This window comes from Ruegeria sp. CI8, assembly GCF_056536865.1.
Window position 1 is genome coordinate 336,132 of the sequence record NZ_JBQFQL010000001.1, and the last position, 111,064, is coordinate 447,195.

109 protein-coding genes, 1 tRNA gene and 1 other RNA gene (2 of these 111 only partly in view) are annotated in these 111,064 nt (G+C 62.3%); 57 read left to right on the forward strand and 54 right to left on the reverse strand.

All coding sequences use genetic code 11. From position 1 onward, the window contains the following. Positions 1–530: the start of an L-aspartate--glyoxylate aminotransferase BhcA gene (gene bhcA / locus ACR0DA_RS01645; protein ID WP_480752736.1), read on the reverse strand. Its footprint begins 661 nt before the window's first position; only the first 530 of its 1,191 coding nucleotides appear in the window; it begins with the start codon at positions 528–530; the stop codon falls past the left edge of the window. Between the two features lie 196 nt (positions 531–726). Between bhcA and ACR0DA_RS01650 the strand changes: the two genes are divergently transcribed. Beyond that, complete coding sequence (locus tag ACR0DA_RS01650; protein ID WP_170598683.1) at positions 727–1,566, forward strand: IclR family transcriptional regulator; 840 nt, start codon at positions 727–729, stop codon at positions 1,564–1,566. Here ACR0DA_RS01650 and ACR0DA_RS01655 read toward each other — a convergent pair. The 3 genes from ACR0DA_RS01655 to putA are packed head-to-tail and all read right to left on the reverse strand — an operon-like array spanning position 1,542 to position 6,093. Then, positions 1,542–1,913, reverse strand: a complete 372-nt coding sequence (locus ACR0DA_RS01655; protein ID WP_170598680.1) for a GFA family protein — start codon at positions 1,911–1,913, stop codon at positions 1,542–1,544. The two genes, ACR0DA_RS01650 and ACR0DA_RS01655, sit on opposite strands and share 25 nt — an antisense overlap. Continuing rightward, on the reverse strand, positions 1,910–2,653 hold the full coding sequence (locus ACR0DA_RS01660; RefSeq protein WP_480752737.1) for a rhomboid family intramembrane serine protease: 744 nt from the start codon (positions 2,651–2,653) through the stop codon (positions 1,910–1,912). The genes ACR0DA_RS01655 and ACR0DA_RS01660 overlap by 4 nt, the downstream gene beginning before the upstream one ends. Positions 2,654–2,694: 41 nt before the next feature. Further along, a complete protein-coding gene (gene putA, locus ACR0DA_RS01665; RefSeq protein ID WP_480752739.1) occupies positions 2,695–6,093 on the reverse strand; it encodes a bifunctional proline dehydrogenase/L-glutamate gamma-semialdehyde dehydrogenase PutA in 3,399 nt (1,132 codons plus the stop codon). A 102-nt stretch (positions 6,094–6,195) separates the two neighbouring features. Here putA and ACR0DA_RS01670 point away from each other — a divergent pair, with 102 nt between their 5' ends. After that, positions 6,196–6,684, forward strand: coding sequence for an Lrp/AsnC family transcriptional regulator (locus ACR0DA_RS01670; protein ID WP_170369568.1), 489 nt, complete (start codon positions 6,196–6,198; stop codon positions 6,682–6,684). Between the two features lie 30 nt (positions 6,685–6,714). Further along, complete coding sequence (locus tag ACR0DA_RS01675) at positions 6,715–7,281, forward strand: tetratricopeptide repeat protein (RefSeq protein WP_480752741.1); 567 nt, start codon at positions 6,715–6,717, stop codon at positions 7,279–7,281. A 54-nt stretch (positions 7,282–7,335) separates the two neighbouring features. Here the strand turns inward: ACR0DA_RS01675 and ACR0DA_RS01680 are convergent, their stop codons facing one another. Further along, positions 7,336–9,225, reverse strand: a complete 1,890-nt coding sequence (locus tag ACR0DA_RS01680; protein WP_480752742.1) for a PhoX family protein — start codon at positions 9,223–9,225, stop codon at positions 7,336–7,338. Between the two features lie 306 nt (positions 9,226–9,531). On the opposite strand from ACR0DA_RS01680, the gene ACR0DA_RS01685 reads away from it, so the two are divergent. The 4 genes from ACR0DA_RS01685 to ACR0DA_RS01700 all read left to right on the forward strand — a co-directional run bounded on the left by ACR0DA_RS01685 (position 9,532) and on the right by ACR0DA_RS01700 (position 14,534). Further along, positions 9,532–9,605: transfer RNA gene (locus ACR0DA_RS01685), tRNA-Gly, on the forward strand. A 128-nt stretch (positions 9,606–9,733) separates the two neighbouring features. Further along, a complete protein-coding gene (locus ACR0DA_RS01690) occupies positions 9,734–11,554 on the forward strand; it encodes an ABC transporter transmembrane domain-containing protein (RefSeq protein ID WP_480752744.1) in 1,821 nt (606 codons plus the stop codon). 154 nt (positions 11,555–11,708) lie between these two features. Further along, positions 11,709–13,598, forward strand: coding sequence for an acyl-CoA synthetase (locus ACR0DA_RS01695; protein WP_260065087.1), 1,890 nt, complete (start codon positions 11,709–11,711; stop codon positions 13,596–13,598). A gap of 12 nt (positions 13,599–13,610) precedes the next feature. Beyond that, entirely contained in the window at positions 13,611–14,534 is a 924-nt protein-coding gene (locus ACR0DA_RS01700; RefSeq protein ID WP_480752746.1) for an alpha/beta hydrolase, read from the forward strand. A gap of 6 nt (positions 14,535–14,540) precedes the next feature. On the opposite strand, the gene ACR0DA_RS01705 is transcribed toward ACR0DA_RS01700, so the two are convergent. The 16 genes from ACR0DA_RS01705 to ACR0DA_RS01780 all read right to left on the reverse strand — a co-directional run bounded on the left by ACR0DA_RS01705 (position 14,541) and on the right by ACR0DA_RS01780 (position 31,833). Then, the gene (locus tag ACR0DA_RS01705) at positions 14,541–15,377 is read right to left on the reverse strand and encodes an alkaline phosphatase family protein (protein WP_480752747.1); all 837 of its coding nucleotides are present in this window, start codon (positions 15,375–15,377) and stop codon (positions 14,541–14,543) included. Positions 15,378–15,535: 158 nt separating this feature from the next. Next, entirely contained in the window at positions 15,536–17,173 is a 1,638-nt protein-coding gene (locus ACR0DA_RS01710) for an ABC transporter ATP-binding protein (RefSeq protein ID WP_170444737.1), read from the reverse strand. Beyond that, positions 17,170–17,985, reverse strand: a complete 816-nt coding sequence (locus ACR0DA_RS01715) for an ABC transporter permease (RefSeq protein WP_170340106.1) — start codon at positions 17,983–17,985, stop codon at positions 17,170–17,172. The genes ACR0DA_RS01710 and ACR0DA_RS01715 overlap by 4 nt, the downstream gene beginning before the upstream one ends. Beyond that, complete coding sequence (locus tag ACR0DA_RS01720; protein WP_170340107.1) at positions 17,982–18,938, reverse strand: ABC transporter permease; 957 nt, start codon at positions 18,936–18,938, stop codon at positions 17,982–17,984. The genes ACR0DA_RS01715 and ACR0DA_RS01720 overlap by 4 nt, the downstream gene beginning before the upstream one ends. Before the next feature lie 15 nt (positions 18,939–18,953). Then, complete coding sequence (locus tag ACR0DA_RS01725; RefSeq protein ID WP_170340108.1) at positions 18,954–20,540, reverse strand: ABC transporter substrate-binding protein; 1,587 nt, start codon at positions 20,538–20,540, stop codon at positions 18,954–18,956. A gap of 127 nt (positions 20,541–20,667) precedes the next feature. Continuing rightward, on the reverse strand, positions 20,668–22,662 hold the full coding sequence (locus ACR0DA_RS01730) for a CocE/NonD family hydrolase (protein WP_480752748.1): 1,995 nt from the start codon (positions 22,660–22,662) through the stop codon (positions 20,668–20,670). 51 nt (positions 22,663–22,713) lie between these two features. After that, complete coding sequence (locus ACR0DA_RS01735) at positions 22,714–23,817, reverse strand: DUF4147 domain-containing protein (protein ID WP_480752750.1); 1,104 nt, start codon at positions 23,815–23,817, stop codon at positions 22,714–22,716. Beyond that, a complete protein-coding gene (gene dtd / locus ACR0DA_RS01740; protein WP_170598659.1) occupies positions 23,817–24,254 on the reverse strand; it encodes a D-aminoacyl-tRNA deacylase in 438 nt (145 codons plus the stop codon). Before dtd ends, ACR0DA_RS01735 begins: the two co-directional genes overlap by 1 nt. Positions 24,255–24,278: 24 nt before the next feature. Then, positions 24,279–24,959, reverse strand: a complete 681-nt coding sequence (locus ACR0DA_RS01745) for a nitroreductase (RefSeq protein WP_170598657.1) — start codon at positions 24,957–24,959, stop codon at positions 24,279–24,281. 99 nt (positions 24,960–25,058) lie between these two features. Continuing rightward, positions 25,059–26,174 (reverse strand): TFIIB-type zinc ribbon-containing protein, encoded by a 1,116-nt coding sequence (locus ACR0DA_RS01750; RefSeq protein ID WP_170598655.1) that lies wholly within the window; start codon positions 26,172–26,174, stop codon positions 25,059–25,061. Positions 26,175–26,180: 6 nt separating this feature from the next. Continuing rightward, a complete protein-coding gene (locus ACR0DA_RS01755; RefSeq protein ID WP_480752752.1) occupies positions 26,181–26,498 on the reverse strand; it encodes a CPCC family cysteine-rich protein in 318 nt (105 codons plus the stop codon). 9 nt (positions 26,499–26,507) lie between these two features. After that, a complete protein-coding gene (locus ACR0DA_RS01760; protein WP_170357198.1) occupies positions 26,508–27,656 on the reverse strand; it encodes an SPFH domain-containing protein in 1,149 nt (382 codons plus the stop codon). Positions 27,657–27,678: 22 nt separating this feature from the next. Continuing rightward, positions 27,679–28,632 carry a DUF2927 domain-containing protein gene (locus ACR0DA_RS01765; protein WP_480752753.1) on the reverse strand — a complete coding sequence of 318 codons (954 nt, stop codon included), beginning with the start codon at positions 28,630–28,632 and terminating at the stop codon, positions 27,679–27,681. Between the two features lie 13 nt (positions 28,633–28,645). Then, a complete protein-coding gene (locus ACR0DA_RS01770; RefSeq protein ID WP_480752754.1) occupies positions 28,646–29,836 on the reverse strand; it encodes a toxic anion resistance protein in 1,191 nt (396 codons plus the stop codon). Between the two features lie 30 nt (positions 29,837–29,866). After that, positions 29,867–30,781 carry a 5-bromo-4-chloroindolyl phosphate hydrolysis family protein gene (locus tag ACR0DA_RS01775; RefSeq protein ID WP_480752756.1) on the reverse strand — a complete coding sequence of 305 codons (915 nt, stop codon included), beginning with the start codon at positions 30,779–30,781 and terminating at the stop codon, positions 29,867–29,869. A 176-nt stretch (positions 30,782–30,957) separates the two neighbouring features. Next, positions 30,958–31,833, reverse strand: coding sequence for a pseudouridine synthase (locus ACR0DA_RS01780; protein ID WP_480752757.1), 876 nt, complete (start codon positions 31,831–31,833; stop codon positions 30,958–30,960). Here ACR0DA_RS01780 and ACR0DA_RS01785 point away from each other — a divergent pair. After that, on the forward strand, positions 31,832–32,302 hold the full coding sequence (locus tag ACR0DA_RS01785; RefSeq protein ID WP_480752758.1) for a nucleoside deaminase: 471 nt from the start codon (positions 31,832–31,834) through the stop codon (positions 32,300–32,302). The two genes, ACR0DA_RS01780 and ACR0DA_RS01785, sit on opposite strands and share 2 nt — an antisense overlap. Before the next feature lie 7 nt (positions 32,303–32,309). On the opposite strand, the gene ACR0DA_RS01790 is transcribed toward ACR0DA_RS01785, so the two are convergent. Both ACR0DA_RS01790 and ACR0DA_RS01795 read right to left on the reverse strand, forming a co-directional pair. Further along, positions 32,310–33,488, reverse strand: coding sequence for a M24 family metallopeptidase (locus tag ACR0DA_RS01790; RefSeq protein WP_480752760.1), 1,179 nt, complete (start codon positions 33,486–33,488; stop codon positions 32,310–32,312). Then, positions 33,485–34,177: a metal-dependent hydrolase gene (locus ACR0DA_RS01795; RefSeq protein WP_170436600.1), complete on the reverse strand. Its 693-nt coding sequence runs from the start codon at positions 34,175–34,177 to the stop codon at positions 33,485–33,487. Before ACR0DA_RS01795 ends, ACR0DA_RS01790 begins: the two co-directional genes overlap by 4 nt. A 57-nt stretch (positions 34,178–34,234) precedes the next feature. On the opposite strand from ACR0DA_RS01795, the gene ACR0DA_RS01800 reads away from it, so the two are divergent. Further along, positions 34,235–34,921, forward strand: a complete 687-nt coding sequence (locus ACR0DA_RS01800; protein ID WP_480752761.1) for a ceramidase domain-containing protein — start codon at positions 34,235–34,237, stop codon at positions 34,919–34,921. On the opposite strand, the gene ACR0DA_RS01805 is transcribed toward ACR0DA_RS01800, so the two are convergent. From ACR0DA_RS01805 to ACR0DA_RS01815, 3 genes are all read right to left on the reverse strand, one after another. Then, positions 34,881–35,639: a class I SAM-dependent methyltransferase gene (locus ACR0DA_RS01805; protein WP_480752763.1), complete on the reverse strand. Its 759-nt coding sequence runs from the start codon at positions 35,637–35,639 to the stop codon at positions 34,881–34,883. The genes ACR0DA_RS01800 and ACR0DA_RS01805 overlap by 41 nt on opposite strands. A gap of 6 nt (positions 35,640–35,645) precedes the next feature. After that, positions 35,646–36,209, reverse strand: coding sequence for a DUF4202 domain-containing protein (locus ACR0DA_RS01810; RefSeq protein WP_170508891.1), 564 nt, complete (start codon positions 36,207–36,209; stop codon positions 35,646–35,648). Between the two features lie 201 nt (positions 36,210–36,410). Continuing rightward, entirely contained in the window at positions 36,411–36,572 is a 162-nt protein-coding gene (locus tag ACR0DA_RS01815; protein WP_170508889.1) for a hypothetical protein, read from the reverse strand. Between the two features lie 227 nt (positions 36,573–36,799). Between ACR0DA_RS01815 and gatC the strand changes: the two genes are divergently transcribed. From gatC to rnpB, 5 genes are all read left to right on the forward strand, one after another. Continuing rightward, complete coding sequence (gatC, locus tag ACR0DA_RS01820; protein ID WP_005981734.1) at positions 36,800–37,087, forward strand: Asp-tRNA(Asn)/Glu-tRNA(Gln) amidotransferase subunit GatC; 288 nt, start codon at positions 36,800–36,802, stop codon at positions 37,085–37,087. Between the two features lie 3 nt (positions 37,088–37,090). Further along, positions 37,091–38,578: an Asp-tRNA(Asn)/Glu-tRNA(Gln) amidotransferase subunit GatA gene (gene gatA, locus ACR0DA_RS01825; RefSeq protein ID WP_480752765.1), complete on the forward strand. Its 1,488-nt coding sequence runs from the start codon at positions 37,091–37,093 to the stop codon at positions 38,576–38,578. 40 nt (positions 38,579–38,618) lie between these two features. After that, positions 38,619–39,317: a hypothetical protein gene (locus ACR0DA_RS01830; RefSeq protein ID WP_093964748.1), complete on the forward strand. Its 699-nt coding sequence runs from the start codon at positions 38,619–38,621 to the stop codon at positions 39,315–39,317. Further along, entirely contained in the window at positions 39,256–40,023 is a 768-nt protein-coding gene (locus tag ACR0DA_RS01835) for an N-acetylmuramoyl-L-alanine amidase (RefSeq protein WP_480752766.1), read from the forward strand. The genes ACR0DA_RS01830 and ACR0DA_RS01835 overlap by 62 nt, the downstream gene beginning before the upstream one ends. Positions 40,024–40,035: 12 nt before the next feature. After that, positions 40,036–40,451, forward strand: an RNA gene (rnpB, locus tag ACR0DA_RS01840) — RNase P RNA component class A. Between the two features lie 7 nt (positions 40,452–40,458). Here the strand turns inward: rnpB and ACR0DA_RS01845 are convergent. The 3 genes from ACR0DA_RS01845 to ACR0DA_RS01855 form a co-directional block, all read right to left on the reverse strand. Further along, complete coding sequence (locus ACR0DA_RS01845) at positions 40,459–40,791, reverse strand: GYD domain-containing protein (RefSeq protein WP_170340147.1); 333 nt, start codon at positions 40,789–40,791, stop codon at positions 40,459–40,461. Between the two features lie 77 nt (positions 40,792–40,868). Further along, positions 40,869–41,723 (reverse strand): DUF2182 domain-containing protein, encoded by an 855-nt coding sequence (locus ACR0DA_RS01850; protein WP_480752767.1) that lies wholly within the window; start codon positions 41,721–41,723, stop codon positions 40,869–40,871. Beyond that, positions 41,710–42,345 (reverse strand): DUF1326 domain-containing protein, encoded by a 636-nt coding sequence (locus ACR0DA_RS01855; RefSeq protein ID WP_480752768.1) that lies wholly within the window; start codon positions 42,343–42,345, stop codon positions 41,710–41,712. The genes ACR0DA_RS01850 and ACR0DA_RS01855 overlap by 14 nt, the downstream gene beginning before the upstream one ends. 292 nt (positions 42,346–42,637) lie before the next feature. On the opposite strand from ACR0DA_RS01855, the gene rpmG reads away from it, so the two are divergent. Beyond that, positions 42,638–42,805, forward strand: coding sequence for a 50S ribosomal protein L33 (rpmG, locus tag ACR0DA_RS01860; protein ID WP_007799108.1), 168 nt, complete (start codon positions 42,638–42,640; stop codon positions 42,803–42,805). Positions 42,806–43,024: 219 nt separating this feature from the next. Further along, positions 43,025–43,531 (forward strand): lipoprotein, encoded by a 507-nt coding sequence (locus ACR0DA_RS01865; protein WP_170340151.1) that lies wholly within the window; start codon positions 43,025–43,027, stop codon positions 43,529–43,531. 139 nt (positions 43,532–43,670) lie between these two features. Here ACR0DA_RS01865 and ACR0DA_RS01870 read toward each other — a convergent pair whose 3' ends face one another. Both ACR0DA_RS01870 and ACR0DA_RS01875 read right to left on the reverse strand, forming a co-directional pair. Next, complete coding sequence (locus ACR0DA_RS01870) at positions 43,671–44,408, reverse strand: Bax inhibitor-1/YccA family protein (RefSeq protein ID WP_170340154.1); 738 nt, start codon at positions 44,406–44,408, stop codon at positions 43,671–43,673. 173 nt (positions 44,409–44,581) lie between these two features. After that, positions 44,582–44,797 (reverse strand): DUF1127 domain-containing protein, encoded by a 216-nt coding sequence (locus ACR0DA_RS01875; protein ID WP_170340757.1) that lies wholly within the window; start codon positions 44,795–44,797, stop codon positions 44,582–44,584. Between the two features lie 127 nt (positions 44,798–44,924). Between ACR0DA_RS01875 and ACR0DA_RS01880 the strand changes: the two genes are divergently transcribed. Beyond that, positions 44,925–45,806, forward strand: a complete 882-nt coding sequence (locus ACR0DA_RS01880) for a LysR family transcriptional regulator (protein WP_093965049.1) — start codon at positions 44,925–44,927, stop codon at positions 45,804–45,806. Between the two features lie 5 nt (positions 45,807–45,811). On the opposite strand, the gene ACR0DA_RS01885 is transcribed toward ACR0DA_RS01880, so the two are convergent. After that, positions 45,812–46,768, reverse strand: coding sequence for an NADPH:quinone oxidoreductase family protein (locus tag ACR0DA_RS01885; RefSeq protein ID WP_170357214.1), 957 nt, complete (start codon positions 46,766–46,768; stop codon positions 45,812–45,814). 301 nt (positions 46,769–47,069) lie between these two features. Between ACR0DA_RS01885 and ACR0DA_RS01890 the strand changes: the two genes are divergently transcribed. The 3 genes from ACR0DA_RS01890 to ACR0DA_RS01900 all read left to right on the forward strand — a co-directional run bounded on the left by ACR0DA_RS01890 (position 47,070) and on the right by ACR0DA_RS01900 (position 49,725). After that, positions 47,070–47,441: a helix-turn-helix domain-containing protein gene (locus ACR0DA_RS01890; protein ID WP_093964756.1), complete on the forward strand. Its 372-nt coding sequence runs from the start codon at positions 47,070–47,072 to the stop codon at positions 47,439–47,441. Between the two features lie 44 nt (positions 47,442–47,485). Continuing rightward, positions 47,486–48,277: a histidinol-phosphatase gene (gene hisN, locus ACR0DA_RS01895; RefSeq protein WP_170434559.1), complete on the forward strand. Its 792-nt coding sequence runs from the start codon at positions 47,486–47,488 to the stop codon at positions 48,275–48,277. Positions 48,278–48,390: 113 nt separating this feature from the next. After that, positions 48,391–49,725: an 8-oxoguanine deaminase gene (locus tag ACR0DA_RS01900; protein WP_170369506.1), complete on the forward strand. Its 1,335-nt coding sequence runs from the start codon at positions 48,391–48,393 to the stop codon at positions 49,723–49,725. A 7-nt stretch (positions 49,726–49,732) separates the two neighbouring features. On the opposite strand, the gene guaD is transcribed toward ACR0DA_RS01900, so the two are convergent. Then, positions 49,733–51,022 (reverse strand): guanine deaminase, encoded by a 1,290-nt coding sequence (gene guaD, locus ACR0DA_RS01905; RefSeq protein WP_170357217.1) that lies wholly within the window; start codon positions 51,020–51,022, stop codon positions 49,733–49,735. A 138-nt stretch (positions 51,023–51,160) separates the two neighbouring features. Here guaD and mgtE point away from each other — a divergent pair, with 138 nt between their 5' ends. Both mgtE and ACR0DA_RS01915 read left to right on the forward strand, forming a co-directional pair. Then, positions 51,161–52,555 (forward strand): magnesium transporter, encoded by a 1,395-nt coding sequence (gene mgtE / locus ACR0DA_RS01910; protein ID WP_475143142.1) that lies wholly within the window; start codon positions 51,161–51,163, stop codon positions 52,553–52,555. After that, positions 52,552–53,109 (forward strand): 5-formyltetrahydrofolate cyclo-ligase, encoded by a 558-nt coding sequence (locus ACR0DA_RS01915; RefSeq protein WP_480642348.1) that lies wholly within the window; start codon positions 52,552–52,554, stop codon positions 53,107–53,109. Before mgtE ends, ACR0DA_RS01915 begins: the two co-directional genes overlap by 4 nt. Before the next feature lie 3 nt (positions 53,110–53,112). Here the strand turns inward: ACR0DA_RS01915 and ACR0DA_RS01920 are convergent, their stop codons facing one another. After that, positions 53,113–53,343: a putative hemolysin gene (locus ACR0DA_RS01920; RefSeq protein ID WP_480752770.1), complete on the reverse strand. Its 231-nt coding sequence runs from the start codon at positions 53,341–53,343 to the stop codon at positions 53,113–53,115. 129 nt (positions 53,344–53,472) lie between these two features. Between ACR0DA_RS01920 and ACR0DA_RS01925 the strand changes: the two genes are divergently transcribed. From ACR0DA_RS01925 to ACR0DA_RS01935, 3 genes are all read left to right on the forward strand, one after another. Continuing rightward, entirely contained in the window at positions 53,473–54,285 is an 813-nt protein-coding gene (locus tag ACR0DA_RS01925; RefSeq protein ID WP_170357221.1) for a TIGR00282 family metallophosphoesterase, read from the forward strand. 90 nt (positions 54,286–54,375) lie between these two features. Further along, positions 54,376–56,154, forward strand: coding sequence for an SLC13 family permease (locus ACR0DA_RS01930; RefSeq protein ID WP_170365626.1), 1,779 nt, complete (start codon positions 54,376–54,378; stop codon positions 56,152–56,154). Positions 56,155–56,253: 99 nt separating this feature from the next. Continuing rightward, positions 56,254–56,991, forward strand: a complete 738-nt coding sequence (locus ACR0DA_RS01935; protein WP_170441810.1) for a YbaY family lipoprotein — start codon at positions 56,254–56,256, stop codon at positions 56,989–56,991. Positions 56,992–57,004: 13 nt separating this feature from the next. Here the strand turns inward: ACR0DA_RS01935 and ACR0DA_RS01940 are convergent, their stop codons facing one another. From ACR0DA_RS01940 to ACR0DA_RS01955, 4 genes are all read right to left on the reverse strand, one after another. Next, positions 57,005–58,666 (reverse strand): FAD-binding dehydrogenase, encoded by a 1,662-nt coding sequence (locus ACR0DA_RS01940; protein ID WP_480752772.1) that lies wholly within the window; start codon positions 58,664–58,666, stop codon positions 57,005–57,007. Positions 58,667–58,677: 11 nt separating this feature from the next. After that, positions 58,678–59,535: a bile acid:sodium symporter family protein gene (locus ACR0DA_RS01945; RefSeq protein ID WP_480752773.1), complete on the reverse strand. Its 858-nt coding sequence runs from the start codon at positions 59,533–59,535 to the stop codon at positions 58,678–58,680. 72 nt (positions 59,536–59,607) lie between these two features. Beyond that, on the reverse strand, positions 59,608–60,342 hold the full coding sequence (locus ACR0DA_RS01950; protein WP_480752775.1) for a glutamine amidotransferase: 735 nt from the start codon (positions 60,340–60,342) through the stop codon (positions 59,608–59,610). 40 nt (positions 60,343–60,382) lie between these two features. Then, a complete protein-coding gene (locus tag ACR0DA_RS01955; protein WP_170365637.1) occupies positions 60,383–62,155 on the reverse strand; it encodes an SLC13 family permease in 1,773 nt (590 codons plus the stop codon). A gap of 110 nt (positions 62,156–62,265) precedes the next feature. Here ACR0DA_RS01955 and ACR0DA_RS01960 point away from each other — a divergent pair, with 110 nt between their 5' ends. Together ACR0DA_RS01960 and ACR0DA_RS01965 are read left to right on the forward strand one after the other, a co-directional pair. Beyond that, entirely contained in the window at positions 62,266–63,006 is a 741-nt protein-coding gene (locus ACR0DA_RS01960; protein ID WP_170369493.1) for a YebC/PmpR family DNA-binding transcriptional regulator, read from the forward strand. Positions 63,007–63,183: 177 nt separating this feature from the next. Continuing rightward, a complete protein-coding gene (locus ACR0DA_RS01965) occupies positions 63,184–64,449 on the forward strand; it encodes a permease (protein ID WP_170369491.1) in 1,266 nt (421 codons plus the stop codon). Positions 64,450–64,470: 21 nt separating this feature from the next. Here ACR0DA_RS01965 and ACR0DA_RS01970 read toward each other — a convergent pair whose 3' ends face one another. Then, positions 64,471–65,355, reverse strand: coding sequence for a LysR family transcriptional regulator ArgP (locus ACR0DA_RS01970; protein ID WP_480752777.1), 885 nt, complete (start codon positions 65,353–65,355; stop codon positions 64,471–64,473). 84 nt (positions 65,356–65,439) lie between these two features. Here ACR0DA_RS01970 and ACR0DA_RS01975 point away from each other — a divergent pair, with 84 nt between their 5' ends. The 6 genes from ACR0DA_RS01975 (at position 65,440) to ACR0DA_RS02000 (ending at position 71,271) form a co-directional block, all read left to right on the forward strand. Next, positions 65,440–66,039 (forward strand): LysE/ArgO family amino acid transporter, encoded by a 600-nt coding sequence (locus ACR0DA_RS01975; RefSeq protein ID WP_093964771.1) that lies wholly within the window; start codon positions 65,440–65,442, stop codon positions 66,037–66,039. 40 nt (positions 66,040–66,079) lie between these two features. After that, positions 66,080–66,988 (forward strand): DMT family transporter, encoded by a 909-nt coding sequence (locus ACR0DA_RS01980; protein WP_170357230.1) that lies wholly within the window; start codon positions 66,080–66,082, stop codon positions 66,986–66,988. 93 nt (positions 66,989–67,081) lie between these two features. Then, a complete protein-coding gene (gene betI / locus ACR0DA_RS01985) occupies positions 67,082–67,654 on the forward strand; it encodes a choline-binding transcriptional repressor BetI (protein WP_170420352.1) in 573 nt (190 codons plus the stop codon). After that, positions 67,651–69,159: a choline-sulfatase gene (gene betC / locus ACR0DA_RS01990; protein WP_170436657.1), complete on the forward strand. Its 1,509-nt coding sequence runs from the start codon at positions 67,651–67,653 to the stop codon at positions 69,157–69,159. The genes betI and betC overlap by 4 nt, the downstream gene beginning before the upstream one ends. An 86-nt stretch (positions 69,160–69,245) precedes the next feature. Further along, entirely contained in the window at positions 69,246–70,904 is a 1,659-nt protein-coding gene (gene betA, locus ACR0DA_RS01995; protein ID WP_480752778.1) for a choline dehydrogenase, read from the forward strand. Between the two features lie 127 nt (positions 70,905–71,031). Next, positions 71,032–71,271, forward strand: coding sequence for an HP1242/YdcH family protein (locus ACR0DA_RS02000; RefSeq protein WP_093964776.1), 240 nt, complete (start codon positions 71,032–71,034; stop codon positions 71,269–71,271). A 46-nt stretch (positions 71,272–71,317) separates the two neighbouring features. On the opposite strand, the gene ACR0DA_RS02005 is transcribed toward ACR0DA_RS02000, so the two are convergent. Together ACR0DA_RS02005 and ACR0DA_RS02010 are read right to left on the reverse strand one after the other, a co-directional pair. Continuing rightward, entirely contained in the window at positions 71,318–72,718 is a 1,401-nt protein-coding gene (locus tag ACR0DA_RS02005; protein WP_170598580.1) for a helix-turn-helix domain-containing protein, read from the reverse strand. A gap of 65 nt (positions 72,719–72,783) precedes the next feature. After that, positions 72,784–73,989 carry a multidrug effflux MFS transporter gene (locus ACR0DA_RS02010; protein ID WP_170369477.1) on the reverse strand — a complete coding sequence of 402 codons (1,206 nt, stop codon included), beginning with the start codon at positions 73,987–73,989 and terminating at the stop codon, positions 72,784–72,786. A gap of 172 nt (positions 73,990–74,161) precedes the next feature. On the opposite strand from ACR0DA_RS02010, the gene ACR0DA_RS02015 reads away from it, so the two are divergent. From ACR0DA_RS02015 to ACR0DA_RS02035, 5 genes are all read left to right on the forward strand, one after another. Then, positions 74,162–75,694, forward strand: coding sequence for an acyl-CoA carboxylase subunit beta (locus tag ACR0DA_RS02015; RefSeq protein ID WP_170340194.1), 1,533 nt, complete (start codon positions 74,162–74,164; stop codon positions 75,692–75,694). A gap of 70 nt (positions 75,695–75,764) precedes the next feature. Continuing rightward, positions 75,765–76,250, forward strand: a complete 486-nt coding sequence (locus ACR0DA_RS02020) for a DUF6497 family protein (RefSeq protein ID WP_170527868.1) — start codon at positions 75,765–75,767, stop codon at positions 76,248–76,250. A gap of 127 nt (positions 76,251–76,377) precedes the next feature. Continuing rightward, entirely contained in the window at positions 76,378–76,731 is a 354-nt protein-coding gene (locus ACR0DA_RS02025; RefSeq protein ID WP_170340793.1) for a hypothetical protein, read from the forward strand. 485 nt (positions 76,732–77,216) lie between these two features. Next, positions 77,217–77,420: a hypothetical protein gene (locus tag ACR0DA_RS02030; RefSeq protein WP_093964781.1), complete on the forward strand. Its 204-nt coding sequence runs from the start codon at positions 77,217–77,219 to the stop codon at positions 77,418–77,420. A gap of 117 nt (positions 77,421–77,537) precedes the next feature. After that, positions 77,538–79,583, forward strand: coding sequence for an acetyl-CoA carboxylase biotin carboxylase subunit (locus tag ACR0DA_RS02035; protein WP_170340795.1), 2,046 nt, complete (start codon positions 77,538–77,540; stop codon positions 79,581–79,583). 115 nt (positions 79,584–79,698) lie between these two features. On the opposite strand, the gene ACR0DA_RS02040 is transcribed toward ACR0DA_RS02035, so the two are convergent. Further along, complete coding sequence (locus ACR0DA_RS02040) at positions 79,699–80,145, reverse strand: DUF4174 domain-containing protein (protein ID WP_170340796.1); 447 nt, start codon at positions 80,143–80,145, stop codon at positions 79,699–79,701. 144 nt (positions 80,146–80,289) lie between these two features. Between ACR0DA_RS02040 and scpA the strand changes: the two genes are divergently transcribed. From scpA to ACR0DA_RS02070, 6 genes are all read left to right on the forward strand, one after another. Beyond that, positions 80,290–82,455 (forward strand): methylmalonyl-CoA mutase, encoded by a 2,166-nt coding sequence (gene scpA, locus ACR0DA_RS02045; protein ID WP_480753896.1) that lies wholly within the window; start codon positions 80,290–80,292, stop codon positions 82,453–82,455. A 155-nt stretch (positions 82,456–82,610) separates the two neighbouring features. Next, complete coding sequence (locus tag ACR0DA_RS02050; RefSeq protein WP_480752780.1) at positions 82,611–83,213, forward strand: VOC family protein; 603 nt, start codon at positions 82,611–82,613, stop codon at positions 83,211–83,213. Further along, positions 83,210–83,698, forward strand: coding sequence for a GNAT family N-acetyltransferase (locus tag ACR0DA_RS02055; protein WP_170340801.1), 489 nt, complete (start codon positions 83,210–83,212; stop codon positions 83,696–83,698). Before ACR0DA_RS02050 ends, ACR0DA_RS02055 begins: the two co-directional genes overlap by 4 nt. A 45-nt stretch (positions 83,699–83,743) precedes the next feature. Next, positions 83,744–84,424 (forward strand): molecular chaperone DjiA, encoded by a 681-nt coding sequence (locus ACR0DA_RS02060; protein ID WP_170340209.1) that lies wholly within the window; start codon positions 83,744–83,746, stop codon positions 84,422–84,424. Between the two features lie 4 nt (positions 84,425–84,428). Next, on the forward strand, positions 84,429–85,442 hold the full coding sequence (locus ACR0DA_RS02065) for an endonuclease/exonuclease/phosphatase family protein (protein ID WP_170364626.1): 1,014 nt from the start codon (positions 84,429–84,431) through the stop codon (positions 85,440–85,442). Positions 85,443–85,493: 51 nt separating this feature from the next. Further along, positions 85,494–85,853, forward strand: coding sequence for a hypothetical protein (locus tag ACR0DA_RS02070; protein WP_377181938.1), 360 nt, complete (start codon positions 85,494–85,496; stop codon positions 85,851–85,853). A 9-nt stretch (positions 85,854–85,862) separates the two neighbouring features. On the opposite strand, the gene ACR0DA_RS02075 is transcribed toward ACR0DA_RS02070, so the two are convergent. From ACR0DA_RS02075 to ACR0DA_RS02095, 5 genes are all read right to left on the reverse strand, one after another. Next, positions 85,863–87,404 (reverse strand): Ppx/GppA family phosphatase, encoded by a 1,542-nt coding sequence (locus tag ACR0DA_RS02075; protein WP_170364623.1) that lies wholly within the window; start codon positions 87,402–87,404, stop codon positions 85,863–85,865. 49 nt (positions 87,405–87,453) lie between these two features. Continuing rightward, complete coding sequence (locus ACR0DA_RS02080; RefSeq protein ID WP_170365667.1) at positions 87,454–88,143, reverse strand: HdaA/DnaA family protein; 690 nt, start codon at positions 88,141–88,143, stop codon at positions 87,454–87,456. Next, positions 88,144–89,217, reverse strand: coding sequence for an AI-2E family transporter (locus ACR0DA_RS02085; RefSeq protein WP_480752782.1), 1,074 nt, complete (start codon positions 89,215–89,217; stop codon positions 88,144–88,146). 87 nt (positions 89,218–89,304) lie between these two features. After that, the gene (locus ACR0DA_RS02090) at positions 89,305–90,279 is read right to left on the reverse strand and encodes an isopenicillin N synthase family dioxygenase (protein WP_170454535.1); all 975 of its coding nucleotides are present in this window, start codon (positions 90,277–90,279) and stop codon (positions 89,305–89,307) included. Continuing rightward, complete coding sequence (locus ACR0DA_RS02095) at positions 90,279–91,643, reverse strand: FAD-dependent oxidoreductase (protein ID WP_480752784.1); 1,365 nt, start codon at positions 91,641–91,643, stop codon at positions 90,279–90,281. Before ACR0DA_RS02095 ends, ACR0DA_RS02090 begins: the two co-directional genes overlap by 1 nt. A 165-nt stretch (positions 91,644–91,808) precedes the next feature. Between ACR0DA_RS02095 and proS the strand changes: the two genes are divergently transcribed. Together proS and ACR0DA_RS02105 are read left to right on the forward strand one after the other, a co-directional pair. Further along, positions 91,809–93,149, forward strand: coding sequence for a proline--tRNA ligase (gene proS, locus ACR0DA_RS02100; protein ID WP_480752786.1), 1,341 nt, complete (start codon positions 91,809–91,811; stop codon positions 93,147–93,149). After that, entirely contained in the window at positions 93,133–94,026 is an 894-nt protein-coding gene (locus ACR0DA_RS02105; protein WP_480752788.1) for a glycosyltransferase family 2 protein, read from the forward strand. Before proS ends, ACR0DA_RS02105 begins: the two co-directional genes overlap by 17 nt. Here ACR0DA_RS02105 and ACR0DA_RS02110 read toward each other — a convergent pair. After that, complete coding sequence (locus tag ACR0DA_RS02110; protein ID WP_170340824.1) at positions 94,023–94,382, reverse strand: hypothetical protein; 360 nt, start codon at positions 94,380–94,382, stop codon at positions 94,023–94,025. The two genes, ACR0DA_RS02105 and ACR0DA_RS02110, sit on opposite strands and share 4 nt — an antisense overlap. A gap of 312 nt (positions 94,383–94,694) precedes the next feature. Between ACR0DA_RS02110 and ACR0DA_RS02115 the strand changes: the two genes are divergently transcribed. From ACR0DA_RS02115 to ACR0DA_RS02125, 3 genes are all read left to right on the forward strand, one after another. Further along, positions 94,695–95,699, forward strand: coding sequence for a DUF6492 family protein (locus tag ACR0DA_RS02115; RefSeq protein WP_480752790.1), 1,005 nt, complete (start codon positions 94,695–94,697; stop codon positions 95,697–95,699). A gap of 81 nt (positions 95,700–95,780) precedes the next feature. Then, positions 95,781–97,067 (forward strand): lipoprotein-releasing ABC transporter permease subunit, encoded by a 1,287-nt coding sequence (locus ACR0DA_RS02120; RefSeq protein WP_480752791.1) that lies wholly within the window; start codon positions 95,781–95,783, stop codon positions 97,065–97,067. Further along, positions 97,060–97,746, forward strand: coding sequence for an ABC transporter ATP-binding protein (locus ACR0DA_RS02125; RefSeq protein WP_480636457.1), 687 nt, complete (start codon positions 97,060–97,062; stop codon positions 97,744–97,746). The genes ACR0DA_RS02120 and ACR0DA_RS02125 overlap by 8 nt, the downstream gene beginning before the upstream one ends. On the opposite strand, the gene ACR0DA_RS02130 is transcribed toward ACR0DA_RS02125, so the two are convergent. Next, positions 97,730–98,167, reverse strand: coding sequence for a DMT family transporter (locus ACR0DA_RS02130; RefSeq protein ID WP_480752792.1), 438 nt, complete (start codon positions 98,165–98,167; stop codon positions 97,730–97,732). The two genes, ACR0DA_RS02125 and ACR0DA_RS02130, sit on opposite strands and share 17 nt — an antisense overlap. Before the next feature lie 95 nt (positions 98,168–98,262). Here ACR0DA_RS02130 and ACR0DA_RS02135 point away from each other — a divergent pair, with 95 nt between their 5' ends. Next, positions 98,263–98,667 (forward strand): c-type cytochrome, encoded by a 405-nt coding sequence (locus ACR0DA_RS02135; protein ID WP_480752794.1) that lies wholly within the window; start codon positions 98,263–98,265, stop codon positions 98,665–98,667. Positions 98,668–98,670: 3 nt separating this feature from the next. Here ACR0DA_RS02135 and ACR0DA_RS02140 read toward each other — a convergent pair whose 3' ends face one another. Then, positions 98,671–99,357, reverse strand: coding sequence for a hypothetical protein (locus ACR0DA_RS02140; RefSeq protein WP_480752795.1), 687 nt, complete (start codon positions 99,355–99,357; stop codon positions 98,671–98,673). A gap of 40 nt (positions 99,358–99,397) precedes the next feature. Then, positions 99,398–100,060, reverse strand: a complete 663-nt coding sequence (locus ACR0DA_RS02145) for a DNA-3-methyladenine glycosylase I (protein ID WP_480752796.1) — start codon at positions 100,058–100,060, stop codon at positions 99,398–99,400. Positions 100,061–100,457: 397 nt separating this feature from the next. Between ACR0DA_RS02145 and ACR0DA_RS02150 the strand changes: the two genes are divergently transcribed. The 7 genes from ACR0DA_RS02150 to ACR0DA_RS02180 all read left to right on the forward strand — a co-directional run bounded on the left by ACR0DA_RS02150 (position 100,458) and on the right by ACR0DA_RS02180 (position 108,353). Continuing rightward, positions 100,458–101,408, forward strand: coding sequence for an ABC transporter substrate-binding protein (locus tag ACR0DA_RS02150; protein WP_170369440.1), 951 nt, complete (start codon positions 100,458–100,460; stop codon positions 101,406–101,408). 9 nt (positions 101,409–101,417) lie between these two features. Further along, on the forward strand, positions 101,418–102,470 hold the full coding sequence (locus ACR0DA_RS02155; RefSeq protein WP_093964806.1) for a quaternary amine ABC transporter ATP-binding protein: 1,053 nt from the start codon (positions 101,418–101,420) through the stop codon (positions 102,468–102,470). Next, positions 102,467–104,533, forward strand: a complete 2,067-nt coding sequence (locus ACR0DA_RS02160) for an ABC transporter permease (RefSeq protein WP_480752798.1) — start codon at positions 102,467–102,469, stop codon at positions 104,531–104,533. The genes ACR0DA_RS02155 and ACR0DA_RS02160 overlap by 4 nt, the downstream gene beginning before the upstream one ends. Positions 104,534–104,638: 105 nt before the next feature. Then, positions 104,639–105,304, forward strand: coding sequence for an NnrU family protein (locus ACR0DA_RS02165; RefSeq protein ID WP_480752800.1), 666 nt, complete (start codon positions 104,639–104,641; stop codon positions 105,302–105,304). A gap of 71 nt (positions 105,305–105,375) precedes the next feature. Then, positions 105,376–105,897 (forward strand): DUF2478 domain-containing protein, encoded by a 522-nt coding sequence (locus ACR0DA_RS02170; RefSeq protein WP_480753898.1) that lies wholly within the window; start codon positions 105,376–105,378, stop codon positions 105,895–105,897. 90 nt (positions 105,898–105,987) lie between these two features. Then, on the forward strand, positions 105,988–107,235 hold the full coding sequence (locus ACR0DA_RS02175) for a D-arabinono-1,4-lactone oxidase (protein ID WP_480752802.1): 1,248 nt from the start codon (positions 105,988–105,990) through the stop codon (positions 107,233–107,235). Beyond that, positions 107,232–108,353 (forward strand): alanine racemase, encoded by a 1,122-nt coding sequence (locus tag ACR0DA_RS02180; RefSeq protein ID WP_480752803.1) that lies wholly within the window; start codon positions 107,232–107,234, stop codon positions 108,351–108,353. The genes ACR0DA_RS02175 and ACR0DA_RS02180 overlap by 4 nt, the downstream gene beginning before the upstream one ends. A gap of 6 nt (positions 108,354–108,359) precedes the next feature. On the opposite strand, the gene ACR0DA_RS02185 is transcribed toward ACR0DA_RS02180, so the two are convergent. The 3 genes in view from ACR0DA_RS02185 to ACR0DA_RS02195 are tightly spaced (at most 12 nt apart) and all read right to left on the reverse strand, a layout consistent with a single transcriptional unit that may run on beyond the window. Next, positions 108,360–109,115, reverse strand: coding sequence for an ABC transporter ATP-binding protein (locus tag ACR0DA_RS02185; protein WP_093964811.1), 756 nt, complete (start codon positions 109,113–109,115; stop codon positions 108,360–108,362). A gap of 9 nt (positions 109,116–109,124) precedes the next feature. Then, on the reverse strand, positions 109,125–109,880 hold the full coding sequence (locus ACR0DA_RS02190) for an ABC transporter ATP-binding protein (protein ID WP_093964812.1): 756 nt from the start codon (positions 109,878–109,880) through the stop codon (positions 109,125–109,127). Between the two features lie 12 nt (positions 109,881–109,892). Continuing rightward, on the reverse strand, positions 109,893–111,064 hold the 3' portion of the coding sequence (locus tag ACR0DA_RS02195; RefSeq protein WP_093964813.1) for a branched-chain amino acid ABC transporter permease. 34 nt of this gene lie beyond the right edge of the window; 1,172 of the gene's 1,206 nt are visible here — the last part of the coding sequence; its start codon lies beyond the right edge, outside the window — the gene reads right to left on this strand; the stop codon is at positions 109,893–109,895.

The window sequence follows — 111,064 nt, forward strand, 5'->3', positions numbered from 1 at the left end:
GAGGCCAGCGAACTGACGCAATCGACCATCAGCAGGGCAGGGTGCGCCGAGGCATCCATCGCCGATCGGACCGACAGGATATCCGAGCGCACGCCGGTGGCCGTTTCATTATGCGTCACCAGAACCGCCCGGATGTCGTGGTTCCGGTCGTCGGCGAGGATCGACTGAAACCGATCGGCAGGTGCCCCGCTGCCCCATGGGCAATCGATGACTTGCACGTCCAGCCCATGCCGTTGGCAAAGGTCGATCCAGCGATGGCTGAATACGCCATGGCGGGCCACAAGAACCTTGTCGCCCGGGCTAAGTGTGTTGCTGATCGCAGCTTCCCACCCACCTGTGCCGCTGGATGGAAAGGTCACAATCTGACCCGTGGTCGACCGGATTACCTGCTTGAGGCCCTCGAGTACCGGCGCAAAGGCCTGAACGAAATCCGGCGCGCGGTGGTCAATGGTCTGGACCTGCATCGCGCGCAGGAGGCGATCCGGGATATTCGTCGGGCCGGGAATGAAGACCGGGTTTTGGTTTGACATCATCATGTCCTCCGCTTTGCCCCAAGTCTGTCTCCGCGTCGGCGGTGATGCAATTTTCTTGAAAAATATTTTCATTATTTCTATAAAATTCGTAACATACTATAAACGCAGGATATTCACTTTCTCATTTCGCTGAGTCTTTGTGATCAGCTGAGAAAGACAGACGGCCTTTCGGCCAAAGTGAGGGAGAATCGCCATGTCAGCCCAGAAGCGCCCGCGCGGCCGGCCCAAGTCGTTGTTCAAAGAAAGCTCGGCCGGAACCATGCAGGCGTTGGACCGTGCGCTGGGGGTTCTGACCACGGTCGCACGGCTTGAACGCACCGCGCTCAGCGACCTCGCGCGTGAGATCGACGTGCCTACTGCAACCACGCATCGCATCCTGACGACCTTGCAAAAGCATGGGTTCGTCAGCTTCAGCGAAGAACATCAGGAATGGATGATCGGAGTCGAAGCCTATCGCACAGGTGCTTCGTTTCTGCGGCACAACAGCGTTCTCGAGATCGGCCGGTCAGTTCTTAGACGCCTGATGCAGGACAGCGGAGAAACGGCGAACCTTGCAGTTCCCGACGGATCGGAAGTGGTGTTTGTCGGTCAAGTCGAGACATCGAACCCGATCCGGGCGTTCTTTCCGCCGGGCGCTCGTACGCCGATGTATGCCTCGGGAACAGGCAAAGCGATCCTGGCGGCCATGACCGAGGCATCCCGGGCCAAGGTGTTGGCGGACACCCAGCTTGTGCCTTATACGCCCAACACGTGCGCCACATTGGATACCTTGCGCGAGGATCTGACAGAAACGCGGCTGCGTGGATGGTCTTATGATCGAGAGGAGCGCCACTCGGGCATGAGCTGCATCGGAGCCGCGATCTTCAACGACAAGCAGGAGCCTTGTGCCGGAATCTCTGTCTCTGGGCCGACCGCGCGATTCAATCCGGACCGGGCACCCGAGCTTGCCGCCCACGTCGTTCAGGCTGCGCAAGAGATCACGCGGTTGAGCGGTGGTCAAAGTCCGGATCAGTCAGGCCGATCAGAGGGGTGATTGACCCCGTCGTTCCAGGGAATCGACCCGTGGGTTCTGGGGTTTGCGCCCTCGATGCAGCCAAGGTTGACGCCGCACTCCCCCGGATCCGAGCGTCTCTGGTGATAAACGTAAATCCCGCAAGTCTTGCAGAAATAGTGTTTCGCCGTGTGCGTGCCCCACGTGTAGAGGCTTAGGTTTTCGGCGCCTTCAAGAATGCGCAGGCTTTCGGTGACGGCGGTCACGGCGGCGGCCCCACGGCGGATGCAGAAGGAACAATCGCATCGGGCAGCCGTGGACAGGCCACCGGGGAGCTCGGCCTCGATCTTCACGGCGCCGCAATGGCAGGTGGCGGTCATTTGGCTCATCGGCGTGGCACTCTTGGTATACGGGACTGGCTGAACTTGTAGCGGTGTTCGGGATGTGGCGGATGCCCATGCGTACGGTTCCAATAGGCCGGCCCGCCGCGTTTCAGCCACAGCGGGATGCACAAAATCAAACCGATCACGAAGCCGCCCGTATGCGCCCAATAGGCCACACCGCCGGCGTCAGGGTTGCTGGACACGCTGCCAAGGAACTGCATGCCCAGCCAGACGCCCAGCATCACGAAGGCCGGGATGGTGAAGACCCGGAAGTAGATGATCAGAATCAGCAGGATATCGACGCGCGCCTTTGGGAACATCAGCAGGTACCCACCCATCACTGCGGCAATTGCGCCGGACGCGCCGATGGTGGGTACCAGCGACCCGGGAGCCGTAACGATATGGACCAGCCCGGCGCCGATACCCGCGACCATGTAGAACAGCAGGAAGGGCAGGTGGCCCATCTCGTCTTCCATGTTGTCGCCGAAGATCCACAGGAACAGCATGTTGCCGATCAGATGCATCCAGCCGCCATGCAGGAACATCGACGTCACCAACGTCTCGAGCGCCACGCCGTCGCTGATGCGGGCGGGGATGATCGCATAGTCGAAATAGAACCGGTTGATCAGCCGGGCATCGTCTATGATTCCGACATAGCTGAGGAAAACCAGGACATTCGCCGCGATCAGCGCATAGACGACATAGGGTGTGCGGCCCGAGGGGTTGTGGTCTCGAATTGGAAACATGGGGGGACGCTGGGCTTTTCACGGCCCAGCGTCAAGTCAGCTTATGCCGAACCGCCCAGAAGTGCGGCGTTTCCTCCGGCGGCCGTGGTGTCGACGCAGACATGGCGCTCGGCCATCACCCGCGACCGGTCGGGCAAGCCGGGGATCAGCGGCAGGATGGGGCCGCCTCGCCGAGCCAGATGACGCTCGATCTGACGCGCGGTGTCCGCATCGCCCCACCACAGAACCCCCGATATTCCCGGCAGGTTCTCAAGCCGGTGCAGGTCAAGCGCGCCCTCGGTCTGAATCGCGGTGCCGCCAAGCGCGAGAATGGCGTCTGCCTGTGCCTTGGACGCCTCGGGGCCGGGGCCCAGGCACAGGAACGGCGCGCGGGGAAACTCGGTCAGCCGGTTCGATTCGCCGGTCGGTCCGGGCATCGAACGGGTCGTCGGCGCGGCAGGCTGCTCGATCGGCGCCGGCAGGTCGGCTGGGGCGGACCATTCCGCGGCCACGACCTGTCGGTCCGGGGCGCAAAAACGAGCCAGATAGTTCGGGCCACCCGCCTTGGGGCCGGTGCCGGACAGGCCTTCGCCGCCGAAAGGCTGCGAGCCGACGATCGCGCCGATCTGGTTACGGTTCACGTAAATATTACCAGCGTGGATCGCCTCGGTCACGTGCTGCACCCGGTCGTCGATGCGGGTGTGCAGGCCGAAGGTCAGGCCGTAGCCGGTAGCGTTGATGTCGGCAATCACCTGGTCGATCTCGTGTGACTTGAACCGGGCGACGTGCAGGACGGGGCCGAAGATCTCGCGTTCCAGCGCATTGATGCCTGGGACCTCGATCAGCGTGGGCGCCACGAAGATCCCCTCGGGCGGCAGCGCCAGTTCCTTCAACACACGACCCTCGGTGCGGGCCTTGGCGAGGTGGTCGGCGATGCCCTGTCGGGCCTGTTCGTCGATCACCGGGCCGCAATCGGTCGAGAGCAGCCACGGGTCGCCCACCGACAGGGCGTCCATCGCGCCCTTGAGCATGGTCAGCACGTCGTCGGCGATGTCGTCCTGCAGATACAGACAACGCAGGGCCGAGCACCGCTGCCCCGCCGATTGGAAGGCGCTTTCGATGATCGATTGCACGGCTTGTTCGGGCAGGGCGGTGCTGTCCACGATCATCGCGTTCAGCCCGCCGGTTTCGGCGATCAGCGGCGTTCCAGGCCGCATGTGCTCGGCCATTGCAGCGCGGATTTTCAACGCCGTCGCGGTCGAGCCGGTGAAGGCCACGCCCGAGACGCGCGCATCCGACGTCAGCGCGGCCCCGACCGCTGGCCCGCCCGGCAGTAATTGCAGCGCGTCGCGCGGTACTCCGGCCTGGTGCAGCAGCTGCACGGCGCGGTGGGCGATCAGCGGAGTCTGCGGTGCGGGTTTGGCCAGAACCGCATTGCCCACGGCAAGCGCTGCCGAGATTTGCCCCGTGAAGATCGCCAGAGGGAAGTTCCACGGGCTGATGCAGGTGAAGGTGCCCACAGGCTCGCCCTCGGGGATGTTGGCGGCGTAGTAGCGCAGGAAGTCCACCGCCTCGCGCAGTTCGGCTACCGCATCGGGCAGCGATTTGCCGGCCTCACGCGCCAGAAGGGCGAAGAGCTCGCCATAATGCTCCTCGTAGAGGTCGGCGGCGGCATTCAGGACGCGGCTGCGCTCGGCAGCTGGGGCCTGCCACGAAGCAGCTGCGGCCAGCGCCAGCTCCACATCCGCGGCGCTGGCCGGGGCGACCGCGCCGGGCCGGTCCTCGGGCAGGGCGGGGTTGATGACAGGTTTCTCGGCCTCGGGCGCTGCGTCACCGGCCAGCAGGGGCTGCGCGAACCAGTGATGTGCGCGAAAGGCGTCGCGGCCGGCATCAATCCGGTCCAAAGTCAGCGTGTGATGCAGGTCGAAACCCTGCGAGTTTGGTCTTTCAGGTTGAAACAGTTCGGGGCCGGTTGGGATGTGGCGTGCAGGTTTCCGCACGACCTCGAACGGATCGGCTGCCACCACTTCGGGGGCCACGTTTTCGTCCACGATCTGGTTGACGAACGAACTGTTGGCGCCGTTTTCCAGCAGCCGCCGCACCAGATAGGCCAGCAGGTCGCGATGCGCGCCAACTGGCGCGTAGATGCGGCAGCGGGTATCGCGTTGGTCCTTGACGATCTGGTGCAGGGTCTCGCCCATGCCGTGCAGGCGCTGGAACTCGAAGGGTTGACCCTCGGCCATGTGCAGGATCGCACTGACCGTGTGGGCGTTGTGGGTCGCGAACTGAGGATAGATCCGGTCGGTCATGCCCAAGAGCTTGCGGGCATTGGCGATGTAAGAGATGTCGGTTGCCGCCTTGTTGGTGAAGACCGGGAAGCCGTCGACGCCCTCGACCTGCGCGCGCTTGATCTCGGTGTCCCAGTAGGCGCCTTTGACCAGACGCACCATCAGCTTGCGGTCATACCGCTCGGCCATCTCATAAAGCGTGTCGAGCACCAGCCCGGCACGCGGTCCATAGGCCTGTACCACCACGCCGAACCCATCCCATCCGGCCAGCGCTGGCTCGGACAGAACCGCCTCGATCACCTGCAGCGACAGCGACAGGCGGTCAGCCTCTTCGGCGTCGACGTTCAGGCCCATTCCGGCGGCCTTGGCCAGCAGCGCCAGCGCCCGCAGGCGCGGCACCAGTTCGTGCATCACGCGCTGTTCCTGGGCTACTTCGTAGCGCGGATGCAGCGCCGAAAGTTTAACTGAGATGCCGGGGTTGGCGCGGATGTCGTCCTGCGTGCAGGCTTCGGCAATCGCCGCGATGGCACGGGAATATGAAAGGTGATAGCGCGCGGCGTCTGCCTCGGTGCGCGCGGCCTCGCCCAGCATGTCGTAGGAATAGGTGTAGCCCTTGGCCTCCATCCCGGCGGCGCGTTTCATGGCGGACTGGATCGTTTCACCCAGAACGAACTGACGGCCCATTTCCTTCATCGCGCGCCCGACGGCGGTGCGGATGACCGGCTCGCCCAGCCGCTTGATGGCGCCGCGCAGGGCACTGACCGGCGAGGCCTTGCCCTCGTCCAGCACCTTGCCCGTCAGCATCAGCGCCCAGGTCGAGGCGTTGACCAGCGACGACGACGAGTGGCCGAGGTGCTTGCCCCAGTCCGAGGGCGCGATCTTGTCTTCGATCAGCGCGTCGATCGTGTCGGCGTCGGGCACGCGCAACAGCGCCTCGGCCAGACACATAAGCGCGATGCCCTCGTCGGTGGACAAGCCGTACTCCGCCAGAAACACCTCCATCAGCCCCGGCGCGGTGCTGGAGCGGATGTCGCGCACCAGTTGCGCGGCCGCCTCGCAGATGGCGGTGCGGTCCGCTTGGGTCAGGGCGGCCTGATCGGTCAGGGAGTTCAGCAACGCGGTCTGGTCCGCGTAGGTCATGGAGTCGATGGTGTGGCGCAGGCTATGAGTCATGTGTCCTCCGGTCTTTCGATTAGTATATCGGTGATTTGGCGGGACAACGGACCGAAACTGTTCTATCAGGCATATATCGTCCTGAATTTTGGATCAAATGCCATGCGAAAAGACTTTCCGGGGTTGGACCGGTTCGACCGCGCGATTCTGTCCATCGTGGCCGAGGACGGGCGGATCTCGGTCGCTGATCTGGCTCGGCGGATCGGGCTGTCGAAATCGCCGACTCAGGCGCGGCTGAAACGGCTCGAGTCCGAGGGGGTCATCACCGGTTATCGCGCCATGCTGGATCCGATCCGCCTGGGCCTGGACCATGTGGCCTTTGTCGAGGTGCGCTTGACCGACACGCGGGAAAAGGCGCTGGCTGAGTTCAACGCGGCTGTCCGCAAAGTGCCCGAGATCGAACAAGCGCATATGATCGCGTCGAATTTCGACTATCTGCTGAAGGTACGGACCGGGTCGATGACGGAATATCGCGCGGTTCTGGCCGAAAAGATCTCGTCGCTGCCGCATGTGGCCAGCACCTCGACCTTCGTGGCGATGGAGGCGGTGAAAGAGACCGGGCTGGCCGATGCCATCGATGGCGCGGGTTGACGAAAGGGCGATCCGCGTCACCATAGAAGCATGAGACACCTACTTCTTTCCGCAGTTCTGAGCGCGGGCGTTGCGATCCCGGCAATTGCTGAGACCTGCCCGCCTGCGCCCGATCACGCCGCCCGGCTGGGTGAACTAATCGGTCAGATCCAGCAGGCCGAGACCGAGATGGCCGCGCGCGAGATCTCGAACCAGATGTGGGAGCTGTGGGCCGACGCACCTGACGAGGCCGCGCAGACCGTATTGGATCAGGGCATGTCCAGACGTAATGCCTGGGATCTGTTGGGGGCGCTGCAGGATTTCGACCGTTTGATTGCGTATTGCCCCGAGTATGCCGAGGGCTACAACCAGCGCGCATTCGTGAATTTCCTGCGTCAGGATTTTGAATCGGCCCTGACCGATCTGGACCGCGCACTGGAACTGTCGCCGAACCATATCGCGGCGATGAGCGGTCGTGCGCTGACCCTCATGGGTCTGCAGAGAATGGAAGAAGCCCGCGTTGCTCTGGCAGAGGCGCTGGAACTGAACCCGTGGCTGCCCGAGCGTCACCTTGCAGCAGATGGTGGGCCTTTGGCGATGCCGGGCCAAGATCTCTGAACAGCGCTGTCACCCCCGACGCTTCGCCGGGGGTGATCGCTGAGGTAAGACGGTTCAGCCGACCAGTCCGTTGTCCTTGCGTTTGATCGCGATGATCGAGGAACGCGGCGTACCCCCATCTGGCCAGGATCCACCGGGGTGCTGGATGCCTACAAACATGGTCCGGCGGTCGGCCGACCATGTCAGACCGGTCACCTCGCAGCCGTTCGGGCCGGTCATGAAGCGCACGATTTCACCCGTGATCGGGTCGCCGGCCAGCATCTGGTTGTTGCCGTGGCCTGCAAAATCGCCTTCGTTGTCGTCGTTCCCGTCGGTCTGGATCCAGACCACACCGGTGCTGTCGATCATCATCCCGTCGGGCGAGTTGAACAGGTTGCCTTCGTTTACGTTCTCGGACCCGGCATATGCATCGGAATGCACTGTCGGGTTGCCGGCCATGACGTACAGATCCCACTGAAACGCGGTTTCTGCATGATCCTGGTTGGCTGGCCGCCAGCGAACAATCTGCCCGTATTTGTTGGCTTCCCGAGGGTTGGGGCCGTTGACCGAAGTATCATCGCCACCCGCGTTGGGTTTGACGCCACGGTTCTTGTTGTTGGTCAGGCAGCAATAGGCCTCGGCAAGAACCGGGCTGGTTGCAACCCATTCCGGTCGGTCCATCGTGGTTCCACCGGCCTCAGACGCAGCGATGCGGGCAAAGATCAAAATCTCGGCCTCGTCCATGCCGGTGGTTTCCGGTGTCAGCGGCACCCATTCACCGGACATGTCGTCGTTGAATCTGGCAACATACAGCGTGCCGTCATCCAGCAGACCTTCGGTATCCCCGCCGGGGGTGTAGACGCCGTTCGAGACGAATTTGTACAGGTATTCGCCCCGCTCATCATCGCCCATATAGACGACAATGCGACCATCCTTGGCCAGTTCGACCGCGGCGTTTTCATGTTTGAACCGCCCAAGTCCGGTATGCTTTACCGGGGTGCTGTTGGGATCGGTCGGGTCGATTTCGACCACCCAGCCGACGCGATGTGGTTCGTTGGGGTTCTTCGAGGTGTCAAACCGTGGGTCGAACAACTCGTACCCGTTCCAGCTTTCGGCCTTGATGCCGTATCGCTTGAAGCCATCCGCGACCTTTGGAGTATATGTCGCGCTTTCGTTGCTGGAGCCGAAGTAGCCGTTGAAGTTCTCTTCGCAGGTCAGGTAGGTGCCCCAAGGTGTCTTGCCCGACCCGCAATTGTTCATGGTGCCCAGCGACGTCGTGCCGGTCGGATCGGCCTCGGTCTTTAGCAGGTCGTGGCCAGCTGCTGGCCCCACGATCTTCATGGGGGTGTTGTGGTGAATGCGGCGATTGAAAAGGCTGTCTTTGACCACGGTCCAGCCATCCGGGGTTTCGGCAATTTCCATCACCGTCACACCCTGCAGGTTCTGCAACTTTCGAACGTCATCCGCGTTTGCGGGCACACCTTCCTGCGCTGCGGGCAGGTTGATTTTGCGATTGGGATACTCGTGATTGATGGCGATCAACTGGTGTCCTTGGAACGAGAAGGTTTCCATACCATCAGTGTTTTCGCCAAAAACCTTGTCCGAGTTTTCGACCGGTCCACCATCGGTGATGTCATACCCATCAGCCTCGGAGAACAGCGGATCGCCCCAGCGCATGAGGACTTTCCATTCATACCCCTCGGGGACATGCACGGTGCCATCGGTCTGGGCCGCAATCGGAGTGAAGGCAAAACGAGAAGCGGTCTGTGCGTGGGCTGAGGTCGACCCCAGCAGACCGCTGCCCATGGCCGCAGCGCCCGACCCAAAGGCCAACACTCCACCCAGAAAGCCGCGTCGCGATAGGGCGCTTTCGACGACACGGTCAAAGTCGTTTTCGTCGGGGCGCGGGAAATGCAGTTCGTCCCAGTCGTCGGCGGAAAGGGTGGCTGGATCAACGTCTTTCATTGGATGATTCCTCGCTGTCGGAATGAATTTGTGAAACGGATTTAGGAACTGATTGTTACAGGTACTTAACAACCCCATTAACCGTTTGGGGCGGTACACACGCTAGGCAGGTTTTCGCGAACGGCGAGCACTGCAATCGTATGCTGCGCCAGTGCGCGACCCCAAAACAAGTGCAATTCAGAGCGATGGCCGTTGGCCGCGCAGCCCGTTTTGTGTGATCCTACGCTGGCAGTCGCAAAAGCGATGCGTAGGTTGATTTCGGTTCTTGACGACGGCCCGGGCATGGACTACTCAGCCCTTCACCAAGCGGGTATAGCTTAATGGTAAAGCCCCTGCCTTCCAAGCAGGCTATGTCGGTTCGATTCCGTCTACCCGCTCCAGACTCTCCGAAATAAGTTGCGTCAAAAAGCCCTTGTCGGGGTGCTATTGCGCGCAGTCTCCTTGACCCGGCGCGCCTGCGCCGCCAAGAAGCCATATCGCGAGTCCCAGAAGGTAAAAAGGGTCAGGCATGGCAAGAACACGCTCCGCCAACCAAGCAAACGTGCAGGCGCCCGGTGCTCATGAAGATCGACCCGGATCCCGGAAGCTGGGCGTGCTGGCCTCTTTGTGGCCGTTCATGAAACCTTATCGGCTGCTGATGCTTGGGGCGACGCTGGCGCTGGTTCTGACGGCCAGCATGACCCTAACCTTGCCTTTGGCCGTGCGGCGCGTGGTCGACAACTTCCGCATCGAAGACGGTGAACTGCTCGATTGGTATTTCTTGGCGGCGCTGGGCATCGCAGCGGTTCTGGCGGTGGGAACGGGTATCCGGTACATGCTGGTGACCCGGTTGGGCGAGCGGGTCGTGGCTGACATCCGCAAGGCAGTCTTTGACCGCGTCATCGGCATGAGCCCCGCCTTCTACGAACGCATCATGACCGGTGAGGTCCTGAGCCGTATCACCACCGACACCACGCTGATCCAATCCGTTCTGGGCTCGTCAGTGTCGATCGCATTGCGGAATTTCCTGATGTTCATCGGCGGGCTTGTGCTGATGTTGCTGACCTCGGCCAAGCTGACCGGGCTGGTTTTGCTGCTGATCCCGATGGTGGTGGTGCCGATCCTGGTTCTCGGGCGTCGGCTGAGGGTCATAAGCCGCGAAAACCAGGATTGGATCGCCGCCTCGTCGGGCAATGCAGGCGAGGCGCTGGGCGCCGTTCAGACCGTACAGGCGTTCACCCATGAGGACGCCAGCCGCCGCCAGTTCGGCGACATGACCGAGACCTCGTACCATGTTTCCCTGCGCCGTATCCAGACGCGGGCGGTTCTGACGGTGATCGTGATCTTTCTGGTTTTCTCGGGGATCGTCGGAGTTTTGTGGATGGGGGCGAACGATGTGCGCAACGGCGTGATGACCGAAGGCGTGCTGATCCAGTTCGTGATCTATTCGATCATCATGGCCGGGTCCGTAGCCGCCCTTTCCGAAATCTGGAGCGAGCTGCAGCGTGCCGCAGGCGCCACCGAGCGGCTGGTCGAGTTGCTGAACGCCGAAGATACGGTCAACGACCCGACACAACCCAAGGCGCTGCCGCAGCCGGTCAAGGGACAGATCACCTTTGACAACGTCACCTTCCGCTACCCGGCCCGGCCCGACGTTCTGGCACTGGACGACCTGTCGCTGACAGTGAACCCGGGCGAGACCGTGGCCTTCGTCGGACCCTCGGGCGCGGGCAAGACGACCGTGATCCAGTTGATCCAGCGGTTCTACGACCCCGAGGCCGGTCAGGTCAGCCTAGACGGGATCGATCTGGGCGACATGCGCCGCTCGGATTTCCGGCAGCACATGGCGCTGGTTCCGCAGGATCCGGTGATCTTTGCGGCCTCGGCGCGCGAAAACATCCGGTTCGGACGGCTGGACGCCTCGGATGCCGAGGTCGAGGCCGCGGCCCGTGCCGCCGCGGCGCATGACTTCATCTCGGCCCTGCCCGAAGGCTATGACAGTTTCGTCGGCGAACGCGGCGTGATGCTGTCGGGCGGTCAGAAACAGCGCATCGCCATCGCGCGGGCGATTTTGCGCGACGCTCCGGTTCTGCTGCTGGACGAGGCGACCTCGGCGCTGGACGCCGAGAGCGAGCGCGCCGTACAGGCCGCTGTCGACCAGATGCGCGCCGGGCGCACCACCCTGATCGTGGCGCACCGTCTGGCCACCGTGAAAAAGGCCGATCGCATCGTGGTGATGGAGAACGGCCGGATCGTGGCGCAGGGCACCCATGACGATCTGGTGGCGCAAGATGGGCTTTATGCGCGTCTGGCGCGTCTCCAGTTCACCGATGGTGTGGCCGCCGAGTGAAGTGACGCGCGGGCATTTCGCGAACCGCCGTAGCGTCATTCTACTTTTTCCCCTTGCCCGAGGGTAAGCCCTCGCTTGCGCAGGGCTGCATTTGCTTACATCTTGGACGCAAGACAGCCTGCAAAAATGCAGGGTAAAAAAGGGGAGGAACCACATGGCCTTTGTGGGCAAGGAAGACAAACTGAGAATGGAGCAGGAAATGCCGTGGGAGGACCGCGATGTCCCCGTCACGTTCCATCAACTGCTCTCGCGGACGGCCACCAAGTTCCCGGATCGCAACGCGATCAGTTTCCAGATCCTGTCCGGCCCCAAGGACAAGGCCGAAACCCTGACATGGTCGCAACTGCTGGCCATGACGAACCAGGCGGCCAACCTGTTCCGCTCTTTGGGGGTCAAGGAAAACGACGTGGTGGCCTATGTGCTGCCCAACTGCAACGAGACGCTGGTCACTATGATGGGCGGCGCGGTGGCCGGGATCGTGAACCCGATCAACCCGCTGCTTGAACCAGAGCAGATCGCGTCGATCCTGCGTGAGACCAAGGCCAAGGTCGTGGTCACGCTGAAGCCATTCCCGAAAACGGACGTCGCGCAGAAGGTCGCCGAGGCCGTGCGCCACGCGCCGGGTGTCAACACCGTGTTGGAGATTGACCTGAACCGGTACCTGACGCCGCCGAAATCGTGGATCGTGCCTTTGGTCCGGCCCAAGATGGCCGACAAAGAGCATCTGGCCCACGCCGATTATCTGGATTTCAACAAGGAACTGGCGAAGCAACCCACCACGCTGACCTTCGAGGACAGCAAAGAGGACCGGGTTGCCTGCTATTTCCATACCGGCGGCACCACAGGTATGCCGAAGGTCGCGCAGCACAAATATTCCGGCATGATCTACAATGGGTGGCTGGGCCACACGCTGCTGTTCTCGGAAGAGGACGTGATCATGTGCCCGCTGCCGATGTTCCACGTCTTTGCCTGCCATGTGATCGTGATGGCGGCGGTGTCGTCGGGCGCCCATGTGGTGTTCCCGACCCCCGCCGGGTATCGCGGCGACGGCGTGTTCGACAACTTCTGGAAGCTGATCGAACGTTGGAAGGTGTCGTTCATCATCACCGTGCCCACGGCGATCTCGGCCAAGATGCAGCGCCCGGTGGACGCCGACATCTCGACCGTCAAGACGGCCTTCTCGGGTTCGGCTCCGCTGCCGGTCGAACTGTTCCGCCGGTTCGAGAAAGCGACCGGTGTGACCATCGTCGAAGGTTATGGCCTGACCGAGGCCACCTGCCTGGTGTCCTGCAACCCGGTGGATGGCGAGAAGAAGATCGGCTCGATCGGGATTCCGTTCCCGTACACCGACGTCAAGATCCTGCGCGACAGCCCCGACGGGCCCAAGGAATGCGCGGTGGACGAAGTGGGCGAAATCTGCGTGTCGAACCCGGGTGTCTATGCCGGGAACACCTATACCGAGGAGGACAAAAACGTCGATCTCTACTATTTCGACAAGTACCTGCGCACCGGCGACCTGGGACGGTTCGATGCGGACGGGTATCTGTGGATCACGGGCCGGGCCAAGGATCTGATCATTCGCGGCGGCCACAATATCGACCCGGCCGAGATCGAAGAGGCCTTGCTGGGCCATGACGCGGTGGCCTTTGCCGGCGCCATCGGCCAGCCCGACGCCCATGCGGGCGAGGTTCCCTGTGCCTTTGTCGAACTGGTCGAAGGCGCCAGCGTGACCGAGGAAGAACTGCTGGAATACTGCAAGGTGCACGTGCACGAACGCGCGGCGCATCCCAAGCACATGACCATCCTGCCCGAGCTGCCGAAGACGGCGGTGGGCAAGGTCTTCAAGCCGGAACTGCGAAAACAGGCGATCACGCGGGTCTACAACCAGGCGTTGGAAACCGCCGGCGTTGCGGCGCGGGTCGTGTCGGTCATAGACGACAAAAAGCGCGGCCTTGTCGCGCAGCTTGACGCGAACGGCGCATCCGAGGACGATGTGAACCAAGTGCTGGGCAACTTCACCCGGCCGTGGGAGTGGGCCGACTGATCCGGAGGGGCAATGGACTATGAACGTCTGATCGACGAGGAGACCTGGGCGTTCATCCGGCGCACCGCCGAAAGCTATCCCGAAGACGCGGTGGATCGGTCCATCGAGGACCAGCGCCGCGTCTATGACGACATGTGCCGCGCGTTTCGGCAGCCGCGTCCACAGGGCGTCGAAACGCGGGACACCTCGGCCGATGGGGTTGGGGTGCGCATCTATTCCTGCGGAGATCCCACCCGAACCGTCGTCTACATGCATGGCGGCGGGTTCGTCGTGGGCGGGCTGGACAGCCACGATGACGTCTGCGCCGAACTGTGCGCCCAAACTGGCTATCGGGTGGTGGCGGTCGACTACCGCCTGTGTCCTGAACATGTTCATCCGGCGCAGATCCAGGATTGCTGGACCGCGGTGAACTGGGTGGAATCCGAATTCGGCGATCCGCTGGTTCTGGCCGGGGACAGCGCGGGCGGAAACCTGGCCGCAGCCGTCGCCCATCACGCGCGCGGGCGCATCGGGAGCATCCTGGGGCAGGTTCTGATCTATCCCGGTTTGGGCGGCGACCCGAACCAGGGATCGTACATCGAACACGCCCACGCCCCGATGCTGACGCGCGACGAGGTCCTGTTCTATGAAAAGGTCCGCTGCGGCGGCGCCGTCCCGGAACATGACCCAACATTTGCACCCCTGCACGATACCGACTTTTCCGGGCTGCCGCCGACGGTAGTCGTGACCGCCGACTGCGATCCCCTGCGTGATGACGGAGCCGCGTACTGCGCCAAAATCACCGCCGCCGGCGGGCAGGCGCATTGGATCAACGAGGCCGGACTCGTGCATGGCTACCTGCGCGCCCGCCATTCGGTGACCCGCGCCGCCGACAGCTTCGAACGGATCTCGATCGCGGTCGAGGCGCTGGGGCAGGGGTTGTGGAACTACGACTGACCGCGCTCAGCGCAGGAACGGCCTGGCCTTCATCGTCTCGGCCACCGGTGCGCCCATGCGGGTCAGGATCGTGGGCGCCAACTGTAATTGGTCAATGACCGTTTCCGCATCGGGACCCTCGGCATCGCCGAAGTAGTACAGCGCCGTTTCCTGCTGCAGCGCGCTGCGCCCGCCGTGGTGGCCGCGCTCGTCCTGGCCGTGATCGGCGGTCACGATCACCTCGTATTCCAACTGCCGCCAGCGGGGGATGAAAGGGGCCAGCATCTCGTCCATGACGAAGCAGGCGTGATCCATCTCTTCACAGTCGTGGTAGAAGCGGTGGCCCATGCTGTCGAGCGTACAGGTATGGAGAATGCCGTAATCCAGCCCGAACCGCAGGCACAGGTTGGTCAGGGTCGCGAACAGGTCGACATCGGACGGCGTCATCTGGTTGGCCTTGCCATAGCCCGTCATCGAGTGGAAGCGGCCGTGGTTGATGGTGGCGCTGTCCGGCTCGTCATATTCGATGTCGCGCACATAGTCGAAAGGGTGGCGGTTGAAGAACTGCGACCAGAAGCTGTGGGTCACCGCCCCGGTCACGCCGCCGGCCTCGCGCACCTGACTGAAGATGTCCTTGTGATCCAACCGGAACACGTTGCCGTTTCCGGTGCAGCCATGCTCCTGTGGTGTCACGCCCGTGTGGATCGAGGCATAACAGCTGGCCGAGATCGACGGCAACACCGAACGCAGCTTCCAAACCCGCGCCTCGCTGCTGTCGACCCAGCCCTCGAGGTTGCCGAATAGCCGGCGGAAATTGCGCCAGGGAACCCCATCGAGAATGATGAGCAGAAGCTTGCGGTCCATCGCATGGCCCTCGTGTTGGATCACTTGTTTGGCCCACCCTAGGAGATTCGGTCAGCCAAGGCTGCCTGTTCCCGCCCGGAATGAGAAAATCCCGACACTTCGATAGAAACAAAGTGTCGGGATTTCAGAGTGTTTTGTCGGCGTGCACAGCCAGCGGCTCAGTTGCCGGCGCTCTCCATCTTGCGGTGGGCCACGACCTCTTCCAGCCAGCCCAGATGCATTTCCGGCACCGAGCTGAGCAGCAGATCGGTATAGTCGTCGAACGGTGGGCTCAGTACCTGCGATTTGGGCCCATAGCGAACCACGCGTCCCTGATACATCACGGCGATGCTGTCGCTGATCGCGCGCACCGTCGCTAGGTCATGGGTGATGAACAGATAGGCCACGTCCTCGATCTTCTGCAGGTCCAGCAACAGCTTGAGGATGCCGTCCGCCACCAGAGGATCCAGCGCCGAGGTGACCTCGTCACAGATGATCATCTTGGGCTTGGCCGCAAGAGCGCGGGCAATGCACACACGCTGCTTCTGACCGCCGGACAGCTCGGCAGGATACCGGTCGATGAACCCTTCGCCCAGTTCGATCTCGTCCAACAGTTCGATGATGCGCTTGCGCTTCTCGGCGCCGCGCATGTTGAAGTAGAACTCGAGCGGGCGGCCGATGATCGTGCCCACCGTCTGGCGTGGGTTCATCGCAACATCGGCCATCTGGTAGATCATCTGCAACTCCCGCAGGTCCTCGCGCGAGCGTCCGGCCAGATCGGGGCTGAGCTTGCGCCCGGCAAAGGTGATCTCGCCGTCGCGCGGGGGCAGCAGGCCGGTGATCACCCGGGCCAGTGTGGACTTGCCCGACCCCGATTCCCCCACGACCGCCAGCGTCTGGCCCGGATGTACCTCGACATTGACGTTGTGCAGCACGTCGAAATTCAGCCCCTTGTAACGGGCCGTGATGCCATCGACCTGCAGCACGGGTTCGGGCGTGGGCTGTTTTTCCTCGTGTTCGATCGAACGGACCGAGACCAGCGCCTGCGTGTACTCTTCTTGTGGGTTGTTGATGATCTGGTCGGTGGTGCCGTATTCGACCGTGTCGCCCATGCGCAGCACCATGATGTCATCGCTGACCTGCGCCACGACCGCCAGATCGTGGGTGATGTACAGCGCGGCCACGCCGGTGTCGCGGATTGCTTCCTTGATCGCCATCAGGACGTCGATCTGGGTGGTCACGTCGAGCGCGGTCGTGGGTTCGTCGAACACCACCAGATCCGGCTCGGGACACAACGCCAGCGCCGTCATGCAACGCTGCAACTGCCCGCCCGAGACCTGGTGCGGATAGCGGTTGCCGATGTTGTCCGGGTCGGGAAGGCCCAGCTTGGCGAACAGCTCACGCGCACGCGCCTCGGCCTCTTTGCGGCTGAACTTCTTCTGCTCGACCGCGGCTTCGACCACCTGGTCCATGATCTTCTTGGCGGGATTGAAGGATGCCGCCGCCGATTGCGACACATAGGTTACCTCGCCGCCACGCAGTTTGCGGATATCCGACAGCGACGTCTTGAGGATGTCGCGTCCGTTCACCCAGACCTCTCCACCGGTGATCTTCACGCCGCCCCGGCCATAGGCCATCGAGGCCAGCCCGATGGTGGACTTCCCCGCACCGGATTCCCCGATCAGCCCCAGCACCTTGCCGCGCTCGAGGTCAAAGCTGACCCCGTGCACGATTTCGATGTCGCGGGGTTTTTCGCCCGGCGGGTAGACGGTTGCGCCGATCTTGAGGTCGCGGACCTTGAGAAGGGTATCGCTCATCCCCGGCCTCCTTTCAGCGATGTGGTGCGGTTCAGGATCCAGTCGGCCACCAGGTTGACCGAGATGGCCAGCGTGGCGATGGCCACCGCCGGGTACAGCGCCGCGCCGATGCCATAGACGATGCCGTCTTTGTTTTCCTTCACGATGCCGCCCCAATCGGCCAGCGGAGGTTGAACGCCCAGGCCCAGAAACGACAGGGTCGAGACGAACAGCACCATGAAGATGAAGCGCAAGCCCAGTTCGGCCACCAGCGGTGACAGCGCGTTGGGCAGGATCTCGCGGAAGATGATCCAGCCGCGACCCTCGCCGCGCAGCTTGGCAGCCTCGACATAGTCCATGACCTCGATGTCAACAGCCACGGCTCGGGCCAGGCGATAGACGCGGGTGGCGTCCAACAGGCCCATGACCACGATCAGAACCGGGATGGTGACCGGCACCATCGCCAGAACCACCAGCGCGGTGATTAGCGACGGGATCGACATGATCAGGTCCACGGTCCGTGACATCACCTGATCAGCCCAGCCCCCCAGTACGGCGGCCAGAAAGCCCAGGATCGAACCGGTGACGAAGCTGAGGATGGTGGCGGCGGTGGCGATGAAGATCGTGGTTCGCCCGCCATAAATCATGCGGCTGAGAAGATCGCGGCCGATATTGTCGGTGCCCAGCCAGAATTGCGAGCTCGATGGCTCCCACACGTCGCCTACCACCTCGGCCATGCCGTAGGGCGCCAGGAAGGGCGCAAAGACGGCGATGATGAAATACAGGGCGGTGAAGGCCAGCCCGATCATTGCAGAGATTGGGATGTTCTTCATTTCGGGTGCCTCAGCCTTGGGTTGGCCAGGATTGCGACGATGTCGGCCACCATGTTCAGCCCGATGTAGATTGCGGCAAAGATGACCCCGCAGGCCAGAACCACCGGCACGTCGCGTTTGGTCACGTGATCCACAAGGTACTGTCCCATGCCGGGATAGACGAACACCACCTCGACCACGACGACGCCCACGACCAGATAGGCCAGGTTCAGCATCACCACGTTCACGATGGGGGCGATGGCGTTCGGGAAGGCATGGCGCCAGATGACCTTGAAGTTGCTCAGGCCCTTCAGTTCGGCCGTTTCGACATAGGCCGACTGCATCACGTTCAAAATCGCGGCGCGGGTCATGCGCATCATATGCGCCAGAACCACCATGGTCAGCACGATCACGGGCAGCGCGATCGAGTTCAGCTTTTGCCAAAAGGACATGCTGTCATTGATCATCGCCAGCGGCGAGAACATGCCCAGCTTGACCGCGATGAAATAGACAAGGACATAGCCGATCAGGAATTCCGGGATCGAGATTGTCGTCAGGGTGACGGCCGAGATCAGCTTGTCGGGCCAGCGGTTGCGGTAGCGTACCGCGACGAGGCCAAGAAAAATTGCAAGGGGCACCGAGACGATGGCTGCCCAAAAGGCAAGAAACAACGTATTGCCCAATCGGTTGCTGACCGACTCGGCGATGTCCAGCTTGTTGGTCAGGGACGTGCCCATGTCACCTTGGACAATTCCGCCAAGCCATTCGAAATACCGGGTCAAGGCGGGACGGTTCAGCCCCATCTCCTCACGGAGGTTGGCAAGGGATTCAGGGGTGGCGGACTGCCCCAGGACGGCTTGCGCGGCGTCTCCGGGTAGGGCCTCGGTCAACCCGAAAATCAGGGCCGAAGCGCCAAACAGCAAGAGGAATCCCAGCGCCAGGCGCTGGGAAACCAGTTTGATGATAGGATGCATACCTGTCGATCCGAGTTAGACGAACCACATCTTGCGGGACATGTTGCCGTTCATCATCTCTTGGGTCGGATCAGTCTCCCAGCCATCCAGCTGGTTGCTGATGCCTTCGACAAAGTCGTTGAACATCGGGCAGATCAGGCCGCCCTGGTCACGGACCATCATGCCCATCTGGCTGTAGATTGCCTTGCGCTTTGCCGGATCCAGCTCGGCACGCGCGGCAAACAGCAGGTCGTCGAACTCTTTGACCTTGAACCGGGTGTCGTTCCAGTCGGCGGTGGACAGGTAGGCCGTTGCGTACATCTGGTCCTGCACCGGACGGCCACCCCAGTAGGACGCGCAGAACGGCTGTACGTTCCAGACTTCGGACCAGTAGCCATCATTCGGCTCGCGCTTGATCTCAAGCGGGATGCCGGCCTGCTGGGCGGTCTGCTGGAACAGGGCTGCGGCATCCACGGCGCCAGGGAAGGCTCCGTCGGCCACACGCAGAATGATGGGCGATCCGTCATGACCGGACTTCTTGTAATGTTCGGCGGCTTTTTCGACGCTGAACTCACGCTGCGGGATCGTTTCATCGAACAGCGGGTATGCTGCGTTGATCGGCATGTCATTCCCGACCGAGCCATAGCCGCGCAGTACCTTCTCGACCAGCTCTTCGCGGTTGATCGCGTATTTCAGAGCGGTCCGCAGCTCGTTGCTGTCAAACGGCGCCGTGTCACAATGCATGATGAACACGTAGTGGCCGCGTCCTGCCGTGGAATGTACGGTCAGGTTGGGCGCACGACCCAAGAGGTCGGCAACCTTGGGCTCAACCCGGTTGATCGCGTGGACCTGACCCGACTGCAGCGCAGCCGTCCGGGCCGTGGCATCGTTGATGACCACCACTTCGACGCTGTCAAAGTTGCCGAAATCCGGGTTCCAGTGGTTCTCGAATTTGGAGAACAGGTGGCGCACACCGGGTTCGTCCGCTTCCAGCTTGTACGGACCGGTGCCGATACCGGCGCCCGGGTTATCCATTCCGCCGTCCGGCTGGATGATCAGGTGGTAGTCGGCCATCAGGTAAGGCAGATCGGCGTTCGGCTCGTTCAGGGTGACCTGAAAATACTCGCCATCGGCCTTCATCGACTCGATGCCCTTCATGATCCCCAGCGCGCCCGACTTCGAATCTTCGTTCGAGTGGCGCTGCATCGTTTTCAGCACGTCTTCGCTGGTCATGGTCTTGCCGTTGTGGAACTCGACCCCTTGACGCAGTTTGAACGTCCAAACCTTGGCATCGGCGCTGCCTTCAACGCTTTCGGCAAGGCGCGGCTCGATCGTGCCGTCGGGGGCGACTTCGACCAGTTGGTCACCGAACTGCTTGCCGTTCTGGAATGGAACCGAGCTGGCATAGGTGGCCGGGTCCAGCGAGTTTGTGGATTCACCGCCCTGCAGGCCCAGTTTCAGATCGCCACCTTTCTTGGCGCCGGCTGCGCGGGCCGCGTCGGCGAAGACGGTGCTGGCCATGGCAGCCGATACACCCAGTGCGGCTGCCTTCCCCATGAATTCACGTCGGGTCAGCTTCCCGGCGGTCACCTGGCTGGCCATGTGAGTGAGTTGTTCGTTCATTCGGATATCTCCCAGTTGAGTGTTTTGTGTGCCCGTTTTACGGGCTTTTTATTGACGCATGAGTCAACGTTGGCGCATTTCGTCGCGGCGGGCAAGGTCAAATCTCGGGGACTTGCCACCAGCAAAATCACATCTGATCACGAGGTATGGTGTCCTCCACGGTTTTGGAAAAAATCTTCACATCGTTTTCAAAGGCATCAAGCGTCGCGCGCAGATGAAAGTTGGATCGGTCCGACCACATCTCGCAATTGGCCTCGGTTCGCAGTTGGATGCCGTCGCGCCGGGTCTCTTGCACCCATTCGCAGAGGCCGCGCGCACTCAGCGGATCGTCCGGATGGATCGACCACCGTTCAAAAGCGGTTCCGCCGCTGACCAGACCATGATCCGCGTCCTCGACCAGGCCGAAGTCATCTTCGATGACCAGATCGATGACGCCGGTCGTCATGTCTGTTTCAACGCGCCGCGCATGGGTCGCCTCTCGCAATTGGGTCACATGCCAAGGAGAGTCCGCATCGGGCGGGGCAAATTGCCATTCATCCCGATCCGACCTGTCGCGCTGGGGGATCGTGATCGTGCCGCCTGTCAGGTGGAGCTCCGCTGTTTCCGGCGAAGGCCAGATCAGCGGCCAATAGGCGCTTGAGACGGCAACGCGCAGGCGGTCGCCCTTTGGAACCCGGTAGGCGATGTGGTCCAGCACAACCTCGATGTCGTAAACCTGTCCGGGTACCAACGTTTTGGGGGACGAATGTCCCTCCCTATGGGTCAGGTTCAATACACCATAGGTAATCCGAGTCGCAGCTCCGTCGGGGTGAATATGGTTCAGCCGAACGGCAATCTGGGCTTGTGGTTTGTCGACACTCACCTTCAAGCGCAGGCGCGGGGCACCGACAATGTCCAGATCTGCGGTCAGAGGGGTCGTGTCAAAACAGGCGGACAGTGCGTCATCGGCCCGCTGGTCGCCAGGCATGTCCGGACCCAGCCAGATGGCGCAATACTCGCCGCCATCCATGCCGCAGTGATGGGGTGAGCGCACCCGGGCATCCAGCGGCCCGTCCACACCCAGCCCAGTGTCGGAAAGGGGAAGCGAGACGGTCGGCAAGTGGGACGTCGCGCGAGTATCCTCGGTGATCCAATGGCCGGGGCGCTCGGCATACCAGCGCGCCGGGCGCACGCCATCCATCAGATAGGCGCGATAGGCCGGGTCCTGTTCGACGCCGGTCTCCACGCCCTTCAGCCACCGGTCCCACCAGCTCAACGCCTCTTGCAGGAAGCCGATGCGTGGTTCGGGGACGGCAAAATGCGGATATTTGTGCACCCATGGGCCGACGATGCCCTTGACGGGCGCAGTCAGGTTCTCGACCAGCCAAGGCACCGTGTTCTTGTAGGCATCGCCCCAGCCGCCCACCGCCAGCGTCGCGGCCCGGATCGCGCCGGGCTCTTCGCAAACAGACCCATGCCGCCAATAGGCATCGCGGGTCTGGTGCCGCAGCCAGACCGAGGGCAGGAACGGTTCGGCCTGCAACCGCTGCAGCCACATCTCGCGCCAGTCGTCACGCAGCGCCGGGTCGGGCGGGCGGGACGAGTAGGACCACATGGTCGCTCCCCAGCCCAGATTCTCGTTCAGCAGGCAGCCGCCCTTGTAGTGGATGTCATCGGCATAACGGTCGGCGGTCGAACACAGGGTGATAATGGCCTTCAACGGCGCGGGTTGCAGCGCCGCCACCTGCAGCGCGTTGAAGCCGCCCCAGCTGATCCCCATCATCCCGACCGCGCCGCAGCACCAGGGCTGTCGGGCCAGCCATTCGATCACCTCGACGGCGTCATCCAGTTCCCGCTGGGTGTATTCATCCTCCATCAGTCCCTGGCTGTCACCATTGCCACGCATGTCGACGCGGATGCAGGCGTAACCCCGTTTGGCAAACCAGGGATGGGTCAGGGCATCGCGCGCCGTCGTGCCGTCGCGCTTGCGATAAGGCAGGTATTCCAGAATGGCGGGCACCGGGTGCTGCGCTGCATCGACAGGTCGCCAGATCCGCGCCGACAGGCGGCAGCCATCCGACAGAATGATGCCCTGATCCGGAACCTCTTCGATCTCGGCCAGTGAGTTCTTCGCCTGAGTCATGTGCCTAGTCTCAGGCGCATCGGCGGATGGTGTGCGAGGAAAAGCGTCAATTCATTCCTTCGTTGCGACAAGCAGATCCATGACATTGGTTCCCGTGGGGCCGGTCACCAGCAGGGCACCAGACCGCTCAAGGAACGACCCCGCATCGGCCTCGCGCAAGGCTTGGTCCGCCCTATCGGCCCATGTCGCGCCGGTCACGACTCCGCCGGCCGCATTGGTCGGCCCGTCGGTGCCGTCGGTTCCGCCGACCACGACGCACAGCCCCTCGCATCCCTGAATCTCGCGCGCCAGCGCCAGCGCCAGCGCCTGGTTGCGTCCGCCTCGGCCCGGGTTTTCGGGCAGGACAACGGTCGGCTCTCCGCCAAAGATCATCGCGCCCGGCGGCATCTGACGCAGCCGCGCGCCGATATCTGCGGCGACGGACAGATAGTCGTCGTGCAGGGCCTCTTTCTCGGCCAAAACGTTCAGACCGGCGGCACGTGCCGCGTCGGCTGCGGCGCGGCGCGCATGGGCGTTCGAGGCAATGATCTGGACATTCGCTTCGAATTGCGGGGCTTCGGGCAAGGCGCCGATGCCCGATCCGATGACGCCGATGTCGTCCCCCGGCACGTCCGAGATGGCCAGGACCGTCGCGCGTGCTCCGCCGAAACCGGCCAGCAGACCGCCGCCCTTGATCCGCGACATCTCGCGCCGGCGGGCATTCATGGCGGTGATGTCCAGCCCTTCGGACAGCAACTGCGCGTTCAGCCGCGCCAGATCTTCGAGGGTGGCCCCCGGCACAAGATCCTCGGCCAGCGAAGACGCACCGCCCGAGACCAGCAGCAACAGATGCGTGCCAGGCTCCATGGCCTGAACAGCCGCGCGCAGGGCCTGGCCGCCCTTCAGGCTGCGGGCATCGGGCACGGGGTGAGAGGCTTCGATGTCCTGCAGATGTGACGGCAGCCCTTCGGCATGGCCGTCTTTCGTGACCACAAGGCCCGGTGTTCTGCCGAAATGATCCTGCGCCGCATTCATCATCGCCGCCGCGGCCTTGCCCACCGCCAGAATCTGATCGGGGCGGGGAACATCGGGCAGTGCCGCCTTGACCGCACCATAGCCGTCAACGGCGGCAACGCCCGCCTTCCAGATCGCGACCGCCTGATCCTGCATCGTCATCACATGTCCATCCAGATCGTAACCGGGCCGTCATTGACCAGGGACACCGCCATATCCGCACCGAAAGACCCGGTTTCGGTCGGAACGCCAAGCGCGGCCAGCGCGCGGGCAAAGTGTTCGTACAGGCGTTCGCCGGTTGCGGGATCGGCCGCCGCCGCAAATCCCGGCCGGTTGCCGCGCGACGTGTCGGCGGCCAAGGTGAACTGGCTGACCACAAGGGCCGAGCCGCCGATATCCAGCACCGACCGGTTCATCTTGCCCGCGTCATCCTTGAAGATCCGCAGCTTGGCAACCTTGGCCGCCAGTTGCTCGGCCCGGGTCTCGTCGTCGTCCTGCATGGCGCAGACCAGAATCAACAGCCCCGGCCCGCACTGGCCGATAACTTCCCCCTCGACCGAGACCGATGCCTCGGACACCCTTTGTATCAATGCGCGCATGTCGATGTTTTTCTCAAAGTTCGCTTACTCGGCCGAAGCCCCGCGCCAGGTGACGAATTCGTCCAGCGTGGCGCGCTCGGTCCGGAATTGGTTGGCCGAATGATCGGTGTCCGGATAGCCGAAGGAAATCGCGCACAGGATCAGCCGGTCATCGGGGATGTTGAAATAGCGGTGCAGGAACGGCCCATAGGCGGCCACCGCCGCCTGCGGGATCGTGGCGATGCCCAAGGCCTGTGCCGCCAAGGTGAAAGCCGTGACAAACCCGCCGCAATCCATCGCGCCATAGGGACCGAGTTCCGCCGGGCTGGACAGGATGGCGCAATGCGGGGCACCGAACAGGTTGAAGTTTTCCATCATCTGCCGGGCCGATCCGGCGCGGTCACCTTTCTCAACGCCGACTGCCTCGTACAGGGCCCATCCGCACGCGCGGCGCCGATCCTGATAGACGCCGGAATAGCCGGTCGGAAAGGGCAGGTCGGGCTGCGCCTGGCCGGTCTCGGCTTCGGCCCGCAAAGCGCTGCGGAACGCATCCGTTTCCGCTCCGCTGGTCACGACCACCTGCCAGGGCTGCGCGTTGCACCAGCTGGGCACCCGGGCGGCGCTGGTCAGAATCTGTTCGATGTCACCCCGCGGCACTGGATCGGGCCGGAAGGCGCGGCAGGAATGGCGCGCGGTCAGAAGCGTGTTCAGATCGGCCAGGGTCACGTCGTCCTCTCCTCCGGGGCAGCCGGCGGCAGGATGGGTGAGAAGCCGGGGATGTTCAAGGGGTTCCGCGGCAGAGTTTTCGGCGACGGAACCCAGCGGTCATTGCTGTCCGGTCGCCACCAGATACCCGATGCCGGCTGCCGCCAGCAGGCCCAGGACCACCGCAATCGTGATCTTGATCGCCGACCAGGGCCGTTCGCCCTGCACCTGACCGGTGCGACCGTTGACGACAAAGCGATAGGTCTGGCCGCGATACTTGTACGCGGCCATCCAGACCGGTAGCAGGATGTGCTTGAAGGTCACGTCGCGGATGTCGGTTTCGATCGTATGAATGCGCTGCCGATCACCGCCGATGTCAAAGCGGACGTCGCGCTCGATCACGCGGGCCATGTGGCCGCGGGCTTCCTGATAACCTTGCTGCAGATCGACCGTATAGGCCTCGGCCCGGAATCCGGCCAGATACTCGGGCTGATAGGGCTCGAGCGCGGGCAGGTCCCAGGGTTGCAGCGCGTCGGTGTATGACTTGGGTAGCGATTGCGAGGCCAGCACCAGCACGTCGTCGAAGAACCGGGCCACCCGGCCGGATTTCGGTGTCCAGCGCACCTTGGGCACCTGCTGCTGAACCCGCTTGCCGTCACGCATCACCGTCCGGGTTTCGTAATAGACCACGCCCCGTTCGCCGCGATAGGCCGATTTCGTGTCGGCGTCGAACGTCCAGTAGGGCACATAGATGCCCTGCATCCTGCGGCCTTTGCGGGCATAGTCCTTGAGTCCGTTCGGCGCGAACCACAGCCGCCCCAGCCAGTCGCTCATGGCCTTGTGCGCGGCGCGTTCGTCCAGCGCAAAGGGCAGAACGCCGCGCGGCTTGATGTGCCGGTTCACGCCGGTATCGGTCACGACCGGGGTGGCGCAGAACGGGCATTCCGCGGCGTGGGTGTTGGGGTCGAACTCGACCTGGGCCGCGCAGTTGGGGCAGGTCAGAACCCGCGTCTCTTCGATCTCGCTGTCGGGCAGGCGGTCGGCGATGGCGGTGTCAAAGTCCAGTTCGCGCAGGCTGGCACCGCCCCAAGGGCCAGCCCCTATCGGTTCGGAATGGCCGCAATGGTCACAGGTCAGCGTGCCGGATTGCGGGTCGAACCGATAGTCCGCGCCGCAATTGTCACATGGAAAACGATGTTCCGCAGAACCGGGTGGTGGGGCAGGAGGCTGTGTCATGGGTGGTCAGTTGTCGAGGGGAAAGTGAAGATAGGCTGCGCGCTGCTCCTCGGGCAGGACATGCGGCAGCATCGCCGCCTCGCAGGCCCCGATCACCCTGAAATTCTCGCGCGCCTCGGCCAGTGTCAGGCCGTGGTTGGCGGCAGAGGGCTCGCGGGGGTTCTTTTCGTACAGAATGTCCTCGTCCTCCCAAAAGCAGATCGCGCAGATCAGGTAGGCCCCGCGCTCGGCCAGGGTGACACATCCGCAGCACGGGCAGATGAATTGTGGCGGCTGCGGCGCTTTGCGCCCGCCTGTCTTCGAGCGTTTCCGCGATGCGGGCATGCCGATGCCTCACGCCCCGGGCGGCGGAGGCGGCAGGATCGTGAACAGCTGCGCGAGTTCCTGCACCTCGCCCGCTTTCTTCCAGCCGTCCTGACCGGGCGTCCACACGAAAGTGTCCCGCGTAATTTCTCCCTCGCTGGCCATGCGGCCCATCTTGGCCTTCGAGAACGGACCGCTCGTCTGGCCATCCACCGCGATATGCCAGACATGCTCGACTGGCGGCGGGGGCGGCGGGGCCGCATGCGCTGATGGTTGCGGGGCAGCGGGCGCGGGCGCGCCCCACGGGCCAGACGGCTGACCCGCTGCCATGTTCGACATCTGGTTCGCCATCGCCATGCCCATTCCCATACCAAGGCCAGCACCCATGCCACCGCCTCCGTTCGGGTTGCTGGCGGCCGCCGTCATCGCCTCGGCCGCGGAATACTGGGTGAATTTGCCCAGATCCCCCGCCAGCCCCATCGAAGTACGCTTGTCCAGCGCCGCCTCGACCGCCGGTGGCAGCGAAATGTTCTCGATGTAGAATTCCGGCATTTCCAGCCCGTAGCCATCCAGCACAGGCGAGACCTCCGCCGCGATCAGCTTGCCCAGATCGGCGGTGTTGGCGGCCATGTCCAGAACCGGAATGCCCGAGCCTGCGATGACCCGGCTGAATTCCTGCACGATGATGTTGCGGATCTGAAAGCTGATCTCGTCCATGGTGAACTCGCCATCGGTGCCGACGATCTCGACCAGGAAACGGGCCGGGTCCTTGACACGAATCGTGTAGGTGCCATAGGCGCGGATCCGGGTCGGGCCGAATTCCGGGTCGCGCAGCATGATCGGGTTCTTGGTGCCCCATTTCAGGTCGTTGAACCGGGTCGTGTTGACGAAGTAGATCTCGGACTTGAACGGCGACTGGAACCCGTGATCCCAGTGCTGCAGCGTCGTCATGATCGGCATGTTGTTGGTCTCAAGCATGTAGAGGCCGGGCGTGAACACGTCGGCCAGCTGGCCTTCGTGCACGAATACGGCCGCCTGGCCCTCGCGCACGGTCAGCTTGGCGCCATACTTGATCTCGTGGCCTTCGCGCTCGAACCGCCAGACCATCGTGTCGCGGGTGTCGTCCACCCAATGAATGACATCAATGAATTCTCCGGTCAGAAAATCGAAAATTCCCATCTGGGTTCTCCTGTCATCGGGGTCAGAGCGACTGCCCCATCAATTCACGGGCGATGATCCGCACCACCGGCGCGGCCTCTTGCGCGGTCATGCCGGGTTTCAGGCGCGGATCATACAACATCGTCAGCAGCTTTTCGTCATGGCTGGTCAGCAGGGCGAATTCGTCGTCATCATTGAAGATCGACGGCCGCGCCCGTGGGCTGTCATTGGGCAGGCCCAGCCCCTGGGCGATTTCCTCATGGATGCAGCTCAGCCGCATCAAGTCAGGGTGCTCGGCCCGCACCAACGCAACCGCACCAGTGTAGGTGTTCGGTGCCCCGTTGGACGCCGAGGCAAAGACGAAGCAATAGAACGAGCGCGGTAAATCTTGAAACAGGTTCAACTGAGCCTGTCCGATATTGGGAAACAACTGGCGCAGTCGCGTTTGCACGAATTCCGTATCGTCATCGCCGGAGACGAACACATGGAAGTTCGCGTTTCTGGTTACGGTCGAGATCGGGTGGCCAGTCAAGGACGACATGCGTTCGGAATAGGCCCGGATCTGTTCCTTGTCGGCCGCACGTTGGTCTGGCGATACAGATGGCCCGAACTCTGCCTGTATCCGGACCGGGCCAGACCAGCGGCTTAGCCTTCCGATGGTACGTTGGCTGCTGCCGGATACGGCGGCGCCGGGATACTCGCTGTAGAACGCGATGGCTTCGAAATTCCGCGCCAAATCATCCGCATCAAACGGGGTGTCCGGCCCGCCACCGTCTGTACGCATCAGACCACGGGTCAACAGGTCGCGCTCGACGCGCTGATAATATCGCGCCAGATCCCGGCTTGCGGCCGAAGGTTCGACATAAGCATTGGCCAACTGCGGCTGGGACGGGCGCGCCTGCGGGGCAATCGAGGACTCGAGCGCGTCATCGCAATTGGCCAAGATCAGCAATGCAGCTGCCCCCAACCCGCGCCCTAGAAATCTCCGAAGCCGCACCTGCGATCTCTCCTCAGCCCGGAACGGCGGTTCCGGCCGTGTCGCCCAGCCCGTCTTTACGGGCCTTGGCCGAAGCCAAGGTGTCCCGCAGCTCGGCTTCCATCTTCTTCAGCTCTTCTTCCGCGGCGGCCCGTTTCGCCTTGCCTTCGTCAGCGATGGCGAGGCTTTCATTGATCGTGCCGATCAGATCCTCGTTGGCCTTCTTGACGGCTTCGATGTCGAATACGCCGCGCTCCATTTCCTCGCGGATCATCTTGTTCGACTGGCGCAGATTCGCGGCGTTCGAGGTCAGCAACTCGTTCGTCAGATCATTGGCATCGCGCACGGCGGCTGCGGCCTCGGCGCTGCGCTGGATGGTGACCGCCTGTGCCAGCTGGGTTTCCCAAAGCGGCACGGTGTTCACCAGCGTCGAGTTGATCTTGGTCACCAGCGACTTGTCGTTTTCCTGAACCAGCCGGATCGAGGGCAGCGATTGCATCGTCACCTGCCGCGTCAGCTTCAGGTCATGCACACGCCGTTCCAGATCGTCGCGGGCGGCCCGCAGGTCGCGCAGTTCCTGCGCCTTCATCACCTGCTGATCTTCCGGGGCCGCCTTCACCTCGGCCTCTTTCTCGGGGATGTCATGGCTGTCAAGTTCGGTCAGCTTCTCTTCACCAGCGGCGATGTACAACGCCAGTTCATCATAGAAATCCAGCGTCTTTTCATACAGCAGGTCCAGCGACTTGATGTCCTTCAGCAGCGTGTGCTCGTGCGACAGAAGGTTGTCGGTGATCCGGTCGATCTGATCCTGAACCTCTTCGTAGCGCGCAGTGAACTTGGCGAAAGGCGCGGCGCGGCCCAGCAGTTTCTCCCACCAGCTGCGCTCGCGGCGCACGTCCAGTTCAGACACCGAAAAGCCGCGGATCGTGGTGACGATGTCGCGAAGGCTGTCGCCGGCGGGGCCGACATCCTTGTTGCGCACGTCGGCCAGCATGGCCTGGCTGATTTCCTGCAGCTCGGCTTGCGCCGCCGAGCCAAAAGCAACGATCGAGTTGGTGTCGCCCATGTCGATTTCAGACATGCGCTTGCGGATTTCGGCACCCACCGGTTCGTCCGCTTCTTCCAATGGCACGATCTCGGAACTCGGCTCGGGCAATGAGACGGCTGCAACTTCCTGAACCAGCATTTCGGCCTCGGCCGCCTTTTTCTTGATTTCGTCAGACATGAGAAGCTTCCCTGTTCTTGGTTTGGCCGGTCAGTCGAGCCGGACGCCTTCGCGCTGCAGCCTTTCGCGCAGCACGTCGATTTCGACCGTCAGATCACTGCGGTCATCCAATAGCATCTTTCGGGTGCGGGCCGAAAAATTCTGCTCGAGGTCGTCCAGCAGCGCCGAGTAATCGGACAGAGCCTGAGGGTCGCGGGTGCGCGCATAGACATCGGCAAACTTGATCGTCGCATCGCGGGCGCCCTGCAGATAGACGGTCAGGTATTTGCGGGCACCGGCCAGATCGCGCGGGTCCTCCTCGACCGTGCGGAACAGATCGCGAGCGGTGGTCTGAAACCGCTCGACCCGGGCTTCGATCCTGCGGTCGCCGGCCCGCTTGATGGCATCCGTCATTTGGTTCAGATGCGCCTCGGCATCTTCGACGACGCGGGCGACCCGGTCCTGTTGATAGGTGTCCACACCTTCCATGCCTTTGTTTTTCATCGGGTCGAGCCCGAAGGCGACGGAATGCAGGGCCGTGGCCACGCCGCCGAACAAGACCGGCGCCAGCAGGCTGACCTGGCTGGCGGCCTCGGCATCCAGATAGTCGTTGCGATAAGCGGCCAGACCCACCCCCAGCCCGGTCAGCACCGACGAAAAGATCTTGCGGGGAAAGGCTGGGCGGCGCGCGGTGCGGCGTGCGTTGTAGGCATCCTCGGCTTTCAGCCCTTCCCGCAGCAGAAAGGCCGCGGCGGTCAGAAGGCCGGCGGCGACCAATCCAAGTGTCATCCCGATCGCGCCGTCGTTGAGCGACAAAAAGACCAGCGGGATCGCCGGAACGAACATCACATTGGCGCGGGCGCCGACCGGGTTCACTCGGGCACCATCGTATTGCCCGCGCGGGGCGGGCGCGTCGGTGTCGGACTGGCCGTCGGGGCTGAACTTTCCGCCGTATCGCTGGGCCATGGCGTCAGAGCCCCCCAAGCCAACCGGTGCAGACGCCGAACAACAGCACCAGCAGGGCCGCGTAGGCCATTTTTTGCACTCCGGTCCCGGACATGGTGTCCTCCATCTGCGGCGGTCCCTTGAAAATCTAGTGGATCAAGGGGCTTGGCGCTAGGGGGAAGGTTCGCTTGCCGGCGTCAATTGCGTGATTTCTTGCCGCCCGGCCTGCGGGATCTTTGAGGGCGGCTTGGGCGTTTCGCAGCAGCCGGTGGGGTTTCGGGTTCCAGACCCAGTTGATCGCGCAGAACGCGGCGGCGGATTTCCTCGACCTCGCCGGGTTTGAGATTGCCCAGCTGGAACGGCCCGTAGGACACGCGCAACAGCCGGTTCACGGTAAAGCCGATGTCTTCGATCGCGCGGCGGATTTCCCGGTTCTTGCCCTCACGCAGTCCGATCGTCAGCCATGCATTCGCGCCTTGCTGGCGGTCCAGCGTCACGGTCATGGGCTGGAACTTTTCGCCTTCGATCACAAGACCTTGGCGCAGGGGGGCGAAATCCTCGTCCTTGGGGCGGCCGTTGATCCGCACCCGGTATTTGCGCAGCCAGCCGGTCGAGGGCAATTCAAGCTTGCGCTTGATGCCCCCGTCATTGGTCAGCAGCAGCAGGCCCTCGGAATTCAGGTCCAGTCGGCCGACGCTCATGACGCGGGGCATGTCCTCGGGCAGGTTGTCGAAGATCGTGGGGCGGCCCTTTTCGTCGCGGTTCGTGGTCACAAGGCCGGTTGGCTTGTGATACAGCCAAAGACGCGCGGGTTCGGGCTCGGCCACGGGCTTGCCGTCGACGGTGATCATGTCGCTGGGCGTGACGTTCAGCGCCGGGCTGTCGATGGTCTTGCCGTTCACGGTCACGCGGCCCGCTTCGATCATGCGTTCGGCCTCGCGGCGCGAGGCGATGCCGGCGCGGGCCAGCACTTTGGCGATCCGGTCGCCGGGAGGAGGGGTGTTGCTCATGCTCTGCGCATAGCGCATCGGCGCGGCTTGCGAAAGGTGGGTTTCTGGGGCAGTCAGGGGCATGGTCTTCAGAACGCATATGGACAAGGCGCTGGAACAGGCGCGCGCGGCGGGTGATCGGGGCGAGGTTCCGGTGGGCGCGGTGATCGTGGCGCCCGATGGGCGGATCATCGCGGCAGACGGCAACCGTACGCGCGAGCTGCACGACCCGACCGCACATGCCGAGATCATGGCCCTGCGCGCCGCCTGCCGGGCCGTCGGGTCCGAACGGCTGACGGGGCATGACCTGTATGTCACGCTGGAGCCCTGCGCCATGTGCGCCGCGGCGCTGGCGGCGGCGCGGATCCGGCGGATCTACTATGGGGCCGCCGATCCGAAATCGGGCGGCGTGGCGCATGGGGCGCGGGTGTTCTCGCACCCTCAGGCCCACCACAGGCCGGACGTCTATGACGGCATCGCGGCCGAGGACTGCGCCCGGTTGCTGCGCGATTTCTTCGCCGCGCAGCGTGGTGGTGGCGGGGCCAAGGGCTGAGGCGCGCTCAGGCCGGTTTCACGACCAGTTCGCGGGGTATGTCCGCCAAGGGTTGTCCGCCCGTCGGCGTGACCACGAAGGTTTCGGTGATGGCCAGCCCCCAATCCGGGGTCCACAGACCCGGCATCAGGTGAAAGGTCATGTTGCACTGCATAACGGTGCTGTCGCCGGGGCGCAGGCTCATGGTGCGCTCGCCCCAATCGGGCGGATAGCTCAGGCCCACCGGATAGCCCGTGCGATTGCCTTTGACATAGCCGGCCCGGGCAAAGCTGTCATAGACGCAGGCGGCAACCTCTTCGCAGGTGGCGCCGGGGCGGGCGGCAGCCAGCGTGTCCTCGATCGCGGTGAGGATCGCGGTTTCCGCGCGCCGGATATCGGCGGGCGGGTCGCCCAGAAACAGGCTGCGGCTGGCCGGGCAGTGATAGCGGCGGTGGCAGCCCGAGATTTCGAAATAGGTCGCCTCGCCCGGTGTCAGCGGACGGTCGTTCCAGGTGATGTGCGAGGCCGAGGCCTCGGCCCCCGAGGGCGCGATGGGCGCGATCGCGGGATAGTCGCCCGCAAGCCCCGGAAGCCCCGCGATGCCCGCCGCCTGAACCTCGGCCACGAGCACGTTCTTGGGAAGCCCGGCGCGGAACCCGTCGCGCAGCACCGCGTGCATATGCGCGGTCAACTGCCCGGCCTTGCGCATCAAGGCGATCTCGGCCTCGCTTTTGACCGCGCGCTGCCAGTTCACCAACCCGGTCGAGTCGATCAGCGCATCCCGGCCGAACGCGGTCTCAAGGATCCGGTGGCTGGCGGCCGAGTAGTAATAATTGTCCATCTCGACACCCAGATGGGTCGTCCAGCCGCGCGCGCGCAGCAGCGATGCCAGCGACTCGACCGGGTGATGGTCTGGGTGCTGCACATGTTCTTCGGGCCAGTCGAACAGGTCGGCGGGATCCAGCCAGGTGGTCTGCGCCGCGCCGGGCTTGTCCTGCGTCCGGCCCCACCACAGGGGCACGCCGTCGCGCGGGACGATCACCATTTGCGGGACGTAGAAGCTCCAGCCGTCATAGCCCGTCAGCCAGGCCATGTTCGACGGGTCGGCAACCAGCAGGGTCTCGACACCCCGCTGGGCCATCGCGGAACGGGTCTTGGCCAGCCGCGCCGCGTATTCTTCCGCCGAGAAGGCCAGCGCGGGTGTCAAAGCTCGATCTCCTGCAGGACCTCGGGCTCGATGACGGTTACGCCCGGTAGCCCGTCCGCCAAGTCCTTGGCGGATTGTTCCAGGATCGGGAAAGTCCGATAGTGGCAGGGGATCACCGTCTTGAAGTCGAAATACCGCCGGGAGGCATAGGCGGCGGCTTTCATGTCCATCGTGAAATAACCGCCCGCCGACAGGATGCCGATATCGGGTTTGTAATAGTCGCCGATCCACTCCATGTCGGCCATGATCGTCGTGTCGCCCGAGACATAGACCGTGTGACCATCGGCCGACAGGATGAACCCCACCTCGGACCCGCCGGCGCGCGGGCCATCGGGTGTGGCGAAGGTCGAGCTGTGCGAGGCCGGCACCATGTCGACCTTGATCCCGTTCAGGTCGACCCGGCCGCCCTTGTTGAAGCCGATGGTCTCGACCCCTTCGGCCTCGGCCCAATGGGCCATGACGTCGTATTGGCCAACCACGGGAATATTCAGGCGTTTGGCCAGCGGCAGAACGTCGGCGACGTGGTCGAAATGTGCGTGGGTCAGCAGGATATGCGTGGCACCTTGCACGGCGGCCTCGTGCTGATCCTCGGGCAGCATCGGGTTCCCGCTTAGCCAGGGGTCCATCAGCAGGACTTGCCCCGCCGCGTGAATTCGGAAGCTGCCATGCCCCAACCAGATGATTTTCATGAAAGACCCTCCTGAAACCGGTTTAGGGTCAGCCTAGCATCGGCTATGTAAAAATCCATGGACTGGATGCGAGAAATCGACGGCTATTGCGAGCGCCTGTCGCCAGCCTATTGGGCCGAACCCGTAAACGCCGTGACCAACGCGGCCTTTCTGCTGGCGGCATGGGTGATGTGGCGGCGGGTGCGGGGGCAGGGTCTGCCCTTAGCCAACCTGCTGGTCGCCATTCTGGCGGTGATCGGTATTGGCAGCTTTCTGTTTCATACCCATGCGCAGGTCTGGGCCGCGCTGGCGGACACGACGCCGATCTTGCTGTTCATCCTGGTCTATATCTTCGCGGTGAACCGGGACATCTGGCAGCTATCCACGCCGAAGGCGGCGGGGCTGACGGCCTTGTTCATCCCCTATGCGGCGCTGACCATTCCGGTGTTTCAACTGCTTCCCGGGCTGGGTGGGTCGGCCGCATATGCTCCGGTGCCGTTGCTGATCCTGATCTATGCGTATCTTTTACGCGCGCGCAGGCCGCAAGTGGCCCGGGGTCTGGCGCTCGGGGCTGTGATCCTGATTGCGTCGATCACTTTTCGCGCGCTCGATGCCCCGCTTTGCGCCCGCATCCCGATGGGAACGCATTTCATGTGGCACATCCTGAACGCCACCATGCTGGGCTGGATGATCGAGGTTTATCGCCGGGCCATGACGGATGCGGTCAGTCCGGCAGACGCCGCGCCAGATAAAACCCATAGCTGACAAAGTCGGAATAGGTTTCATACAAGGCGATCTCGGCCTGTTCGGAATCGACAAGCGCCTTGGCCTGCTCGGAATGGCCATGCCGGTCGAGGAAGGCAGGGAAGCTGCGTTGAAGGGGGAGGTAGTAGTTCTCCATCCAGCAGTCGGTGCCCAGCGGGAAATAGCCGACAGGTTCATAACCGGCGGTCTCAATCTGGCGTATCTTCTGTCCGGCGGTCGCAACTTCGGGATAGGCGGCATCCCAGTGCCGCGTTAGCGGCTCGGGGCGTTGATCGGTCAGCCAGGTCAGCTCGGACACAGCCAGGACACCGCCGGGTTTCAGGAACCGACGCCAGGCGAGCAGGCCGTTTTCGAACCCAATGTTGTAGATCGCGCCTTCCGACCAGATCACGTCAAGGCTGGCATCGTCGAAGGGCAGGTCCTCCATCGACGCCTCAAGCGTCTGAATCCGAGCCGCGTGACCAAAGTCCTGCGCGCGTCTCTTCAGCTCGATCAGAAACTCCGGCAAGAAATCCACTGCCGTCACCGATGCGCCCAGATGGCGTGAAAGGCAGAAGGCCGCGGCTCCGGTGCCGCAGCCAATATCGGCGATCTTCAATCCGGGATCGGCTTGCACGCCCGAAAGTTTCAGCGCCAATTCCGTTGCCGCGTCGCTGCCGGGGCCTTGTCGGTCGTTGGGCAGGTGCAGGTCGATCAATAGCTGCATGTCATCGGTCATGACGCGTCAATCCTTGAAAGCGCGGGCCAGGTCTTCGGGCAGGTCGAACTCGTCCAGCACGCGTCGGCGCGCCTCGGCCGACATCTTGCGGGCGGTTTTTTCGACGATGCGCTGGATCTTTTCGTCCGAGTGTTTCGCGGCGAACGGCGCAAAATACCACTTCAGAAAGACAAAGCAGATCACGTCCTCCAGCGCCTGAACGTCGTCGTCGCGCTTGATGCCCTGTTTGCGCAGCATGCGGCGGGCGGCGTCGATCTCGGCCTGATCGTACCCGGCCTCGGACATCAGCTCGGCCACGACCTGCGCGTGATGCTCGGCCTGGGCTTTGCGCCACGCCAGATAACCCGCGCGCCCATCAGGGTATGCCGAGCGGGCCAGCTTCCAACGCTCGACATGCTGGCCGCGCGCGGCGATCTGCAACGGCTCGGAGGCGTCGGGGAACAGTCGATCCAACTCGGCGCTCATCCGTTCGCCATAAAGCAGCGCGGCGGGGCGACCGTCTTCCTCGGTGAGATCGGCCGAATTGGCCGTATCAATTGCATCCAGAACCTTCTGCTTGCGCTCTGTCATGGCATCTCCTGCTTTGGCAACGGCACCTCGGGACATTCGGTCAAGCTGACCTGACACTCTTGAGTGAATGAACGATAGGGCACCGTGCTTCAACAAAAAAGCGCCGACCCATTCAGGGCCGGCGGCGCCACGAGGGCAGGTGCAGGATCGGGACGGAAAAAGGGGGGAGAACCGGCCCGATCCAACAGGGAAGCGGTAGGGTTAGTTGCGGAGCGGGGATTTCTCCTGGCTCACCTGATCTGAGGGGGGCTGATCGGGGAAGGTCAGCGTCGGTGTCAGGTCGCCCATGGGAACCCCCAGCGCGAGGGCCGGCGCGGCAGCAGTTGTCAGAACAACGGACACAGCAATCAACATGCGTTTCATGATTATTCTCCGGACTGAACTGTTTCGTTCAGTACATAAAGTAACTTTTTGCGCCGGCTTCAATCGTCAAAGTGAACTAATCCGTTCACTTTTTTGCATAGCGGGTATTCAAAATTGTTTGGCTTGGCGGCAACCGCGAGGACTTTGGACAAATCGCTGTGGCTCAGTGGTCTTGCGACTGCTGCATCAGACGGGTAAATGCCCCTGTAACGCATATGAGGTTTCCCATGTCGATTGACCAAAGCACCGCCGCCAAGGTGGCCAAACTGGCCCGGATCAAGGTCGAGGATGACGCGTTGCCCGCGCTGGCCTCGGAATTCAACACGATCCTGGGGTTCATCGAACAGCTGAACGAAGTTGACGTCGAAGGGGTCGAGCCGATGGTCTCGGTGACGCCGATGCGGCTGAAGCGGCGCGAGGACGTGGTGACCGACGGGAACATGCAGGACAAGATCCTGTCCAACGCCCCCGACGCGCGTGAGGGCTTTTTCGCGGTTCCCAAGGTGGTGGAGTAAGACATGTCCGATCTGAACAAACTGAGCCTTGCCGAGGCCCGCGACGCCCTGCGCAACGGAGATGTGACCTCGGTCGAGCTGACCGAGGCCTGCCTGAAGGCGATCGACGCAGCCGATGCGCTCAATGCCTTCGTGCACAAGACCCCGGAAATCGCGCTGGAGCGTGCGAAGGCCGCAGACGAACGCATCAAGGCAGGCGACGCGCCTGCCATGTGTGGCCTGCCGATCGGCATCAAGGATCTGTTCTGCACCAAGGGCGTGCCCTCGCAGGCTGCGTCCAAGATTCTGGACGGGTTCAAGCCCGAATACGAATCCACCGTCTCGCAGCAACTGGCCGATGCGGGCGCGGTGATGCTGGGCAAGCTGAACATGGACGAGTTCGCCATGGGTTCGTCCAACGAAACCTCGGTCTATGGCAATGCGGTGAACCCTTGGCGGCGCGGCAATGATGATGCGCAGCTGACCCCGGGCGGTTCCTCGGGTGGTTCGGCGTCTGCCGTCGCAGCCGATCTGTGCCTGGCAGCGACCGGAACCGACACCGGTGGCTCGATCCGTCAGCCCGCCGCCTTTACCGGAATCACCGGCATCAAGCCGACCTATGGCCGTTGCTCGCGCTGGGGCATCGTGGCCTTTGCGTCCTCGCTGGATCAGGCCGGGCCGATGACCAAGAACGTGCGCGATGCGGCCATCATGCTTGAGGCGATGTGCGGGCACGACCCGAAGGACTCGACCAGCGCAGAATTGGCTGTTCCGAATTTTGAGGCCATGCTGACCGGAGACATCGAGGGCAAGAAAATCGGCATTCCAAAGGAATACCGGATGGATGGCATGCCCGCCGAGATCGAAAAGCTCTGGGCCGATGGGGCCGAAATGCTGCGTGATGCGGGGGCCGAGATCGTCGACATCTCGCTGCCGCACACCAAATACGCGCTGCCCGCCTATTACGTGATCGCGCCGGCCGAGGCGTCGTCGAACCTGGCGCGCTATGACGGCGTGCGCTATGGCCGCCGTGCGCAGCTGGCGCAGGGCGACGGCATCACCGAGATGTATGAAAAGACCCGCGCCGAAGGTTTTGGCCACGAGGTGCAGCGCCGCGTCATGGTCGGCACATACGTTCTGTCGGCCGGTTTCTATGACGCCTATTACAACCGCGCGCGCAAGGTGCGGACCCTGATCAAGAAAGACTTCGAGGATGTCTTTGCCGCAGGCGTCGATGCGATCCTGACACCGGCGACACCTTCGGCGGCGTTCGGTCTGGGCGAAATGACCGAGGCTGACCCGGTGCAGATGTATCTGAACGACGTGTTCACCGTGACCGTCAACCTCGCGGGTCTTCCGGGTATCTCGGTTCCCGCCGGTCTTGACGGGCAGGGCTTGCCGCTGGGGCTGCAGCTGATCGGTCGTCCGTGGGAAGAAGGTGACCTTCTGAATACCGCCTACGCGCTTGAGAATGCCGCCGGGTTTGTGGCCAAGCCGGGCAAATGGTGGTAACCCTCAGGCAGCGGTAACAACGCGAGGACGGAGCAGTTCCATGCGCAAAATGCTTCTCATTCCGGCCTTCGGGTTCGTCGCGGCTTGCGATACCGTGGCACCAGTCACGGACTCCGGCTTCAATACGCCGCAGTATCAGGCCGAACGCGAGGCGCAGCTGGCCGGGCAGGGCGCAGCAGGCAACCCGCTGCTGCCGCCCCCGGCCATTTCGCAGGAGCAGTTGAATGCCGAAGCCGGTCCTGCCCCCTTCACGACGGGCGACAGCGCCACGGACATTGCCAACCAGACCGCGGCGGCATTGGCGAGCACATCGGCTCAGCCGACTGCACCGGTCGCCGTAAGCTCAAACGGCATTTCGAACGAGCAGGATTTCGCGGCGGTTTCGAGCAGCCGTAGCATCCAGGATGATGCCGCGCTGATTCAGCAGAACCGTCAGACATACGAGGTTGTCGCGCCGACGGCGGTACCTCAGCGCGGGTCGGACGGGCAGCCCAATATCGTCCAATATGCTCTGACCACGACCAATCCAGTTGGCACACAGCTCTACAGCCGAGCCGGGTTCAATTTGCAGGCCAAGGCACAACGCAACTGCGCAGGCTACGCATCGCCCGACCAGGCCCAGATCGATTTCCTGGCCAATGGTGGCCCCCAGCGCGACCGCAAGGGCCTGGACCCGGATGGCGACGGATTTGCCTGCGGCTGGGACCCCAGCCCGTTCCGCAGTGCCGTCGGCAACTGAACTCTCGCCGATCTGGCACCCATCCCCCAATTTCGGCCCCCGCCGGGATGGGTTGAAGCCGTCGCTGGTGGTGCTTCACTACACCGCGATGAACAGCGCTCAAGCCGCGCTCGAGCGTTTGTGCGACCCGGACGCCGAGGTATCAGCCCACTATCTGATCGGCTGCGACGGAACGCTCTGGCAGATGGTCCGTGAGGAAGATCGCGCCTGGCACGCCGGTGCAGGTGCGTGGCGGGGGTTCAGCGACATCAATTCCCGCTCCATCGGGATCGAACTCGACAATCGCGGCGATCATCCTTTCTCCGAACCGCAGATGGCGGTATTGGAAAACCTGCTTTCACATTTGCAAGAGCGGTTGGAGATCAAGCCCTGGAACGTTATCGCCCATTCGGACATGGCCCCCGAGCGAAAGCTTGATCCCGGTCCCAAGTTTGATTGGGATCGTCTCGCGCAACAAAAAATGGCAGCAGGGCCGGCCGTTCTGAGGGGTATATGCCTTGATGAATTGCCGCCAGACGACCAATACTTTGCATTGGTTGCCAAGAGGGCCGGGTACCCCAAAGCCCCTGCCGCGGATCTGCTGAAAGCGTTTCGAAGCCGGTTTGCCCCGTGGCGGCGCGGGCCCCTGTCCAAGAAGGATATGGGCGACATCGAACGACTGGCTGGTTTGATGGAACACCTTGACGGTATTCGGGTGGACGTTTAACCCGACAACCGCGCGGAGGGCCGGATGGCCGCTGGGGCTCAGGCCCGAGAGGAAAGTCCGGACTCCACAAGGCAACGGTGCCGGGTAACGCCCGGGCGGGGAAACCCGACGGAAAGCGCCACAGAAAACAGACCGCCATGACGGATCGGAGGTTCGCCTCCGGCACATCATGGCAAGGGTGAAACGGTGGAGTAAGAGCCCACCGCGCCGCTGGCAACAGCGGCGGCACGGCAAGCCCCACCGGGAGCAATGCCGAATAGGGTCCCCGCGCGGGCCGGTCGGCGTCAGCCGATACCGCCGCTAGGCTCGCCTTGGCCGAGAGGGACCGGGTTGGCAGCTCGAGCCGCGCAGCAATGCTCGGCCTAGAGGAATGGTCATCGAAGGGGGCAACCCCGGAACAGGATCCGGCTTACAGGCCCTCCGCGCGTATTTTCTTCATCCTCCGGGCGGCGTGTAGGCCGCGACCAGTTTCGCGGCTTTCTCGGTGATGGCAACAAATTCGTCGGCCGACCAGGCCCGAACCGTCTCGACCCGCGAAACCGCCCCCGAAGCCGCAACGGCCATACCAACGGCCACGGCATCCGTTCCGTCCGGAGCTTCGCTGATGACCACCACGTCATTGCTTCCGGTCGTCACGTAGAACGCCAGCAGTTTGCCGCCAACCTTCTCCAGCAGCGCCGCCACCGGCCCGGTGCGGTTTTCCGGTTTCTTCAGCATCCCTTTGACACCGGCGTTGGAATAAGAGGCATAGGTGATGAAGACAGGCATGACGATCTCCTCGTGAACGAAATGTGCAGAGCGCTCCAATTGGCCGGCTCCTTGGCCCGGAAGACAGGCTTGCCGCATCAAACCAATGCGGTGATCGACACCCAGGCTCCCAATCCGATCAAAACGACACCAACGACCGGCGTCAGCCATCCCGCCCGGGGCAACAGCTTCTCCAAAGCGACGTAGACGGCGATTGCGACGATCCACCAAAGGTTCATGATGCCGCCGACGAACAGCAGCGCCATCAAGGCCCAGCAGCAGCCCAAGCAGTAGGCTCCGTGCAGGGCGCCGCATCGAAACGCACCCCAATGCCCGGGCCGGTTGTGGCGGGTCAGAAAGGCAGCCGGGCTCTGACAATGGCGGAGGCACGCGGATTTCAACCCGCTGAACTGATACATCCCGGCAGCACAGAGAACGATGCCCGCCAGGATTCCGGACCGGATGGTCATCATCGGGCCATCCATCGCTCCGATCTGTTGCAGGCCCCATTGCAGTCCGGTTGCCCCAAGGCTGAACACGGCCCAGGCAAAAAGATACCCCGACAGAAAGGCCAATCCGAAGCTGGCGCTGCGCTGCCTGTCGGGTCCAACCCGTTTCAACGCCACAAACAATAGGGCAGTCGGGGCCGCGCTGGGCGTCATCATTGCGACCATCATCACCCACCACATGGCAAAGACCAATGCGGCGTACCAAAGCGTCCAGACGGCACCGGCCCCCATCAACATGGGCTGGCCAATTGGACCGGCCATCCGAGTCATCTCGACGGCCGACATCTGCATCCCGACACCGGCGACCGTGTACCAGACCGCACCTGAAACGATCAGAAGGACACTTCCAGCGACGATCAGACGTTCTTTTCGCAGTACTCGCTCGAGGCTGATCGTTCGGGCAGGGCGGGCCTGTTCGGACGCGTCTGCACTATGGCCCGACAACGCCATGACCTGAGATATTTAAATGCGCCAGATGGGCATGTGAGGACTCGAAGGTCAGGTCTATGGCTGAACCGCTTGTCCTGGCCGTTCCCGAGGCGACCTCGGCGTGGCGGTATTCGAAGCCATGTGGCAACTGGATGGACGCGCGATGCGGTTGGCCCGAGACGATATGGGCGATCGGCTTGACGTCCACATCGAACACGTTCTTGACCTTCGCGTAGCCGGTCCGGTCTTCGCGGCTCCAGTTCACGTCGATTTCAGCAAACAGTGTCTCATGCTTGGTCGGCGCCATGGCGCTGTAGACATACCACATGGTGGCCATTTCATCGGTGTCCTCACCGGACATGATGGCCTGCAGGGCGGCCCGCTGATCGGCGTTCGCCCGTTCGTCGATGATCAGTTGCATCTGCCCGTTGCCCTCGTGAATCGGGCCTGGCCAGTGGTAGACACCCGCAGCCCGCAGGCCGGAAAGATCCGTGTCCCCGTAGTGGCCGCTTGTGATGTCAAAGACGACCACGGCCTCGCAATTCCCGTGACTGGGCAGGCTGCTGAACTGGCAGGGGCAACCGAAATCACAGTTGCAATTGGCCAGCGTCTCGCCCTGAAGTTTCCATTCTGTCATGATTTCCCCCAAGCAGACGTGCAAGAAAACTCTGCCGACAGAGGGTCTTGCCCGGTTTCGCTGCCTCACGCCGCACAACCTTGGACCGCGGCGTTCTGGGATGCTGTGACGCGATCATATCACGAAACCGTGATCCGTCCAAACCGGGCGCTGATCCACTGTGTGTCGGATACTGTGATTTGTGTTGAAACACCGCCGATTCCGGTTGACTCGGGCGCGCGACCGGGTAAAAGCGCACGCTCATAGGAATTCAACCGAAAGGCCCCTGCCTTTCCGGACGCAGGAGATAACCATGGCGAAGCCGACGACAATCAAGATCCGTCTGAACTCGACCGCGGGCACGGGCCACTTCTACGTGACCAAAAAGAACGCTCGCACCATGACCGAGAAAATGACCGTTCGTAAGTACGACCCGGTCGTTCGGAAGCATGTCGAGTACAAGGAAGGCAAGATCAAGTAATCTGCCTTTTTTCGACGCGAAAGCTTAGGGGGTTCTGCTTCGGCAGGACCCTTTTTCGTTGTTTTGACCGGCTCGTGTAGTCCTGACGCCGCCCGATCCGGCCGTTTCGGGCCGTTGCAGAGGCGCATCAGGCCGGCAGGTATTCTGATTGGTGTTGGCTTGCTTTTTTGCCCCGCCTGCCAGTACGGTTCAGCAAACCGCCACAAAATGTTGAGCGCCATGAAAAAAATCTTGTTGCCCGCAATCGCCATTCTGACACTTTCGGCCTGTGAGGACCCGTTCAACCGCCAAGGCGTCGGGTTCACCGGCATTGATGGCGAACCAAGAACCGTTTCGGACGTCAAAGGCGCCGTTGCCTTTGTTCCGCCTGCGACGAACGTCCCGGCTGAGTTGGCTGAATTGCCGACCATTCAGGCCAGCACTGACAAGACAGAATTCGACAAGGTCGCGGGCGTTGCCATCGACAATGGCGGACGGTCCGACACCACGGCCGTACAGTTGACCGGCAGCAGCAGCACCATGTTCCTGAGCACGGTGAGCGTGAACGGAACCCTGTTCGGCGTGTTGCGCACCGAAAACAACAGCACCAAGGTGGACAACTCGGTTGGGGCCGCGTTCGGCAGCCAGACCGAGCGCTTTACCGGCTGTCTGCCTGCGGGCGACGTATACCGCAAGGGCGGGTCGTCGCGCAGCTCGGGTTTCGCGGTTCCGCTGAACTGCAGCTGATCGGATCCGTTGCGATTACAATGATGTAAGGCCCTTGCCATTTGGCTGGGGCCTTTTTCTTTGGGCTGGCTTTGCTGACGCCGGAACAAAAAAGGGCGGGCCTTTCGGGCCCGCCCTTTGATTTGGTGTTCCGGCAGTCTTACTCGCGATTGCCGAGCAGCTGCAGCAGGAACATGAACATGTTGATAAAGTCCAGGTACAGGTTCAGCGCACCCATGATGGCGGCTTTGCCCAGCCACTCCTGATCGCCCGCATGGGCCATCTGGATGTAGGTGGTCTTGATCTTCTGGGTGTCATAGGCGGTGAGGCCCGCAAAGATCAGAACGCCCAGGATCGAGACGGCGAACATGATGGCCGGCGATTGCAGGAACAGGTTGATGACCATGGCCACGATCAGGCCGATCACACCCATCATCAGGAACGTGCCCATACCGGACAGGTCCTTCTTGGTGACGTAACCGTACAGCGACAGACCGGCGAAGGCGATGGAGGTCACCAGAAAGACTTGGGCGATCGAAATGCCGGTGAAGGCCACGAAGATCCAGCTGAGCGACAGGCCCATCACCGCCGCGAAGGCGTAGAAGAACAGTTGGGCGCCAGCTGCGCTGAGGCGGTTGATGGCCGCGCCGAAGGCAAACACCATGATCAGCGGGGCGAACATGACGATCCAGCCCAGGATGTTCGGGCTGAGGGTCACCGGATCGCGGAATACCGACAGCAGCTGCGGGCTGGTGCCGACGGCCCATGCAACCGCAAAGGTGATCAGCATGCCCACGGACATCGTGCCGTAGACCTTGTTCATGTGGGCGCGCAGGCCCTCGTCAATCTCGGCAGCGCGCGCGCCAGTCGCCGTCCGGATCGTATCGAATTGTGCCATAGAGGTCTCCCTTGAATTCAGCTTTCAGCCCCCGGTTGCGGGGCGATTTCCCTGCAAATATCGGAGAGTGTAGCGCATGTTTCAAGGGTTTTGGGGCCAAAACTCAGCAATATGGTCAACAATTTCAGCGCCGCTTTGGAAGGTGGCGCTGAAATCCGTTGCAGGCTGCGCATTCAGGGCCGCTTGCGCCAGGTTTCGGGCGCGTCCCAGAACGGGCGGGATGCTTCGGTCAGGGCCTCTGATCGGGTGATCCCGATGTCTTGCAGGGCGCGGTCATCCAGCCGGGCCAGCTCCCGCCGTTGATGAGCGGCCGCAAGCATACGCTGAAACCAATTGCCCGTTCTGATCGATGCCGAGGCACAGGGTCGGTGTGCTGCAATTTGGGTCATTACTTATGTCCTTTCATCAGTCGTTGATGCAAAGCTGTTTTCGCATCAACTTCCTTGAACTATATGGCGGGTTGTGGCATATTTTAAAAATGAATGTTTTTGAATTCATCCATAAGGATTGTTGATGATGCGGAACTTGGATATCACCACCCTGCGCTCATTCGTGGCGGTCGCGGACCACGGGGGCGTAACGCGCGCCGCGGGTTTCCTGCATCTGACTCAGTCGGCTGTGTCCATGCAACTGAAGCGTCTGGAAGAGCTGTTGGGCCTGGAATTGCTGGACCGGTCTGGGCGCACCATCGCGTTGACGGCCTCTGGCGAACAGCTGTTGGCATATGCCCGGCGAATGGTGGCGTTGAATGACGAAGTCATCTCGAAGCTGACCGATCAGGCCTTTGAAGGCGAGGTGGTGCTCGGGGTGCCGCACGATATCGTCTACCCGGCTATTCCACGGGTTTTGCAGCGGTTCAATGCCGACTTCCCGCGCGTGCGCGTGCAGTTGGTTTCGTCTTATTCCATCCAGTTGAAAGAGATGTTTCGGCGTGGCGAATGCGATGTGATTCTGACGACTGAGGCTGCGAACTCGGATGGCGGGGAAACCATTGCAGAGCTACCCCTGCGCTGGATCGGCGCGTCCGGAGGCTCGGCTTGGCGGCGCCGGCCGCTTCCTCTGGCGCTGGGTCGGCGCTGCCTCTTCCGGCCTCAGGTCATTGCCGCCTTGGATGCAGCAGGCATTCCATGGGAGCTGTCGGTCGAAACCGAGAACGACCGCACGATCGAGGCAACCGTCAGCGCGGACCTCGCCGTTCACGCCATGCTGGAGGGCACCGAGGCCGCACATCTGGAGAAGATCGATTCAGGTGGGGTTCTGCCCGAATTGCCGGCGCATATGATCAACCTTTACGGAGGCGATCAGGGGCGCGGCGAAGTGGTTGAGGCCCTCGCCGCGCTGGTGCGGCAGAACTTCCACATGCTTGGCGGTACACCGCTGCGCGCCGTTGTGGGCTGATCCGGTCAGATCGTGATGACGACTTTCCCGGTCGACTTCCGTGCCTTCAGCAGAGCCATGCCCTGCGCCACTTCGGACAACGGCAGGGTGTGGCTGATATGGGGCCGGATGCGTCCCTCGGCATGCCAGGCAAAGAGGGTCTCAAAGCTGTTGCGAACGACCTCGGGCCGGAACCTCAGATAGCCACCGATGTAGAACCCGATCACGGTCAGGTTCTTCACCAGCAAGTGATTGGCCGGTATCTGCGGGACTTCGCCGCCGGCAAAACCTATCGGCAGCAGGCGGCCTTCGGGATTGGTCGCCCGGAAGGCAGCCTTGAATACATCGCCACCGATGGCGTCATAGACAACGTCTGCGCCGCCCAATGCCAGCACGCGCTCGCGCAGATCTTCGTCCGCGTCGATCAGGTGATCGGCCCCGGCCGCGCGGGCGACCGCCAGTTTATCGGCGCCCCGGGCCTGTGCGATCACCGTCGCGCCCATAAGCTTGCCAATCTCGACCGCCGTCAGCCCGACCCCGCCGGCGGCACCGGTCACCAAGAGGGTCTCGCCCGTCTGCAGCCGCGCCCGATGGTCCAGCGCCATATGGCTGGTTCCGTAGGCGATCTGGATGGCCGCCGCGTCTTCAAAGCTGCACGACTGGGGGATGAGTACGGCTCGGTCGGCGTCAAAAACCCCGTATTGCGCCAATCCACCCTGGCCTGAGTATACCGCGACCCGGTCTCCGGGTTTCAGATGGCTGACCCCTGCGCCGACCGCGTCTACGACCCCCGCAACCTCAAGCCCCAATGTGAAAGGGGCCGCTGGGGTATCCTGGTACGTGCCCTTCTGCATCAGAAGATCGGCAAAGTTCAGCCCGCAGGCGCGAATGGCCACGCGGATCTGGCCTTCGGCGGGTGCGGGCACGGGTATCTCGTGCAATTTGGCCTGCTCTCCGGCAGACTGGATCTGGTAGGCCAGCATCTCAAGTCTCCATGTTGGTGCCATTGATCGGGGCCGCCCCTGACTTGTCAATCATTCCGGAAGGGAATGGCCGGGGCGTCTTTGTCGCACAGGCCAAATCGTGCACAACCGTAAACCTTCCTTCAGGCGCGCAGATTCAACCATCTTGAAAATTTTCCAAAAAGCGGCAATATTGCTTGTCAGTGCTGTTTCGGGGGGCACGTTCCGTATTAGAGAGTTCTTTACAAGCGTCTCGCTAGTGTGCGGTCATGGTTCAGTTAGCGTTTTCCCGGGCGGTTGTGTGTAACAGAGGAGAATACCAATGACCCATCACGTCGATGTCCATGTGGGCAAGCGCGTACGGCATCGCCGCTGGTTGATTGGCATGACGCAGCAGCAGCTGGCACAGCAGGTCGGTATCAAGTTCCAGCAGATCCAGAAATACGAAACCGGGGCCAACCGCATCAGCGCATCACGCCTGTGGGACATTGCCGAAGCTCTGGACGTTCCGGTCAGCTTTTTCTTTGAAGGTCTGGAGGACGCCCAAAAGGAAGACTCGGGCAAGAAATCGGTTCCCGCTGATCTGATGGGCGACAAGGAAGCGTTGGATCTGGTTCGGTCCTACTACGCGATCCCGGAAAACCAGCGCCGGCGCCTGTTTGAGCTTGCGCGCGTTCTCAGCGACGTGGCCTGAGACCGGGGCTTGACTTCGCACAGGGCTGAGCGCACCAGTGGCGCATGACCAAAGCCTCTGCAAGTGACCTTGAAGTTGCCGAGAAAATGGCCGACGCGGCGCGTGCGGCCATTTTGCCGTATTTTCGCCAGTCGAATCTTGAAACCTCAAACAAGCTGCAAGGCGGGTATGACCCTGTGACCGTGGCCGATCGCGAAGCCGAGCAGGCCATGCGATCCGTTCTGGCCGAGCTCCGCCCCGACGACGGCATCTTGGGCGAGGAGTACGGTGCGGTCGAAGGCAAATCGGGGCGAACCTGGGTGTTGGACCCGATCGACGGCACCCGCGGTTTCGTCAGCGGCACACCGACATGGGGCGTTCTGATCGCGCTAGGCGACGATAGCGGGCCGATCATGGGGGTGATTGACCAACCCTATATCGGTGAACGGTTTGTGGGTCATGCAGACGGTGCGTTCATGACCGGTCCTCTGGGCAGAACCAGCTTGGCGACCCGTCGGACGGATGCCTTGCGGGACGCAATCCTGTTCACGACATTCCCCGAAGTTGGCACGACCGCCGAAGGAGACGCCTTTCGCGCCGTGGCTGGACAGGTGCAACTGACGCGCTACGGCATGGACTGCTACGCATACGCACTGCTGGCGGCCGGGCAGGTCGACCTGGTGATCGAGGCTGGACTGAACGCGTATGACATTCAGGCCCCGATCGCGGTGATCAAGGCGGCCGGCGGCGTCGTGACCGACTGGCAGGGCGGGCCGGCACATCAGGGGGGGCGGGCACTGGCGGCTGCGAACCCTGAGATCCACGCCGCGGCCCTCGAGATTCTGCGCGACTTCTGACGACGGTTGCCGCTGCGGCCGCGATTGATTAGGGTCTATGCGCCGGTTCTTGCGCCCGTTTTCCACCGGCACACGCATTTCTGGCATGAGGCGGGCAGATGCAGGAGTGCGAGATGCCCGAAACCCTTCTTAGAAACGCCGATGCGATCCTGACCATGGACGACAACCGGCAAGAACTGGCCGGCGCCGATTTGCTGATCCGTGACGGGCAGATTGCCCGCATCGGCCAAGGTTTGACGACCGACGGAGAGGTGCATGACCTCGGCGGCTGTGTCGTGACGCCGGGATTGGTCAATACCCACCACCATCTCTACCAGACACTGACCCGAGCTGTTCCCGCGGGCCAGGATGCGCTGCTGTTTGGCTGGCTGCAGACGCTCTATCCGATCTGGGCGCGGTTCGGTCCTGACGAAATGTTCACTTCGGCTCAGATCGGTCTGGCCGAGTTGGCCTTGTCGGGCTGCACGCTCAGTTCCGACCATCTGTATCTGTATCCGAATGGGTCACGCTTGGATGACACGATCGCGGCCGCTGCGGAGGTGGGGCTGCGGTTCCATCCGACCCGCGGCGCGATGAGCATCGGCGAAAGCAACGGCGGTCTGCCGCCCGATGCTTTGGTCGAGGCCGAGGCCGACATCCTGAATGACATGATCCGAGTGGTCGACGCGTTCCATGACCCGTCCGAAGGCTCAATGTGCAGGGTTGGACTTGCGCCCTGTTCGCCCTTCTCGGTCAGTCGGGATCTGATGCGCGACGCCGCACTGCTGGCACGGGACAAAGGGGTCATGCTGCACACCCATCTGGCGGAAAACGACGAGGATATCCTGTATTCCGAATCCCAGTTCGGCTGTCGACCCGGCCAGTATGCCGAGGAACTTGGCTGGACCGGCCCCGATGTCTGGCACGCCCATTGCGTGAAGCTGGACGGGGCAGAGATCGACCTGTTCTCTCGGTCACGCACCGGGGTTGCGCACTGTCCCTGCTCGAATTGCCGTCTGGGCTCGGGGATCGCGCCGGTGCGCGCGATGCGTGACAACGGGGTCAGGGTTGGCTTGGGCGTTGACGGTTCCGCAAGCAACGACAGCGGCAACCTGATGGCCGAGGCGCGGCAGGCGATGCTTCTGCAACGCGTGGCGAACGGTGCCGATGCCATGTCCGCGCGCGAAGCTCTGGAAATTGCGACGCGGGGTGGGGCGGACGTGCTGAACCGGCCGGACTGCGGCCGCCTGATGCCGGGCAAACGCGCGGATATCGCTGTTTGGGACACAAGGGGTGTGGAGTGCGCGGGCAGTTGGGACCCGGCTGCTCTGCTGCTGGCAGGTCCGGTGCACGTCAAACACCTGTTTGTCGAGGGGCGACAGGTCGTCCGGGACGGCAACATTGCTACATTTGACCTGCCGCGCGCGATCGAACGGCAGAACAGGTTGGCCCTCGCCTTGCAGGGCTGATCTGCCTTCAGGTCGAAACGCGCCGTCCGCCGATCCACACATCGGCGATGGCGCGGTCGTCGCCCATCATGATTGTCGGGAACACCGCCTCCCAAAGGGACTCGGCATTGGCTTCTCGCTGGGCAATCGCGGGGGTCGAGGCGAGGTCGAGCACGATCAGGTCCGCCTCCATTCCAGGGGCGATATTGCCGATGCGGTCGTCCATCCGCAGCGACCGGGCCGATCCTGCGGTGCCCAGCCACAGTAGTTGCGCCGGGTGCAGCGGATGTCCGCGCAATTGGCCGATTTCATAGGCGGCCGCCATGGTCCGCAACATGGAAAAGCTGGACCCGCCGCCGGTGTCGGTTGCCAGGCCGATACGATGGCCATCCCGCATCAACCCGTGCATATCAAACAGACCCGAACCGATGAAAGTGTTCGAGGTGGGGCAATGGATCAGCGAGGCATCGACCTCACGCAGGCGGTCTCGCTCGCGCGGTTCCAGATGGATCACGTGACCATAGAGGCCGTTCGCGCCGAGCAGTCCGAATTTTTCATAGGTGTCCAAGTAGTCGCGCGCCTCGGGGAACAGCGACCGAACCCATTCGATTTCGTCCGTCTGCTCGCTGAGATGCGTCTGCATGAGGCAATCTGGGTGTTCTGCCCACAGCGCACCCATCGCCTCAAGCTGTTCGGGGGTCGAGGTCGGGGAAAACCGCGGCGTGATCGCATAGGAAATCCGGTCGACACCTTGCCATTTTCCGATCAGAGCCTTCGACTGGTCATAGGCTGTTTGGGCCGTGTCCCGAAGACCTTCGGGCGCGTTGCGGTCCATGCAGGTCTTCCCGGCCACGACACGCTGACCGCGCTGCTGGGCGGCCGTGAAAAAGGCATCGACGCTTTCGGGATGAATGGTGCAGAAACTGCACATGGTCGTGGTGCCGTGTGCGGCGGTCAGGTCAAGATATCGGTTCGATATCTCGGCAGCGTAGTCTGCATCACCGAACTTCATCTCTTCTGGAAAAGTGTAGGTGTTCAGCCAATCAATCAGCCGTTTGCCCCAACTCGCGATCATCGCCGTCTGGGGGTAGTGGACATGGGGGTCGATGAAACCAGCCAGGATCAGGTTTTCGCCATGGTGATGAATGGCCGCCTCGGGGTGGGCGGTTTGCAAATCAGCGGTACTTCCCAACTCCCGGATTTTCCCGCCCTCGATCAGAACGGCTTCGTGCAGCCGGACCGCCTGATCCGGTTGCGTTTCGAAGGGGGAGTGTTCGAAACTCAGTACGCGCCCTGTCAGAAGCGTCTTTTGCGCCATCCGCCGTGATCTCCGCCTTGGTGAATCCGGCTTGCAGCATAGGGATGTGAAAGATGCGGGTAAATCGCACCATTGTCATTGTTTTCCGGTAGCTGCTTCTTCTATTTAGGGGCCAATTCCCAGAACAAGGGGCAGCGCATGACGACCGGCACCGAAGACAACAGAACCGACCCCTCTCGCGATGATGACGTCTATGCGCTGGACCGGCGAACGGTTGCCGCAATCCTTTACGCCGTCGATGTCGAGGATCGCGAGAAGCTGATCGAGCTGATGGAGCCGCTGCACGCGGCCGACATTGCCGACCTTCTGGAACAGATCAACCCCTACGACCGGGCGCGGCTGATCCGCCTGTATGACCGGGAATTCGACGGGGACATTCTGTCTGAACTGGACGAATCCGTCCGCGAAGAGGTCATTGGAGTTCTGCGACCCGACGTTCTGGCCGAAGCCGTCCGCGAGATGGAAAGCGACGATGTCGTGGACCTTCTGGAGGATCTGGAGGAGCCGCAGCAGGAAGCGGTGCTGGAGGCCCTTGAGGCCTCGGAGCGGATCGCGGCACTGCAGGCGCTGGCCTATCCCGAGAACTCGGCAGGCCGACTGATGCAGCGCGAAGTGGTCATGGCTCCCGATCATTGGACGGTGGGGCAGGCGATCGACTACATGCGCTCGCAGGACGATCTGCCCGAGCAGTTTTATCACGTTGTGCTGGTCGATCCGCGGCTGAAGCCGGTGGCGCAGGTCATGTTGGGCAAGTTGATGGCCGCACGGCGCGATACCAAGTTGCTGGACATCGCCGAGGACGAGTTTCACATCATCCCGGTCGATCAGGATGAAGAAGACGTTGCTTATGCTTTCAACCAATACCACCTGATTTCCGCGCCGGTGGTGGACAGTGACAAACGGCTGGTCGGGGTAATCACGATAGACGACGCAATGGCCGTTCTGGATGAAGAGATCGAGGAAGACATGCTGCGACTGGCAGGTGTTAGTGATGACAGCTCGATTTCAGACAGTGTTGCAGCAACCAGTCGTCGTCGTTTGCCCTGGCTGGCGGTCAACCTGTGCACCGCCATTTGTGCTTCGCTGGTGATTTCACAGTTCGAGGCGGCAATCGAGCAGATCGTGGCGCTGGCAATTCTGATGCCCATCGTTGCCTCGATGGGTGGTAACGCCGGAACACAGTCTCTGACCGTTGCCGTACGTGCGTTGGCGACCCGCGACCTGACGGGCTCGAACGTGGCACGGGTCATCCGCCGAGAATTGCTGGTGGGCATGTTGAACGGGCTGTGTTTCGCCATCGTTCTGGGGACGGTGGGGATGATGTGGTTTGAATCCCCGCTGCTGGGTGTCGTGATCGGTTCCGCCTTGGTCGTGAACATGATCATCGCCGGGTTCGCTGGTACGGTAGTACCGGTGGTGCTGGATCGCCTGGGTGTAGACCCGGCATTGGCCTCGGGAACCTTCGTTACGACGACGACGGATGTAATGGGGTTCTTCATCTTTCTAGGGCTTGCAAGCGTGGTGCTGCTGTGACCGATCTGACTGAAATCAAGGCCGCAGCGCGCAAGGCTGCCTTTGCCCGGCGCAAAGCGGCCTTCGACGCGGGGCCGCCGGCCGCCGCGGGCCGCCTGTCCGAGGTGCTGGCCGGATTTCGTGGGGTTCCGCTGACTGGCTACATGCCGATCCGCACCGAAATCGACCCTCTGCCCGCGATGGCCGAGGCCGCAGCCTATGGTCCCGTGGGTGTTCCGGTCATCCAAGGCGCCGGACGGCCTCTGCGGTTTTCGCGCTGGACACCCGAAGGGCCGCTGAAAGATGGTCCATTTGGCGCCAAGGTGCCCGAGACGGACGACTACTTTGACCCTGAAATCCTGATCGTGCCCCTTGTGGCATTCGATCCGCAAGGCGGGCGATTGGGCTATGGGGGCGGGTTTTATGACCGCACGCTTGAAGGGCTGCGCGCCAAACACCCGACATTGGCCATCGGTTTCGCCTTCGACGCGCAAGAGGCCGAAGCCTTGCCGCTGGAACCGACGGACCAGCCGCTGGACATGATCGTTACCGAGACCAGGGTCCTGACGTTTTAGGCGTCAGTTCTCAAAGTGGCTCCGCAGATAGTCCCAGGCATCAACCTCGGTTCCATCCTCAAGGATGCACACGCCGTATTCCGATCCATCGGTGTTTTTGCGGATCTGATATTCGCCGCCGTTTTCGATGCAGAAGGTCGCGGCCGGATTTGCCATTGTGGTCTTGGTCGTCGCGTGAGCAAAGCTGCCCGAGATAGCGAGAGAGACAGCTGCGGTCAGGACTATGGGTTTCATCGAAATCTCCGAGTGAAAAAACCGATTGCGCCAGAATTGCAGGTTTCCACCGGAATTCAACCCGCATGCGGCCCGCGAATTGCATCGTTCCGCCTTGTTATTGCCGTTTGCAGGGCCTAGGACCGCGATATGAGAATCTTGTTCCTGGGTGACGTCATGGGGCGCGCGGGCCGCGCCGCCGTTCAACAGCATCTGCCCCGTCTGCGCGACGAGTGGCGGCTGGATTTCGTGGTGGTCAATGGCGAGAATGCTTCGAATGGCATGGGGTTGACCGGCGATCATGCCAAGCTGCTGTTGGAGTCAGGCGCAGATTGTCTGACGTTGGGCGACCACGCTTTCGACCAGAAAGACATGCTGCAATTCATCGAACGCGAACCCCGGATCGTGCGCCCTGTGAATTTCGCCAAGGGTGCTCCCGGTCGCGGACATCGGCTGTTCACCGCGCCGGGCGGACGCAAGGTGTTGGTGGTTCAGGTGCTGGGACAGGTGTTCATGAAACGGCCGTTCGACGATCCGTTCTCGGCGGTGGAACCGATCCTGAAGTCTCACCCGCGGGGCGGTCAGGCGCAGGCCATCATCGTGGACATGCATTGCGAGGCGACTTCGGAGAAGATGGCCATGGGCCACTACTGCGACGGACGCGCCAGCCTTGTCGTGGGAACCCATACCCATGTTCCGACCGCCGATGCCCAGATCCTGCCCGGCGGCACCGCTTACCTGACCGATGCGGGCATGTGCGGCGACTATGACTCGGTGATCGGAATGGACAAGCAGGAGCCGATGCGCCGCTTCATCACAGGGATGCCCAAGGCTCGGTTCACCCCGGCCAATGGCGAAGCGACGCTAAGCGGCGTTTTCGTAGAAACTGATGACCGTGACGGGCAAGCCAAGACGATCAGCATGGTCCGGGTTGGCGGGCGCCTGCAGCAGGCGGCACCGTGAACGCACGTCAGGCTTGCTCTGCGGCCTGCAATACGTGAAACTGATCCACAGGCGCTTGGGCCGGGACAGGTTTCGGACAGAACACCACGAATGCAACTCCTTCAATTGTCAGATATGGGCAGCGCGATACTTGCGCTGGCGGTTGTTGCGGGCATGTTCATCATGTTCATGCGCGAGGTCTATCCGACCGAGGTCGTTGCCATAGGCGGCGTTTCGGTGATGCTGGTCACCGGCGTGCTTCCCTACCAAAGCGCACTGGCGGTTCTGTCGAACCCGGCGCCCTGGACCATCGCGGCGATGTTCATCATCATGGGCGCCCTCGTCCGGACCGGTGCCCTGCACGCCTTTACAGCGACGGCGCAGAAACAGGCGCAGGTCAACCCGCGCATTGCCATCGGTTTGCTGATGGCATTTGTCGTCTTGGCCTCAGCGGTCGTGTCGAACACGCCCGTCGTCGTCGTCATGATCCCAGTGTTCATACAGATTGCCCGCACCTTGAATATTTCGGCGTCGAAGCTGCTGATCCCGCTCAGCTACGCTGCGATTCTCGGTGGGACGCTGACCCTGATCGGAACCTCGACGAACCTGTTGGTCGATGGTGTGGCCCGGGCACAGGGCCTGCCGGCCTTCACGATTTTCGAGGTCACGCCGTTGGGCATCATTCTTGTCATCTACGGCATGATTTACCTGCGCTTCATCGCGCCGCGCCTTCTTCCCGAGCGTGACAGCATGGCAACCATGCTCAGCGATCGGTCGAAGATGAAATTCTTCACCGAAGCAGTCATTCCGCCCGACAGCAACCTGATTGGCCGTGAAGTGACCGGCGTGCAGCTGTTCAAACGTCCGGGTGTGCGGCTCATCGACGTGATCCGCGGCGACGAGTCACTGCGGCGGAACCTGAAAGGGGTCGAACTGAAGGTCGGTGACCGCGTGGTGTTGCGCACGGAAATGACCGAGCTGCTGAGCCTGCAAAGCAACAAGGAACTCAAGCGCGTTGATCAAGTTTCGGCGGTCGAAACACGTACGGTTGAGGTTCTGATCACCCCCGGTTGTCGCATGGTCGGGCGCACATTGGGTGCGTTGCGGCTGCGTCGTCGCTATGGGGTTTACGTTTTGGCCGTGCACCGACGAAATCAGAATATCGGGGGGCAACTTGACGATCTGGTCGTCCGGGTTGGTGATACGCTGCTGCTTGAAGGCTCGCCGGCCGATATCAGCAAACTGGCTGCCGACATGGACATGGTCGACGTCACCCAGCCATCGGCCCGCGCCTTCCGGCGCGGTCATGCTCCGATCGCGATTGCTGCGCTGATTGGGATCGTGGTGTTGGCGGCGCTCGGCGTGGCGCCGATTTTCCTGCTGTCGATTCTGGCGGTTGCGGTTGTGCTGCTGACGCGATGCATCGACGCGGACGAGGCGTTTTCCTTTGTCGAAGGCCGTCTGCTAGCGCTGATCTTTGCCATGCTGGCGATCGGGGCTGCGCTGGACAGCTCGGGTGCGGTCACCCTGATCGCCAACGCGATTGCACCGTCCTTTGCCAACCTGCCGCCGTTCCTCATCGTCTGGGCGATCTATCTGCTGACCTCTGTGCTGACGGAACTGGTCTCGAACAACGCGGTGGCGGTTGTCGTGACGCCGATCGCCATCGGTCTGGCGCAGGCTGTGGGGGTGGATCCGCGGCCGCTGGTGGTTGCGGTGATGGTCGCGGCTTCGGCCTCGTTTGCAACGCCGATCGGGTATCAGACCAACATGATGGTCTACGGCCCCGGCGGGTACCGGTTCACGGACTTCATGAAGGTCGGGATTCCGCTGAACCTGACGGTTGGATTGCTGGCTTCGCTGATCATCCCCTTCCTCTGGCCGCTTTGATCTCCGGCACGAATTTGCCGCTTGGAACTGAAAAACCTTGTAAATCGCGCTGATGTCCCGATCTTTTGTGCTGGAAACTGGTGACAAAGGGATCGGACAATGCAAACCGCAAAAAGCCTGCTGGCAGGAACCGCGTTGTGGGCAGCCGTGTGGGGCGCCGCCCAGGCGGGGACCGTCGAGGGAACAGCCACATATCGCGAACGTATCGCGGTTCCGCCCGGGGCAACCCTGTTCGTCGAACTGCAGGACGTTTCACTGGCTGACGCGCCAGCCGTCACGCTGGCTGCGCAGCGCTATGCTTTGACGGGCGTGCCTGCCCAGTTCGAGCTGACTTATGACGACGCGTTGGTTCAGGATCGGCACCGCTATGTGGTGCGAGCCTCGGTGCATCAGGACGGCAAGCTGCTGTTCACCACCGATACCGCTTACCCGGTTCTGACCAACGACGCCGGAAACTCGGTCGATCTGGTCATGGTCAAGGTGCAGGAACGGGGTGCGGCGATGCTTGAGAACACGCAATGGACCGCAACCGAGGTGAACGGCGTTGCGCTGGACACCGAGAAACGCCCGCAGATTACCTTTGCCGAGGGCGGAGCCTTTGGGGGAACAGGCGGTTGCAACCGGTTCAGCGGACAGGCCGAGATATCGGGCAAGTCGATGTCCTTCCCCGACAACATGGCCGCCACCCTGATGGCCTGCCCGCCGCCGCTGGACGAGGTTGAGCGGGAATTCCTTGCTGCTCTGCCAAAGGTCGCAAGCTTTGTTCAGCGCGGGGACACTCTGGTTCTGCTCGATGCGGCAGGTGACCCGGTTTTGCAGTTCCGCCGCGACCAATAGCGCGCAAGGGCCGTCAGGCGACGGCCCTCGACCGCCCGGCATTGCGGCCCGAGAAGATGCATCCGCCCAGGAACGTGCCCTCGAGCGCGTTGTAGCCGTGATAGCCCCCGCCGCCGAAACCCGCGACTTCGCCGGCCGCGAACAGGCCGGGCACCATGTGGCCGTCCGCCCCGATCATCTGACTGTCCAGATTGGTCTGCAAACCACCCAGCGTCTTGCGGGTCAGCACATGCAGCTTGACCGCGATCAGCGGCCCGTTTTTCGGATCAAGGAATTTGTGCGGTTTGGCGGTGCGGATCAGCTTGTCACCGCGATAGTTCCGCGCCGCCAGGATCGCCATCATCTGCGCATCTTTCGAGAACGGATTGTCCACCTGTGAATCGCGGGCTTCGATCTGGGCGCGCAGATGCGCCTCGTCGATCAGGCCGCCGCCCAGATGGTTCATCCCGTTCACCAGTTCTGTCAGCGTGTTGGCGACAACGAAATCCTTGCCCTTTTCCTTGAACGCTTCGACCGGCCCGGTTGCCTTCGACCCCGACAGGGCCCGCTGACGGATCACTTCCTTCCAGCTGCCCGACGTGAAATCGGGGTTCTGTTCAGACCCGGACAGGGCGAATTCCTTCTTGATGACTTTCTGGGTCAGGACGAACCAACTGTATTCATAGCCGGTTTTCAGGATCTCGCGCAGGGTGCCCAGCGTGTCGAACCCGGGCAGGCAGGGGGGCTGCAGCCGGTTGCCGCGCGCATCGAACCACATGGAGCTGGGGCCGGGCAGGATGCGGATACCATGCGCGGGCCAGATCGGGTCCCAGTTGCGCACGCCTTCGGTGTAGTGCCACATGCGGTCGCCGTTGATGACGTGCCCGCCGGCCTTTTCACTGATCGCGATCATCCGACCGTCCACATGGAAGGGCACACCCGCCACCATGTCCTTGGGCGGTTCGCCCAAGCGGTCGCGGGGCCAACTCTGGCGCACCATCTCGAAATTGCCACCGATCCCGCCCGAAGTGACGATGACCGATGGGGCATAGACCTCGAACTCGCCCACTTCGTCGCGGTTGGTCTTGCCGCCGCGCTGGGCCGCGTCATCGGCCAGAACCTCGCCCGAGACGCCCTTGGCCTCGCCGTTCTGCATGATGATGTGACTGACCTGATGGCGGAACTTCAACTGGATCAGGCCGGCGCTGACATGCTCGCGGACCCGGCGGATGAAATGCTCCAGCACGCCCGGGCCGGTGCCCCAGGTGATATGGAACCGCGGGACCGAGTTGCCGTGACCGTCGGCATAGGACCCGCCGCGTTCCGCCCAGCCGACCACGGGAAACCAGCGCAGACCCATCTGGTGCAGCCAGGGGCGCATCTCGCCGGCTGCGAATTCGACATAGGCCTCGGCCCATTTGCGGGGCCAGGCGTCCTCGTCCCGGTCGAACTGGGCGCTGCCCATCCAGTCGCGCAGGGCCAGGTCGCGGCTGTCGCGGATACCCATACGGCGCTGCTCGGGCGTGTCGACCATGAACAGGCCGCCAAGGCTCCAGAATGCCTGACCGCCCAGGAAATGCTCGGGTTCCTGGTCCAGCACGATCACCTTCTTGCCGCGGTCACCCAGTTCGGCTGCCGCGGCCAGCCCGGCCAGCCCGCCGCCCACGACGATCGCATCAGCAGTGTTTTCGGTCATGCTCTGTCCTTTCAGCGGTTGCGGTACCAGGCGATGAAGGGGATCGCGACGGCGTACATGGTGATCCCGTAGACGGCCGAGGGCAGGGCCAGCGGGCTGAAGCCGCTTTCGGTTCCGGTGATCAGGGCCGCCAGCGTGATGCCCAGGGTCGAGTTCTGGATGCCGGTTTCGATGGAGATGGTCTTGGCCTCATTCCACGACAGTTTCGCCGCCCGCGCCAGCCCCAACCCGATCAGCAGCAGCGCGAGGTTCAGCGAGATCAGCCCGGCGCCCATGATGCCCAGATTGTCGACGAACAGCTGCCAGTTTCCAGCCAGCGCGGCGATCACGATCAACACGAACAGGATGGTGGCCAGTTTCGAAAGGAGGCCGTCGATCCGGTTGGCAAAACCGGTTGCAAAATGGCGCAACCCAACGCCGATGGCGACGGGCAGTGTAGTGATCAGGAACATCGCCAGCGCCAGACCGCTGATCGACACTTCGGGTGCGTCCTCGCCCATGAAGTGGTCGATCGACCAGGCCGCCAGAACCGGCACCGTGACGATCGACAGCAGGCTGATCACCGCCGTCAGGCTGACCGACAGCGCCACATCGGCCTTCGCCAGTTTCGACAGGATGTTGCTGGTGACGCCGCCCGGGCAAAAGCTGAGCAGCATGAACCCGACCGCAATTGCCGGCGGCAGGGCAAACATTTTGACCGTGGCAAAGGCCGCGACCGGCAGCAGAACGACCTGGCAGACCGCGCCGATCGCAAACGGATAACGCCGACTGATCACGCGCCGGAAATCCGCCGCCTCAAGCCCGATGCCCAAAGACAGCATGATGATGGCCAGCGAAACCGGCAGGCCCACGTTTATCAGAAGATCCAAAACAACCCCTCCCAAAGTCGTTTCGGTCCAACCTAAGCGCGCGGTCCCCGGTCAGGCAACCGCGCCGTTGGGTCACCCGTAGCGCTGGGCGAAACGGCGCAGGATTTCGCCGGGCTGCGTGACCTCGGCCGCGTGGCAGCGTTCGATCAGCGGCTGGGCGTCCTCGGGACGGAAATAGCCGTGGTTCTTGTAGATGTGGATGCGCTGTTCAAAATCCTTGGCGTCGGCTTCGGGGTGGAACTGCGTTGCATAGACATTCTGGCCCCAGCGGATCATCTGGAACGGGCAGGGGTCTGACGCGACCAGATGCACGCAGCCCTCGGGCAGGGTCTGCACCGCCTCTTTGTGGCCGACGAAGGCATCGAAGTGGTTCTCGAGACCGGCGGTCAGCGGGTCGCGGGCGCCATCCTCGGTCAGGTGGCAGCGCGACGGGCCGACCGGCTCGCCATAGCGGTCCTTGCTGACCGGCGCGCCCAGATGCGCGGCCAGGATGCCCAAGCCATAGCAGCAGCCCATGAAGGGATGATCGCGCTCCGTGATCTGGGGCATCAGCCCCATGATCGCGCCCTCGATCCGTGTATCCATTTGCGATTTGCTGGCCGGGTCGTCGCTGACGCAGCCCGGCCCGCCGCCTACGATCACGCCGGCATAGTCGGTCACGTCAAGACCTTCGGGCAGGGCCTCGCAATCCAGACGGATGCGGTGGGTGCGCTCGGGCGTCAGCCCGGACCGGTTCAGGATCGAGGCATATTCGGCGTCCGAGGCATCGGTCTCGGGGCGCAGCTGCAGGATCAGAAAGCGTTTCATGCGCTGCCCTTAGCGCGCGGTCCGCCGGTCACGCAAGCCCTCACAGCGGCCAGAACACGAGGATCGCCGGCACCGAAACCGCCACGATCAGGATTTCCAGGGGCAGACCCATGCGCCAATAATCGCCAAAACGATAGCCGCCGGGCCCCAGCACCAGCGTATTGTTCTTGTGCCCGATCGGGGTAAGGAACGCCGCCGAGGCGGCCACCGCCACCGTCATCAGGAACGGATCGGGCGACACCTCGAGCGTGCGCGCCATCTGGATGCCCACCGGCGCGGCCACGATGGCGGTTGCGGTGTTGTTCAGCACGTCCGACAGCGTCATGGTCACGACCATCAGAACCGTCAGTATGGCCCAGGCCGGCAGGCCGTCGGTCAGTTGGACCAGCGCATTCGCGATCAGTTCCGTCCCGCCCGAGCTTTCCAGCGCGCTGCCCAGCGGGATCATCGAGCCCAGCAGGACCACGACCGGCCATTCGATCTGATTGTAGATCTCGGTGATCGGGATGATCTTGGTCAGCACATAGGCGATCACCACAAGCCCCAGCGCGATCGGCAGGTAGATCAGGCCGATGCTGGCGGCCAGAACGGCGGCGGCGAACAAGCCGATGGCCAGCCACGCCTTGTCATTTGCGGTCACGTTAAGGCCGCGTTGGGCCAGCGGCAGGCAGCCCAGCCACTCGGTCACGTCCGCGCCCCGGTCGCGCGGGCACAGCAACAGCAGGATGTCGCCCGGCTGTACCTCGGTCTTGCGGACCTGTTGGGTGATGCGCCGGCCCTGGCGGGAAATGCCCATCAGGATCGTGTTCTGCCGCCAGGCCAGCCCCAGCCCCTGTGCCGTTCGGCCATTGATGCGGGCGCTTTCGGGTACGACGACTTCGATCACCTCCAACCCGTCGCCGGCCGCGGTCAGCAGCTCTTGCCGGCGGGCATCCGAGAAATCCAGGTTCAGCGCGGCACGGAACTCGTCCAGCGCCTCGGGGCTGGCTTCCAGCACCAGCGCGTCGCCTTCCTGAAGGATCGCGTTTGCTGCGCGGCCATAGCGGCGCTTGCCGTCCCGGATCAGGCCGATGATGGCGACGTCGGATTTCTCGGCGACCTCGTCCAGCTCGGCGACGCGCTTGCCGATATGGGGAGACTCAGCCGGGATTGTCAGTTCAGCGATATATTCCGCCAGCGTTTCCGAACTCTCGGTCTGTTCGCCGCGGTTGGGGATCAGTCGCCAGCCGATCAGGGCGACGAAGGCCAGACCTGCGATGGCCGCCAGCCCGCCAACCGGGGCGAAATCGAACATGTGGAACGGCTCGCCCAGGGTTTCCTGTCGGATCGACGCGATGATGATGTTGGGCGGTGTGCCGATCAACGTGGCCATGCCGCCCAGAATGGTGGCAAAGCTCAGCGGCATCAGCGTCAGCCCAACTGAACGCCCCGCCTTGCGCGCGGTCTGAATGTCGACAGGCATCAGCAGCGCAAGCGCCGCCACGTTGTTCATGAAGGCGGACAGAACCGCTCCGATCCCGCCCATCAGGGCGATATGCGCACCCAGACCCCGCGAGGCATCGACCAGCGTGCGGGTGATCAGGAACACCGCACCCGACCGCACCAACCCGGCCGAGACCACAAGCACCAGCGCCACGATGATCGTGGCCGGATGGCCGAACCCTGCAAAGGCTTTGTCAACCGGAACAACGCCCAGGATCACGCCGACCATCAAGGCGGCAAACGCCACAAGGTCATAGCGGAACCGCCCCCAAAGCAGCAGACCGAATACCGTAATAAAGAGTGCAAAGAGAATGATCTGATCTGTCGTCATTGGGCCACCATAAACGCGCTGACTGCACGAGCAAGCGGGTGTCTTGATCCTTTGCCCCGCAAAAGTCTATATGTGCGCCGAATACGCAATCACGATTACGAGGACGCAACATGGCAGGCCACTCAAAATGGGCCAACATCCAGCACCGCAAGGGGCGCCAGGACGCCGCGCGGTCCAAGCTGTTTTCCAAGCTGTCGAAAGAGATCACCGTGGCCGCCAAGATGGGCGACCCCGATCCCGACAAGAACCCGCGCTTGCGTCTGGCGGTCAAAGAGGCCAAGTCGAACTCGGTGCCGAAGGACGTGATCGAACGCGCGATCAAGAAATCCCAGGCGGGCGACGGTGAGGATTACGAAGAAATCCGGTACGAAGGCTACGGTCCCAACGGTGTGGCCGTGATCGTCGAGGCGATGACCGACAACCGCAACCGCACTGCGTCGAACGTGCGTTCGACCTTTTCCAAGAATGGCGGAAACCTGGGCGAGACCGGCTCGGTCGGGTTCATGTTCGACCGGAAGGGCGAAGTGATTTATCCCGCATCGGCGGGCGATGCCGACACGATCTTCGAGGCGGCCATCGAGGCTGGGGCCGAGGATGTGGAAAGCTCGGAAGACGGTCATATCGTCTGGTGTGCGGATACCGACCTGAACGAAGTGTCCAGTGCGCTCGAGGCGGCTCTGGGTGAATCTGAATCTACCAAGCTGGTGTGGAAACCCACGACCACCACCGAACTGGGCCTTGAGGACATGCAGCGCCTGATGAAGCTGGTCGAGGCGCTGGAAGACGATGACGACGTTCAGCGCGTGACCACCAATTTCGAGGCCACCGACGAGGTGATGGCGCAACTCTAAGCGCTGCACTCGGTTGCATTTGGAGCCCGGCCGAACACGGCCGGGTTTCTTTTTTTGCCTGCGTCGCAGTTGGTCCTTGGCGCATGTGGGTCCTGCGCATACCCTTAGGGTTGAACCGCGCAGAAAGGAACTGGCAGAGACCTTGCGACAAACAGGTCGGGGCCGGCACGACAGGACATGACAGGCAAATCCACGGAATTGGAGCGGCGAAATGTGCCGGTTCTGGCAAGCCAAAGCGTGCTGTCCCAGGTCGCGTGGACGATGGGCAGCCCTTCGATCGTCTTGCCGTTTCTGGCGGTCTCATTGGAGATGCCCATGTTTCTTGCCGGGGCGCTGGTTTCCGTGCGTCAGGCAGGCAACATGATTTCGGACATGTTCTTTGCGGTCCCTGTGTCCGCGAAGCAGCAGAAGAAACGTTCCATTGCCCTGACCGAGGTCGCGATTGGTGCGTGCCTTCTGGCAGCCATCGTGGTTGCGGCGATCGGGGGCTCGCCCATGGTGGCTGCGGCTTTCGTCCTAGCCTTCTTTGCAATCGGCATGATCGAAGAGGTCCAGGCGCTGATGTTCACTGACCTTTGGGGTGATCACCTGCGCTCGAAATCCCGGATCTGGATGAGCTATCTTCAACTGGGGGCAGGGGGGCTTGGGGCCATCGGTCTGACACTGACGCTGCATCATCTGACTTCGGACAACCCGCCATTCTCGCGTCACTCGACCGTGATCGCGGTGTCTGCCGGGTTCTTTGTGCTGTCCGGATTGTCCATTCTTGCCCTTGCGGAACTGTCGCGGTCGCAACCCCAGGCTCAAACCGGTCGTCGAGCGGCAGGGCAGTTCCTGTCGGACGCTCGGGCCATGTTCGAATTCGCCTGGTTCCGGCGGTATCTGACCATGCGGCTGCCGCTGGTCGGGGTTTCTCTGTCGGTGCCGTTCTTTGCATTGATCGCAGCCGAGGCGCATCATGGATCGGCCAAAGGGCTGACGGCGTTGATCATTTCGTCGGCGACCGGCTATCTGGTCGCCGCGCCCCTGTGGCAGCTCGTGAACATGAAATCACACCGGGCGGTCATGGTGGCCGGGTCGTTGATGGTGGGGGTGACGGGCGTCGTTCTGGTTGCGGTTCACTATTTGCATCTTGACCACGACGTTCACCTGCACGCGATCGCCCTGTTCGTGGCGACCGTCGCGACAACCGGCATCGGCAGTGCACGCAAGCTGTATTTCATCGACACCGCGCCCAAGGAACAGCGGGTCAAGGCATCTGCCGCGATCAAGAGCATTTGCAGGCTCGTGGCGATTGTCGGGTCGGCCGGGTTGGCGGCGGTTGCGCATATGAACGAGGTCGCACTGGCCGTCGCATTCCTCACCCTGTGCAGTTTTTGGTCCGCAATCGCATGCTATCGTCTGGTCACGCCGCAGCCGAAGGATGCGGAACGCGCCACCTGAGCCATCGATCACAGCATGGGGTTACGGGTTAGCCAGCACTTGCGCCGCAACATTCCGGACCGCTCGCGTCAACGGTGAAAGCGCCGGTGCAAGGATACGCCCGACCTGCCAGGTCAGAGGCACATCCAACGGGGTGTTGGGCACAAGCTCGCGCAGACGGCCATCCGCGATCGCGCTTTGGACCAGATGCGCGGGGTTCATCCCCCAACCCAATCCTGCGGCAGCAGCGGCTACGAACCCGTGAGACGAGGGCAGAAAGTGGGTCGGCGGAGACAGCCGGCTACCCGTTTGCGCATGTATCCAGGCCTTTTGCAGGGCATCCTTCCTGTTGAAGGTCAGGCAGGGTGCCTGCGACAGGCTCTGAGCATTCACTCCGCCAGAGAACCAACGAGCCATGAACTCGGGGCTTGCCGTCGGCAGGTATCTGAGCGTGCCGAGGGCAATGGAATCGCATCCCGGGACGGTTTGCCCGCCCACCGAGATGGCGGCGCTGACATCCCCGCGCCGCAGCCATTCAGCCGAGTGATCCTGATCGTCGATCACAAGGTCAAACAGCATATCATCAACGGCTGCCATCGCGTCTATGAACCACGTGGACAGAACATCCGCGGGAACCGCGATCCTGACTCGGGTGGGGCCTGTGCCCTGTTCCAGCGAAAGCTCGCGATTGAGTTGCGCTTCAAGCAGGCCGATGTCTTCGGCATGGCGGGCAAGCCGCAAGCCAGCCGGGGTTCCGGTGCAGGGTGTGCCGCGGTGAATCAACGATACGCCGACCCGATCCTCCAGCGCCTTGATCCGTTGCGAAATCGCAGATGGCGTTACCGCCAGTTCAGCGGCGGCGGCGTCAAAGCTGCCATGCCGCAGAATAGCGGCCAACGCGGCCAGGTGATGTGGGTCCAAGTGCATTAGAATAACTAATTATGGCTCATTATCTTTAATTTGATACATGCGTATCTGTCGCGTAGTCAACAGACCTGAACAGGAGGGTCCATGTCTACATCCGTCATCGCCGGCTTTGCGCTTGGCTTCAGTTTGATCCTGGCAATCGGCGCACAGAACGCGTTTGTCCTCAGGCAGGGGCTCCGGCGCGAGCATGTTTTTGTGTTGTGCCTGACATGCGCCGTGTCGGACGCCATTCTGATCGCCGCAGGTGTCGCGGGTTTCGGCAGCCTGGCAACTGCGGCGCCGTGGTTCGAGCCGATGATGCGATACGGCGGCGCGCTGTTCTTGACGTGGTACGGACTGCGCAGTCTGGCGTCAGCCTGGCGCGGCGGCGCCGCGCTTGAGGTCGGAGAGGCGAAGCGTACAAGTCTGCGCGCGGCCTTGCTGACCGTTCTGGCTTTCACCTGGCTCAATCCGCATGTCTATCTGGACACGGTGGTGCTGATCGGTTCGATTTCGGCGCAGTATGAAGACCGGATGGGTTTCGCCATCGGTGCCATGTCCGCCAGTTTCGTTTTCTTCTTCTCTCTGGGATACGGGTCCAGGGTGCTGTCTCCCATTTTCGCCCGGCCCAGGGCATGGCAGGTGCTGGATGTGCTGATCGGTATCGTCATGTTGGCGATCGCCTGGAAGCTGGTCGCAATGTAGAGGCTTGTTCGTCGCCGGGTTTCCGTGTTCAACCGGACCCATGACAACGATCGCCACCCAATCCCGCCCGCTTGCCGGAATGTTCTGGATGTTCAGCGCTGGGCTGTCCTTTGTGGCGATGACAGCCTTGGTCAAATCTCTGGGTACCTCGATGGATCCGATTGAGGCTGCGTTCTTGCGGTATGCTTTGGGGCTGGTCTTTCTGCTGCCAGCCATGCGGGCGATCCTGACCACGCATCTGACCCGCCGGCATATCGCCTTGTTCGGATTGCGTGGGGCCATACACGCCGTCGGGGTCATGTTGTGGTTCTTTGCGATGACCCGTATCCCGCTGGCGGAAGTGACTGCGATGAACTACCTGACGCCAGTCTATGTGACCTTGGGCGCCGCGCTTTTTCTGGGCGAGACGATGGCCTTTCGCCGTATCGCGGCCGTGCTTGTCGCCATCGTGGGCGCTGTGATCATTCTACGGCCCGGGTTCCGCGAGATTTCCGCCGGGCATCTGGCGATGCTGGGCACCTCGCTGATGTTGGGGGGGTCGTACCTGCTGGCCAAAGCGATGGTGCAGGACGTGCGGCCTTCGGTCGTTGTAGCGCATCTGTCGATCTGGACGACGTTGTTTCTTATCCCTTTTGCGATCGCCGTCTGGACTCCGCCCAGCCTGCGCGACATCGGCGTGCTGTTCATGATCGCCAGTTTTGCAACGGCGGGGCACTATTTCATGACCTTGGCTTTGCAGGCTGCACCCGTCGCGGTGACTCAGCCGGTCACCTTCCTGCAGCTGATCTGGGCCACGCTTCTGGGTGCGCTCGTGTTTCAAGAGGGCATCGATATCTGGGTCGTGGCCGGGGGGACACTGATCCTCGCAGCGGTCAGTTTCATAACCTGGCGCGAGGCCGTACTGAACCGCAGTGGCTTGACCCCTCCAAGCCTTGCCCCCAAGCTTTAAAAGCCCCGGAGCCCCAAGAGCAACGTTATTGATTGACGAGTCAATAAAAAGCCCTTAGCGTTTGTTCTGTTGAGACTAGGTTTGGGGGCGGTTATGCCAAAACTCGGAATGGAGCCGATCCGGCGCGATGCGATCGTCAGGGCGACGATTGCCGAGTTGGGGTCCAAGAAGTCCCTGGATGTAACCGTCAGCCAGATCGCCAAGCGGGCCGGCATGTCCAGTGCGCTGGCGCACCACTACTTCGGGGGGAAAGACCAGATCTTTCTGGCGGCGATGCGGCGCATCCTTGGCGATTTCGGCGCCGAAGCCCGGGCTGAATTGAAAGCCGCGGCGCCGGACCAGCGCGCCCAAGCCATTATCCGCGCCTGTTTCGCGCCGTCCTGCTTTACGCCCGACGTGATCGCCGCGTGGATGACCTTTTACGTTCTGGCCCAGACCAACGATGACGCGCTGCGCCTGTGGCAGATCTATCAGGCGCGGATCCGGTCGAACCTGATCCACGCGTTGCGCCCGCTGATGAAGGACCCGGTCGAAGCGGCCGAGAACATGATCGCTCTGATCGACGGTCTGTACATCCGCGCCGCTTTGTCCGCGCCCGAGGAACCGCAACTGGCGGTTACCCACGCCATGCGCGTCCTGACGACCTTGCTCGAGGCCGAAAAATGACACGACCCAACATTCTGATCCTGATGGTGGATCAGCTCAACGGAACCCTCTTTCCCGACGGTCCCGCCGAGTGGCTGCACGCGCCCAACCTCAAGAAACTGGCGGCGCGGTCAACGCGGTTTGCCAATGCCTATACGGCCTCGCCGCTGTGCGCGCCGGGGCGGGCCAGCTTCATGTCGGGCCAGTTACCCTCGCGCACGGGCGTCTATGACAACGCGGCCGAGTTCCGCAGCGACATCCCCACCTATGCCCACCACCTGCGCCGCTCGGGTTATTACACCTGCCTGTCGGGCAAGATGCATTTCGTCGGCCCGGACCAGCTGCACGGGTTCGAAGACCGCCTGACCACCGACATCTACCCGGCCGATTTCGGCTGGACCCCGGATTACCGCAAACCGGGCGAGCGCATCGACTGGTGGTACCACAACATGGGCTCGGTTACCGGGGCAGGCGTGGCCGAGATCACCAACCAGATGGAGTATGACGACGAGGTCGCCTATCACGCCAAGGCCAAGCTGTATGATTTGGCCCGTGGCAAGGATGACCGCCCGTGGTGCGTGACCGTCAGCTTCACCCACCCGCATGACCCCTATGTTGCGCGGCGCAAATACTGGGACCTGTACGAGGATTGCGAGCACCTACTGCCCGAGGTCGGCGATCTGGGCTATGAAAACCAAGATCCACATTCCCAGCGCATCTTCGACGCCAATGACTGGCGCAGTTTCGACATCACCGAAGAAGACATCCGCCGCTCGCGCCGGGCCTATTTCGCCAACATCACCTATCTGGACGACAAGATCGGCGAGATCCTCGAAGTGCTGGAGTCCACCCGGCAGGAGGCGATCATCCTCTTCGTCTCGGACCACGGCGACATGCTGGGCGAGCGGGGCCTTTGGTTCAAGATGAACTTCTACGAAGGCTCGGCCCGGGTGCCGCTGATGATCTCGGCGCCGGGCCTGCCGACGGGCCGCATCGACACCCCGGTTTCAACGATAGACGTGACCCCGACGCTGGGTGAACTGGCGGGGGTGGACATGGCGGAGATCGCTCCGTGGACGGATGGCGAAAGCCTGGTGCCGCTGGCCAACGGCACCGAGCGCGCGGCGCCGGTTCTGATGGAATACGCGGCCGAGGCGTCTTATGCCCCGCTGGTGTCGATGCGCTATGGAAAGTGGAAATACAACCGCTGCGCGCTGGACCCCGATCAGCTGTTCGACCTCGAGGCCGACCCGCACGAGTTGGTGAACCTGGCCGGCAAGCCCGAACACGCCGGTACGCTGCAAACCCTGCGCGCCAAGTCCGAGGCGCGCTGGGATCTTGACCGGTTCGACGCCGAGGTACGCGCCAGCCAGGCGCGGCGCTGGGTCGTGTACGAGGCGCTGCGGCAGGGCGGCTATTACCCGTGGGATTATCAGCCGCTGCAGCAAGCGTCCGAGCGCTACATGCGCAACCACATGAACCTGGACAACCTTGAGGAAAGCCAGCGCTTCCCGCGCGGCGAATGACCTCTTTCGAATTTTGAAGATACGCCCACCGGTGGCAACGCACGGGACATCCGGCGCCACCGGTTGGGGCCAATGGAGACACGACCATGGAAGCAGATTTCGTCATCGTCGGCGCCGGATCCGCCGGATGTGCGATGGCCTATCGTCTCAGCGAGGCAGGGGCCTCGGTTTTGGTGATCGAGCACGGCGGCACCGATGCCGGGCCGTTCATCCAGATGCCGGCGGCGCTGAGTTATCCGATGAACATGCCGATCTATGACTGGGGTTATCAGTCCGAGCCCGAACCCCACCTGAACAACCGGCGGCTGGCCTGCCCGCGTGGCAAGGTGATCGGGGGGTCGTCCTCGATCAATGGGATGGTCTATGTGCGCGGCCATGCGCGCGACTTTGACACCTGGGCCGATATGGGCGCGGATGGCTGGTCCTTTGCGGATGTTCTGCCTTATTTCAAACGGATGGAAAGCTGGCACGACGGTGGCCATGGCGGTGACCCGAAATGGCGCGGAACCGACGGCCCGCTGCATGTGTCGCGAGGGCCGCGCAAGAACCCTCTGTTCAAGGCCTTCGTCGAGGCCGGGCGGCAGGCGGGGTACGAGCTGACCGACGACTACAACGGCGAGAAACAGGAAGGCTTCGGCCCGATGGAGCAGACCGTCTGGAAAGGGCGGCGCTGGTCGGCGGCCAATGCCTATCTGAAGCCCGCGCTGAAACGGCCAAACTGTGACATCGTCCGGGGCCTCGCCACGCGCGTCGTGATCGAGGGCGGCCGCGCAACCGGGGTTGAACTGATCCGCGGTGGCCGCACGCAGATCGTGCGCGCCCGGCGCGAGGTGGTGCTGGCGGCCTCGTCGATCAACTCGCCCAAGCTTCTGATGTTGTCGGGGATCGGACCGGCCGCGCATCTGGCCGAGCACGGCATCGACGTGGTCGCCGACCGGCCCGGCGTGGGCGCGAACCTGCAGGATCACCTGGAACTGTATATCCAGCAGGCCTCGCTGCAGCCGATCACGCTGTACAAATACTGGAACCTTTTCGGCAAGGGCCTGATCGGGGCGCAGTGGCTGTTCACCAAGACCGGTCTTGGCGCGTCGAACCAATTTGAAAGCGCGGCGTTCATCCGGTCGAAGCCGGGGGTCGAGTACCCGGATATCCAGTACCACTTCCTGCCCATCGCCGTGCGTTATGACGGCAAGGCCGCAGCCGAGGGGCATGGCTTCCAGGCGCATGTCGGGCCGATGCGTTCACCCTCGCGCGGGGCGGTGACGCTGCGCTCGGCCAAGCCCGAGGACGCGCCGGTGATCCACTTCAACTACATGAGCACCGAGCAGGACTGGGAGGATTTCCGCACCTGCATCCGCCTGACCCGCGAGATTTTCGGCCAGGACGCGTTCAAGCCCTATGCGGGCAAGGAGATTCAGCCCGGTGCGGACGTGCAGACCGACGAAGAACTGAACGCTTTCATCGCCGAACATGCCGAGAGCGCCTATCACCCCTGCGGCACCTGCCGCATGGGGCGGGCGGACGACCCAAACGCGGTCGTCGACCCGCAGGGCTGTGTCATCGGGGTGGATGGGTTGCGTGTGGCGGACAGCTCGGTGTTCCCGCAGATCACCAACGGCAACCTGAACGCGCCGTCGATCATGGTGGGCGAAAAGATGTCGGATCATTTGCTGGGCAAAGACCCGCTGCCCCGGTCCAATGACCGGCCGTGGATCCACCCCAAATGGGCCGAGGCGCAGCGTTGAATGCATTGTCGGTAAGGGGGATGCGACCGCGAGGGAAACATTCCCCTTCCAATTGATCCGAGTCAAAGTCAGCTTTGGTATTAGGGTCTAGCTGTTGTGCGAAACCAAACTCAAGGAGCGAGCAGGAATGTCCCATACCCCGCATGAACTGGCCGAGGAATTCCCGGACAAGGTTGAACTGATGAGCCAGCTCAAGCAGACCGATGCCCATTTCGCCCGGCTTGCAGACGAATACCACGAACTCAACCGTATGGTGCATCGGGCGGAAACCAATGTTGAGCCGATGGAAGACCTGGCCGAGGGCGAACTGCGCAAAAAGCGGGCCGCGCTCAAGGATCAGATCTGGTCGATCCTGAGCAAAGCGTGAGCCAAAAAAGGGCGGGAACTGATCCTGCCCTTTTCCGTTTTTCGGCTCAGGTAACTTCGTAGGGCAGCGTGCCGCGCGTGTGGGCGTCGATCTTCAGTCGGCGCTCCAGCGGTGGGACGGACCGTTGGTGGCAGGTCTGGCGTTCGCAGATGCGGCAGGAAATCCCGATCGGCTCGTAGGCGCTGGTGTTGTTGATATCCAGATTGTCGGCATAGACCAGTGCTTCGGCGTGCCGGACCTCACACCCGAGGGCGATGGCATAACGGCGCACTGGCGCACCGAAGGACCCGCCCGATTTCGACACGTCCCGCGCGATCGAGATATACCGAACCCCGTCGGGTGTTTCCGCCAATTGGAGCAGGAAATGACCAGGCGTTTCAAAGGCCCGGTGCACGTTCCAAAGCGGGCAGGCCCCGCCGAACCGCGCAAATTGCAGCCGGGTGGCCGAATGGCGTTTGGTGATCGTGCCCGCCTGATCGACCCGCACAAAGAAGAACGGGATGCCCTTGGCGCCCGGTCGCTGCAGCGTGGACAAGCGGTGGGCAACCTGCTCGATCGACGCGCCGAACCGGTTGCTCAGCAGTTCAAGATCGTGTCGATCTTCCTGCGCTGCTGACAGAAAGGCGGTGTAGGGCATCAGCGACGCGCCGGCGAAATAGTTTGCGAGGCCGATCTTGGCGATCGAGCGGGCTTCCTCGCTTTGAAACTTGGCAAAGTCCAGCGTGGCCTCGAGCAGCTTGTCCTGGCTGATCAGTGCGACCTGCAGCAGCAGTTGAAAGACCTGGGTCTGCGGCGTAGCGCGCGAGGACAGGCGCAAAGTTTTTGTAGCGTTGTCATAGCTGCGCAGGGCCGGAATGTCTTCGAACATCACCTGAACCCCGCGTTCCTTCAGGCTGTCCAGTGCTGCCTGCCGAATGCCTCCCGGTCCTTCGGCGCGGGCGGCGAACCGTTCAGCGGCCCGATCGACCGCGTCGATGTAGTTGTCGCAGTAGTGAAAGAAATCGCGCACCTCTTCCCACGGGCTGGCCTGAATGCGCGCGTCCTCGCGTCCGAGGGCCTCGTCCAGCGAGGCGAGCCTCTCGTGGGTCTGACGGTAGGCTTTGTGCAGCTCGATGAAGGACCGCGCCAATGCGGGGGCATTGGACGCCGTTAGCCGCAGGTCCGCCAGAGGGGGGATGGCATCCGCGAAGACAGGATCGGCCAGCGCCTCGCGCATGTCCGAGACCAGACGCTCGCTGTCGCCGGTGCTCAGCTCGGTTACATCCATGCCGAATTCCTGCGCCAGCGCCAGAACAACCGTGGTCGAGATCGGCCGGTTGTTGTTTTCCATCTGGTTCAGATAGGGCAGGGAAACACCCAGCTTGGCGGCAAATTCCTTTTGCGTCAGCGTCAGACGCGTCCGCATTTCGCGCAGCTTTGCACCTGCGTAGAGTTTCTGAGTGGCCATCGGGTTTTCTTTGCAGTTATTCCGCCTGCGCAGGCTAACTTTGCAAAGTCCCGGGTGCAAGATGGCTAGATGCCGAGTTGACGTTCCCGCCAGATCACGCTGCTGATCGCGACGATGGCCAGAACCGATGTGGCCAACATCAACCACAACAGCGGCATGGCGCCGGTTTCATTGGTCAGCATCGCACCGGCCAGGGCGCTGAGAGCTGCGCCGCCGCCCAGCATGATCGCGCCGCTTAGCCCGGATGCGGTCGCAGCCAGATGTGGCCGCACGGACAGCGATCCGGCGGTTGCATTCGGGATCGACATGCCGTTGCCCAGGCCGACGAATGTCATGAACCCGAAAAAGCTGAGCGCCGAGCCCCAGCCCGCCAGAAACAGAACCGCCGACAACGCGACGCCGATTGCGTTCAGCCAGCAGCCCCAGCGCACCATCCGGTTCACGCCATAGCGTACCGAGTACCGGCCGCTGATGAAGTTCCCGAAGAAGTAACCGACGGCAGGGGCGCCGAAATAGATTCCGACTTCGGCGGCGGTCAGGCCAAAGATCTCGGTGCCGATGAAAGGCGCGCCGCCCAGATAGGCGAAGAACGCGCCAGACGACAACGCGGATGACAGCGAATACCCCCAGAACCGCGGAGAGGTCAGCAGTTCGGGATACTCCCGAAACTGTTGGATCAGGGTTTTGCCGCTCTTGGCCGAGGTTTCTCCGAAGTCATGATAGGTCAGCGCCAGCGCGAAGGCGGCCAGTCCGAAAGGCAGCCAGAAATTGGCCTTCCAGCCAAAGCTTTCCTCCAGAATACCCCCGATGGCGGGTCCGATCATCGGCACGACGGCCATGCCCATAGTGACGTAACCGATCATGGATGCGGCTTGATCCTGATCATACATGTCGCGCACCGCTGCACGGCTGAGGACGATCCCCACGACGATAACTGCCTGCCCCATGCGGAAGGCAAGAAATGTCTCGACGTTTGGGGCGTAGATGCACCCCAGCGTTGCCAGCAGAAACAGCACCAGCCCCCACAGCAGCACCGGCCGCCGCCCGGCCTTGTCGGCGATCGGACCGATCAGGATCTGCAGAACGGCGTTGATCAGCAGATACAACGCAATCGACAGCTGCATGACCTTGTAGTCGGCCTCAAAATACACCGCCATGAAAGGCAGGCTGGGAAGGAACAGGTTCATGCTGAGCGCCGACAATCCCGACAGCAGGACAAGCGTTAGCAGCTTGGGCGGAGAGCGGTGCGTAGACGTGGAGCTGAACTGCATGGTTCACTCATAGTTCCGGTATTCGGGAAAGGCCATGCCGATGCACAAACATTAACTGATTTGCAATTCCCAGAAATGTAATTGCCAAAACTTTGCAAATTTGCCGAAAAGGCCTTTGGGTGATGCGGAGCAATCTATATTGTCGCCACAAATTTGACAGGGGAAAATCGTGATGAAGGACATCCTTGCCGAGCTTGAAAACCGCCGTGAGGACGCGCGCCTGGGTGGCGGGCAAAAACGGATCGATGCGCAGCATGCGCGGGGCAAGCTGACGGCGCGCGAGCGGATCGAGCTGCTGGTCGATGAGGGCAGCTTTGAAGAGTTCGACATGTTCGTGACCCATCGCTGCACCGATTTCGGCATGGAAAAACAGAAACCTGCGGGCGACGGTGTCGTGACCGGCTGGGGTACGATCAACGGCCGCATGGTCTATGTGTTCAGCCAGGACTTTACGGTGTTTGGTGGTTCTCTGTCGGAAACGCATGCGCAGAAGATCTGCAAGATCATGGATATGGCCATGCAGAACGGCGCGCCTGTAATCGGCATCAACGACTCAGGTGGTGCGCGAATCCAGGAAGGCGTCGCCTCGCTGGCGGGCTATGCCGAGGTGTTCCAGCGCAACATCATGGCCTCGGGTGTGGTGCCGCAGATCTCGGTGATCATGGGCCCCTGTGCCGGTGGGGCTGTCTACAGCCCGGCGATGACCGACTTCATTTTCATGGTCAAAGACACGTCGTATATGTTCGTGACCGGCCCCGACGTGGTGAAGACCGTCACCAACGAGGTCGTCACCGCCGAGGAACTGGGCGGGGCGTCGACCCATACCAAGAAGTCCAGTGTGGCTGATGGCGCTTTCGAAAACGATGTCGAGGCGCTGGCCGAGGTGCGGCGACTGGTGGACTTCCTGCCGCTCAACAACCGGGAAAAGCCGCCCGTGCGCCCGTTCTTTGACGAGCCGGGGCGGATCGAGACTTCTCTGGACACGCTGGTCCCGGAAAACCCCAACACCCCCTACGACATGAAGGAACTGATCACCAAGGTAGCCGATGAGGGTGATTTCTACGAAATCCAAGAGGATTTCGCGAAGAACATCATCACTGGCTTCATTCGGCTTGAAGGGCAGACCGTCGGCGTGGTGGCAAACCAGCCGATGGTTCTGGCGGGATGTCTGGACATTGACAGCAGCCGCAAGGCCGCACGGTTTGTACGGTTCTGCGACTGTTTTGAGATTCCGATCCTGACCCTGGTGGACGTTCCCGGCTTTTTGCCCGGCACCAGCCAGGAATATGGCGGTGTCATCAAACATGGCGCCAAACTGTTGTTTGCCTATGGCGAAGCGACTGTGCCCAAGGTGACCGTGATCACCCGCAAGGCTTACGGCGGCGCCTATGACGTCATGGCGTCAAAGCACCTGCGCGGTGATTTCAACTATGCCTGGCCAACCGCCGAAATCGCGGTGATGGGCGCGAAAGGCGCAACCGAAATCATCCACCGCGCCGATCTGGGAGACCCGGACAAGATCGCGAAGCACACTCAGGACTATGAGGATCGGTTCGCCAACCCGTTTGTCGCCGCCGAACGCGGCTTCATCGACGAGGTGATCATGCCGCACTCGACGCGCCGCCGTGTGTCGCGGGCCTTTGCCAGCCTGCGCAACAAGCAGCTGAAGAACCCTTGGAAGAAACACGACAACATTCCGCTGTAATCCGCCGGGGCGCTTTGCCCCGGTTCGATCCACGAATGTTCCCGATTGACCGCTGACACAAAACCGTTTCATGATCCCAGCCACCAGATACGGAACAGCGCAGGAGATGATCCTGGCGCCTGCGACCCCGGAAGGAGGAGCCTGCCTGTGGCGGGTCCGGGGTCGCGCTCTTGTTCTGGCTTTCATGTGTTTTGGATCGCCCGGTATCGCGCAGGACGGGAACCTGTTGCCGGTTCCATCCGGCCAGCCGGTGACACTTGAGGACGTTCTGGTCGATACCAACCCGGGTGAACTCTGGCTGCGGTTTCGATTTGTCGCGCCCAAGATCGGCGATGAGGTGGGCGGTATCGGCTATGACGTGGCCGCGACCGACATGGAGCATCTGTGTCAGACACTGGCCATTCCTTATGTCGCGCACCATCAACTCAGCCCGGCGCGGGTCGTGATCTCGCTGTCCGACCGCCCGGTGGAATTCGGCAACTCGTCTCCGGACGCTACGCAGTATTTTGAAGCCTACCGGTTGGAGCAATCCGCATGTATCTGGGAGGGACTCTGAACATGATTTCCCGATCTCATGTCGTCGGAGCATTCCGAGAAACTGATGCGGCTTTGGAGATACGCATGACACATTCATCCCTGCGCGGGTGCCCGTCGCGGACCGGTTTTTTGAACGAGGTGCCAGCATGTTGAAGCACCGTGGTTTCCCGGGACGGCTGCCGGGAACCGATTTCCAGTTCACGATCCGCCGGGCAAACCCCAAGGGCGTGACGCCATTGACCCGTCGTGAACGCTATCGGGACCGAAAAGCCGCGGACAAGCGTGCCGATACGGCATTCCTCGAAGCATTGTGGGAGCATTTCGGTGATCAGCCGTTTGAACGCGGAAATCTGGACGCTGGCCGCCTCAGCTGGCTGTTTGGGCGCGAGGTCGTGCCTGCCGAGGATCCGTTCGATCCGGCCAGCTATGATGCGTTGCTGAAGATCGACTTTGAGACCGCGCGGCAATCCTTCCCCGATATCTTCGGTGGGGAGGCGTAGTTCAGCATGAGCCTTCAGCCAAATATTATGGGTTCATCTGCTTGGCGCACGATCCGGCGGCGACCGGGTATGCGGTCCAGTCGGCGCCCAGTGATGGCTGAAGTCTGTGCCGGAACCCGTTGCAAACCGGGCTCTTTCGGCACGAACCTGCGCGCCGTTTCCGGGAATGGGCAATTTCCAGCCGGAATTTCCGGCGTTGCAATTGATCCGTTGGCGGCCGCATTTTTGCTGTGCAAGGTGAACGGGCCGTGCGGCTCGACTTTGCCTGCGCCGCACATGCACCTACTATTCCGTACCCCTTCCTTCCGCGGGCAGGACCGTGTTTCCAACACAGACCTGCCCGCGCTTTTCTTTGGCCGTACTGCGGACCCAAGGCGGCAAAAACCTGCGCAAAGCCCTGTTTCACCCCGTTTGATATTGAATAACAAAGCCCGTTTCAGGCATTTGCTGTTCAATTCGACAAGAAACCAAAAGGGGCAGTATACATGCGAATTTCACGAGTTTTCCTTGCGCTCGCAACCTGTGGCGGGTTGGCAGCCTGCGGTGATTCAACCGGGGAACAGGCGCTGCTTGGCGGCGGTGTCGGGGCTGTCGGAGCTGCGGTTCTCAGCGCGGATCCGATCCTTGGCGCTGCGGTCGGTGCAGCCGGCAACGTGCTGTATTGCAAGACGCAAAACAACTGTAACTGATACCGGTTTTCCGGGGCGCGCGCCGTCCCGGTCATCATTTGACGGAACGCCGTTGCGGGGCATCAGCCCGGCAACGGCGTTTTCGTTTGTCCAGAACACAAAGACAGAGGACGTTCCATGTTCAACAAGATCCTGATCGCCAACCGAGGCGAGATTGCCTGCCGGGTCATCAAGACCGCTCGGAAAATGGGAATCGGCACTGTCGCCATCTACTCGGATGCCGACAAGCACGCGTTGCATGTGGAAATGGCCGACGAGGCGGTTCACATCGGCCCCCCGCCGGCGAACCAGTCCTACATCGTGATCGACAAGGTGATGGACGCCATCCGCCAGACCGGCGCGCAGGCGGTGCATCCGGGCTATGGCTTCCTGTCCGAAAACGCGAAATTCGCCGAAGCGCTCGAGGCCGAAGGCGTCGTGTTCGTGGGACCCCCGAAAGGGGCGATCGAGGCCATGGGTGACAAGATCACCTCGAAGAAGATCGCGCAAGAGGCCGATGTCAGCACCGTTCCCGGATACATGGGCCTGATCGAGGATGCGGACGAGGCGGTGAAGATCAGCCAACAGATCGGCTATCCGGTGATGATCAAGGCCAGCGCCGGCGGCGGCGGCAAGGGCATGCGCATCGCCTGGAACGACGAGGAGGCACGCGAGGGTTTTCAAAGCTCGAAGAACGAGGCGGCGAATTCCTTCGGCGATGACCGGATCTTCATCGAGAAATTCGTGACGCAACCGCGCCACATCGAGATTCAGGTTCTGTGCGACACGCATGGCAACGGCATCTATCTGGGCGAGCGTGAATGCTCGATCCAGCGCCGCAACCAGAAAGTGGTCGAAGAGGCCCCGTCGCCCTTCCTGGATGAGGCGACCCGCCGCGCGATGGGCGAGCAGGCCGTGGCGCTGGCCAAGGCCGTGGGGTACGCCAGCGCGGGCACGGTGGAATTCATCGTGGATGGCGACAAGAATTTCTACTTCCTGGAAATGAACACCCGCCTGCAGGTGGAACACCCGGTCACCGAGCTGATCACCGGTGTCGATCTGGTCGAACAGATGATCCGCGTCGCCGCAGGCGAGCCGCTGTCGATCACCCAGGATGACGTCAAGCTGACCGGCTGGGCCATCGAGAACCGACTGTATGCCGAGGATCCTTATCGCAACTTCCTGCCCTCGATCGGGCGGCTGACCCGCTATCGTCCACCGCAGGAGGTGGCCGCGGGGCCGCTGCTGGAAAACGGCAAATGGCAGGGCGATGCGCCCAGTGGCGAGACAGCCGTGCGCAACGATACCGGCGTCTATGAGGGCGGCGAGATCAGCATGTACTATGACCCGATGATCGCCAAGCTGTGCACCTGGGCGCCGACCCGCGAGCAGGCGATCGAGGCGATGCGCGTGGCGCTGGACAGTTTCGAGGTCGAAGGAATCGGCCACAACCTGCCGTTCCTGTCGGCGGTGATGGATCACCCCAAATTCGTCAGTGGTGACATGACCACCGCCTTCATCGCCGAGGAATACCCCGATGGGTTCAACGGTGTCGAACTGCCCGAAGGCGACCTGCGCCGAATCGCGGCCTCGTGCGCGGCGATGCACCGGGTGGCCGAGATCCGCCGCACTCGCGTTTCGGGCCGGATGGACAACCACGAACGCAAGGTCGGCAAGCGTTGGGTGGTCACGCTGCAGGGGCAGGAATATGCCGTGCAGGTGAATGCGGACCGTGACGGTGCCACGGTCAAGTTCGAGGACGGCGCCGCCCTGCGCGTCAGTTCGGACTGGACGCCCGGCGACCAGCTTGCGGTTCTGGACGTGGACGGCAGCCCGCTTGTGCTGAAGGTGGGCAAGATCTCGGGCGGGTTCCGCATCCGCAACCGGGGAGCGGACCTGAAGGTGCATGTGCGCCGGCCGCGCGCTGCCGAACTGGCCAAGCTGATGCCCGAGAAACTGCCGCCAGACACCTCGAAGATGCTGTTGTGCCCGATGCCGGGCCTGATCGTGAAGATCGATGTTGAGGTCGGCCAAGAGGTGCAGGAAGGTCAGGCGCTGTGCACGGTCGAGGCGATGAAGATGGAGAACATCCTGCGCGCCGAGCGCCGGGGCGTGGTGTCCAAGATCAACGCCGGTCCGGGTGACAGCCTGGCCGTCGATGACGTGATCATGGAGTTCGAATAACGCCCATGTGCGCTTGCCCGGAAAATGTGGGTTTTGCCCGTTCGGCCGCCATCTGCACCGTCGGTGCGGATGGGGCGGGCTTGGCAGACCCCTTCTGCCGGGCGGGTCTGGGTCGTCAGCGCCCCTCGCGCCGCTCGCGGACTTCGCGTTCGCGCAGGGGGGTCTTGTCGATGGACCGGCTGATCTCGCGCACGCTCCACGGCGTGGGCTTGCGCAGCTTCACCACACCGTCCTTGTCGACGAAGACCATTGCGAACCCGCGCGGGCGCAGTTGCGTCCGGATCGGGGATCGCGCCGAAGGGTCGGTGTCGGTCAGCACGATGACATCCCGGTCACGCATCATGTCTTCGCCCTCCAGCAACATGTCGATCTGCTGCTGGAACCGGGGATCGGCTGGCGTATCGGCAAACACCACTATGGGGCGGTGTGTCCAGAGAAACTCGTTCAGATCGCTGTCTCCGGCTGGCCGGATATATGCGGTTTCATCCGGGGCCGCACCGTCGGCGGCGACGGCAGCCACAGGCAAAAAAGCTGACAAAACAAGGGCAAGCGTGCGGGTCATGTGGTCTCCTGTTCCATTGAATATAGACCCAGTTGCCGCGAATGCGACCGGCGAAATGCGTGCGACGATCAAAAAATTGAATGATCGAACCTGCCGTGCGCCGGGTCAGCCCTTCCCTATTCATACCCAGCCCCTCGGCGCGCCATTCGGGCCCGCGACGGGAACAGACAAGAGGATTACGCTATGACCGATACGAAGGATTGGCGCGCCCTGGCCGAAAAAGAGTTGCGTGGGCGCCCTGTCGAAGACCTCACCAAGACGACGCTGGAGGGGATCGAGGTCAAGCCGCTGTATACGCAGGACGACATCGAGAACCTGCCGCATATCGGGTCGCTGCCAGGCTTCGGGCCGTTCACACGCGGTGTGAAGGCAACCATGTATGCGGGCCGCCCGTGGACCATCCGCCAATATGCAGGTTTTTCCACGGCCGAAGAATCGAATGCCTTTTACCGCCGCAACCTCGCGGCCGGTCAGCAGGGCGTTTCGGTCGCCTTCGATTTGGCCACGCACCGCGGCTATGACAGCGACCACCCGCGCGTGGTGGGCGATGTGGGCAAGGCCGGTGTTGCCATCGACAGCGTCGAGGACATGAAGATCCTGTTCGACGGCATTCCGCTGGATCAGGTCTCGGTCTCGATGACGATGAACGGCGCGGTGATCCCGATCCTGGCCAATTTCATCGTCACCGGCGAAGAGCAGGGCCATGACAAGTCGGTTCTGGCGGGCACCATTCAGAATGACATTCTGAAAGAGTTCATGGTCCGCAACACCTATATCTACCCGCCCGAGCCCTCGATGCGGATCATCTCGGACATCATCGAGTACACCTCGAACGAGATGCCCAAGTTCAACTCGATCTCGATCTCGGGCTACCACATGCAGGAGGCCGGGGCGAACCTGGTGCAGGAGCTGGCCTATACCCTGGCCGATGGGCGCGAATATGTGCGCGCAGCCATCGACGCGGGAATGGACGTGGACAAGTTCGCTGGCCGTCTGTCGTTCTTCTTTGCCATCGGCATGAACTTTTTCATGGAGATCGCCAAGCTGCGCGCCGCGCGTACTCTGTGGCACCGGGTGATGACCGAATTCGGGGCCAAGTCGGACCGCTCGAAGATGCTGCGCACCCATTGCCAGACCTCGGGCGTTTCGCTGCAGGAGCAAGACCCGTACAACAACGTGATCCGCACCGCATATGAGGCGATGAGCGCGGTGTTGGGTGGCACACAGTCGCTGCATACCAACGCGCTGGACGAAGCGATTGCTCTGCCTACCGATTTCTCGGCCCGCATTGCGCGGAATACACAGTTGGTGTTGCAGGAAGAAACCGGCGTTACCGATGTGGTCGATCCGTTGGCCGGCTCCTACTATGTGGAAAGCCTGACCAATGAGCTGGTCGAAAAAGCCTGGGCCCTGATGGAAGAGGTCGAGGAGATGGGCGGCATGACCAAGGCGGTTGCCAGCGGCATGCCCAAGCTGCGGATCGAGGAAAGCGCCGCGCGCCGTCAGGCCATGATCGACCGTGGCGAAGAAGTAATCGTCGGCGTCAACAAATACCGCAAGGAAAAGGAAGACCCGATCGAGATCCTCGAGGTCGACAACCAGGCCGTCCGCGAGGCGCAGATCGCTCGGCTGGAACGCATCCGCACGACCCGGGACGAGGCCGCCTGTCAGGCTGCGTTGGACGAACTGACCCGGCGCGCGAAAGAGGGGGGCAACTTGCTGGAAGCCGCCGTCGAGGCCGCGCGTGCCCGCGCAACCGTAGGAGAGATCAGCATGGCAATGGAAAAGGAATTCGGCCGTCATCGGGCCGAAGTGAAAACGCTGGCTGGTGTCTATGGCGCAGCTTACGAAGGTGACGAGGGCTTTGCCGCCATCCAGAAATCGATCGAGGAATTTGCCGAGGAAGAGGGCCGCCGCCCGCGTCTTCTGGTGGTCAAGATGGGCCAGGACGGTCACGACCGCGGGGCCAAGGTGATCGCCACCGCGTTCGCCGATATCGGTTTCGACGTGGACGTCGGTCCGCTGTTCCAGACCCCGGCCGAGGCCGCGCAGGACGCGATCGACAATGACGTGCATGTGGTTGGCATTTCCAGCCAGGCGGCAGGTCACAAGACACTGGCGCCGCAATTGGTGGAAGAACTGAAGAAGGCTGGCGCCGAGGACATCATCGTTATCTGCGGTGGTGTCATCCCCCAGCAGGATTATCAGTTCCTGTATGATCACGGGGTCAAGGCGATCTTCGGGCCGGGGACCAACATTCCCGAGGCGGCGCAGGACATTCTGCGCCTGATACGCGAGGCGCGCGCCTGAGCTGTGACTTTGGGGGGCTTTCTGCCCCCTTTTTCGCGATGCCTGCGGCCTCGGGCATCGCCCGCGGGGATGTTTGGTGTCAGATGAAGTGCCCGATCGGAATTTTCATGGTATCCGATGGCATGAGGTCGGTTTTAGACGCTGGAGGCGCAATTATGGAGCTTGATCATTTGGCGGTGGCCGCGTCGACCTTGGACGAGGCGGTCGCGCATGTAGAGCAGGCCTTGGGTATTCCGATGGTGCCCGGTGGCACACATGGAAAATTCGGCACCTACAACAAGCTTCTTGGGCTGGACGAGGGCCTGTATCTTGAAGCGATCGCGATTGACCCGGACGCTGCCGATCCTGGGCGGCCACGTTGGTTTGATCTTGATCGTTTCTCGGGGCCGCCGAGGCTCAGCAACTGGGTCTGCCAGGTTTCGGATCTGCAGGCCTGTGTCTATGGATTCTCAATCGACATAGGCGATATCCATGAACTTGATCGTGGTGCCTTGCGGTGGAGGATGGCGGTGCCGGGATCGGGGCGTTTGCCGTTCGACAACCTGTTTCCCGCCTTAATTCAATGGCAAGGTGACTTGCATCCGGCTGGCATGCTGCGGGCCAGTGGCTGCCACCTGCGGCGGCTGGTGGTCTTTCACCCGGACGCGCTGGATTTGGCGCAATTGCTCGGCCCGCTCGACAGGGTAGTTTTTGATTCCGGGCCTGCGGCTCTGCGGGCTGAATTTGAAACGCCGCACGGACCGCGGGTACTGGAATGATCATTCGCCCGGCTCTGCCCCGGGATGCGGCTGAAATTGCGGAGATCACCAATTCGATCATCCGCGAGACGCTGATCACGTTTACCACGACCGAGCGAAGCCACGAAGAAATCGCGCGCGATATCGACGAGCGAGGGCTGGCGTTCCAAGTTGCCGAGCTTGACGGCCGTGTCGCGGGATATGCGACTTATGGCCGTTTTCGCTCGGGTCCCGGATATGCGCACAGCCGGGAACACACCATCCTGCTGGCTCCTGAAGGCCGGGGGCGGGGCGCGGGTCGCGCGCTGATCCGAGCCTTGGAGGAGGTGGCGCGATCGCAAGGCGTGCATGTTCTGGTCGCTGGAATCTCGGCCGAGAACCCGGGCGCGATTTCCTTTCATGCGGCGGTCGGTTTTGAGGCGGTCGGCCGAATGCCGGAAGTTGGTCATAAATGGGGGCGTTGGCTGGATCTTGTGCTGATGCAGAAAATTCTGGCCCCGGAATGAATGGTCGCACCTGACAGTCCGTACTCGGCGCGCTAGTGTGCGCTCATGTCGATCTGGTCCCGCATATCCGAGGCGCTGAGCGCGCTTGCCAAAGGTGAAAGCCTGACGGCCGTTTTTGAGAAGCTACGCACGCCGCCCGAACGTTCGGTGGCCTTCGCGATTGCTGTGATCGCCTTGGGCGCAAAGATGGCCAAGGCGGACGGGCAGGTGACCCGCGACGAGGTGACCGCTTTTCGCGAGGTGTTTCGTATTCCGCCGGAGGAAGAGGCCGGCGCGGCGCGCGTGTTCAACATGGCCCGGACGGATGTGGCCGGGTATCAGGAATACGCACGCAAGATCGCGCGCATGTTCGCCGAAGACAGCACCACCCTGTGCGACCTCATGGAGGGGCTGTTTCACATCGCCATGGCGGACGGGTTCTATCACCCCAACGAGAACGAGTTTCTGGAGGATGTGGCGCGGATTTTTGGCCAGACCGATGCACAGTTCAAAGCCCTGCGTGCGCGCTTCGTTCCAGATGCGCCCAAGGATCCCTACACCGTTCTGGGCGTGACCCCTGACACTCCACTACCCGAGATCCGAAAAATCTGGCGCAGGCTCGTGCGTGACACACATCCAGATGCGATGATGGCCCGTGGTGTTCCCGAAGAAGCAATTCGCCTTGCCGAAAAAAAGATGATCGACATCAACCGCGCCTGGGATGAAATCAACGGCGCGCGGGTCTGAGACGATGCGTCTGGCGACCTACAACATTGAATGGTTCGCCAATTTGTTCGACCGCAATGATGAACTGGTTGTCGATGACAGCTGGTCGGGCCGGCACAATGTCACCAAGGCACAGCAGATCGAGGCCATTGCGACGGTGCTGACGGCCGTCGACGCCGACGCCATGCTGATCGTCGAGGCGCCGAATACGGGCAAATCGCAAAACACGGTGCGCGCCTTGCAGCATTTCGCCGAGACGTTCGATCTGCGTACATCCAATGCGATCATGGGTTTCGCCAACGATACCCATCAGGAGTTGGCCCTCTTGTATGATCCCGAGGCCCTGACCGCCCGGCACGACCCGAAAGGAGTGCAAGATGGCGGCCACGATCCCGACGATCTCCCACGCTTTGACCGCGAGTTTCGGATCGATCTGGACATTGACGCGACCGAGGATCTGGTGCGGTTTTCAAAACCACCCATGGAACTGGCGGTCCGAACCCGGGCCGGGTTCGAGTTCCGGTTGATCGGTGCACATCTGAAGTCCAAGGCACCGCACGGTGCCCAATCGCGCGACGAAGCCTTGCGCATCTCTATCGCCAACCGCCGCAAGCAGTTGGCGCAGGCTGTGTGGCTGTCGCGTCGGGTGCGCGCGCACATAGCCGCTGCTGAACCGGTGATCTTGCTGGGCGATTTGAATGACGGGCCGGGATTGGATGAATTCGAACATCTTTTCGGGCGGTCATCGGTGGAAATCCTTCTGGAAACCGGCCTGTACGATCCGCATCCCGCACAGGCGCTTCGACCTCGGCCGGGCTGGATCCCATCGACCGCGCGCTTTGCCCGCCCGAAGGAAGGCCAATATCTTGAGGCTTTGTTGGACTACATCATGATCAGCGAGGATCTGAGGGTCCGCAATCCGGTCTGGCGCATCTGGCACCCGTTCCGGGACGAACACTGCTGGACGGTGCCAGAGTTGCGCGATGCCTTGGTCACGGCCTCAGATCATTTTCCGGTGACGCTGGACATCGACATCTGACCCTTTCAACAACTGTTCCCGCCACTTATATTTCAGGTCATGAGACGATTGATGCTGATAGGTGCCACGGCCCTTATTGCCGCGCCGGCCGCGGCCCAGGACGAAGGCGGCAAGTCCCTGATGGAGCAGGGGGCCGAGCTGTTCTTCGAGGGCCTGCGAAAGGAAATGGAGCCCGCGCTCGAGGATCTTCTGGGGCTTGCCGAGCAATTCGGCCCGGCCATGCAGTCCTTTATCGAGGAGATGGGCCCGGCCCTTGCCGAGATCGGCGGCAAGGTCAAGGATTGGAGCGCCTATGAGGCGCCCGAAATGCTGCCCAATGGCGACATTATCATCCGCAGGAAACCGGACGTTCCCGACCAGCCCGATGAGGTTGCTCCCAAAGAGGACGACGAAGGTGCAACGGACATCTGATCGTCCGGATCAGCCTTGCATTTTGACGATCGGGCGCGATTTCAGCGCGTTCGCCAGTGACTCGAATCTTGCCTCGGCCACTTCGTTGAACAAGGGGCTGAGCGACTTGGGCAGATAAAACTCCAGTTCGCGCTTCTTGGGGTAGAACCGCAGCTTGCCAGTGGCCGCGTCGTTCTGCATCCACAGCATTGCGCCGAAACGCATGGCCTTTCCCAGAATCTCGGCCTGCTTCTGGTCGCGCTCGTCCAGCAGTTCGTACAGAGGGGCGAAGCGGTTGCCCTCTCGCTTATTCCGGTAACGATGCTGCAGGGCAAGTCCGATGAAGACACGTTCCGAGTGTTTCAGGCCGCCGAGGTTGGCGCGAGTCACATTGTCGAAGCAGACCTCGGCCCGATAGTCGGGGTGGGCGCGCCAGCTGACATCGTGCAACAGGCAGGCCGCCTTGATCAGCCGAACTCGGGCCGGAGGGGCGGACCGGAACAGCGGCATCACGAAATCATAAAGATGTGGCCCGAAACCGGGCAGGCGAGCGTCCTTTTGCTCCGAGAACCGGCAGGCCTCGATCAAGGGGTCGCAATCCCGCAGAATCTGGGGCATCTGCTCGTACAGCAGACCCTCGCGGATACCATAGCTGGATATTGCGATGTCTTTGGGTTTGAAGGTGCGGATCAGCCGCGACAGCACGTCCATGGCATACGGAATCAGGGCCATCCGCGAGCTTGAGACTCCAGCCTGAGAGCGCAGGTGTTCGTGGTCGCCCTTTTCGATGAACTTGATCGTTTCGCGCACCTGCTTGGTGGTCATGCGGTATTCGTGCAGCACGTTCAGCGGATATCCGCGGCGCAGCATGTCCAACCTTGCAAAGGCTCGCCAGCTTCCGCCGACCAGGAACAATCGGTCGCGCTGCGGCCCCATCTGGTCACGAAGCGCCTCGAGTGTTTCCTTGATGTGGGCCTTTCGGGCGCGGCGCCCGCCCTTGATATCCCGGAGTTTGAGCGGCCCCAGCGACGAGGACACGCACCGTCCGACCGATCCGCCGCCGATCTCTGCCAGCTCCATGGACGAACCGCCGATGTCGCAGATCAGGCCGTAGGCGCCCGGCCAGCCCAGCAGGACACCCTGTGCCGACAATCGGGCCTCTTCCTCGCCGTCGATGACCGAGATATGCAGCCCTGTCTCGGCCAGAACCTCCTGACAGAACTCCGGACCGTCTTCCGCCTCGCGCACGGCAGCGGTGGCTACAACGTGCAGTCCGGGAAGGCCAAGATCGCGGGACAGGTGTTCAAAGCGCCGCAGCGCCGCCAGCGCACGTACGCGACCGCGCGGGTTCAGCCTGCCGGTCTCCGACAGCCCGGCGCCAAGTTCGCACATGACTTTTTCGTTGTAGAAATATGCGGGTGACCGGGCCGCGCCGTCAAAGATAACCATCCGGACCGAGTTCGATCCTACATCGACCACGCCAACGCGCGAGAGATCGCGGATTCCCGGATGGTCGAACAGCGGTCTTCCGAATGGTCCCCAGTCCGGGATCCTTGCAGCGCTCTGTTCCATGATCTCCCCAACGTTGCCTCGCGCAGGATGCGAAATCGGACCCCATGGGTCAATCACCGGAAACCGCCGTATCGATTTCGTTGTTCAGAACGCGCACGGCCAAGGCCCGTGTTATCTCGCGCTTTTCTGCCAAGGCGACCTGATCCAGTTGCGCCACCACGTCGGCTGCGGTTTCAAATCGGCGATCCATGTGCTTGACGAGGTAGGCGATGACGTCCGGCCCCGGGTTCAGCTGTCGGTCGACGAACAGCTTGGCCAGAACCGCGCACAGCAAGGCATCATCGGGCGGATCAAGCGCCACATGATGGGCACCTTCCACCCGGCTTTGCAGGTCTGCCAGCGGCAGTTCCCAGTATTTGGGGGCAAGGCGCCCGGTCATCAGCAGGGCATGCCCCTCGGCCAGAACCAGATTGTGGAGGTGAAACAGGGTTTTCTGCTGGTCTATATCCCCGGCGATCATCGGGATGTCCTCGACCGCCACGGGACTTTGCGCAAGTGCGGGAACATCTTCGTGTTTCAGATCAGAGGCCTGCACGATACGCCCGCCTGTCTCGGCGGCCCAGACATGCGCAAGATGGGTTTTGCCCGATCCGGCCGGGCCGCTCAGGACCAGCTTGTTGCCCGGCCAAGAATTGGCCGAGATCATTGCGACGGCCAGCGCATTCGCGGGAGATACGAAAAAATCCTCGCGCCCCAGCGCCGTCATCGCCGGAAGATCAAAGCTCAGCTGTTTGGCCATTCACTCGCTTTCCGGATCCAGCTCGTCACGCCCCGTGTACAGGCGGCTTGTCAGATATTGCGAAGTTCCGAAACGTGCAAGCACGCCCAAGGCCGCAGCGACTGGAACGGCGATCAGCATGCCGACAAACCCGAATAGCGCGCCAAAAACGGACAAGGCCAGAAGCAACCAGACCGGGTGCAGCCCGACCGAGTCACCAACCAGTTTGGGCGTCAGGAAATTGCCTTCGACGACTTGGCCGACGGCGAATATCCCTGCCACCAGACCGATCGAGGCCCAGTCACCCCAGAATTGGAACAGCGCCAAGCCAATGGCCAGCGTACCGCCGATCAATGCGCCCAGATAGGGAATGAAGGTGACCAACCCGGCGATGAAACCGACCACCAGGCCGAATTGTAGGCCGACGATCATCAAGGCAACGGCGTAGTAGGTGCCCAGGATAAGGCAAACCGTACCCATGCCGCGCACGAACGAGGCAAGAACAGCGTCAATATCGGCCGCCAGTTTGCGGATCGTCGGTGCATGGTCCCGGGGCAGCAGATCGTTGATCCGGGCGATCATCCGGTCCCAGTCCAGCAAAAGGTAGACGGCCACGACGGGCACAATCACCAGAAGGACCACGATGTTCACCGCTGACCCGACCGAAGCCATGACCGTTTCGAGGATGTCGCCTGTTTTACCCTTCAGCGTGTCGCCCATTGAAAGAAGGAACTGGTGGGTGTTCGATTCCCGGTCCAACAGCGACGGGAATTGCCGCTCGACGAAGGCTCGCATTTCCTGGAACAGGCTGGGCAGTACGTCCACCAGATCGATCAGCTGAGTGATCAGGGCCGGAACCACCATCAGGATCATCAAGGCAAAGGCAAGAATACTGAAGACGGTAATGATCGCCGTCGCAGCCGCGCGGGAGAGCCCCATGTTCTCCAGCCGATCGGCTACGGGATCCAGGAAATAGGCCACTGCGCCGCCGATCACGAATGGCAGCAGAACGTCGCCCAGCAGCCACAACAGCAATATGAATATCGCAGCGGCGATGCCCCAATATCTGAATTGATCCCGAACCGGCAACGCCATCGCGGCCTCCTGACTGCGTCGTTGCCCTTGTTCTTGGCTGATGAAGGCCCGCGATGCAAGCGGTTCATGGATCAGTGTTTTTGTGTCTCAGTCGTGTAGAGTGCCCAGTTCCGGCGTGTCTTCGGCGGCGGTCTCGTCGGACCAGTTGGTACGCCAGATCTCGGCGGACCAGTGACCGCAATGCACGGACGGGCGGTCAAATCCCGGCAGCGGCGGCAGCATCGGAGAAACCACCACGTCGTGCCGTGGTACCGCGAAATAGGGAAAAGAGTAGCGCTCCTTTCCCGATCGGTTGACCACGCGGTGCGGGGTCGATTTCAGGCGGCCACCGGACCAGAGCTCGAGCATGTCCCCGATGTTGACGACAAACCCACCGGTTGGGCAGTCGGGAGTGATCCAGCCGCCGCCCCGCGTCTGGACCTCCAGCCCACCCACCGGGTCAGGGGCGATGATGGTCAACGCGTCAGTGTCCTTGTGGGGGTGGATGCCATAGCCGCCATCTTCCGGGGCCTGCGGCGGGTAGTGCAGCAAAGTCATGTTGGTCAACGGGTCGCGGAACGCATTCCGCAGGCTGCCCGCAGGCAGTTCCAGCCCGGCCTCCAACGCGCCCAGCAAGCTGTCGGCCACCTGATCCAATCGCGCCCAGTATTCAAGGATGATGCCCTGCGCATCCGGTACCTCTGCGGGCCAGAGGTTGGGTCCGTAAAGCGCGCAAACCCGGCGGATGGGCGCATCCTCGGCCACTTCGTGGTGCAACTTGTAACCCTCATATTTGTCCGCATGTCCCGACCCGTCATTGGGCGTGAAGAACCCCATCGGGATATATCCGCGATAGTTCTCGCGGGTGATCGCCTGCTGCCATTTGCTAGCTTCGTCCACGTCGAAAACAGCGCGAACGCAAGCCCGGACCCGCTCGACCAGCTCTGGCGGGATGCCGGTGCCGGTGATCGAAAGGAAACCTATCCCGGTGCACGCGTCCATAACCTGCTGAACGGTTTTTCCGTGGTCAGGGTGGGCCTCCTGCAACAAAGGCGCAATGTCGATCGTCGGGATGTGTTCCATCAGTGGATCCTCACGCCTTGTCTGTCCAATTCGGAATGAACCGGGGCCAGGTTCAATTCGGACAGCTCCTGATTGCTTTTCAGTGCGATGGCGGCCGCGATGCCGGCCCCTTGGCCCATCACCGCGCAGCAAGCCATGTTGCGTGTCGCCGCGTGGGCGATGCGGTCGGCCCCGTGAGACCGGCCAGTCACCAGCAGCCCACGCACCCCCTTGGGCAGCATCGAGCGGTAGGGTACCTGCATGTAGCGCCCGGTGGTGGGCAGGATCAGGATGCCGTAGCCGTCGATGAACTCGGGGTAGATGCCGATCGTGTCCTCGAACCGGCCCTGGTGGCGTACGTCGTCCTCGGTCATGTTGTAGACCGCGTCGATCTTGCGGGTGTCACGGATGCCGATGGTCATGCCGAAGTTTCGCAGCCGTGCATTTTCGCATCCGGGCATGAACCGGCGCAGAGCGTCAATCGCCAGCATGGTCTGGCGGCGGCCCTCGATCTCGCCCCTGGTCAGGCTGTCCGGGTCCGTCCCGTCGATCCCGGCCAGGTGGATCAGGTTCATATAAGTCAGCTCGCCCGTGTCATGCATTGCGCCCCAGGTGCCCGCGATGGTGTTCAGATGCGCCGGAATGAGGCCTTGGTCGATGGCCTGCTGAAACGGCTTGTAGACGAAGGGCGAAAACATGTCGTCCTCCTTGCCGCTGGTCTCGATGTTCCATTCACCGCCGCCGCCCCAGTCCTTGTAGGTCTGCGGGTCGGCCTTTACGCCCTCCATGAAGGCGCGCTTGTCGACCCCGGCCAGGTGGAACATGACCGAGGCCGCCATCATCTGTTCCGGCTCGGTCTTGCGGGTCGGTGCGCCGGCACGGTGGGCCACGTCGGCATCACCCGTGGCGTCGATCACGATGCGGGCAAGGATTGCCTCGCGCCCCGCCTTCGACTCGGTGATCACACCGGTGATCCGGTCGCCGTCCATGATCGGGGCCACGAACTGGCGATGCAGCATCGGGCGGACCCCGGCCTCCTCCACCAACCGGTCAGCCACCAGCTTGAAACCCTCGCTGTCCAACTCGTAGCTCAACGATTGGCTTTCCGGGACCGCCGCGCCCATCTCCTTGGCGCGTTGCTCGAACTCCCATCCGATGCCGCCGGCCTCGATGGTCTTGTCGTGCCTGTACCAGGCAAAGCCCTCGACCCCGACGGCGGTGATATTGCCGCCCATGCAGCCGAAACGGTCCAGCAGGGCGACCTCGGCCCCGGCGCGCGCGGCAGCAAGCGCCGCAGCCAGCCCTGCCGGGCCAGAGCCCACCACCAGTACGTCAGTCTTGTGCACCACGGGGATGTCTCGGGCGGGTTCGCGGATGGTCTGCATCGGGGCCTCGTCTTCAGAAGTCTTCCCACTGTTTCGAGACCTGATTGGCGGGTCAATCAAAATTCCGACTGACCTGAGGTCGCAAATCCGCCATTGCCCGATTGCCCCCGGCGGGGCTTTCGCATAATCACGTGGCCGTGGAATTCTCACCTGCAAGGTAAAAACATGCGCCTCAGCCGTTACTTTCTGCCCGTACTCAAGGAAAACCCGTCCGAGGCCCAGATCGTCAGCCACCGGCTGATGCTGCGCGCCGGGATGATCAAGCAGGCTGCCGCCGGGATCTATTCGTGGCTGCCGCTTGGCTTCAAGGTGCTGCGCAAGCTGGAAAACATCGTGCACGAGGAGCAGATCCGCGCCGGGCACATTCCGATCCAGATGCCGATCCTGCAATCGGCCGATCTGTGGCGGGAATCCGGGCGCTATGATGATTACGGTCAGGAAATGCTGCGTATGCAGGACCGCCATGGTCGCGACATGCTGTACACGCCCACCGCCGAGGAACTGGTCACCGACATCTTCCGCGGTCACGTCAACAGCTACAAGGACCTGCCGCTGACGCTCTACCAGATCCAGTGGAAGTTCCGCGACGAGATCCGCCCGCGCTTTGGCGTGATGCGCGGCCGCGAGTTCTACATGAAGGACGGCTACAATTTCGACCTGACGAAAGAAGACGCGCTGCACGCCTACAACCGCCACCTTGTCAGCTATCTGCGCACCTATGAACGCATGGGTCTGCAGGCGATCCCGATGCGCGCCGACAGCGGCCCGATCGGCGGCGACGATACGCATGAGTTCCTCGTGCTGGCCGATACCGGCGAATCCGAGGTGTTCTATGACAGCGCGGTCACCGACATCCGTCTGGGCGAGCGCGACATCGACTATGACGACAAGGCCCAGTGCCAGGCGATCATGGAGGAGTTCACCTCGCTCTACGCCCGCACGGATGAGACCCATGACGACGCCCTGTTCCAACAGGTGCCCGAGGAACGCCGTCGCAGCGCGCGTGGCATCGAGGTTGGGCAGATCTTCTATTTCGGCACCAAGTATTCCGAGCCGATGGGCGCCACGGTGCAAGGCCCCGACGGCAAGCAGGTTCCGGTGCACATGGGCAGCCACGGCATCGGCGTCAGCCGACTGATCGGTGCGATCATCGAGGCCAGCCACGACGACAAGGGCATCATCTGGCCCGAGGGCGTGACCCCGTTCCACTGCGGCATCGTCAACCTGAAACAGGGCGATGACGAGGCCGACGCGGCCTGTGACAAGATCTACAAGGCCCTGACGGCGCTTGGGCTCGAGCCGCTCTATGACGACCGCAACGAGCGGGCAGGGGGCAAGTTTGCCACGATGGACCTGATCGGCCTGCCCTGGCGTATCACCGTCGGCCCGCGCGGGTTGAAGAACGGGGTGGTCGAACTGACCAGCCGCCGCACGGGCGAAAGCGAAGAGCTGAGCCCCGAGGCCGCCGTAACCCGCATTGCCGAGATCTATGAGCGCTCCGTCTGAAACCGGTGAAGCGCCGCTGATCTCGGTGATCACGGCAACTTGGAACCTGCTGTCCCAAGGGCGTCAGGACACATTTCCCCGCGTCATCGAATGCATGGCGCGGCAGAATTGCGACAGTTCCGAGCACATCATTCAGGACGGAGCATCGACGGACGGGACGGTCAAATTCATTCAGGATTTGATCGCCGACGCTCCGCGCACGCGGCTGATCAGTGAACCGGACCAAGGCCTGTACGACGCGATGAATCGCGGCGTCAAAGCCGCACGCGGCGAATACGTGCTGTTCCTCAATTCCGACGACTCATTGGCAGCGGATGATGTTCTGAACCGGGCGGCCGAGCGATTGACCGCGACCCACCCCGACTATCTTTTTGGGTCAACCCTGCACCGGTCCGCTGACGGCGGGGAAAAGATGGAAAAACGGATGTCGGTCAAAGCCATCCTCCAGCGTATGCCGTTTTGCCATAATTCTGTTTTTTTGAGACGAGATGTTTTTCAGGAATTGGGGGGACACGACACACAGTTTCGCATCGCCGCGGACTACGACCTGATGCTGCGACTGGTTGCCGGGGGCTATCGCGGCGAAAGGATGGATGAGCCGATTTCATTGTTCTGGGACCGAGGCGAGACCAGCGACCAGCAAGCGACGGGGCAGGACTATGCCCGAGTCTGGCAACGGTTCTTTGCCGATTATCGTGCGGCACAAGGATTGGATCTGGATGATTTCGCGGAGTTCTATCGCCGCGGGCATATGCCGGCAAACCTGCTCATCGAGGTGCTGAGGCGCCCGGAAACGCCACTGCCGATCCGGCGGGCCGCCAAACACGGCCTTGCCAAGTCTCTACGCCGGTCCGTCCAGTTCTGGCGGCGGTACTAGGACCCGCCCGTCGCCGGACGCGCGCGAAGTAGTTCCCCATCCGCCCTGTCACCTCGGGCGACCACGACGGGGCGGCCCATACGTCGGACCAGATCCTTCAATTCGATGTCCAGGAACCGCAACCCGCAAAGCCGTTTGCCGGTCGCCCGGTCCATCAGGCACATGCGCCCGCTTTGGAATGCCAGGCGATAGCCTTTTTCGCGCAGCGTGTCGGCTAGACTGGCCCAACTGGCCGCACCGGCAAACAGCGGTCGGATGACGGCCCGCAGCAACGCTGCGGTTTCGCAATCCATGTCCTGAGAAGTGATCGTCGTGGCTGGCGCACCAACCTGTTCAATTTCCTTTTCAATATTCATGAGCGACCCCCGCTCTTTAAAATGTATTCCCCCACAATCAGGGTGCCAAAATTTCTTAAAAGAAGCAAAATGCGAAACAAAGTTGCTGTGAAAATGTTGCATTTCAAGTTCAGTTTAATGTCTGAACCTCACATTGACTTCATACCTGAAACAATAAGGGCCTGTCTGTGATGGGCTTCACAACCAGCGGTATAATCGTCTTTCGAAAATCATCCGCTGCTGGAATTTGCGCCCGATGGCTGATTCTGCGCCAACACGGCAAAGCGGATTTGGCGGCCGGTCGAGAAGCTGATACAGCGGCGCCAAGTGATTATGAAAGGCAACCCGACCGTGCTGAGTTTTGCCACGATAGTGTATTCCAAGGATTACCCGCTGCTCGAGTTGCAGGCGCGTTCTTTTGCGCGATTTGCTGATCCGGCCAAGGTTGCATCCATCCATGTTGTCCTGAATGACGTCGACGAAACCGCATTGCGGGCGCGTATCGAGCCCATATTGGCGGCCTACGGTCCTTTGCAATCCAAGGTTCGGGTCGTCGGGGGCGACGACATTCTGCTTGGGGCAGGTCAATGCGCCTGGCGTTCACTGGGCGACCGGCTTCTGATTGAAGGACGGCACCGTATCCCTTTCGTGCGAAAGGGGGGCTGGCGCGGCAACAACGGATACCGCGCGCAGCAGGTGCTCAAGCTGGGTGCCGCACGGATCGCCGAGGCGGAGCAGATGGTTATCCTGGACACCAAAAACCTGTTTCTGCGGACTTTCACTGAGTCAGAGTTCTTTTCGGATGGCGGAGCCGCCCGGCTTCCGTTCATTTCGGTCAACAGCGACTTTCACCGCAACTGGCTGCAGCAGAGCCTGGACGCTTTGCAGGTCACCGTCCCGGATATTGAGGCTTTGAAGACCACGACGTTTTCGACGCCGTTCCCGGTGCGTAGATCGTTGGTTCTGGAGATGTTGGACGAGATCAACGAACGCTACGGATCGGTGCAGTCGCTCTTCGGGTCGCGCCGGAGACCCTCGGAATTCATGCTGCTGAATGCGTTTTGCCTCCGGTCGGATCTGGCTTTGCGCCCGTGGTTCGAGGACGCACCCAGTACCGCGCTGGGGCTTTGGCCGACCTATTCGCAACAGAAGCTGGAAGACCTGATCGCCAGGATCGACGAACCGGAACTGTTGAGCCTTGGTCTGCACAACCGGGCGGTTTCCATGCTGACTCCTGAAACCCAAGATCGCTTGTTCGATGCCTTGGCGCGTCGGGGGATCAGTGATCGTGAGACGACCCAGTCCGTGCTGAATGCAACTGCGTCGCTGGCCGGTTGAACGGGCGCGCACATCCAGAACCGGCTTGACCATCCAGCCAAATCCCGAAAATGTCCCCACCACAGATTTGCCGGAGCAGGAATGGCCAGAACACCCCCTCCCTTTGCCGCCTTTGAATGGAAGATCGCTTGGCGCTATCTGCGCGCCCGGCGTGCCGAAGGCGGTGTCAGCGTGATGACCTGGATCTCGTTGATCGGGATCACGCTGGCCGTGTTCGCGCTGATCGCCACGCTGGCGGTCCGGTCAGGGTTCCGGTCCGAATTCGTGGGCACCATTCTTGGGGCCAACGCTCATGTAACAGTCTACTCGGCCGGCGAACTGGACGCGCAAGGGCAGGTTGATCGCACCATCGTTGAATACGACGCCATGGCCGAACGTATCGCGCAGGTGCCGGGTGTTCAGCGCGCCGCGCCGCTGGTCAAGGGGCAAGTTCTGATCACCAACCGCGACCGCAGCAGCGGGGTCGAGGTGTTCGGTATCCGCCCCGACGACCTGTACAGCCTGCCCGGTATTGCCGAAAGCGATCAGGCCTACGGCGACCTGTCCCGGTTCGAGGAGGGGATCGCCATCGGCTCGGGCGTGGCCCGCGCCATCGGTGCAACGGTGGGGGATCGGGTCAAGCTGACCTCGCCCAACGGGGTCAAAACCGCCTTTGGCACCTCGCCCCGTGTGAATGCCTATGAAGTCGTCTACGTGTTTTCGGCCGGGCGCTATGACATCGACCGCACCCGCGTCTACATGCCGTTTTCCGAGGCGCAGAGTTTTTTCAACCGCGAGGGCGTCGCCGACGAGATCGAAGTGATGGTCGACCGCCCCGAGGAACTGAACCCCATCCTGATCCCCATCCTTGAGGCGGCGGGAGAACGGTCGCAGATCTGGACATGGCAGGATGCGTCAGGCGGCTTTCTGCGCGCGCTCGAAGTCGAGGACAACGTGATGTTCATCATCCTGTCGATCCTCGTGCTGATCGCCGCGATGAACATCGTCTCGGGCCTGATCATGCTGGTCAAGAACAAGGGGCGCGACATCGGCATCCTGCGCACTATCGGGCTGAGCGAGGGTTCGGTGCTGCGGGTGTTCTTCATCTGTGGCGCCTTCACCGGGATCATAGGCACCGCGATGGGCGTCATCCTGGGCTGCCTGTTCGCGCTCTATATCGATCCGATCTTCTCTTTCGTGAACTACGTGATGGGCGGCGGCGTCTGGGATCCGGCGATCCGCGGCATCTATGCCTTGCCGGCCGAGCTGCACCTGTCGGACGTGCTCAAGGCGGTGGGGCTGTCGCTGGGCCTGTCCTTCTTCGTCACCTATTTCCCGGCCCGCCGTGCGGCGCGGCTGAACCCGGTCGAGGCGCTGCGCTATGAATGATGTCACCTTGCGTCTGACCGGCCTGACCAAGACCTATTTGAAAGGCACGCCCGCCGAGGTGCAGGTGCTGCGCGGCGCCGATCTGGAGCTGCGGGCGGGCGAGGCGGTGGCGCTTGTGGCGCCTTCGGGGGCGGGCAAGTCGACCCTTCTGCATATCGCCGGTCTTCTGGATACGCCGGATTTCGGGACGGTCGAAATCGGCGGGCAGGATGCGACCGGCAAGGGCGACCGCACCCGCACCGCGATGCGTCGGCGGGATGTGGGTTTTGTCTATCAGTTTCATCACCTGCTGCCGGAATTCACCGCGCTGGAAAATGTCGTGCTTCCGCAATTGGCCAACGGGGTGTCCGACAGGGCGGCCAAGGCCCGCGCGATGGATCTGCTGGGACGTGTCGGCGTCGCCGACCGTGCCGACCACCGCCCGGCAGCTTTGTCGGGGGGCGAGCAGCAGCGGGTGGCTTTCTGCCGGGCCCTAGCCAATGAACCGCGTGTCCTGCTGGCGGACGAGCCGACAGGGAATCTGGACCCGGGTACCTCGGATCAGGTCTTTGCCGCGCTGATGGATCTGGTGCGCGAGTCCGGCCTGTCGGCGTTGATTGCCACGCACAACCTTGATCTGGCGGCGCGGATGGACCGGATGCTGCGGCTGGATGGGGGTGTGCTCAGGCCAGCTGAGTGATCGCCACGCCCACGGCCATCACCGCGATTCCGCCGGCGCGCATCAGGGTCAGCGGCGTGACCTGCGCGCCAAAAAGGCCGAAATGGTCGATGGCCGCGGTGCTGACCAACTGGCCCAACAGCACGAAGAACACCGCGTTGCCGACGCCGAAATGCGGTGCGACGTGGGTAATGGATAGCACGTAGAAGGCAATCAGAACCCCACCCAACAGCAGATGTTTCGGGGTCTGCGCAACCTTTGCCAAAGCATGTGTTCCGGGGAACAGCAGCATCACCAGCGCCGAAGACCCAAACGCCACTGCAAACAGGATGACCGCAGCGGTGGTGGGCGAGCCGATCAGTTTTCCGAGCGCCGCATTCAGCGCGGCGAGAATCGGAACTCCGATCCCGGCGGCGAGCATGATGGCTGCATAATGTGTCATGGCCCGGACCCCTTAGCCGATTTCGTTGATCTGGATCATTGCGGGTCGTGACGGTTCGGGCAACCCTGCTTTTGGCGTTAGAACGGAGGAACGCAATGAAACTGTTGACGTTTACGGCATTGGCCACGGCGGGTACGATTGCCGCCACAGGTGCTGCAGCCCAGGATGCCGAAGCCGGGGAGCAGCTTTACCTGCACCATTGCGCCACCTGTCATGGACTGGATGCGACTGGACACGGGCCAATGGCCGGCGTGCTGTTGATCCAACCGACCAATCTGAAGACGCTTGGGGACGCGGGCGGAAAATTTCCGACCGCGCGTGTGGTGCAGCGGATAGACGGCCGCGATCCTCTGGTCAGCCATGGCAGTCCAATGCCGGTCTACGGGCCGTATTTCGAAGGGCAGGACACCGCCATCAAGACAGATGCCGGCCAGCCGATCCTGACCAGCAAGCCGATTGCCGATCTGGTCGCGTATCTCAAGACCTTGCAGGGCAAGTGAACCTCAGCGGCAGATGCCTTCCACCTTGGCACCGCTCCAAGGGATGACCACGTCGCTTTCTCGCCGGGCACCCAGCAGTTTTTCCGGGTCGAAATGCTTGGCCAGCATGTCATGCAAACGCTGGGTCCGCGGGGCGTCCGGGTCCAATGCGCGGCAGCAGACATATTCCTCGACGATGGCGCCCTGCTGCTCAAACCCGTAGTCCAGAAAATCGGCCGAGTTATCTAGATCGAACAGGTAAGGATCCTTGCGGCCACCATGTTCGGCAGCCGCCCGCAACGGGTGATAGCCGGTGGTTTTCCTGTTCTGCCATTGCCAGACATGGGTTAGTTCATGGGCAAAGATCATGGCGGCCACCAGGTTCATCTGGTCGGGGTACTGCGCCATGTAGTCGTCAAGATACCAGTCCTTGGTGAAGTATACCCGGTTGAACAGCGCGATCGCCGCCGGTTTTCCGGTTACGATCTCGTCCTTGACCGGCGGCAGGATACGCTCGCGGCAAGCCAGCCTCGGTCTGGCTTTTCGTTCGTAGGTGATGGAGGCGACCGGCGCGCCCTCGACCAGCCGAACCCGGTCAAGATCCAGCGTTTCACCTTGAATCTTGCTTGCAAAGGCGCGCTCGTTCTCGGTCAGAGGACGACCGCAGGACAACAGAGCAAGAAAGAGCAGGATCGAAACCAACCGGACCATGACCAAACCCTAGCCCGCTGTGGTTCGGTCGCAAGCGATTCTAGAGGCTCATCGCAAGCACCCGGCTGATTTCGGTCAACGACCTGCCGGATTGATGCATCCAGATGTTGAAGGCGTCCTGCACCGCAGCCATCGCTTTCTTGGAGGTGGCTGGCTTGTCTATGACGCCTTCGGCGATCAAACGGGCGGTTACGTCGCGTGACAGGATAAAGCTGTCTCTTCCGGCAAAGCGCATCGCATACTGGGCTGAAGCCCCGCCCAACCGAGAACCACGTATTGCGAGCATGTCCATAAGTCCGACATAGTCGGTCGATGGCCAGCCGCCCAACACTTTGCCGGCACCGCCTTCCGTGCGGAGTTCCAGAAGAAACGCTGCGTTGTCGCGCACGGTGGCGATCTTGGTGCCGTTGCGCACGATGCGCGTGTCCTGCAACAGCGCGTCGAATTTCTCATCATCCATGAAGGCGCAGCGCCCGACGTCGAACCCGTCAAAGGCCGCCTCGAAACCGTCCCACTTGGCCTCGATGACCTTCCAATTGAACCCAGCCTGAAAGATGCATTTTGTGATTGTCGAAAGCCACCGATCCTCTGGCAGGGCGGCCAATTCCTTGGCGGATTTGGGCTTGGACAGTTTGTCTTCAAGCGCGTGTTGTCCGCCGTGCCGGTCGGCCGCCAGCCCATAGATCTCATCGAAATGGTGCATCGCAAAGCTCCCTTCGCGCCAAATGTTGCCAATTTGTTCCACTAAATGCAAGGGCGGCGGCCGAGTATGGTCTGCCATTTGGGCAAAACAGTCGGAAAATCAGGAATTTGCCCCATCGCCACAAGAAATACTCGACAAACGACCCCAATTGGGTTTGTGATTGACTCGTCAATCAATGTCCGGTCCGCGAAACCTCGGGCAAGCCGCCCCATGACACGAGGGCGCGAGAGGAATGAAATGCGGTACCAAGGCCGTTTATTGGGAATGACGCGAACTGTTCGCTTTCCTTTTCCGGCCAAATTTGTGCATGTTGCGACATGGTATTGTCGTTAGACAAGTCAGCCGGCGGGCACGTTTCCGCCGGGGTGGGCAAAACAAAGAAACAGGGAGAAAATCCATGAAAAAACTGAATGTAAGCCTTCTGGCGATCATGGTCGCTGGCGCCGCGCACGCGGCTGACATGGGCGCGGTGGACGAGCCGATCAAACTGGCGATCAACGAGTGGACGGGCCAGCACGTCACCACGCATGTCGCTGCAGAGATGCTCAAGGCCGCCGGTTACCAGGTCGAATTCGTCACCGCGGGCATGTTGAACCAGTTCCAGGCGCTGGCTGACGGGGACATCGATGCCACGCTCGAGATCTGGTCGTCGAACGTGTCGGACGAATACGCCAAGAAAATCGAAGAGGGCACCGTGGTCGAAATCGGCGACCTTGGCCTCGATGCGAAGGAAGGCATCGCATATCCGGCTCATGTTGCCGACCTGTGCCCGGGTCTGCCCGCGTGGGAAGCGCTGAAGGACTGCGCACAGAATTTTGCGACGGCTGAGACCCTGCCGATGGGACGCCTGGTCGACTATCCGGCTGACTGGGGTACGCCCGGGGCAGACCGCATGGTCGGGCTTGAACTGCCGTTCAAGGCTATTCCTGCCGGATCCGAGGGCGCGCTGATTGCCGAACTCCGCGCTTCGACCGAACGCAAATCGCCTCTGCTGATCACCTTCTGGCAGCCGCATTGGGCCATGTCGGCCTATGATGTGAAATTCGTTGAGTTGCCGCCGGGTGAAGACGCCTGCTTCAACGATCCGGCTTGGGGGCCAAACCCCAATGCCGTCAATGACTGCGATTTCTCGCCCTCGCGCATCTTCAAAGCCGGGTGGAGCGGTCTGGCGGACAAGTGGCCTGCCGCGTATGAAATCCTGAGCAACTATCAACTGGCGGTCGAAGACCAGCAGCCGATGATGGGTGCGATCGATGTCGACGGCGGCAAGGTCGAAGAGGTTGTCGCGGCCTGGATGGCGGATAACGAAGACAAGTGGCGTCCGGTTGTGGACGCGGCAACGAAGTGAGCCACCTAAGTGACTGACGCGAATACGCCAGCCATTGCCTGCCAGTCTCTCTGGCAGGTTTTTGGCCAAGGCGCAGAAAAAGCCCTGACCGACGCGTTGTCTCGGTCAGGGAACGACGCCGACAAGGCCGCCGCCGATTTGCGCGAACAGGGGTTCATCCCGGCTGTTCAGGATGCAAATTTCGAAGTCCGCGATGGTGAATTGTTCGTCATCATGGGTCTGTCGGGGTCCGGCAAGTCGACCCTGATCCGTTGCATCTCGCAACTGTTGCCCGGTACGGGTGGCGAGATCCGCATCGACGGCGACAACGTGATGGGTGCCCCGAAGAAGCAGCTGACCGAACTGCGCCGCAAGAAACTGGGCATGGTGTTCCAGCATTTCGGACTGTTCCCGCACATGACGGTGGCCGAGAACGTCGCCTATCCGCTACGCGTGCAGGGTGTGGGCCGCAAAGAACGTCTTGCCCGCGCGCAGGAAGTCATTTCGCTGGTAGGGCTTGAGGGCCGCGAGGACAGCTTTCCCCGGCAACTTTCGGGCGGTCAGCGTCAGCGCGTGGGCATCGCCCGGTCTTTGGCAGTGAACCCCGACATCTGGTTCTTGGACGAGCCGTTTTCGGCCTTGGACCCGTTGATCCGGCGGCAGCTGCAGGACGAATTCCTGCGCATTCAGGCGACGCTGAAGAAATCCATCGTCTTCATCACGCATGATATTCAAGAAGCGCTAAAGCTGGCGGACCGCATCGCAATCATGCGGGACGGCAAGATTGTGCAGATCGGCACGCCGACGGATATCGTTCTGCGCCCCGTTGACGACTATGTGCGCGAGTTCTCAAAGGACGTGGCCAAGGGCCAGCACGCCAAAGTCGCCTCGGTCATGCAAGCGGGCGAGGCCGAGCGCGGTCCCGATGACCCTGGCCTGACAACAAAGATGACATTGGACGCGGCGCTGGCGCGCTGTATGGCATTGTACGAGCCCGTGCCGGTGCATGACGAAACCGGCGCGATCGTCGGCACCGTGCACCCCTCGGATCTGGCCGCAGCCCTGCAGGTGGATGACGCATGACCGTCGTCGCCGATGTTCCAAGACCCACTCGGATTCACCTGACAGCCGGAGCGCAGGCGGCCCTGATCACGCTGATCGTGGGCGCGCTGTGCCTGGCGCTTGAGCCGAACGCGCCCTGGCTTGTCAAATGGCCTGCGTCATGGGAAGTGCCAGCCACGCAATGGGTGGGTGCCTTCCTCGATTGGTTTCTGAACGCGGTCAAACCGGCGGCCCGGCTGTTTTCGGACCTGATGGCTTATCCGATGAACTGGGCCAACTTCGTGTTGGGCAATACGCCGTGGCCGATTCTGATCGGGCTGGTGACGGCACTCGGCTGGTATCTGGGCGGGTTGCCGATGGCGGCGCTGGGCTTTCTGGGCCTCAGCTTCGTGCTGGCCTCGGGTTATTGGGCCGAGAGCATGAACACCTTGGCGCTGGTGGCCGTTTCGGTCCCGGTCGCGCTGATCGTCGGCAGTGCAATTGGCATTCTGGCCAACGAAGTGCCGCGGGTGAAATCGGTGGTTCAGGCGGTGTTGGACATCATGCAGACGGTGCCGACCTTTGCCTATCTAACCCCGCTGTTGCTGCTGTTCGGGTTTGGCCCGGTGGTGGGCCTGATCGCCTCGGCCATCTATGCGGCGCCGCCGATGGCGCGCAACGTGATGCTGGGGCTGGAGCGCGTGGAGCCCGAGATCAAGGAAGCCGCCATCATGTCGGGCGGCACCCGGTTCCAGCAGCTGTTCCAGGTGGAAATCCCGGCGGCGGCGACGCAGATCATGGTTGGTGTGAACCAGTGCCTGATGGCGGCCCTGTCGATGGTGATCATCGCTGCGGTCATCGGCGGGTTCAACGATATCGGCTGGGAGGTCCTGCTGACCATGCGCAAGGCGCAGTTCGGCGAATCTCTACTGGCCGGCATGGTGATCGTTGTCTTTGCCGTGGTGATCGACCGCATGAGCAGCACGCTCGCCGCTGAACGCCAGCGCCATGACAACCACGTCGTCTGGGCGGTTCTTGGCTTTGCGGTTCTGTTCACCTTGGTGTTCTGGGCACGGCTACCCAACCCGTCCGAACTGACGCTGCTGGATCCGGTCGCGCAGGCGGTGGACAGCGGCCTGACAGCCTTTACCCAGAATAACGGACCGTGGCTGGATTCGCTCAAGAACAACTCGATGTTCTATGTGCTGCTGCCGCTGCGGATCGGTCTGGATCAGGCGGTTTTGCCTTTTACCTGGGGGTTCCAGTGGACCCCGGCCATGAGCTACGGCCTGTTCGCCGCCGGTGTGGTGATCGCCTTGCTGATGGCGTGGCGTGGGCACCTGACTGGCGGTCTGGTCACGCTGATCCTGATCGGCATGCTCGAAACCGGCATCGCGAACCTGCCATGGCCGTTCGTCCTGACCGGCGCGGCGGCGCTGGGCTGGGTGGCGGGCGGTTGGCGTCTGGCGGCGCTGTCGGTGGCGCTGCTGAGCACGATCCTGATCTCGGGCCTGTGGGAGAGGGCGCTGCTGTCGCTTTATCTCAGCGGTGCGGCGGTGTTCTTCTGCGCCGTTGTCGGCGGGCTGATCGGCCTCGCCAGCGCGGTCTGGTCGCCGGTCTGGAAGATCGTGCGTCCGATCTGCGACATGCTGCAGACGATCCCCCTGTTCGTGTTCCTGATCCCGGTGCTGATGGTGTTCCAGATCGGCGAGTTCTCGGCCTTTCTGGCGATCTGCGCCTATGCGATCGTGCCGATGATCCGCTACACCCGTCACGGGCTGGTCAACACCCCGGACGAGATGATGGAGGCCGCGATCTCGAGCGGCGCGACCGAGTGGCAGATCATGCGCGACGTGCGTGCGCCCTACGCTGCGCCCACGATCCTGCTGGGGCTGAACCAGACGATCCTCTATGCCTTTGCGATGCTGGTGATCGCAGCGCTGATCGGCACGACCGGTCTGGGCCAGTCGATCTATCTGGCGCTGGGGCAGGCGGATGTGGGGCTGGGCATTTCGGCCGGGGCGGCGATGGCCATCCTGGCGCTGATCGCCGACCGCATGGTTCAGGGATTTGCCGAGGAACGCCGCAAGGCGCTGGGCCTGTAGCTCTGGATCGGGGGCGGCGCAGCTGCCCCCGACCACATTTGATTTCGGACAAGGACCGGGGCCGTTTCCCCCGGTATTCCGGGCGCAAAACAGGCGGAGATGACCATGGCCGGTTGGGGCGCTTTTGTTGCTGCACTTGTGATCTTTCTGCTCAGCCACGCCATTCCGGCGCGTCCGGCAGTGCGCGGGCGGCTGATCGGGCTGATGGGGCGCGGGCCCTATTTCGCAGTCTATTCGGCGATGTCGCTGGCGGTTCTGGCCTGGCTGATCGTGGCCGCGGCCAACGCGCCCTATGTCGAGGTCATCCCGCCGCTGGCGATCCTGCGCTGGGTGCCGCTGCTGGTGATGCCCGTCGTCTGCTGGCTGGCGGTGGCCGGGCTGGCGGCGACCAACCCGTTTTCCTTCGGCGGCCTGGGACGCCGCCCGTTCAACCCCGAGCAGCCCGGCATCCTGCGCACCACCCGCCACCCGATCCTGCTGGCGATGATGCTGTGGGCGCTGGCGCATCTGCTGGCCAATGGCAGCTTGGCGCATGTGGTTCTGTTCGGACTGTTCGCGGGTTTCGCGTGGATGGGCATGGCCCTGATCGACAGGCGCAAGGCGCGCGAAATGGGGGCCGACTGGCCGCACCTGTCGCGCAACACAGCGCGCCTGGCGCTGCGGCTGCCACGCCCCTGGCCGCGGTCTTGGGTCTGGTTGGTGGCGGGGCTGACCTATGCCGCGCTGTTGCACCTGCACGCGCCGGTGATCGGAGTGTCTCCGCTGCCATGATGCGGGCGCTGGAAGGGGCGCCCCATGCGTGCTAATTGAAACGACAGGATGAAACCCAGAAAGGTCTGCCGATGCACCTGGCCTATGTCACCACTACCGATCGCGGCGCGACCGACCGCCTGCTGAGCGCGGTTGCCGAACATCTGCTGGCCAAGGGCGCCCGTCTGGCCGGTGTGGTTCAGACCAACACCGAATGCGCCGACAGCAGCAAATGCGACATGGACCTGCGCGTGCTGCCGCATGGCGAGACCATCCGCATCTCGCAATCGCTGGGCAGCCAGTCGCGCGGGTGCCGGTTGGACCCGGCCGCGTTGGAGCAGGCGGTGGGCTATGTGACGGCGTCTTTGGCCGACCGTCCGCAACTGCTGATCGTCAACAAGTTCGGCAAGCACGAGGCCGATGGCCGCGGGTTCCGCCCCGTCATCGGCGAGGCGCTGGCGCTGGATATCCCGGTGCTGGTCGGGGTCAACGGCCTGAACCGTGACAAGTTCGTGGGTTTCACCGATGGTTCTGCGCAGTCGCTTGAACCCGATCTGGACACCATCGAGGCCTGGTTCGACAGCGTCGCCAACCTGCGGCCTGCGGCCGAATAACTGCTTTCCCGACGTAACGTCCTGAAAACCGGGCTTGTTCCCTGTCGCCCCGGCTGCAATCCTCTGCCCCGGATGGGAGGAGGATCAGCCATGTGGCAGAACTGGGCAGGCAACCAGACAAGCCAAATACGGCCCAAGCGGCCGACCACGACCGAAGACCTTCAACAGCTGATCGCCTCGGCCGAAACCCTGCGTCCGGTCGGGGCAGGGCATTCCTTCACACCGCTGGTTCCAGGGGCGCAACAGATCATTGACCTGACCGCCTTGGACCTGCCCGCCGTAACAAGGGTCGACGACGGGCGGGCCTGGGTCAACGCCAATGCCCGGCTGCGCGATCTGTCACCGGCATTGGCACGGCACGGCACGGCCTTCCGCAACTTGGGTGATATCAACGTGCAGACTCTGGCCGGCGCGGCGGCCACGGCAACCCACGGCACCGGGCGCACCCTGCCGTGCCTGTCTGCCGAGATCACTGCAGCCCGGCTGATCGGCGCTGACGGACAGACCCTGACCACCGACGACATTCCGCGGAACATGGTGCAGGTCTCGCTGGGTCTGCTGGGCATCGTGACCGAGGCACAGATCAACGTCGTGCCGAAATACAACCTGCGCCGCCGGGTGCGTCTGTCAGACCTGCAGGACACACTGGAGCGCATGCACCAGCATTGGGACGAAAACAGGAATTTCGAGTTCTTCTACATCCCCTTCACCGGCAAGACCGTTGAAATCCGGCATGAAATCACCGATGCACCCGAGACCCGCGCGCCGCGCGATTTGGACATGATCGCCGTCAAGGTTCTGAAGCTGGCGCGCAGCGCGGGTGGGCTCAGTCCCGGCCTGCGGCGCGCCCTGCTGCGTCTGCTGACGATGGCCCAATCCGACGAGGATTACGTCGGCGAAAGCTGGCGCGTTCTGTGCAGCGACCGGCATATCCGGTTCAAAGAAATGGAATACCACCTTCCGCCCGAAAACGCCCGTGACGTGCTGTCAGAGCTGATCCGACGGTTGGAGCGTGACCACGCCGACATCTATTTCCCGATCGAGGTGCGGCAGACTGCAGGCGACGACGCCTGCCTGTCACCTTTCCAAGGTGGCCCACGGGTATCAATTGCCATCCACAACGATGCGAAGGAAGGCCATCTGCGCTATTTCGAGGCGATGGAGCCGCTGGTCCTGCAGGCCGGCGGCCGCCCCCATTGGGGCAAGTTGCACAGCCTGACCTATTCCGATCTGTCGCGCCTCTATCCCGATTTCGATGCGTTCTGCACATTGCGTGAACGGCTGGACCCAAAGGGCAAGTTCCTGACACCCGCGCTGGCCCGGATGTTTCGCCCATGACCGCAGAGTATCTTGCACATCTCGCCCAATTGCTGCGCGATCATGGTGTCGACCGGCCGGTTGCCGTCGTCGATCTGGACCGGGTCGAGGCGAATTGCGACGCCGCCCGCGCGGGGCTGGGCCACGGCCTGCAGGCCCGGTTGGTGGCCAAGTCTCTGCCGTGCCTACCTCTGCTGGACCATATCCGCGCCCGGATTCCGGCATCAGGCCTGATGAGCTTTTCCGAACCCATGCTGTCGGCCCTGCTGGCCGCCGAGCCGGACACCGACCACCTGCTGGGCAAACCGCTTCCGGTGACGGCCGCCCAGCGGATTCTTGAGACGCATCCCGACGCCGCCCAAAGGGTGCAGTGGCTGATCGACACGCCACAGCGGCTGGACGCATATCTGTCGCTTGCCGCTGACACGGGCCAAACCCTGCGCCTGTCGCTCGAGATCGACGTGGGCCTGCATCGCGGCGGGTTGACCCCCGATCAGGTCGCAGGCGTCGCGGCACGGATCGCGGATCGCGCCCATGTCACACTGTCGGGCGTGATGGGGTACGAGGTGCATCTGGCCAAACTGCCTGCGCCGCTCCGACGCCGCGCGCGGCGAGCCAGTGCCAAAGCCTTTGGGCAAGCGGTCGCTGCGCTGGGGCAGGGGGCGCAGGGGCTGTGCCTGAACACCGGTGGTAGCCTGACCTTTCAGGACCCGGCCACGCGAACCCCGGCGACCGAGGTCGCCTTTGGGTCGGTTCTGGTGAAACCTTCGGATTTTGACCACGCATCGACGAAGGCATTTTTGCCCGCCCTGTTCCTGGCCACACCGATCCTCAAGGTCATGCCGCGCAACCCGGTGCCTGGGATTGACCTGCCTGGACTGCGCCGGACCAACCTCGCCATTTCCGGCGGACATTACCTGGCCAGCCCCGTCTGGCCCGACGGGTTCGGCTATTCCGGCGTGTTCGGGCGTTCAAGCAATCAAGAGGTCTGGGTGGGTCCCAAAACAACCAGGGCGCAGCCCGGCGATATCGCCTTGCTGCGCCCCAGTCAGAGTGAAGCGGTTTTGAACCAGTTCGGCACGGTTCTGGCACTGCGGCAGGGGCGGGTCGTGGCCGAATGGGCCTGCCTGCCCAACTGACGCGGGTCAGATCGCCAGATATTCCTCGCGCAGCTGGGTGTTTTCCAGCACTTCGTCGGCGGTGCCGTCAAACACGATGCAGCCGGTGTCCAGAATGATTGCCCGGTCGGCCAGTTGCAGCGCGCGCACCGCGTTCTGTTCGACGATGATGGTGGTCATGCCCTGCTGCTTGATGTGGATCAGCGTCTTTTCGATCTCGTCCACGATCACCGGGGCCAGCCCCTCGTAGGGTTCGTCCAGCAGCAACACCTTGATGTCCCGGGCCAGCGCCCGGGCGATCGACAGCATCTGCTGTTCGCCGCCCGAAAGGGTCACGCCCTCCTGCTTGCGTCGTTCGCCCAGACGCGGGAACAGCTCGTAGATCCGTTCCAGCGACCAGCCGATCGGGGGGGCGATCTGGGCCAGCTGCAGGTTCTCCTCGACCGTCAGGCCGGGGATGATCCGCCGATCCTCGGGCACAAGGCCCAACCCGGCCGCGGCGGCCTCGTAGCTGGTCATGTTGTGCAGCGGCTTGTGGTCCAGCCAGATTTCGCCGTGGCGCACCTCGGGCTCGCCCACGCGCGCGATCGAGCGCAGGGTCGAAGTCTTGCCCGCCCCGTTCCGCCCCAGCAGGGCCAGGATCTCGCCTTCGTGGACGTTGAAGCTGACGCCTTGGACGATGTAGCTCTCGCCATAGTACGAATGCATATCCCACACCGACAGGAACGCGGGCGCGGTGCTGGCCATGTTGGCGTTTTTCGAAAAGTCAGGTTTCTCGTTCATAGCTTTTCCTCACGCCGCCTCGCCCAGATAGGCCTCTCGGACCTTGGGGTTTCCGCGGATGTTTTCGGGGGTGTCCTCGACCAGCGGCGTGCCCTGCGCCAGAACGGTGATCCGCTCGGCCAGGCTGAACACCACATGCATGTCGTGCTCGATGATCGCGATGGTGATGTCGCGCTCGTCCTTGATCTGCTTCAGCAGGTCGATGGTGTTGTTGGTGTCGGCCCGTGCCATCCCGGCTGTGGGCTCGTCCAGCAGCAGCAGGCGCGGCTTCTGGCTGAGGCACATGCCGATCTCGAGCCGCCGCTTGTCGCCGCGCGACAGCGAGGCTGAGTGCATGTGCCGCTTGTCGGCCATGTTCATCTCTTCCAGCATGGCCTCGGCCTGTTCGACCACCTCTTTTTCGTTGGCGATGGTTTCGTAGGCGTGCATGCGGAATGCCCCGTCGCGCATCGCGAAGATCGGGATCAGCATGTTTTCCATCACAGTCAATTCGCCAAAGATCTCGGGCGTCTGGAACACCCGACTGATGCCCATCTGGTTGATCTGGTACGGCTCGCGCCCCAGCACCGACTGGTTGTCGAACAAGACCGAACCGGTATCCGGGATCAGCTTGCCCACCAGGCAGTTCAGCAGGGTGGACTTGCCCGCCCCGTTGGGGCCGATGATTGCATGGACCGAGTTTTCCTCGACGCTCAGGTTCACGTCCGTCAGGGCCTTGAGGCCGCCGAAGCGCTTGCTGACATCTTTTACTTTCAGAATTGCCATTGACGCGTTTCCTTATTCTGCCGGCTCGGTTTTGCCTTCGCGGGTGTCATCCCCGCCAACGCTTTTACGGCGGATCCAGTTCAGCAACCGCTGACCGCCCTCGACCAGCCCGCCGGGCAGGTAGATCACCACCAGCATGAACAGGATGCCCAGGGTCAGATGCCAGCCCTTGCCGATGAACGGGTGGATGATGAACACCACCGCGTCCTCAAGCCCATCAGGCAGGAAGGCGAACCAGCTGTGCAACACGTTGTCGTTGATTTTCGAGAAGATGTTCTCGAAATATTTGATGAAACCCGCGCCCAAAACCGGCCCAATCAGGGTGCCGGTGCCGCCCAGAATGGTCATCAGCACGACCTCGCCCGAGGCGGTCCACTGCATCCGTTCTGCGCCGGCCAGCGGGTCCATCGCAGCCATCAGGCCACCGGCCAGGCCGGCATACATGCCCGAGATCACGAAGGCGGCCAGCGTGTAGGGCTTGGAGTTCAGCCCGGTATAATTCATCCGCTGCTGGTTCGACTTCACCGCCCGCAGCATCATGCCGAAGGGCGAGCGGAAGATTCGGATCGCCAGGTAGAACACCACCATCATGATCACCGCACACAGGTAGTAGCCCGCGTTGAAGTCAAAGCTCCACGCGCCCACATCCATCGTGTAGGTCGCGCGCATCGGCAGGCCGAACAGATGCGGAAGATCGGGCGCATTGGCCCCCTGCAGGATCTGCGGGTCGTCGGCATAAACCTGCAGGCCGGTTTCCCCGTTGGTCAGGTTGAACTTGGGGTTCGACAGCACCGAATAAGCCAGCGCAAAGCTCATCTGCGCGAAAGCCAGCGTCAGGATCGAGAAGTAGATCCCCGACCGGCGAAGGCTGACATAGCCGATCAGCACCGAGAACAGCCCGGCGACCACGACGCTCAGCGCGATGGCCGGGATGACGTTGTAGCTGAGAAGTTTGAACATCCAGACTGCCGAGTAAGAGCCCACCCCAAGAAAAGCCGCGTGGCCGAAGGACAGGTATCCGGTCAGGCCGAACAGGATGTTGAACCCGATGGCAAAGATGCCGAAGATCACGAACCGCTGCATCAGGTCCGGATAGCCCGCGTTGAACTGCGCCATGGCGCTGTCAGTGGGGAAGGGGTTCAGGATGAAGGGGGCCAGCAACGTCAGGATTGCGACGACGATCA

Bases quoted from the DNA above. Each gene is read 5' to 3' on its own strand.
- ACR0DA_RS01780 (WP_480752757.1), bottom strand. From the start codon at position 31,833: ATGCCCCTGACTGCCCCAGAAACCCACCTTTCGCAAGCCGCGCCGATG.
- ACR0DA_RS01735 (WP_480752750.1), bottom strand. From the start codon at position 23,817: ATGACGATGCAGGATCAGGCGGTCGCGATCTGGAAGGCGGGCGTTGCC.
- ACR0DA_RS01815 (WP_170508889.1), bottom strand. From the start codon at position 36,572: ATGAAACGCATGTTGATTGCTGTGTCCGTTGTTCTGACAACTGCTGCC.
- ACR0DA_RS01935 (WP_170441810.1), top strand. From the start codon at position 56,254: ATGCAAACCGCAAAAAGCCTGCTGGCAGGAACCGCGTTGTGGGCAGCC.
- ACR0DA_RS01855 (WP_480752768.1), bottom strand. From the start codon at position 42,345: ATGACAGAATGGAAACTTCAGGGCGAGACGCTGGCCAATTGCAACTGT.
- gatA (WP_480752765.1), top strand. From the start codon at position 37,091: ATGTCCGATCTGAACAAACTGAGCCTTGCCGAGGCCCGCGACGCCCTG.
- ACR0DA_RS01885 (WP_170357214.1), bottom strand. From the start codon at position 46,768: ATGCTGGCCTACCAGATCCAGTCTGCCGGAGAGCAGGCCAAATTGCAC.
- ACR0DA_RS02170 (WP_480753898.1), top strand. From the start codon at position 105,376: ATGCACCTGGCCTATGTCACCACTACCGATCGCGGCGCGACCGACCGC.
- ACR0DA_RS02020 (WP_170527868.1), top strand. From the start codon at position 75,765: ATGATCCCAGCCACCAGATACGGAACAGCGCAGGAGATGATCCTGGCG.
- ACR0DA_RS01950 (WP_480752775.1), bottom strand. From the start codon at position 60,342: ATGAAACGCTTTCTGATCCTGCAGCTGCGCCCCGAGACCGATGCCTCG.
- ACR0DA_RS01940 (WP_480752772.1), bottom strand. From the start codon at position 58,666: ATGACCGAAAACACTGCTGATGCGATCGTCGTGGGCGGCGGGCTGGCC.
- mgtE (WP_475143142.1), top strand. From the start codon at position 51,161: ATGACGACCGGCACCGAAGACAACAGAACCGACCCCTCTCGCGATGAT.
- ACR0DA_RS01730 (WP_480752748.1), bottom strand. From the start codon at position 22,662: ATGACTCAGGCGAAGAACTCACTGGCCGAGATCGAAGAGGTTCCGGAT.
- hisN (WP_170434559.1), top strand. From the start codon at position 47,486: ATGACCAAAGCCTCTGCAAGTGACCTTGAAGTTGCCGAGAAAATGGCC.
- ACR0DA_RS01920 (WP_480752770.1), bottom strand. From the start codon at position 53,343: ATGAAACCCATAGTCCTGACCGCAGCTGTCTCTCTCGCTATCTCGGGC.
- ACR0DA_RS02075 (WP_170364623.1), bottom strand. From the start codon at position 87,404: ATGGAACAGAGCGCTGCAAGGATCCCGGACTGGGGACCATTCGGAAGA.
- ACR0DA_RS01870 (WP_170340154.1), bottom strand. From the start codon at position 44,408: ATGGCACAATTCGATACGATCCGGACGGCGACTGGCGCGCGCGCTGCC.
- putA (WP_480752739.1), bottom strand. From the start codon at position 6,093: ATGACTCATAGCCTGCGCCACACCATCGACTCCATGACCTACGCGGAC.
- ACR0DA_RS01955 (WP_170365637.1), bottom strand. From the start codon at position 62,155: ATGACGACAGATCAGATCATTCTCTTTGCACTCTTTATTACGGTATTC.
- ACR0DA_RS01875 (WP_170340757.1), bottom strand. From the start codon at position 44,797: ATGACCCAAATTGCAGCACACCGACCCTGTGCCTCGGCATCGATCAGA.
- ACR0DA_RS02070 (WP_377181938.1), top strand. From the start codon at position 85,494: ATGCTGATAGGTGCCACGGCCCTTATTGCCGCGCCGGCCGCGGCCCAG.
- ACR0DA_RS01830 (WP_093964748.1), top strand. From the start codon at position 38,619: ATGCGCAAAATGCTTCTCATTCCGGCCTTCGGGTTCGTCGCGGCTTGC.
- ACR0DA_RS01670 (WP_170369568.1), top strand. From the start codon at position 6,196: ATGCGAAAAGACTTTCCGGGGTTGGACCGGTTCGACCGCGCGATTCTG.
- ACR0DA_RS02095 (WP_480752784.1), bottom strand. From the start codon at position 91,643: ATGCAGACCATCCGCGAACCCGCCCGAGACATCCCCGTGGTGCACAAG.
- ACR0DA_RS01710 (WP_170444737.1), bottom strand. From the start codon at position 17,173: ATGAGCGATACCCTTCTCAAGGTCCGCGACCTCAAGATCGGCGCAACC.
- ACR0DA_RS02060 (WP_170340209.1), top strand. From the start codon at position 83,744: ATGTCGATCTGGTCCCGCATATCCGAGGCGCTGAGCGCGCTTGCCAAA.
- ACR0DA_RS01835 (WP_480752766.1), top strand. From the start codon at position 39,256: ATGGCGACGGATTTGCCTGCGGCTGGGACCCCAGCCCGTTCCGCAGTG.
- ACR0DA_RS01705 (WP_480752747.1), bottom strand. From the start codon at position 15,377: ATGGACCGCAAGCTTCTGCTCATCATTCTCGATGGGGTTCCCTGGCGC.
- ACR0DA_RS02010 (WP_170369477.1), bottom strand. From the start codon at position 73,989: ATGCAGTTCAGCTCCACGTCTACGCACCGCTCTCCGCCCAAGCTGCTA.
- guaD (WP_170357217.1), bottom strand. From the start codon at position 51,022: ATGGCGCAAAAGACGCTTCTGACAGGGCGCGTACTGAGTTTCGAACAC.
- ACR0DA_RS02130 (WP_480752792.1), bottom strand. From the start codon at position 98,167: ATGACACATTATGCAGCCATCATGCTCGCCGCCGGGATCGGAGTTCCG.
- ACR0DA_RS02005 (WP_170598580.1), bottom strand. From the start codon at position 72,718: ATGGCCACTCAGAAACTCTACGCAGGTGCAAAGCTGCGCGAAATGCGG.
- ACR0DA_RS02030 (WP_093964781.1), top strand. From the start codon at position 77,217: ATGCGAATTTCACGAGTTTTCCTTGCGCTCGCAACCTGTGGCGGGTTG.
- ACR0DA_RS02180 (WP_480752803.1), top strand. From the start codon at position 107,232: ATGACCGCAGAGTATCTTGCACATCTCGCCCAATTGCTGCGCGATCAT.
- ACR0DA_RS02175 (WP_480752802.1), top strand. From the start codon at position 105,988: ATGTGGCAGAACTGGGCAGGCAACCAGACAAGCCAAATACGGCCCAAG.
- ACR0DA_RS01970 (WP_480752777.1), bottom strand. From the start codon at position 65,355: ATGCACTTGGACCCACATCACCTGGCCGCGTTGGCCGCTATTCTGCGG.
- ACR0DA_RS02065 (WP_170364626.1), top strand. From the start codon at position 84,429: ATGCGTCTGGCGACCTACAACATTGAATGGTTCGCCAATTTGTTCGAC.
- ACR0DA_RS01770 (WP_480752754.1), bottom strand. From the start codon at position 29,836: ATGTCTGACGAAATCAAGAAAAAGGCGGCCGAGGCCGAAATGCTGGTT.
- ACR0DA_RS01975 (WP_093964771.1), top strand. From the start codon at position 65,440: ATGTCTACATCCGTCATCGCCGGCTTTGCGCTTGGCTTCAGTTTGATC.
- ACR0DA_RS01925 (WP_170357221.1), top strand. From the start codon at position 53,473: ATGAGAATCTTGTTCCTGGGTGACGTCATGGGGCGCGCGGGCCGCGCC.
- betI (WP_170420352.1), top strand. From the start codon at position 67,082: ATGCCAAAACTCGGAATGGAGCCGATCCGGCGCGATGCGATCGTCAGG.
- ACR0DA_RS01755 (WP_480752752.1), bottom strand. From the start codon at position 26,498: ATGCCCGCATCGCGGAAACGCTCGAAGACAGGCGGGCGCAAAGCGCCG.
- ACR0DA_RS02150 (WP_170369440.1), top strand. From the start codon at position 100,458: ATGAAAAAACTGAATGTAAGCCTTCTGGCGATCATGGTCGCTGGCGCC.
- ACR0DA_RS01660 (WP_480752737.1), bottom strand. From the start codon at position 2,653: ATGTTTCCAATTCGAGACCACAACCCCTCGGGCCGCACACCCTATGTC.
- ACR0DA_RS01690 (WP_480752744.1), top strand. From the start codon at position 9,734: ATGGCAAGAACACGCTCCGCCAACCAAGCAAACGTGCAGGCGCCCGGT.
- ACR0DA_RS01650 (WP_170598683.1), top strand. From the start codon at position 727: ATGTCAGCCCAGAAGCGCCCGCGCGGCCGGCCCAAGTCGTTGTTCAAA.
- ACR0DA_RS01960 (WP_170369493.1), top strand. From the start codon at position 62,266: ATGGCAGGCCACTCAAAATGGGCCAACATCCAGCACCGCAAGGGGCGC.
- ACR0DA_RS02055 (WP_170340801.1), top strand. From the start codon at position 83,210: ATGATCATTCGCCCGGCTCTGCCCCGGGATGCGGCTGAAATTGCGGAG.
- ACR0DA_RS01890 (WP_093964756.1), top strand. From the start codon at position 47,070: ATGACCCATCACGTCGATGTCCATGTGGGCAAGCGCGTACGGCATCGC.
- dtd (WP_170598659.1), bottom strand. From the start codon at position 24,254: ATGCGCGCATTGATACAAAGGGTGTCCGAGGCATCGGTCTCGGTCGAG.
- ACR0DA_RS02050 (WP_480752780.1), top strand. From the start codon at position 82,611: ATGGAGCTTGATCATTTGGCGGTGGCCGCGTCGACCTTGGACGAGGCG.
- ACR0DA_RS01775 (WP_480752756.1), bottom strand. From the start codon at position 30,781: ATGGCCCAGCGATACGGCGGAAAGTTCAGCCCCGACGGCCAGTCCGAC.
- ACR0DA_RS02035 (WP_170340795.1), top strand. From the start codon at position 77,538: ATGTTCAACAAGATCCTGATCGCCAACCGAGGCGAGATTGCCTGCCGG.
- ACR0DA_RS01865 (WP_170340151.1), top strand. From the start codon at position 43,025: ATGAAAAAAATCTTGTTGCCCGCAATCGCCATTCTGACACTTTCGGCC.
- ACR0DA_RS02165 (WP_480752800.1), top strand. From the start codon at position 104,639: ATGGCCGGTTGGGGCGCTTTTGTTGCTGCACTTGTGATCTTTCTGCTC.
- ACR0DA_RS01800 (WP_480752761.1), top strand. From the start codon at position 34,235: ATGGACTGGATGCGAGAAATCGACGGCTATTGCGAGCGCCTGTCGCCA.
- ACR0DA_RS01805 (WP_480752763.1), bottom strand. From the start codon at position 35,639: ATGACCGATGACATGCAGCTATTGATCGACCTGCACCTGCCCAACGAC.
- proS (WP_480752786.1), top strand. From the start codon at position 91,809: ATGCGCCTCAGCCGTTACTTTCTGCCCGTACTCAAGGAAAACCCGTCC.
- ACR0DA_RS02125 (WP_480636457.1), top strand. From the start codon at position 97,060: ATGAATGATGTCACCTTGCGTCTGACCGGCCTGACCAAGACCTATTTG.
- ACR0DA_RS01795 (WP_170436600.1), bottom strand. From the start codon at position 34,177: ATGAAAATCATCTGGTTGGGGCATGGCAGCTTCCGAATTCACGCGGCG.
- ACR0DA_RS01900 (WP_170369506.1), top strand. From the start codon at position 48,391: ATGCCCGAAACCCTTCTTAGAAACGCCGATGCGATCCTGACCATGGAC.
- ACR0DA_RS02145 (WP_480752796.1), bottom strand. From the start codon at position 100,060: ATGCACCATTTCGATGAGATCTATGGGCTGGCGGCCGACCGGCACGGC.
- ACR0DA_RS01785 (WP_480752758.1), top strand. From the start codon at position 31,832: ATGGTCTTCAGAACGCATATGGACAAGGCGCTGGAACAGGCGCGCGCG.
- betC (WP_170436657.1), top strand. From the start codon at position 67,651: ATGACACGACCCAACATTCTGATCCTGATGGTGGATCAGCTCAACGGA.
- ACR0DA_RS02185 (WP_093964811.1), bottom strand. From the start codon at position 109,115: ATGAACGAGAAACCTGACTTTTCGAAAAACGCCAACATGGCCAGCACC.
- ACR0DA_RS02085 (WP_480752782.1), bottom strand. From the start codon at position 89,217: ATGGCGTTGCCGGTTCGGGATCAATTCAGATATTGGGGCATCGCCGCT.
- ACR0DA_RS01760 (WP_170357198.1), bottom strand. From the start codon at position 27,656: ATGGGAATTTTCGATTTTCTGACCGGAGAATTCATTGATGTCATTCAT.
- ACR0DA_RS01680 (WP_480752742.1), bottom strand. From the start codon at position 9,225: ATGAAAGACGTTGATCCAGCCACCCTTTCCGCCGACGACTGGGACGAA.
- ACR0DA_RS02105 (WP_480752788.1), top strand. From the start codon at position 93,133: ATGAGCGCTCCGTCTGAAACCGGTGAAGCGCCGCTGATCTCGGTGATC.
- rpmG (WP_007799108.1), top strand. From the start codon at position 42,638: ATGGCGAAGCCGACGACAATCAAGATCCGTCTGAACTCGACCGCGGGC.
- ACR0DA_RS02160 (WP_480752798.1), top strand. From the start codon at position 102,467: ATGACCGTCGTCGCCGATGTTCCAAGACCCACTCGGATTCACCTGACA.
- gatC (WP_005981734.1), top strand. From the start codon at position 36,800: ATGTCGATTGACCAAAGCACCGCCGCCAAGGTGGCCAAACTGGCCCGG.
- ACR0DA_RS01810 (WP_170508891.1), bottom strand. From the start codon at position 36,209: ATGACAGAGCGCAAGCAGAAGGTTCTGGATGCAATTGATACGGCCAAT.
- ACR0DA_RS02140 (WP_480752795.1), bottom strand. From the start codon at position 99,357: ATGGTCCGGTTGGTTTCGATCCTGCTCTTTCTTGCTCTGTTGTCCTGC.
- ACR0DA_RS02000 (WP_093964776.1), top strand. From the start codon at position 71,032: ATGTCCCATACCCCGCATGAACTGGCCGAGGAATTCCCGGACAAGGTT.
- ACR0DA_RS02040 (WP_170340796.1), bottom strand. From the start codon at position 80,145: ATGACCCGCACGCTTGCCCTTGTTTTGTCAGCTTTTTTGCCTGTGGCT.
- ACR0DA_RS01675 (WP_480752741.1), top strand. From the start codon at position 6,715: ATGAGACACCTACTTCTTTCCGCAGTTCTGAGCGCGGGCGTTGCGATC.
- ACR0DA_RS02015 (WP_170340194.1), top strand. From the start codon at position 74,162: ATGAAGGACATCCTTGCCGAGCTTGAAAACCGCCGTGAGGACGCGCGC.
- ACR0DA_RS01725 (WP_170340108.1), bottom strand. From the start codon at position 20,540: ATGAACGAACAACTCACTCACATGGCCAGCCAGGTGACCGCCGGGAAG.
- ACR0DA_RS01980 (WP_170357230.1), top strand. From the start codon at position 66,080: ATGACAACGATCGCCACCCAATCCCGCCCGCTTGCCGGAATGTTCTGG.
- ACR0DA_RS01750 (WP_170598655.1), bottom strand. From the start codon at position 26,174: ATGACACAGCCTCCTGCCCCACCACCCGGTTCTGCGGAACATCGTTTT.
- ACR0DA_RS02025 (WP_170340793.1), top strand. From the start codon at position 76,378: ATGTTGAAGCACCGTGGTTTCCCGGGACGGCTGCCGGGAACCGATTTC.
- betA (WP_480752778.1), top strand. From the start codon at position 69,246: ATGGAAGCAGATTTCGTCATCGTCGGCGCCGGATCCGCCGGATGTGCG.
- ACR0DA_RS02135 (WP_480752794.1), top strand. From the start codon at position 98,263: ATGAAACTGTTGACGTTTACGGCATTGGCCACGGCGGGTACGATTGCC.
- ACR0DA_RS02110 (WP_170340824.1), bottom strand. From the start codon at position 94,382: ATGAATATTGAAAAGGAAATTGAACAGGTTGGTGCGCCAGCCACGACG.
- ACR0DA_RS02115 (WP_480752790.1), top strand. From the start codon at position 94,695: ATGAAAGGCAACCCGACCGTGCTGAGTTTTGCCACGATAGTGTATTCC.
- ACR0DA_RS01965 (WP_170369491.1), top strand. From the start codon at position 63,184: ATGACAGGCAAATCCACGGAATTGGAGCGGCGAAATGTGCCGGTTCTG.
- ACR0DA_RS01845 (WP_170340147.1), bottom strand. From the start codon at position 40,791: ATGCCTGTCTTCATCACCTATGCCTCTTATTCCAACGCCGGTGTCAAA.
- ACR0DA_RS02080 (WP_170365667.1), bottom strand. From the start codon at position 88,143: ATGGCCAAACAGCTGAGCTTTGATCTTCCGGCGATGACGGCGCTGGGG.
- ACR0DA_RS01655 (WP_170598680.1), bottom strand. From the start codon at position 1,913: ATGAGCCAAATGACCGCCACCTGCCATTGCGGCGCCGTGAAGATCGAG.
- ACR0DA_RS02120 (WP_480752791.1), top strand. From the start codon at position 95,781: ATGGCCAGAACACCCCCTCCCTTTGCCGCCTTTGAATGGAAGATCGCT.
- ACR0DA_RS01695 (WP_260065087.1), top strand. From the start codon at position 11,709: ATGGCCTTTGTGGGCAAGGAAGACAAACTGAGAATGGAGCAGGAAATG.
- ACR0DA_RS01720 (WP_170340107.1), bottom strand. From the start codon at position 18,938: ATGCATCCTATCATCAAACTGGTTTCCCAGCGCCTGGCGCTGGGATTC.
- ACR0DA_RS01880 (WP_093965049.1), top strand. From the start codon at position 44,925: ATGCGGAACTTGGATATCACCACCCTGCGCTCATTCGTGGCGGTCGCG.
- ACR0DA_RS01715 (WP_170340106.1), bottom strand. From the start codon at position 17,985: ATGAAGAACATCCCAATCTCTGCAATGATCGGGCTGGCCTTCACCGCC.
- ACR0DA_RS02190 (WP_093964812.1), bottom strand. From the start codon at position 109,880: ATGGCAATTCTGAAAGTAAAAGATGTCAGCAAGCGCTTCGGCGGCCTC.
- ACR0DA_RS02090 (WP_170454535.1), bottom strand. From the start codon at position 90,279: ATGGAACACATCCCGACGATCGACATTGCGCCTTTGTTGCAGGAGGCC.
- ACR0DA_RS01930 (WP_170365626.1), top strand. From the start codon at position 54,376: ATGCAACTCCTTCAATTGTCAGATATGGGCAGCGCGATACTTGCGCTG.
- ACR0DA_RS01700 (WP_480752746.1), top strand. From the start codon at position 13,611: ATGGACTATGAACGTCTGATCGACGAGGAGACCTGGGCGTTCATCCGG.